General features: G+C 70.0%; 52 protein-coding genes and 2 pseudogenes (1 of these 54 only partly in view). 24 read left to right on the top strand and 30 right to left on the bottom strand.

The annotated features are described in order from the left end of the window. Positions 1–241, bottom strand: a pseudogene (locus tag ACFV2O_RS33085) (cytochrome P450); the annotation flags it as partial. A 297-nt stretch (positions 242–538) separates the two neighbouring features. Here ACFV2O_RS33085 and ACFV2O_RS33080 point away from each other — a divergent pair. The 7 genes from ACFV2O_RS33080 to ACFV2O_RS33050 all read left to right on the top strand — a co-directional run bounded on the left by ACFV2O_RS33080 (position 539) and on the right by ACFV2O_RS33050 (position 7,855). Then, complete coding sequence (locus tag ACFV2O_RS33080) at positions 539–2,005, top strand: aldehyde dehydrogenase (protein ID WP_379255543.1); 1,467 nt, start codon at positions 539–541, stop codon at positions 2,003–2,005. A 33-nt stretch (positions 2,006–2,038) separates the two neighbouring features. Further along, a complete protein-coding gene (locus tag ACFV2O_RS33075; protein ID WP_355078351.1) occupies positions 2,039–2,791 on the top strand; it encodes an SDR family oxidoreductase in 753 nt (250 codons plus the stop codon). Then, complete coding sequence (locus tag ACFV2O_RS33070) at positions 2,788–3,666, top strand: NAD(P)-dependent oxidoreductase (protein WP_379255541.1); 879 nt, start codon at positions 2,788–2,790, stop codon at positions 3,664–3,666. Before ACFV2O_RS33075 ends, ACFV2O_RS33070 begins: the two co-directional genes overlap by 4 nt. Next, the gene (locus ACFV2O_RS33065) at positions 3,663–4,067 is read left to right on the top strand and encodes a carboxymuconolactone decarboxylase family protein (RefSeq protein WP_379255540.1); all 405 of its coding nucleotides are present in this window, start codon (positions 3,663–3,665) and stop codon (positions 4,065–4,067) included. Before ACFV2O_RS33070 ends, ACFV2O_RS33065 begins: the two co-directional genes overlap by 4 nt. A gap of 14 nt (positions 4,068–4,081) precedes the next feature. Next, positions 4,082–5,551, top strand: coding sequence for an FAD-dependent oxidoreductase (locus ACFV2O_RS33060; RefSeq protein WP_379255538.1), 1,470 nt, complete (start codon positions 4,082–4,084; stop codon positions 5,549–5,551). Between the two features lie 33 nt (positions 5,552–5,584). Continuing rightward, positions 5,585–6,163 carry a TetR/AcrR family transcriptional regulator gene (locus ACFV2O_RS33055; RefSeq protein ID WP_039797950.1) on the top strand — a complete coding sequence of 193 codons (579 nt, stop codon included), beginning with the start codon at positions 5,585–5,587 and terminating at the stop codon, positions 6,161–6,163. A gap of 105 nt (positions 6,164–6,268) precedes the next feature. Then, positions 6,269–7,855: a GMC family oxidoreductase gene (locus ACFV2O_RS33050; protein ID WP_379255537.1), complete on the top strand. Its 1,587-nt coding sequence runs from the start codon at positions 6,269–6,271 to the stop codon at positions 7,853–7,855. A 13-nt stretch (positions 7,856–7,868) separates the two neighbouring features. On the opposite strand, the gene ACFV2O_RS33045 is transcribed toward ACFV2O_RS33050, so the two are convergent. Then, a complete protein-coding gene (locus tag ACFV2O_RS33045) occupies positions 7,869–8,216 on the bottom strand; it encodes a DoxX family protein (RefSeq protein WP_379255535.1) in 348 nt (115 codons plus the stop codon). Positions 8,217–8,321: 105 nt separating this feature from the next. Between ACFV2O_RS33045 and ACFV2O_RS33040 the strand changes: the two genes are divergently transcribed. Then, positions 8,322–9,200, top strand: a complete 879-nt coding sequence (locus ACFV2O_RS33040) for a sigma-70 family RNA polymerase sigma factor (protein ID WP_379255533.1) — start codon at positions 8,322–8,324, stop codon at positions 9,198–9,200. Here the strand turns inward: ACFV2O_RS33040 and ACFV2O_RS33035 are convergent. Together ACFV2O_RS33035 and ACFV2O_RS33030 are read right to left on the bottom strand one after the other, a co-directional pair. After that, positions 9,165–10,166 (bottom strand): helix-turn-helix domain-containing protein, encoded by a 1,002-nt coding sequence (locus tag ACFV2O_RS33035; RefSeq protein WP_379255532.1) that lies wholly within the window; start codon positions 10,164–10,166, stop codon positions 9,165–9,167. The two genes, ACFV2O_RS33040 and ACFV2O_RS33035, sit on opposite strands and share 36 nt — an antisense overlap. Positions 10,167–10,315: 149 nt before the next feature. Then, positions 10,316–10,792 (bottom strand): HAD-IIIC family phosphatase, encoded by a 477-nt coding sequence (locus tag ACFV2O_RS33030; protein ID WP_379255530.1) that lies wholly within the window; start codon positions 10,790–10,792, stop codon positions 10,316–10,318. Between the two features lie 396 nt (positions 10,793–11,188). Here ACFV2O_RS33030 and ACFV2O_RS33025 point away from each other — a divergent pair, with 396 nt between their 5' ends. The 3 genes from ACFV2O_RS33025 (at position 11,189) to ACFV2O_RS33015 (ending at position 15,532) form a co-directional block, all read left to right on the top strand. Next, entirely contained in the window at positions 11,189–12,409 is a 1,221-nt protein-coding gene (locus ACFV2O_RS33025) for a helix-turn-helix domain-containing protein (protein WP_356968133.1), read from the top strand. A 218-nt stretch (positions 12,410–12,627) separates the two neighbouring features. Continuing rightward, entirely contained in the window at positions 12,628–13,998 is a 1,371-nt protein-coding gene (locus ACFV2O_RS33020; RefSeq protein ID WP_379255528.1) for an amidase, read from the top strand. Positions 13,999–14,152: 154 nt separating this feature from the next. Continuing rightward, positions 14,153–15,532 (top strand): DUF5933 domain-containing protein, encoded by a 1,380-nt coding sequence (locus tag ACFV2O_RS33015; RefSeq protein ID WP_379255527.1) that lies wholly within the window; start codon positions 14,153–14,155, stop codon positions 15,530–15,532. Positions 15,533–15,714: 182 nt separating this feature from the next. On the opposite strand, the gene ACFV2O_RS33010 is transcribed toward ACFV2O_RS33015, so the two are convergent. From ACFV2O_RS33010 to ACFV2O_RS32985, 6 genes are read right to left on the bottom strand one after another with little or no spacing between them, the layout of a single operon-like run. Beyond that, positions 15,715–17,121, bottom strand: coding sequence for an AMP-binding protein (locus tag ACFV2O_RS33010; protein WP_379255526.1), 1,407 nt, complete (start codon positions 17,119–17,121; stop codon positions 15,715–15,717). Then, positions 17,114–17,716, bottom strand: coding sequence for an energy-coupling factor transporter transmembrane component T family protein (locus tag ACFV2O_RS33005; protein WP_379255524.1), 603 nt, complete (start codon positions 17,714–17,716; stop codon positions 17,114–17,116). The genes ACFV2O_RS33010 and ACFV2O_RS33005 overlap by 8 nt, the downstream gene beginning before the upstream one ends. Further along, on the bottom strand, positions 17,713–18,393 hold the full coding sequence (locus ACFV2O_RS33000; RefSeq protein ID WP_355078365.1) for an ABC transporter ATP-binding protein: 681 nt from the start codon (positions 18,391–18,393) through the stop codon (positions 17,713–17,715). Before ACFV2O_RS33000 ends, ACFV2O_RS33005 begins: the two co-directional genes overlap by 4 nt. Next, positions 18,390–19,517, bottom strand: coding sequence for a thiolase family protein (locus tag ACFV2O_RS32995; protein ID WP_379255523.1), 1,128 nt, complete (start codon positions 19,515–19,517; stop codon positions 18,390–18,392). The genes ACFV2O_RS33000 and ACFV2O_RS32995 overlap by 4 nt, the downstream gene beginning before the upstream one ends. After that, entirely contained in the window at positions 19,514–20,635 is a 1,122-nt protein-coding gene (locus ACFV2O_RS32990; protein WP_379255521.1) for a class I adenylate-forming enzyme family protein, read from the bottom strand. The genes ACFV2O_RS32995 and ACFV2O_RS32990 overlap by 4 nt, the downstream gene beginning before the upstream one ends. Then, positions 20,628–21,212: a biotin transporter BioY gene (locus ACFV2O_RS32985; RefSeq protein WP_379255519.1), complete on the bottom strand. Its 585-nt coding sequence runs from the start codon at positions 21,210–21,212 to the stop codon at positions 20,628–20,630. The genes ACFV2O_RS32990 and ACFV2O_RS32985 overlap by 8 nt, the downstream gene beginning before the upstream one ends. Positions 21,213–21,414: 202 nt before the next feature. On the opposite strand from ACFV2O_RS32985, the gene ACFV2O_RS32980 reads away from it, so the two are divergent. The 6 genes from ACFV2O_RS32980 (at position 21,415) to ACFV2O_RS32955 (ending at position 26,349) form a co-directional block, all read left to right on the top strand. Beyond that, positions 21,415–21,888, top strand: a complete 474-nt coding sequence (locus ACFV2O_RS32980; protein WP_379255518.1) for a tetratricopeptide repeat protein — start codon at positions 21,415–21,417, stop codon at positions 21,886–21,888. Next, a complete protein-coding gene (locus ACFV2O_RS32975) occupies positions 21,812–22,594 on the top strand; it encodes a TrmO family methyltransferase (RefSeq protein WP_355078370.1) in 783 nt (260 codons plus the stop codon). Before ACFV2O_RS32980 ends, ACFV2O_RS32975 begins: the two co-directional genes overlap by 77 nt. Positions 22,595–22,714: 120 nt before the next feature. Then, positions 22,715–22,960, top strand: coding sequence for a hypothetical protein (locus tag ACFV2O_RS32970; protein WP_379255516.1), 246 nt, complete (start codon positions 22,715–22,717; stop codon positions 22,958–22,960). Then, positions 22,960–24,297: a radical SAM protein gene (locus tag ACFV2O_RS32965; RefSeq protein ID WP_379255515.1), complete on the top strand. Its 1,338-nt coding sequence runs from the start codon at positions 22,960–22,962 to the stop codon at positions 24,295–24,297. Before ACFV2O_RS32970 ends, ACFV2O_RS32965 begins: the two co-directional genes overlap by 1 nt. Further along, positions 24,287–25,669 carry a B12-binding domain-containing radical SAM protein gene (locus ACFV2O_RS32960; protein WP_379255514.1) on the top strand — a complete coding sequence of 461 codons (1,383 nt, stop codon included), beginning with the start codon at positions 24,287–24,289 and terminating at the stop codon, positions 25,667–25,669. The genes ACFV2O_RS32965 and ACFV2O_RS32960 overlap by 11 nt, the downstream gene beginning before the upstream one ends. Next, positions 25,666–26,349, top strand: a complete 684-nt coding sequence (locus ACFV2O_RS32955) for a methyltransferase domain-containing protein (RefSeq protein ID WP_379255513.1) — start codon at positions 25,666–25,668, stop codon at positions 26,347–26,349. The genes ACFV2O_RS32960 and ACFV2O_RS32955 overlap by 4 nt, the downstream gene beginning before the upstream one ends. On the opposite strand, the gene ACFV2O_RS32950 is transcribed toward ACFV2O_RS32955, so the two are convergent. Next, complete coding sequence (locus ACFV2O_RS32950; protein WP_379255512.1) at positions 26,321–27,019, bottom strand: NUDIX hydrolase; 699 nt, start codon at positions 27,017–27,019, stop codon at positions 26,321–26,323. The two genes, ACFV2O_RS32955 and ACFV2O_RS32950, sit on opposite strands and share 29 nt — an antisense overlap. A 134-nt stretch (positions 27,020–27,153) precedes the next feature. On the opposite strand from ACFV2O_RS32950, the gene ACFV2O_RS32945 reads away from it, so the two are divergent. Further along, on the top strand, positions 27,154–28,890 hold the full coding sequence (locus tag ACFV2O_RS32945; protein WP_379255510.1) for a DUF3556 domain-containing protein: 1,737 nt from the start codon (positions 27,154–27,156) through the stop codon (positions 28,888–28,890). Positions 28,891–28,960: 70 nt separating this feature from the next. Here ACFV2O_RS32945 and ACFV2O_RS32940 read toward each other — a convergent pair whose 3' ends face one another. From ACFV2O_RS32940 to ACFV2O_RS32920, 5 genes and pseudogenes are all read right to left on the bottom strand, one after another. Continuing rightward, entirely contained in the window at positions 28,961–29,761 is an 801-nt protein-coding gene (locus ACFV2O_RS32940) for an aminoglycoside adenylyltransferase domain-containing protein (protein ID WP_379255509.1), read from the bottom strand. A 65-nt stretch (positions 29,762–29,826) separates the two neighbouring features. After that, entirely contained in the window at positions 29,827–30,798 is a 972-nt protein-coding gene (locus ACFV2O_RS32935; RefSeq protein WP_379255545.1) for an alpha/beta hydrolase, read from the bottom strand. Positions 30,799–31,177: 379 nt separating this feature from the next. Further along, positions 31,178–31,399: pseudogene (locus ACFV2O_RS32930) on the bottom strand (response regulator transcription factor); the annotation flags it as partial. A gap of 79 nt (positions 31,400–31,478) precedes the next feature. Next, the gene (locus ACFV2O_RS32925; protein ID WP_379255508.1) at positions 31,479–32,687 is read right to left on the bottom strand and encodes a hypothetical protein; all 1,209 of its coding nucleotides are present in this window, start codon (positions 32,685–32,687) and stop codon (positions 31,479–31,481) included. A gap of 50 nt (positions 32,688–32,737) precedes the next feature. Further along, positions 32,738–33,121, bottom strand: a complete 384-nt coding sequence (locus ACFV2O_RS32920; protein ID WP_379255507.1) for a hypothetical protein — start codon at positions 33,119–33,121, stop codon at positions 32,738–32,740. Positions 33,122–33,303: 182 nt separating this feature from the next. Between ACFV2O_RS32920 and ACFV2O_RS32915 the strand changes: the two genes are divergently transcribed. Further along, complete coding sequence (locus tag ACFV2O_RS32915) at positions 33,304–34,119, top strand: NAD(P)H-binding protein (protein ID WP_379255506.1); 816 nt, start codon at positions 33,304–33,306, stop codon at positions 34,117–34,119. Positions 34,120–34,204: 85 nt separating this feature from the next. Here ACFV2O_RS32915 and ACFV2O_RS32910 read toward each other — a convergent pair whose 3' ends face one another. The 4 genes from ACFV2O_RS32910 to ACFV2O_RS32895 are packed head-to-tail and all read right to left on the bottom strand — an operon-like array spanning position 34,205 to position 38,379. Next, entirely contained in the window at positions 34,205–35,293 is a 1,089-nt protein-coding gene (locus ACFV2O_RS32910) for an ABC transporter ATP-binding protein (RefSeq protein WP_355078383.1), read from the bottom strand. Between the two features lie 13 nt (positions 35,294–35,306). Next, positions 35,307–36,176, bottom strand: coding sequence for a carbohydrate ABC transporter permease (locus ACFV2O_RS32905; protein WP_379255504.1), 870 nt, complete (start codon positions 36,174–36,176; stop codon positions 35,307–35,309). 43 nt (positions 36,177–36,219) lie between these two features. Further along, positions 36,220–37,065 carry a sugar ABC transporter permease gene (locus tag ACFV2O_RS32900; protein ID WP_355078385.1) on the bottom strand — a complete coding sequence of 282 codons (846 nt, stop codon included), beginning with the start codon at positions 37,063–37,065 and terminating at the stop codon, positions 36,220–36,222. 3 nt (positions 37,066–37,068) lie between these two features. Continuing rightward, positions 37,069–38,379, bottom strand: a complete 1,311-nt coding sequence (locus ACFV2O_RS32895; protein WP_379255502.1) for an extracellular solute-binding protein — start codon at positions 38,377–38,379, stop codon at positions 37,069–37,071. 81 nt (positions 38,380–38,460) lie between these two features. Here ACFV2O_RS32895 and ACFV2O_RS32890 point away from each other — a divergent pair, with 81 nt between their 5' ends. After that, the gene (locus ACFV2O_RS32890) at positions 38,461–39,624 is read left to right on the top strand and encodes an ROK family protein (RefSeq protein ID WP_379255500.1); all 1,164 of its coding nucleotides are present in this window, start codon (positions 38,461–38,463) and stop codon (positions 39,622–39,624) included. A 213-nt stretch (positions 39,625–39,837) separates the two neighbouring features. Next, a complete protein-coding gene (locus ACFV2O_RS32885; protein ID WP_379255499.1) occupies positions 39,838–41,868 on the top strand; it encodes an FAD-dependent oxidoreductase in 2,031 nt (676 codons plus the stop codon). 41 nt (positions 41,869–41,909) lie between these two features. Here ACFV2O_RS32885 and ACFV2O_RS32880 read toward each other — a convergent pair whose 3' ends face one another. From ACFV2O_RS32880 to ACFV2O_RS32865, 4 genes are read right to left on the bottom strand one after another with little or no spacing between them, the layout of a single operon-like run. Beyond that, on the bottom strand, positions 41,910–42,443 hold the full coding sequence (locus tag ACFV2O_RS32880) for a PaaI family thioesterase (RefSeq protein ID WP_379255497.1): 534 nt from the start codon (positions 42,441–42,443) through the stop codon (positions 41,910–41,912). Between the two features lie 9 nt (positions 42,444–42,452). Beyond that, on the bottom strand, positions 42,453–53,291 hold the full coding sequence (locus tag ACFV2O_RS32875; RefSeq protein WP_379255496.1) for a type I polyketide synthase: 10,839 nt from the start codon (positions 53,289–53,291) through the stop codon (positions 42,453–42,455). Positions 53,292–53,316: 25 nt separating this feature from the next. After that, positions 53,317–69,753 (bottom strand): SDR family NAD(P)-dependent oxidoreductase, encoded by a 16,437-nt coding sequence (locus tag ACFV2O_RS32870; RefSeq protein ID WP_379255495.1) that lies wholly within the window; start codon positions 69,751–69,753, stop codon positions 53,317–53,319. Positions 69,754–69,806: 53 nt separating this feature from the next. After that, positions 69,807–86,501 (bottom strand): SDR family NAD(P)-dependent oxidoreductase, encoded by a 16,695-nt coding sequence (locus ACFV2O_RS32865; protein ID WP_379255493.1) that lies wholly within the window; start codon positions 86,499–86,501, stop codon positions 69,807–69,809. A gap of 1,654 nt (positions 86,502–88,155) precedes the next feature. Here ACFV2O_RS32865 and ACFV2O_RS32860 point away from each other — a divergent pair. Together ACFV2O_RS32860 and ACFV2O_RS32855 are read left to right on the top strand one after the other, a co-directional pair. Further along, positions 88,156–88,761, top strand: coding sequence for a YdcF family protein (locus tag ACFV2O_RS32860; protein WP_379255491.1), 606 nt, complete (start codon positions 88,156–88,158; stop codon positions 88,759–88,761). Between the two features lie 44 nt (positions 88,762–88,805). Then, complete coding sequence (locus ACFV2O_RS32855) at positions 88,806–89,843, top strand: fused (3R)-hydroxyacyl-ACP dehydratase subunits HadA/HadB (protein ID WP_355078395.1); 1,038 nt, start codon at positions 88,806–88,808, stop codon at positions 89,841–89,843. A gap of 15 nt (positions 89,844–89,858) precedes the next feature. On the opposite strand, the gene ACFV2O_RS32850 is transcribed toward ACFV2O_RS32855, so the two are convergent. The 4 genes from ACFV2O_RS32850 to ACFV2O_RS32835 are packed head-to-tail and all read right to left on the bottom strand — an operon-like array spanning position 89,859 to position 93,944. Next, on the bottom strand, positions 89,859–90,893 hold the full coding sequence (locus ACFV2O_RS32850; protein WP_379255490.1) for an LLM class flavin-dependent oxidoreductase: 1,035 nt from the start codon (positions 90,891–90,893) through the stop codon (positions 89,859–89,861). A gap of 40 nt (positions 90,894–90,933) precedes the next feature. Continuing rightward, a complete protein-coding gene (locus tag ACFV2O_RS32845) occupies positions 90,934–91,950 on the bottom strand; it encodes an alpha/beta hydrolase family protein (RefSeq protein WP_355078397.1) in 1,017 nt (338 codons plus the stop codon). Between the two features lie 8 nt (positions 91,951–91,958). Next, positions 91,959–92,909 carry an acyl-ACP desaturase gene (locus tag ACFV2O_RS32840; protein WP_379255489.1) on the bottom strand — a complete coding sequence of 317 codons (951 nt, stop codon included), beginning with the start codon at positions 92,907–92,909 and terminating at the stop codon, positions 91,959–91,961. Positions 92,910–92,966: 57 nt separating this feature from the next. Beyond that, positions 92,967–93,944 (bottom strand): transcriptional regulator, encoded by a 978-nt coding sequence (locus tag ACFV2O_RS32835; protein WP_379255488.1) that lies wholly within the window; start codon positions 93,942–93,944, stop codon positions 92,967–92,969. Positions 93,945–94,474: 530 nt separating this feature from the next. Between ACFV2O_RS32835 and ACFV2O_RS32830 the strand changes: the two genes are divergently transcribed. Beyond that, complete coding sequence (locus ACFV2O_RS32830; protein WP_355078400.1) at positions 94,475–96,025, top strand: acyl-CoA carboxylase subunit beta; 1,551 nt, start codon at positions 94,475–94,477, stop codon at positions 96,023–96,025. 215 nt (positions 96,026–96,240) lie between these two features. On the opposite strand, the gene ACFV2O_RS32825 is transcribed toward ACFV2O_RS32830, so the two are convergent. Together ACFV2O_RS32825 and ACFV2O_RS32820 are read right to left on the bottom strand one after the other, a co-directional pair. Next, positions 96,241–96,822, bottom strand: a complete 582-nt coding sequence (locus ACFV2O_RS32825; protein WP_379255486.1) for a hypothetical protein — start codon at positions 96,820–96,822, stop codon at positions 96,241–96,243. Next, positions 96,804–97,148, bottom strand: partial view of a TetR/AcrR family transcriptional regulator gene (locus ACFV2O_RS32820; protein ID WP_379255484.1) — the 3' portion only. It continues 315 nt past the right edge of the window; 345 of the gene's 660 nt are visible here — the last part of the coding sequence; its start codon lies off the right edge, out of view; it ends in the stop codon at positions 96,804–96,806. The genes ACFV2O_RS32825 and ACFV2O_RS32820 overlap by 19 nt, the downstream gene beginning before the upstream one ends.

Genomic DNA, 97,148 nt, shown 5'->3' with positions numbered 1-97,148 from the left:
TCCGATGCGCGTGCGGACCCCACGCGGCCGGATCCAGCGACACTCCATTCGCACTCGACAACCGCACACTGTCGCGGAACGCCCCCACCACATCCCCATGCCGCGACAACGCCCAAAACCCCAGACCCGGGTTGTGGTACAGCGGCGCTTCTTCCCGCAACCGCCGATACACCGGATACGGATCGTCGTGAAACCCGTAGTCATACGGGTCGAACACCAGCGGCCCCACCACAGCCGTCATCGCCCACACTCCCAAACCGATAACACGTTCCGCAACGCGGCACCGCATGGCGGCCCAAACGAAGACAGATAGCTGGACATGTGTCTGGACACTACCACCGCGTACTCGATCTCGACAATCATCCGATCAGAGCCCACTTCTCCGCTTGGGAGCGAAACACCGACGGGAGTCGATACAGGTCGGATCACCTGACGCCCAGATCTCGGCGAGAATGGCAGAGTTAGAACCTGTTATTGCCACCGATCACGTTCCAAGACTATATTCCGTACACGTGTCCAGACAGTATCGGAGTAATCCATGAGCAGCCTTCTGCCCGCCGACGGGTCCCGCCTGCTGATCGGCGGCAAGCTGGTCGAGGGCGCCGACGGTGTCTTCGCGACGGTGAACCCCGCAACCGAGGAGGTCCTCGGCCTCGCCGCCGACGCGAACGCGGCCGACCTCGACGCGGCCGTCGACGCCGCGCGCACCGCGTTCGACGAGACGGACTGGTCGCGCGATCACGCCTTCCGGGCGCGCTGTCTCGCGCAGTTGCGCACCGCGCTGGAATCCCATGTCGAGGAACTGCGCGAGATCACGATCGCCGAGGTCGGCGCACCGCGGATGCTCACGAGCGGCCCGCAACTGGAAGGCCCGGTCGCCGACCTCGGTTACGCGGCCGGGCTCCCCGAGACCTACGCCTGGGAAATCGATCTGGGCGTGGCCGCGCCCATGGGCATCAAGACACGCCGAGTACTGCGCCGCGAACCGATCGGTGTGGTCGGGGCGATCACGCCCTGGAACTTCCCGCACCAGATCAACTTCGCCAAACTCGGCCCGGCGCTCGCCGCGGGGAACACCGTCGTGCTCAAACCCGCGCCGGACACCCCGTGGTGCGCGGCGGCGGTCGGCGCCATCATCGCCGAGGAGACCGACATCCCGGCCGGTGTGGTGAACATCGTGACCTCCGCGGACCACACGCTCGGCGCCCGGCTCACCGCGGATCCGCGCGTCGACATGATCAGCTTCACCGGGTCGACGGCCACCGGCCGCGCCGTGATGACCGGCGCCGCGACGACATTGAAGAAGGCGTTCCTCGAACTGGGCGGCAAGTCGGCGTTCATCGTGCTCGACGACGCCGACATCGCGGCGGCCTGCTCGGTGGCGGCGTTCTCGGTGTGCGTGCATGCGGGACAGGGGTGTGCGCTGTCCACCCGGCTGCTGGTGCCACGCGCCGCCTACGACCGAGCGATCCAGGCGGCCGCGGCCACGCTCGGCGGGATCGAGCCGGGCGATCCCGCCGACCCGCGCACGGTCTGCGGGCCGCTGATCTCCGAGCGGCAGCGCGCCAGGGTCGAACGCTACCTCGACATCGCGCGCGCCGAAGGCGGCCGGATCGTGGTGGGCGGCGGGCGGCCGGACCGGGAGCGCGGCTTCTTCGTCGAACCGACGTTGATCGCGGACGTCCCCAACAGCTCGACCGTCGCCCGCGAGGAGATCTTCGGCCCGGTGCTGGTGATCATCCCGCACGACGGCGACGAGGACGCCGTCCGCATCGCCAACGACTCCCCCTACGGCCTGTCCGGTTCGGTGTGGGGCAACGACCCCGAACGCATCCGGCGCGTCACCGAAGGAGTGCGCACCGGGACGCTGAGCGTCAACGGCGGCATCTGGTACTCCGCCGACGTCCCCTTCGGCGGCTACAAGCAATCCGGCCTCGGCCGCGAGATGGGCATCGCCGGTTTCGAGGAGTACCTCGAGACGAAAGTCATCGCCACCGCGGCCTGACCGTCGCGGGACAACACAGAGGAGCTGAAGTCCATGGCCCGTTTCACGGGAAGATCCGCCATCGTCACCGGCGCCGCGCAGGGCATCGGCGCCGCCTACGCGCAGGCGCTGGCCGCCGAAGGCGCGAACGTCGTCGTCGCCGACAAGAACGCCGAAGGCGGCGCGGCGGTGGTCGAGAAGATCGTCGCCGACGGCGGCACCGCCGTGTTCGGGCAGGTCGACGTGTCCGATCCCGAATCCGCTACCGCGCTCGCCGATTTCACCGTCGCCGAATTCGGCGCCATCGACCATCTGGTGAACAACGCCGCCATCTACGGCGAGATGAAGCTGAACCTGCTGCTGACCGTGCCGTGGGACTACTACAAGAAGTTCATGAGCGTGAACATGGACGGCGCGCTCGTCATGACCCGCGCCGTCTGGCCGCACATGTCCGAACGCCGCAGCGGATCGATCGTCAACCAGTCCTCCACCGCCGCGTGGCTGTATTCCAGCTTCTACGGGCTGGCCAAAACCGGCGTCAACGGCCTGACCCAGCAATTGGCCTTCGAGCTGGGCGGATCGAACATCCGCGTCAACGCCATCGCGCCGGGTCCGATCGATACCGACGCCACCAGGTCGGTCACCCCGGACGTGATCGTCGACGACATCGTCAAACGCCTGCCGCTCAAGCGGATGGGCACTCCGCAGGATCTCGTCGGCGCCTGCCTGTACCTGCTGTCGGACGAGGCGAGCTGGGTCACCGGGCAGATCTTCAACGTCGACGGCGGACAGATCGTGCGATCATGAGCGCCCGCATCGGATTCCTCGGCCTCGGCAACATGGGTGCGCCGATGGCCGAGCGCCTGCTGGAGTGGCCGGGCGGGCTGACGGTGTGCGATATGCGGCCCGAGGCGGTCGAGCCGTTCCTCGCGGCTGGAGCGGAGGCTGTCGCCTCGGCGGCCGAGCTGGCCCGACAGGCCACCGTCATCTCGATCACCGTGGTGAACGACGCCCAGGTGCGCGAGGTGATCACCGGACCGGAGGGCCTGCTGCGGACCGCAGCACCGGGCACCGTGGTCGCCGTGCACTCAACGATCAGCGACCGCACCGCCGAGGAACTCGGCGCGGTCTGCGGCGAGCGCGGCGTCGAACTGGTGGACGCGCCGATCAGCGGCGGCGCACCCGGCGCGACCCGCGGCGCGCTCGCGGTCATGGTCGGCGGCAGCGTGGCGGCGTTCGAGCAGGTGCGCGAACCGTTCGGCTGCTTCGCCGACCTGATCGTGCACGCCGGGCCGGTCGGCGCGGGCACGCGCATGAAGTTGGCGCGCAACCTCTTGCACTTCGTCTCCTTCACCGCGGCCACCGAGGCGCAACGGCTGGCCGAGGCGGCCGGTCTCGACCTCACCGCGCTCGGCAAGGTGGTACGGCACTCCGACGCGGTCACCGGAGGGCCCGGCGCCATCATGCTGCGCGACACCACCGCCCCGATCCAGGACGGCGACTTCTGGTTGCCGATCCTGCGGCACGTGCGCGACCTCGGGGAGAAGGACCTCGGTCTCGCCCTGGAGTTGGGCGAACGGCTCGGCACCACGCTGCCGCTGGCCGAACTCGCACTCGACCGGCTCGGCCCCGGCCTCGGCGTCGGGACCGGCACCTCCGTATCGGAAAGGCAATCCTCATGAGCGACAACGGTTCCGGCGACTCCGCGCGGCAGCGTGGGCTGGCCAAGATGGCCGAGGTCTACGGCACGGAATTCCAGGAGTACCCCGGCGCCCACTTCGCCGTCACCGCCGACCACCTCTTCGCCGACATCTGGTCGCGGCCCGGGCTCACCATCCGCGACCGCAGGCTGCTGCTGCTCGGCGCGCTGGCGGCGCAGGGCGCGATCGACACCGCCGGCATCCAGATCGGGGCCGCGCTGCGCAACGGCGAACTCACCGAAGACCAGCTGCACGAGATCGCGGTGTTCCTGTGCCACTACGTAGGTTGGCCGAACGGCACCAAACTCGACATCCTGGTGGGCACGATTGTGGCGCAGCAGAAGAAGGCCGCCCGCGCGCAGTCCGCGCCCGCCGAGCAGTGAAGGATCCGTTGATTATGTCCGACGCCACCACCATCCGCCCCCTGCGCGCCAGCCGAGTCGAGAACTGGGACCACCGCGCCGACGTCGTCATCGCCGGATACGGCATCGCGGGCGTCTGCGCCGCCATCGAGGCCGCCCGCGCAGGCGCGGACGTGCTGGTCCTGGAGCGCACCGGCGGCTGGGGTGGCGCCGCCGCCCTGGCGGGCGGATTCATCTACCTCGGCGGCGGCACACCGCTGCAACAGGCCCTCGGTTTCGAGGACACCCCCGAGAACATGGAGACCTTCCTGCTCGCGGCGCTGGGGCCCGGCGTGGACAAGGCGAAGATCGCCGACTACACCCGCGGCAGCGTCGAGCACTTCAACTGGCTGGTGTCCTGCGGCGTGCCGTTCCGCGAGGCGTTCTGGGGCGAGCCGGGGTGGGAGCCGCCGCACGACGAGGGGCTGATGTACTCCGGCGGCGAGAACGCCGCGCCCTTCAACGCGATCGCTGGACCCGCTCCGCGCGGCCATGTTCCGCAGATGGCCGACAAGCGCACCGGGGAGAAGGGCGGCGGCTACATGCTCATGAAACCGCTGGCCGACACCGCGGAAGCGCTGGGCGTGCGCGCGGAGTACGACATGCGGATCGCGCGGCTGATCGTCGACGACGACGATCGCGTGGTCGGCGTGCTCGCCCGCCGCTACGGCAAGCCGGTCGCCATCCGTGCCGAACGCGGCGTCGTGCTGGCCACCGGCAGCTTCGCCTATCACAAGGAGATGATCGAAGGCTACGCGCCACGACTGATCGGCAGGCCCGCCGCGGCGATCGAGGAACACGACGGCATCGGCATCCGGCTGGCGCAGGCGCTCGGCGCGCAGCTGGCGCACATGGACGCGACCGAGGTGGCCTTCTTCGGTGACCCGCAGTTGCTGGCGCGCGGCATCCTGGTCAACGGGCGCGGCCAGCGCTACATCCAGGAGGACACCTATCCCGGCCGGATCGGCCAGGCGACGCTGATCCAGCAGGACAACCAGGCGTACCTGGTGATCGACGAGGCGTCCTACGAGGAGGCGCTGACCACCGAGACCTCGACGCCGTTCTTCCGCCAGCCCCCGACCTGGGTGGCGGAAACCATCGCCGAGCTGGAAGCCGAGATGGGCCTGCCCGGCCAGGCGTTGCAGGCCACGGTGGAGTGCTACAACCTGCACGCCGCCAACGGCGAGGACCCGTTGCTGGGAAAGAAGCCGGAATGGCTGCGCCCGCTGCGCGGATCGGTGGCGGCGTTCGACATGCGCGGTTTCACGGCTGGTTTCACCCTCGGCGGACTGCGTACCGACCTCGATTCCCGGGTGCTGCACGTCTCCGGGGAGCCGATCCAGGGGCTGTTCGCGGCGGGCCGGTGCACCTCCGGCCTGTGCGCGGGCGGTTACGTCAGCGGCGCGTCGCTGGGCGACGGCAGCTTCTACGGCCGCCGGGCCGGTATCGCGGCGGCCAAGAACTGAACCGTTCCAATCCGCCTAGTAGGATCCAGACACATGTCCGAACCCGATTCCGTCATTCTCGAGGCGACTCGCCGCAGGCTCTCCGGCAAACAGGCCGACACCGTCGACAAGCTGACCCGCTCAGCGGTGGAAGTGCTTGCGCGCGAAGGGTTCGCGGGCATGACCATCCGGATGGTCGCCGCGGCTGCCGGGGTCGGGACGGCCACGGCGTACACCTACTTCTCGTCGAAGGAGCATCTGGTCGCCGAGATCTTCTGGCGGCGGCTGGTCGCCTCGCCGTCGCCGGTCAGCGAGGACCCGGACCCGACCGTCCGGGTGGTTGCCGAACTGCGGAACATCGCGATGCTGGTGGCCGACGAGCAGGAGCTCTCCGGCGCGGTCACCAGCGCGCTGCTCGGGCGTGATCCCGACGTCGAGCATCTGCGCGGACGCATCGGCGCCGAGATCCGCAAGCGCATCATCCGCGCCCTCGGTCCGGACCCGGACCCCGACGTGGTCGAGTCGCTGGAATTGCTCTACGCGGGCGCGCTGGTGCGCGCGGGCATGGGCTACGGGTCGTACTCCGAGATCGCCGACCGGATCGAGGCCTCCGCGCTGTTGATCCTGCGGTAGCGCGGACAATGCCGGACGACTTCGAGCCGGTTACCCGAAACCGGGCCGCACGGCGCGTGCTTGCTCGTATCTTTGCCGTAGTCGGTGCAGATCGGAGTGGGAAAAGTGCAATCTGGTGAGCTTTCCGCGGACTACGTCGTCGTCGGTTCGGGATCGGCGGGCGCGGTGGTGGCCAATCGGCTCAGCGCCGATCCGGGCACCACGGTGGCGCTGCTCGAGGCGGGCCCGCCGGACAAGAACAAATTCGCCCACATCCCCGCCGGGTTCGCGAAACTGTTCCGCTCCGAGGTGGACTGGGACTACCTCACGCAGCCGCAGCCGGAGCTGAAGAACCGCGAGATCTACTGGCCGCGCGGCAAGATGTTCGGCGGCTCGTCGTCGATGAACGCCATGATGTGGGTGCGCGGCTTCCGCGCCGACTACGACGAGTGGGCGCTGCTGGCGGGCGCGGAGTGGGGCTTCGCGGCGGCCGTCGAACAGTTCCGGCGCATCGAACGCGTAGAAAACGCCCAGTATCCCGACGAGGGCACCGAAGGTCCGCTGCACGTCTCCCGCCAGCGCAGCCCGCGCGGCCTCACCGCCGCCTACCTCGCCGCGGTCCAGGAGGCGGGCTACCAGGTGGAGCCGCCCAACCGGCCGCAGCCGGACGGGTTCACCGAGACCATGGTCACCCAGCGCGGGGGCCGTCGGTGGAGTACCGCGGACGCTTATCTGCGGCCCGCCTTGCGTCGTCCGAACCTCACGATCCGCAGCGAAGCGCTCGCCACCCGGGTGCTGTTCGACGGCACGCGCGCCGTCGGCGTCGAGTACCGCCAGGGCGGTGTCGCGCACACGGTGACCGCGCGGCGCGAGGTCGTGCTGTGCGGCGGCGCGATCAACAGCCCGCAACTGCTGATGCTCTCCGGTATCGGCGACCGCGACGAACTGGCCCGCCACGGCATCGAGGTGCGTCACCACGCGCCGGAGGTGGGCGCGAATCTGCAGGACCACCTGGTCGCGGGCATCGGCTACGGCGTCGCGGAGGATTCGCTGTTCGACGCGGAGAAGCCGCGCCAACTGCTGGACTACTTCATCCGGCATCGTGGCATGCTCACCTCGAACGTCGGCGAGGCGTACGGGTTCATCCGCAGTAGGACGGATCTGGAGTTCCCCGACCTGGAGCTGGTCTTCGCGCCCGCGCCGTTCTACTACGAGGGACTGCAGGACCCGACCGAACACGGCGTGATCCTGGCGACGGTGCTGCTGCGCCCGCAGAGCCGAGGCCGGATCGCCTTGTCCGACGCGGACCCGTCCGCCAAGCCCCTGATCGATCCGCGCTACCTGTCCGACTCCGGGGGCGCGGACCGCGCCGCCATCATGGCCGGGCTGCGCGTGTGCGCCGCCATCGCCGCGGAGCCGTCGATGAAAGCGGTCCTCGGCCCGCTGATCTACCCGCCGCAGGCGCCGGCGGAACCGGAAGCCGTGCTCGAGCTGGCGCTCAACTCCTACGCGCACACGCTCTACCACCCGGTCGGCACCTGCCGCATGGGCACCGACACCGCCAGCGTCGTCACCCCCCGGCTGGAAGTGCGTGGCGTACAAGGGCTTCGAGTAGCCGACGCCTCGGTGATGCCGCTCATCATCCGCGGGCACACGCACGCACCGGCGGTGTTCATCGGCGAGCAGGCGGCTTCGTTCATCCTCGCCGGGTAGGGGGTCTTCTCGCCTACGACGCGACGAACAGTCCGAGCGAGGCGGCGGCCAGCAGGAGATACGGCAGCGGGTATCCGATGTGTGTGTAGTGCCGCGCCCGAACCACGGTCAGCACCGCGCCCACGAAGTAGAGCACCAACCCGGCCGCCGCGGCCGCACCGATCGGCGGAAACGCCGGACCGGCCAGCAGTCCGGCCCCGCCGAGCGCCTTGACCACGGCCAGGGGCGTGAGCCACGAATCCGGGATTCCGTAGGCGCGCATGTTCGTCCGCACCCACTCGGCGCGGACCACATCGATACCGGCCGCGAGCAAGGCGGCCGCGGCCGCGAGCACCGTGGCGACGACGTAGGCGATGTCCATGTCAATACCCTTTCCTCAGGTGCCGCGCCCGGCCCGGACGACGGTCACCTGTGAGCTGTCGAATCCGTCATCCCGATGACGGACCACAGAGCGGAAAGGTGACCGATGCCCACCGAAGACGGCTTGGCGCGGGAATTCGAGGTGCAGCGCGACCATCTGCACGCGGTCGCTTACCGCATGCTCGGCTCACCGAGCGAGGCCGACGACGCGGTGCAGGAGACCTGGTTGCGGCTGGCCCGCCACGACGTCGAGGACGTGCGCAACCTCCCGGGCTGGCTCACCACCGTCGTGTCCCGGATCTGCCTGGACATGCTGCGTGGCAGGGCGGCGCGGCGCGAGGAACCGCTCGACCACCCGCCGCGGCTCGACAGCGGCGCCGAGGAGAACGAGCCGGAGCGCGAGGCGGTCCTGATCGAGTCGGTCGGCCGGGCGTTGCTGGTGGTGCTGGACCGGCTCGGCCCCGACGAGCGGGTCGCGTTCGTCCTGCACGACCTGTTCGCGGTGCCGTTCGACGAGATCGGGCCGATCGTCGGCCGCACCGCGCCGACCGCCAAGAAGCTGGCCAGCCGAGCCAGGCAGCGCGTGCGGGGCGTGGATGTCACGGCGGGCCCGGAGCTCGCCGCGCAGCGGCATGTCGTCGAGGCGTTCCTGCGCGCGGCGCGCAGCGGCGATCTCGACAGGCTGTTGTCCGTCCTGGCGCCCGACGTGGTCCGGACGGCCGACGCCGCCGCGCTCCCCGCCGGAGTGGCCACGACCGTGCGCGGCGCGGGGTCGGTCGCCGCGGAAACCGTGCTGCTGCAGAGGCGTTCGCAGGTGGCGGCGCTCGCGCTGGTGGAAGGTCACCCGGGTATCGTCGTCGCCCCGCGCGGCAGGCTGCTGCTGGCGCTCACCGTCACGGTGCACGGCGACCGGGTGGCCGGATACCGGGTGACCGCCGATCCGTCCCGGCTACGCGGGCTCCCGATCAGCCTGTTGCCCTGCTGATTTCGATCCGCCTCGTTTCAGCGCACCGGCCGCATCCGGCTCGGCGCGCTCCGCCGCTCGGCGCCGCCGGAATTCTCGCGGCGTCTCGCCGAAACGGGCCTTGAACGCCGCGGAGAACCACGCCGGGGTGAATCCGGCGCGAATCGCCAACTCGCGGATGGGATCCTCCCGGGTGGGATCGTCCAGCAGATCGCGCGCGGCGCGCAGGGCCTCCTCCCGCCGCACGTCGCGATAGGTGGTGCCGACCTGCTGCAGCACCGAGCGCAATTGCCGGGGCGACCAGCCCAGCGCGTGCGCCACCGCGGGCAGGCGGACGTCGTCCCGGCCGACGTTGGCGCGCACGTACTGCCGGATCTGCGCGACGACTTGAGCGTGATGACCGCGCTGCGGATGGGTTTCGCCGAGCGAGATCAGGCTCAGCAATTCGGCGATCCGGTCACAAACCGCGTTGAACTCGTGGTCGGAGAGGTTCGACTGCTCGGCGTGGGTGCTGCGGATCATGGCCTGGGTGATCCGGCCGAGTCCGGAGTTCAGGTCGATCGTCATGCCGCGTTCGGCGAGCGGTCCCGCGCGATGATCGAGTTCGGCCCGGGGCAGCTGGATGGCGAAGGCGGACAAGAGCGGGATATGGATCTGGCACAGGTCGTCGAGTGCGGTCACCGCGGCCTGATCCGCCCGCGCCCGCGTCTCCTCGCCGCGATAGCGCACCGAGTACACGCCCCGTTCGGGGATGACCACCCAATAGAAGTCGTCGCACGGACCGTGGCGGATGTTGGTCCGGGTGCGATAGGAGGTACTCGTTCCGCGCTGCTCCCAGCGCAACAACCGGTAGGCGGTCGATTCCTGCACCGTCATGCCCGAGTACCACCGTTCGGGATCGCCGTACCGGTAGTCCATCGGAACGAAACCGTTGGCGATCGCTGTCCACGATTGGGCGTCGTTGGCGGTCACGCCGTAGCACTTCATGGTGAGAACCTATCGCCGCTGGATCCACCGCATATCGTAGTGCCGGCCAGAACGATACGGCTGCCGCGCGAACCTCGCGACGCTGGGAAGTCCGCGCCGCAGCGGACGGCTCGGCCGCCGATTGCGTCGGCGCGCCGCGCGTTACGTACTCAGCGCACGGGCACCCGGGCGAATCCGAGCGGCGGCGTCGGCGCGGGCCCGGTGCGCAAGACGGACCGGAAATCGGGCAGCACCGGCAGGACGTCGGCATTCCGGGCGGCATAACACCGCACGGCGGGAAGCGCACGGGCCACCTCGGCGCGCTCCACCGGCTCGTGGTCGATGAAGCCGATGGTGTCGAGTCCGAGGCCGAGCGTGCGCGCGATTCGGACGATCGCCGAAGATTTGGGGCCCCAGCCGATCTCGACGGCCGAGAACATCTCGTAGACGCCGTGCCGGTACAGCTTGTCCAGCGTCCACTCACGCTCGCCGCGACTGGCCACGGCATGCCAGATCCCCCGTTCGCTGAGCACGCGCAGGGTGCGCAGCGCGGCGGGCCGCAACGCGCCGACGGTCGCGTCGCACACGGCACCGTCCCACAAGGTGTTGTCCACTTCCCAGACAAGACATCTCAGAGCCGGTGTCATCGCCCTGCCCCTATCGTTGCGTCATCACTGCCTTTCCGCCGTGGCGTGCGCGACAGATGGGCACTGCACACCATCCAGGACACGACACGTGCCGGACAAGACCCTGGTTACATGGCCATGACCGGCGCGGGTGATCCTACCGGCATGTCGGCCGCGCCTCGCGGCAACGACCGAACTGGCTGCGCTCCGCACCCGGCGACGAGCCGGTGGGCCGAGCCGGAAATGGGCAGGTGGTCACCGGAAATCGGTCGCACGTCCAGCTGCTGTGACCGCTCACAACTCCCTGCCGGACGGTCTCACTCGCTCTCACAGAACCCGTCGATCGGGTCCGCGAAAGAGATCAACAGATTAGTGTGAATGCGCTGCACAGCAATCGTGGGCGGAAGGGAGTCGCCAATGTCCGTCGACAGTTCGGCCCGGCCGAGCCTGACCCTGTCGGGAAAGCCGATGTCGTCGCCACTGAAAGACGTTCGCGGGCTATCGCGTCAGATGGTCGGCCACTTCGTCGAGAACGTCATCCCGTGCGGAACCCTACCGGGTGACGCCATCGCAGGCGACGTCACCACCATCACCCGGGTCTGCCTGGAGCTGGCGGTGAGCATGCTCGACGGAAAGGACCTTCCGGAGAAACTCCAGCGGCTCGGCGACGCCGCCGCGGGATGGGCGCGGGAGGGAGTACCGATCGACACCATCCACCACTCGATCCACGAAGGCTTCAAGATGGGCCTGGAGCTGGTGGTGTCCGACGCGACGATGAAGGACTACGACGACCTCGTCGACGGCGCCAAGATGGTGGTCGAGATGCTCGACATGATCAACTCGGCGGTCTCCATGGCCTACGTCCGCGAGCTGCGCGCGGTGGTCAGCGAGCACCACACCGCCGTGCACACGCTGACCTCCGCGTTGCTCGGCGGGCACAGCACCTCCACCATGGCGCGCGAATGCGGCATCGCCATCGCCTCCTCGTACGCCGTTCTGGCCGTGGCGATTCCGCCGCACCGCGAGGAACGCAATCCGATGGTCGACGGCAAGGTCGTCGCCCGCAGGAAACTGCGGCGGGTCCAGGCCGAGCTGGCAACGCGCTGCGGCGAGGCCGCGCTGTCGCTGCTGAGCGTGGACGGTGGCACGGTGCTCATCCCGTCGGGCCACTTGAACAACGAGCAGCTCGACGCCCTGGTCACCCAGCTGTCGCACGCCGCGCAGGTGGGCGTCACCGCGACCATGGTCGAGGCCACCCCCGAGAAGATTCCCACCGCCGCCGACCAGGCGCACGAACTGCTCGACATGGTGCAGCGATTGCAGGCGGTCGCCGGACTGTACCGCTTCGACGAGCTGGCGCTGGAATATCAGCTGACCAGACCCGGGCCCGGCCGCGAGTACCTCGGCTCGCTGCTGGATCCGCTGGACGCGCACCCGGAACTGCTGGAGACGCTGCAACGGCACATCGCCAACAACCTCAACCGGCAGCGCACGGCTCGCGTGCTGCACGTGCACACCAACACCGTCGACTACCGGCTCAAACGGATCGGACAGCTCACCGGATTCGACCCGTCGCAGCCGTCGGGTCTGTGGTATTTGCGCTCGGCACTCGTCGCCCGCACGTATCGCACGACCTGACCGCTCGACGCGTTCACGGGTTCGTCGCCGTCCGCGGCCGGCGGCGGACCGCGACGACCCCGCGTGGATCACTCGCCCGCCGCCCGTTCCCATGCGCGGGAACGACCAGGCGCTGGTCATTGTGGTGTCACAGATCGACGATTACCGTGAGCCACGAGTTACGAAGGCCGGTGGCGGCACAGCCGGGTCGTCGCAACCAGAGGCATCAGGAGGTTGCGATGACATGGGTGGGCGCGTCGGCGGGAGAAATCGCGGCGGGAGTCCGGAGCCGGGAGGTATCCCCGCTGGAGGTGGCCGACGAGCACTTTGCCCGCATCGCGGCACTGGATACACGGATCAACGCCTTCCGCATCGTGCGCCACGAGCAGGTGCGCCGCGAAGCCCGCGCCCTGGCCACCCGTAGCGATCTCGCCGACCTCCCGCTCGCCGGAGTTCCGGTGGCCGTGAAGGACAATCTCGACCTCGCCGGGTGCGTGACCGGCCACGGTTCGCGCGCGGCGCGGCAGACCGCGGCCGAGTCCGACAGTGAGCTGGTCCGCAGGTTGCGTGCCGCGGGCGCGCTGCTGATCGGCAAGACCAATGTGCCCGAGCTGTGTCAGTGGCCGGTCACCGAGAGCGTCGCGCACGGCATCACCCGCAACCCGTGGCTGCTCACGCACACTCCGGGCGGATCCACCGGCGGCGGCGCCGCGGCGGTCGCCGCTGGAATGACCGCGCTCGCAATCGGTTCCGACGGCGGCGGTTCGATCCGCATCCCGTCGTCCTGTTGCGGGCTCGTCGGCCTGAAGCCAGGCGACGGCGTGATCGCGCGGCCTCCCGAACTCGGCTCCAATTGGCTCGGCCTGTCGACGTTCGGACCGCTGGCCACCACGGTGTCCGACGCGGCCTTGCTGCTGGCGGTGCTCACGGCCGACGACCGCTACCTGGCACCGGCCGCACCCCAGCGGACCCTGCGAATCGGCATGACCGCTCGGCCACCGGTTCTCGGAGCCTCCGTCGACCCGCAGGTGCGCACTGCCATGCTGGCGGCGGCCGAAGCGCTGCGTGCGGCGGGCCACACCGTCACCGAGGTGGCTCCGCCGTGGCGACCACAGGACGCGCTCGGTTTCCTCGCCCGCTACTTCGCCGGCGTCGCCGAGGACACCACCGACCTGAGCGCGGACCTTTTGGAACCGCTGACCCGCAAGGTGGCCCGGGCCGGACGCGTGATCGGCCGGATGCGTCGTGTACCCGACGCTCCCCCGGCACGGCAGTCCGAACGATTCGCCGCGTGGTTCACCGAGCACGATCTTCTGCTCACGCCCACCCTGGCGACCCCGCCGGTTCCGGTCGGAACCTTCGCCGGGAAGGGATTTCCGGGCACCCTGCTCGACGTATCCCGCTTCATTCCCTTCACGCCGCCGTTCAACACGGTCCGTTACCCGGCGATCTCCGTTCCCGCCGGGCAGTCCGACACCGGACTGCCCATCGGTGTGCAGCTCGCCGCGGCGCCCGGCGGCGAAACCACGTTGCTGGCGGTCGCCGCACAGCTGGAGCAGATCCGTCCCTGGCAGCGGCACGCTCCGCTTGCCGACGCGTCGATCCCGTAGCGGACCGTCACCGCCGCTCGGCGTCGGCACCGCGGTCCCCGAAAAGGATCGCCGCCAGCCGTTTTCCACTGACCGGACCCGGACGGCGCGCTCTCGCCAGCGCGCGGGCATCTCCGCGTACATATGCCGTTAATGCCGTGTTTACGATGTTCCGGTGCTTGTGAACGACGTGCGAGGGAGCTTGACCCCACCGGGCGAGCGAGTGGGTATCGAAGAGCTCCGAGAGCGTCGGTTCCGGCCGATGGTCGTGTGGTGCGGTATCGCGGCCATCGTGGTCGCGCTGATCGGCGGCGAACTCATGGCCGCGCACATCGGGGCGCTGGGCCCGCTGACCAGCCTGCTGCGGGATTACGCCGGAACGCCGAAGTCGGCGACCACACCGTGGGCGGGATTCCTGCTGGCCTTGGTCGGGATCACGGCGCGCGCACGCTTGGGCGCCGTCGCCGCGGCGATCGGCGTCGACCTGGTGTTCGTCCTGATCAGGACGGCCGAGGGGCGTCCGTTCACGGTCGGCAACGGCCCGACCATCGTGCTCACCGCACTGGCGGTGCTCGCGTTCGTGCGGTGGGACGGACAACGACGCCGCACGGCGTTGCGCACCATCGCCTTCGGCGCGCTGCTGATCGCGGCGACGAAGATCAGTGAGATCTGGCTGGACATCACCGCGTGGGCCTGCCCGACAGTCCTCGATCCGTATGTACAAGTCGCCGATCGCGCCCTCGGCAGCCCGTCCTGGCTGGTCGGGCACGCGCTCGAGGTGGCGGGACCGCTGGCGACGGGTGTGGTGCGCTGGGTGTACTTCGAGCTTCCGCTGGCGGCAGTCCTGGTCGCGGCCTGGCAGTTACGCGGCGTGACGACCAGCGCGTGGCCACGGCACTACCTGGTGCGCACGTTCCTGACCCTCGGCCTCGTCGGGCCGATCTGGTACGTCGTCTTCCCGGTGGTTGGGCCGGTGCTCGCCTACGGACCGCAGGGGCTCGGCTTCGAGATCGCCGACGTCTGGCCGAATGTCGTTCCGGCCGTGCCGTCCTCGATGGACGCGCTGCGCTTCGACGGCATCACGCCGCGCAACTGCATGCCGTCGCTGCACACCGCCTGGGCGCTGTCGCTGTTCATCCACTCCCGGCGCGGCCCGCTGTGGTTGCGCTGGGGCGGGGCGTTCTGGCTGGTGTGCACGCTTGTCGCGACGCTCGGCCTGGGCGCGCACTACGGCATCGACCTGGTCGTTGGCGCGGCGTTGTGCCTGACGGTGGAATCCGTGCTGCGCGAGCCGGATCGGGGCTGGGATCACCAGCGCGTCCGGATCGTGGCCATGGGTGTCGGCGTCTGCACCGGCATGCTGCTGTGCATCCGCTTCTTCGCCGTGCCGATGGCAACGCACCCGCTACCGTCCGGCATCGTGATCCTCGGCGCGCTCGGCGCGCTGGCGATCCTGTTCTACCTGACGTGGTTCGGTACGTCGTCGGCGGAATCGAGCAGCCCGGCCCCGGCGGTGGATCAGCCCGCCGATCGTCGGACAGACGCGTCGCGGTGATCTGTGTGCCCTCGGCTTCCACGTCGACGCCGCCGCGACGATCATCGTCCCGGAGGGAAGGTCACGTGAAGCGCAGAGGATTGCGCTTCGGTGGCCCGGCGAAGGGGGTCACATCCCGGCGGAGCTGAGGGGCCGCGCGGTCGGTGACGAGCGCGTACCACCGTCCTTTCGCGCTCCGGTGATCAGCGATCGGCCTCAGGGCGGCCGACACGGCCGTGCGCGGCCAGGGTCGAGGCCAGCGCCGCCCGATCCAGTTTGCCCCGCGGCGTACGCGGCAGCCGGTCCACGACCAGAATCCGCACCGGCATACTCGGACTCGGCAAGGTCGCGCGCAGCCGCCGCCAGATCTCGTCGGCTTCCGGTGCGCCCGCGCCGAGCACGATCGCCGCCGCGGGCGCTTCCCCCATGCGCGCGTCGGGTACGCCGATGCAGGCGGCCTCGGCGACACCCGGTATCGCCGTGAGCGCCGCTTCGACGGCGGCGGGTTCCACGTTGAGGCCCGCCCGGATCAACATCTCGCTGTCCCGGCCGAACAGCCGTAGGCGGTTGCCGATCACCTCGCCCCGGTCGCCCACCGTCATCCAGCCGTCGACAGGGCCGCCTGCCACGCCGTCCGCGGTGAGGTAGCCGTCGAACAGCATGTCGCTGCGCACATACACCAGGCCGTCGCGGACGCACGCCTCGACACCGGAGAACAGTTCGCCCGCCGACTTCTCGTCGGCACTGCCGAGCCCACGGTCGTAGGACACGAAACTCAGCTCGGACGCACCGTAGAAGTGCACGAGCGAGGCGTTCGGCAGGACCTCCCGCAACGCTCGCCGTCCCCCCAGCGGCCACCGGGCCGCCGAGGACAGCACCTCCCGGACGCCGCCGACCTGGCCGATTCCCGCCCGCACCACGTCCCACGCGATCGTCGGCACCGAATACAGCTGGGTCGCACCGTCGTTCAGTGCGTCGACCACCGGTCGCAGGTCCACCGTCGCGCCGCGAGTCAAGGCGTGCAACGCGCCGTAGAGGAAATGCGTGTGGTCCAGCACGCCGGGCACCGAGACCCGGTCTCCGGCGCCGATGTCGAAGGTGGCATCGGAGCGATCCAGCGTGGCGGCCCACGACCGCTGATCGCGCACGAAGAGCTTCGGCTCACCGGTGGTGCCGGAGGTGATGCCCACCAACAGTTCGGCCTCCGGTCGCGCCCCGGCCGCCGGAGCATCGGATGCCAACGCGGCGGCGGTCCGTACGACGCCGTCGAATCCCAGCCGCCGCAACCGCCGGTGCTGGTGCGGCGCCGCGACGACGGCTCCCGGCTCGGCCAGCGCGAGGACACGGCCGAACTGATCGGGCAGTAGATGGCGGTGCAGCAGGACGACGCTCACCCCGGCGTGCATCGCCGCGGTCACCGTCACCAGGGATTCGACATCGGACGTGGGCAGCACGGCCACCCGGCGCATGCCGTCGAGCCCGGCGGCGGTGCGCAGGACCTTCGACCAGAACCGCTCGTAGTCGACCACCTCGCGTCCCGAGACCACGGCGGTCGCCGCGGGATTCGCCGCGGCCTGCCGAGCGATCCGCGCGGCGAGCAGTTCAGTCATCGTCCACTCCCCTGGCGGCGAGGGCGTCGCCCATCGCGTCGGCCGTCCGCAGCGCGCGCACCAGCACCGGCGTGACCAGCGCCGTCATCGACCATTCCAGGCCGCGAGCGCGCCGGGCCTCGGCGACGTCGTGCACGATCCCCGCCAGCAGCGGGACACACCGGATGGCCAGCGCCAGCAGCAGGCCGATCCGCTCGGGATCGACACCCACCCGCCGCAGCGGTCCGAGCCACCGGGTCACGGCATCGAGCAGGTCGCTCACCCGGGTGGTGAGGGTGAACAGCGCCGCGAGCGCCACCGAGACCACCAGCAAGCCGCACACCACCGCGGCCCGCGCGGGCGAGGTGATCAGCACCTGGAAAACCGCGATAATCAACAGCATCCACACCAGCGGACGCAGTTGGGCCACAGCGACCCGCCACGGAATCCCGGCTACCGCGAACAGTCCCGCCACCACCGCACCGGTGGCCAGCACCTGCGGTGGAGTGCGCACGAACACCGTGGTCGCCACGATCGACGCCAGCAGCACCACCAGCTTCACCCCGGCGGGTATCCGGTGCAGTGGCGAATCGCCCGGACGGTACAGGCCGATCATTCGACCGACGCCCGGTATGCCGCGAGGGCGTCGCCGGGCGTTCCGTCGAACACCACCGCCCCGTCGTCGATCACGATGACGCGTTCGAAGCTCTCCAGCAGCGACAGCTGATGCGTCACGACGATCACCTGCTGATCCACCGCGTCCAGCGCGTCGGCGACGACCCTGGCGTTGCGCAGGTCCAGCAGAGTGGTCGGCTCGTCGGCGACGATCACCTCCGGTCGCCGGATCAGGACCGCGCCGAGGGCGAGCAGCTGTTTCTGGCCGCCGGACAACAAGTGGGCGGGGTGCTCGGCGTGACCGGCGAGCCCGAATCGTTCCAGGATCTCCCGCACGCGCGCCGCGATCTCCTGCTTGCTCAGCCCGGTCCGCCGCAGTGAGAAGGCGAGATCTTCGGCGACCGTGGGCATGACGATCTGGGTGTCGGGATCGGTGAAGACGAACCCCACCTTCCGTCGCACCTGCGCGCCCTTGCGGGCCGCGTCGACACCGTCCACCGTGACCGTGCCGGAACTCGGCGTCAGCAGGCCGTTGATCATGCGCGCCAGCGTCGACTTGCCGGAACCGTTCGACCCGATGACGCCCACGCGGCGCTCGGTGATCCGCAGGTCGATGTCGCGCAGCACCTTTCGCTCACCGAAGCGGTGACTCACCGAGTCGAAGACGATCTCGCTCACGACACTCGCTCCACCAGGACCGCGATCCCCTGCCCGCCGCCGATGGCGCAAGCCGCGAGACCCAGCGCCGGGCCGTCCGCACGCAGCATCTGACTCGCCAGGCGCACCAGCAGGATGGCCCCGGACGCTCCCCACGGGTGCCCCATCGCGATGGCGCCGCCCTGCGGGCAGATCGTGGACTCGTCCAGGCCCAGTTCGTCGGCGACCGCAAGGACCACCGACGCGAAGGCTTCGGTGATCTCGACGACGCCGAGGTCCGCTACACCGAAACCGGTCCGACGCAGCAGTTTTCGGATCGCGGGTACCGGACCGAGGCCCGGGTACGCCGGGTCTGATCCGGCGACCGCGCAGCCGAGGATCCGCAGAGCGGGCAGCCCGGCTGCCATCGCCTCGGTGGTGACCGCCATGGCCGCCGCCCCGTCGGAGATGCCGCAGGAATTGCCCGCGGTGGCGGTGCCGTCGACGCCGAAGCTGGGACGCAGGCGCGCGAGCCGGGCCGCGGTCATTCCCGCCCGGATGCGTTCGTCCCGGTGCACGCCGCCGACCGGCACGACCTCCGCGGTGAAGTCGGCGGCCGCGGCGAGCGTGTGCGAGCGGGCCGCGTAGGCGTCCTGCCGCTCCCGGCTGATGCCGCGCGCTCGCGCGAGATCGTCGGCGGCCGCACCCATGTCCGGATCGGGAAAACCCGGTGGCGCGAAGGGGGCGCGGGTGTATCGCACCGGCTCGGCGTCCGCCACGGGCGGCCAGAACCGCCACGGGGCGGTGCTGGCCGATTCGACCCCGCCGGCCAGGAGAAGTTCGTCCGCGCCGCTGCGCACCCGCGACGCCGCCTGCATCACCGCGTCGAGGCCCGAACCGCACTGCCGATCGACGGTGACGCCCGGAACATGCACGCCCAGCCCAGCACGCAAGGCGGCGACCCGGGCGGGATCACCGCCGGGCCCGAGGCAGTTACCGAGAACCACGTCGTCCACGTCGGCGTCGATGCCCGCGCGGCGCAGTGATGTCAGCACCTCGCGCAGCACGGGAGCGGCCAGGTCGGTGGTGGTCAGATCGGACAATCCGTGGCCCGCGTTGCCGATCGGAGTGCGGCGCGGCGCTACCAGGACGGGAACCGGGCTCATGCCAGCAAGTCTTTCAGTTCGCCCCTGGCCACCTTCCCTGCGGCGGTGCGCGGCAATGCGGGCAGCGGCACCCACCGGCGCGGCATCGCCTCCTTCGCCAGCACGCGGCGTGCTCGCGACCGCACCTCGTCGAGCCCGGCGCGTCCGTCCAACTGCACCGCGGCCGTGACGGTTTCCCCGAACACCGCGTGCGGCGAGCCGATCACCGCCACCGCGGCGACGCCGTCGAGCGCTTCGAGAACGCGCTCCACCTCTTCGGCGACCACCACGGTGCCGCCGACGTTGATCGCGCAGTCGCCCCGGCCCAGCACGGTCAGCTCACGGTCGTCGCCCAGTTCGGCGAGGTCACCGACGCCGAACCAATCGGGCGCGCCGAGCACGCGGTAGGGCGATCGGACGTAGAGCAGTCCGTCGCGCACCTCGGCCTCGACCCCGTCGAGCAGCCGCATCGGCTCGGGAACACGGCGCGCCGCCACCAGCGAGACCTCCGAAGACCCGTAGTACTCGACGACATCCACGCGGCCGGCCGCCGCCAGCGCACCGTCGTCGAGCGCGATGCCCGCGACGATCGCGGTGCGCAGGCGCGGGCAGGCGGCCACCACCTCACGCAGTACGGCGGGCACCGCGTGCACCACGGTGGCTCGCGACCGGTCGTCGGTGACGCACGCGCCGCGCCACAACGCGTGCAACGCACCGAACAGATGCATGGTCGCGTGCAACGGACCGGTGATCAGTACGCGGTCGGACGCCCGAACACCGGTGATCGCGGTGAACGCGGGGAAGCTGTCGTACCAGGAGGCTGCCGTGCGCGCCAGCGGCCGGGGACGGCCGGTCGAGCCGGAGGTAGCCACCAGCAGGAACGCCCCAGCCGGGATGCCGGTACGGTGCGGGCGCGCGGCGGGATTCTCGACGAAGACCGGGATGCCGCGCCGGGCCGCGGCGCAGACGCGGATCAGCGCGTCCGGAACCGGCAGGGCCGAGGCGTCGTAGACGTGCTCGTCCGGGTTGTCGGCGATCCACCGCTCGATCGCACGGTCGAGTTCGCGGTAGGTGAAGCGGCGGCCACCGAAGTCGACGGCAGGCGCGTCGGCCGCGCCGCCGAGTTCGGGACTAGGCACGGATCACACCGGGATAGGCGCGGTGCACTCCCTTGGCCACCACGGTCGCGACGACGACTTTGAGCAGGTCGCCGGGAATGAACGCGAAGTTGGTGGTGACGGCGGCCCGCACGCCGAGATCGGTGCGCAGCAGCAGGCCAACGGTGCCGAACGAATAGATGATCAGCAGACCGCCGACGGCGTTGATCAGCAGACCGAGCACGACCGGGTATTTCGGCAGGATGCGGGCAGTGCCCAGCCCGATGAACAGCGCCGCGGGAATCCAGCCGATCAGGTACCCGGCGCTGGGACCGGCCAGCGCCGTCAGACCGGTACGGCCGCCGGACAGCAGCGGCAGGCCGATCATCGTGAGCGCCAGGAAAACCAGAACCGCCGCCGTTCCCTTGCGCGCCCCGAGCACCGCACCGGCCAGGATCACGCCGAGGGTTTGCACCGTGATCGGCACACCGCTGAACCCGACGGTGATGGCGCCCGGCAGGCCCAGCGCCGCGATCAGCGCCGCGAAGACGGCGATCTGCGCCATATCCCGCGCGGAAACACCGGCCCTCGGCTCCCGAGAGTTCTCGACACCCTCCACGACAACCCTCCGCCTAGAACTTGAACGACGTTCAAGGTAGCAAACCGAGTACGGCGGCGCGCACCGAGCTCGGTGTGATCTGTCCTCCGATCGTCGGACAGATTTTTCGTGCCCGCGCGGCCAGACTCATCCGATACCGGGAAGCCGGGCCCGCAGCCGCTTCCCGGCGAGGACAGCAACTCGTTCCGGAGGCATCGACACGATGGACGAGATCGGCGCGCACCTGCCGCGGCCGGATCGGGAACTGACCGCCGTCGTTCGCGTCGAGGCGTTGCCCGTGCTCGCTCTGCTGCGATTCCACGACGGCGACCACGACACCGCCGAGCGCCGGTTACGCGCCGCGCTGGACACCTGTCACAGACTGGCCTCGGAATACGGCCACCGCTATCTCACCGGTAAGCAGCTGCACTTCGCGGTGAACATCGCGCGGTGCACAACCGCCCGCGGTGACCTCGACGGAGCCGCCGCGTTGCTGGAGCGGGTGGCAGCGGTAGCGAAGGGAACCCGCGCCCGACGCGGTGATCGCCGATCTGATCCGCCGCGAATACGCGCGGCTGCCCGCTGGTGCGTCCGAATTCCACTGATCCCAGGAGTACAGCATGACCCCGGTTGCCCCGACCCTGCCCGCTTTCGCCCCGATCGGCGTGGTGCGCTGCGGCGCGCCGACGATCGATGACGTTCCCTCCGAGGGGCTTCCGTCCCGGGTGGTGCTGGACGAACGGTATCTGGCCGCGCTGGACGGAATCGAGCCGGGTGATCACCTCTACGTGCTCGCGGTATTCCATCTGGCCGATCCCGAGGTGCTGACGGGCAGCCCGGGCACGCGCCACGCGCAGGGCGCCTTCTCGATCCGGTCGTCGTGCCGGCCCAACCTGTTGGGCATGACCCTGAGCCGGGTGCTCGACATCCGAGGCACCGAAATCTCTTTCGAGTGGCTGGATTTCGTGGACAACTCACCGGTGCTCGACATCAAGAGGTACAACTGGCGCTGGGAGTGCGTGCCGTCCACGCGGCGGCTGGATCGCCGGTTCGTCGAACGGCAGCTCGACCACCGGACACTGGCCGCCGTGCTGGCCCGCCCCGCCTACAATTTCCACGGCGAGCGCTGCGCTCGCGTCGGCCAAACCGGCGCGCTGGCGGCCACTTTGGTGCAGAACCACGACTTGTGGCTGGGAAATCCCGCGCTCCGGGTCCATATCCGGGCCGACGGCCATCTCGTGGACTGTGTGCAAGGCCTCACCGGCGCGACCTTCGGCAACGGCCGGCTGGGCGTGACACTGTCGGACACCGACGAACCGGTCGTCGAATTCGTGGAACCCACACGCAGACTTTCCGCACGCAGGACCGGCTCGGAGTGGGCCATCACGCAGTACCCGCAATAACATATCCGGCGCCGATCGGCAGTCGGGCGAACGAACGACATTCGGCCGAATGAATTCTCCGGACACGCGGGCGACACGCCATTTCCGCGGCAGGCCGTCCAGGCGATCGACGGCGCGACCGTGTCCGGCTCGGTACTGTTTTTCCGGTATTTCCTGACTCGAAATCTGAACGGGAGCGCGACCATGTCCGAAACTCTGCTCGGTGATATCAAATCCGACCGCGTCACATTGAATCTCCTGTTCGACTCGGCGGAATTCTGCTGCGCACCCGGCGAAGAACCCGCGCACACGGTGCGGATCGGCGCACCCACCGTTCAGGACAATCGCATGTGCGCGCAGTGCGTCGGGGAATGCAAGGTGTTCTGATGTCCGACGGCCGGTTCAAGATCGCCGAGGAGGTGTTCGTCGTCGATGTCGACGACGGCCACCTGCTCTACGCGCCGTTCGAGGGGGTCATCAGCCGCCTGGCACCGCAGACGGCCGCCGAACTCCGCTCTGGGCAGAGCTCCGCGAGCCGCGAGACCTTGCGGTACCTGCACGGGCTCGGGCTCATCGTGCCCGCCGACACGCCGAGCCCCGCCCCCGTGGGCACCTGGGACGAATCGTTCGCGCCGACCGGGGTGGTCTACATGGTCACCGCCGCCTGCAATCTCCGCTGCACCTATTGCTACGCCGACGCCGGTGATTACCCGGTCGACCTGTACAGCCGCCGGATGGCGTTGGACGCGGCGAAATTCGTGATCGACAACGCGGCGGCGAGCGGCGCGGGCACCGCCTATCTCAACTTCCACGGCGGCGGCGAACCGACGCTCGACTTCGACCTGATCCGCACGGCGGTCGACTGGGGCCGGGAGTACGCGCGCAACGAAGCGGGCGATCTGCGCGTCAACGCGAGCATGGTCACGAACGGGCTGATCAGCGACGCCAAGGCGCAGTGGATCGCCGACAACATGGACAGTGTGCAAGTGTCCCACGACGGTCCGGCGGCGATCCATGATCTCCAGCGTCCGACCGTGCGCGGAGGCACGTCGTATTCCCGGGTGCGCGAGGTCATCGAGCTGTTCACCGGGCGCGTTCCGGATCTGATGATCAAGTCCACGATCAGCCGAGCCGCCGTCGGCAAGATGCCGGAGATCGCCCGCTACCTCTGTTCGACATTCGACCTGCCACGTTTCCATCTGGGGCCGGTGCTCGGCACCGGCCGTGGCCGCTCGGTGGTCTTCGGCGAACCCGAAGCGCAGGAATTCGTACGCGGCTATCACGCGGCTCAGGAGATCGCCGACGAATACGGCAGGACGATCGTGGTGTCGGGCGCGCTGGCCACCTTTCCCCATGTCCGGAGAACGTTCTGCGGCGTCACCGATCCGAATTTCTCGCTGACCTCCGACGGCCATATTTCGAGTTGCTACGAAATAATGTACGACGACGACAAACGCGCGCCGCACGCCTACTACGGACGGTACAACCGAGAAACGCGGACGTTCGACGTGGACGGCAACCGCATAGCGAAGCTGCGTTTGCACGATGTCAACAAGATTCCGAAGTGCAGGAATTGCTTCGCGAAGTGGCAGTGCGCGGGCGACTGCCAGGCACGCTGGTACAACTCGCAGACCGGCGAGCTGGAAAACGGACCGGACGTGCGCTGCGAGATCAATCGAACGCTCATCCGGGATCGCTTGCTCTCGATCGTCAGTGTCACCTGAACACCCCGCGCCTGCGAGGGCGCTGCTGGTCAATATTCAGGACGGGTCCTCGCTCGCCTACAACCTGCCCTACGAGAACCTCCGGCTCGGCGGGATCGGTTCGGCACTCGAGCGAGCCGGGATCGTTTGCGCTTACTACGATTCCGCCGCCGATCCGGAGGGGCTGGTCGCGGCCCTGCGCTCGCTCGCGCCGCGACCGGTCATCGTGTTCGACACCCTCTACCGGATCTCGGACGGTGTCGGCGCGGCCATTTGCGCCGCCCGGGCGGTCCACCCCGATGCGTGCGTGCTGGTGGTGGGCCGGGCCGCGTCCGCGATGTCGGTACAGCCCGGCGTAGCCGAGCAGGTGGACGCGATCGCGGATTCCGGTGAGGTCGGCCGGGTGGTCGCGACCTGCCTGGCCCATTGCGGGCGAACACCGCCCGCGACACCCGATACCTGGCAGACGATCACGCCACAGCGCCGATTCCCTCGCTTCGCCCGCGCTCGCGGGGTACTCGACATCGAAGCGACACGCGGCTGTATGCACGGATGCAGTTTCTGCGCCGTCGACGGCGTTCCCGATGCGCCCCGTGTCCGCCGGTGGCAGCCGCGCGAACCCGCCGACGTGGTCGGCGAGATCACCGAACACGCTGTCGGCCAGGGCATTCGACGCGTACAGTTCGTCGACGACAACTTTCTGGGAGCGCCGGCCGCGGTCGACTGGGCACAGCGGTTCGCCGACGAACTGCGCAGCCGGAACATCGATGTCCGCTTCTCCATCTACGCCCGGCTCGACCGCACGCTCGACCGGGTACTCGACACCTTGCATTCGGTGGGGCTTGTTCAGGTGCACGCCGGTGTCGAATCCGGCTCCTTTTCGGTGCTGCGCCGACTGCGAAAGGGCACGACACCGGAGGAGTTGTCCAGGATGGTGCGCCGCCTGCGGCAACGGGACGTGGGTCTGGTCGCTTCGCTGATCGTCTTCGAGCCGCGTAGCACACTCGACGAGCTGGACGAAAGCCTGCGCTGGCTCGACGAACACCGGCTGTACCGGTCCTTCAGCCTCACCACGCTGATCCCGTTCCACAACACCCTCGCCCACAGGGAACTTCGCACCCAGGTGATCGCCGAGCCGTCGACGTCGTTCGCACCGCTGGGTTACCGGTTCACCGAACCGGACGTCGATCGGATCTACCGAGCGGCCGTCGCGCGGGAAGCCGATCACGAGCAGTGCAGCGACGGTGCGCTGGAGTGGCTGATGCGCTGCCGTTTCGCCTTCGAGGAACGTCTCGGGCTGGGTCCGGAACCCCCCGAACTTCGCGACCTCGACGCCTACCGAGCACGCCAGATCGCCGCGATCCTCGACGACATCCGACGGCTGCGCCGATGACCGGCATGGCCGAATCCTTCGACGCCGTCGCGGATGCGCACGACCACGCGCGCTGGGATCTGGCGCCCGCGCGGTTCGACGCCGCGGTTCTCGCGGCGCTGTCCCGTTTCGCGAGCCGTGGTGGCGCCCCCGCGCTCTTCCTCGGTTCCGGCTCCGGGCGTGAGGCCGCGGCGTTCGTCCGGGCAGGCCGACAGGTGGTCCTCGTCGACATCTCCGCGCGCATGCTGTCGTTGGCGAAGGCCAGATACCGCGACAGTCCTCTGGTCGACTATCGACGGCAGTCCGCGACGGAGTTCCTCGACGACACCGACGCCGACTACCCGTTCATCTCCGCGGTCGGCGAACTCCTCGGCTATGTACGCGACCACGCGGCCCTGCTGACCCGCATTCGCACCCGGCTGGGCGACTCGGGCACCTGCGTCTTCACCTGGGTGGACGCGCATCGACTCGCCCAGCGTGGGCTGCCCGCCCAGGTCTGTGCCGACGGGACGGCGATCTTCACCGAACGCGACGAACCGCCGCTACGGATCCGCGGGTGGTCGCAGGCTCACATGCACGCGTTACTCGGCACGGCGGGCCTCGACCTGGTCGAGGAGATCGCCCCGGAGGCGGTGAGTCCTCGACGCGGCTGGACGGTCACGCCGTCGAGAACTAGCGATGGGTCCAATCCGGCTGGGTGAAGTGGGCGACTCTGGCCGCGTCAGGGTCCGTGCCGAGCAGGACCACTTCGCGGAATTGCCACAGCAGCGCGCCGGTGGGTGCGTGAATGGTCATCTTCGGGCCGAGTCGCATCTGCAACAGGCCCGCTTCGCCCGCAGGCGCGGTGTCGTCGCGCAGTTCCGCTTGCCGTACCGCGTCCTCGGCCCGGACCCAGCGCGGGGTGTCCTCGGCGGCCACCCGGGCCAGATCCACCAGATGCACCGAGTAGACCTCATCCGGATTCGGGCGTAACCGGGTCGCGTCGTTCAGCGCCAGAACGAGGGGCGTGATCGTGAAACCGGAGGCCGCCGGGAAGTCGTCGAGTGCGCCGAGCAGATCACTCGGCCGCGCGTGGAGGCCGAGTTCCTCGCGCAGTTCGCGCAAGGCGGCTTGTTCGGTGGTCTCGCCTTCGTCCAGCCGGCCGCCGGGCAGGCCCCATTGTCCGGCGTTGCGGCCACGGTAGGCCCGCTTGATGACGATCACCGACAGCGGGCCGCCGGGCTCCTCGACCACGCACAGCACCACCGCCGCGCGGCGCACACCGGGCAGGTCGGCGACCTCGATGCGCGGAAATGCGGCCAAGCGGGAATGCGCGAGCACACGGAATTCGTCGATGCTCCTCGGTAGCGGCGCTGTCGGGGTCGGCTCCATGGCTTCGATCTTGCCCTTCCCCATCGACGAGCGCGACAAAGGAAGTCGTTGACAGCAACTGCCTCACCTGTCACCGTATCGGGAACCTTGGGGTCCGGACCGTGCCCCGGGCGTTCGCGATCGGAGCGTGCTTGATGGGATTTCTCGAGCCCGACCTGCCGGTGGTCGATATGACGGAATGGAGCAAGGGCACGCGCGCCGAGCGCATCCGTCCCATGGCCCGGCACTGGGCCGAGGTCGGCTTCGGGACTCCGGCGGTGCTGCACCTGTTCTACGTCGGCAAGATCTGCCTCTACGTGCTCGGCGGCTGGTCGATCGCGCTGACCACCAACGGTATCGACGGGTTCACCGACGTCGGCGCCTGGTGGTCGGAGCCGATCGTCTTCCAGAAGGTCGTGCTGTACACGCTGCTGTTCGAAGTGGTCGGCCTCGGGTGCGGGTTCGGCCCGCTGAACAACCGGTACTTCCCGCCCTTCGGCTCGATCCTGTATTGGTTGCGCCCCAACACGATTCGGCTGCCACCGTGGCCGGGGCGGATACCGCTCACCAAGGGCGACAACCGCACGCCGGTGGATGTCGCGCTGTACGCGGCGCTGCTGGCGACGGCAGCGGTCGCGTTGCTGTCCGACGGAACCGGACCGATACCGGAGCTGGACACCACCGTCGGTTTGCTGCCGCACTGGCAGGTGGCGGTGGTCCTCGGGCTGCTGGCGGTACTCGGGCTGCGGGACAAAGTGATCTTCCTGGCCGCCCGGGGCGAGGTGTACGCCACCCTCACAGTCGTCTTCCTTCTCCCCGGCGCCGATTCGATCGTCGCCGCGAAGGTGGTCTTCGTCGTGATCTGGATGGGCGCGGCCACCTCGAAACTCAACAAGCACTTCCCTTTCGTGGTGTCCACGATGATGTCCAACAGTCCGGTGTTCCGGCCGAAGCCGCTCAAGCGCGCGTTCTTCGAACGCTTCCCCGACGATCTGCGGCCGGGACGGTTGTCCCGCGTCTTCGCCCACGGCGGCACGGTCGTCGAGATGTGCGTTCCGCTGGTGCTGTTCTTCTCCCACGGCGCTTGGCCGACGGCGATCGCGGCGATCGTGATGGTGTGTTTCCACCTGGCGATCCTCACCGCCATTCCCATGGGCGTCCCGCTGGAGTGGAACGTCTTCATGATCTTCGGCGTCGTCACGTTGTTCGTCGCGCACGCCGATCTCGGTCCGAGCAGTGTGCGCAACCCCGTGCCCGTGGCGGTGCTCTTCGTCGTGATCGCAGGCATCGTGATCGCCGGGAATCTGTTCCCGCGCAAGATCTCCTTCTTACCCGGCATGCGTTACTACGCCGGGAACTGGGACACCACCATGTGGTGCGTCAAACCCTCGGCCGCCGCGAAGATCGGCACCGGCATCGTCGCGATAGCCGGCATGCCGCAGGCCCAGCTGGAGCGGTTCTACGGCAAGGATCGCGCGCAGATCCCGATGTACCTCGGGTACGCCTTCCGGGCCATGAACACCCACGGCCGCGCGTTGTTCACGCTCGTCCACCGCGCCATGCCACCCGGCCACGAAGACGAGTACACCATCACCGACGGCGAACGCATCTGCAGCACCGCCGTCGGCTGGAACTTCGGCGACGGCCACCTGCACAACGAACAACTCATCGCCGCGATGCACCGCCGCTGCCACTTCGAACCCGGCGAAGTCCGCGTCGTCCTCCTCGACGCCCAGCCGATCCACCGGCAGACCCAGCAATACCGCCTCGTCGACGCGGCCGCGGGCGAGTTCGAACGCGGCGAAGTGCGCGTCGCCGACATGGTGACCCGCCAGCCCTGGGCCGACGACGTCCCGGTGCGGGTGCACTACACCGCGAGCGCGGAGAGTTAGCGCGTCCGTCTTTCCACAAGAGTCGGAGTCGCTTTCAGCGATCCAATGTTCAGATGCGCATGTCTACGTATCAGCATGGCGTTTGAGTCGCGGCTTCGTCGACGCGGTCCCCCACCCACGCCAGAAAGGCTCGCACGTCGGTGGTGGGCAGTGCGAGTGCGGCCGTGCGGGGGTGCTCGAAGCTGCGCAGCGCTGTGTCGATGAGGGGGGCGAAGTCTTCTTCGGACTTCGCGATCATCTGTGCCGCTTCGCGTTTGGCCAGCCAGCGACCGGTGCGACAGAACGCTACTGCTCGACAGCCGTTCAGCACTCGGTTGTCACCCAGATGACCCTCTCCCCCAGCGTGTTCGCGTACCGAAGCCAGCAGCGCGGCATGAACGTCGCGCCGTGACGGTGCCGCGACGACCTGCCGCACGGGAGTCCCGTACAGGAGGCGTCCGGTCTCGTGGGCGATGGAGCGATCGATGACGTACCAGAAGGCCGATGAGTCCGCCGGATCGAAGCTGGCGCGGTTCGGCAACAGGGGGCCGGTGTTGAGGTCCATGAGATAACCGGCCGCGCTGGACGATGCGGCGATGAAATCCGAGTTGTAGACCACGAGTTCCAGACCGGCCGCGGGGCATGGCAGCGACGAGTGCGCGAGCGATTCGGCCAGTTCGCGCAATGCCCGCGCGGGAAGCGACGGCGCGACGACGATGACCACGTCCACGTCGCTTCGCCCGTGCCGATAGTCCGCGAGCGCGACCGATCCCACGGCGAAAACACTCGTCAGATGACGCCCGCAGACGGTGCGGGCTCGTCGCACCAGCGCATCGAGGTAAGGCCGCAACTCAGCCGGGAGGAGGTGGGAATCCGCCAGGATGTCGGTCATGCGGGCCAGTATCCGCCAAGGCCGCCTCGGGGCTCGGATCGGCCGGAGCCCACGCGGCCTTCGGCTCAGCGGGGCAGCCCCAGTCCGTCGGCCAACACGGGCCACGAATTCTTCAGCGCTTCCTGCCAATACCCCCACGAATGGGTCCCGGTGGGCTGGAAGTCGTAGATGGCGGGGATGCCGAGGGAGTCGAGGCGGTCGCGCATGTTGTGCGTGCACCAGTTCACCGCGGCCTCGATCACACCGCCCAGCACCAGTTGGTTGAGGTAACCGCGCGGCCCTGGCTGAGCGTAGGCGCCGTTGTAGACGTCGTACATGCCAGGCACTCCGGTTCCCGTGGACAGGAACAGCCGTATACCGCGCAATCGGTCGGCGTGTAGGTACGGGTCGTTGGCCGCCCACATCGGGTCGTCGGGCGGGCCGTACATGTTCTCGGTGTCGCCGCCGCCCCAGCTCTCCACGGCGAGTTTCACGAACTCGCGGCCGATCGGGTCGCTGATCTGCGCGCAACCGCTGTAGGCCGCAACCGCCTGATACAGACCGGGTTTCGCGATCGGCAGCTGGAGCACCGAGGTACCGGAGGTGGACAAGCCCGCGACGGCATTCACCCCGGTAGTGCCGAACTCGGCATCGATCAGCGGTGGCAACTCTTCGGTGAGGAAGGTCTTCCACTTGTACACACCGAGTTTCGGATCGGGCGCGCGCCAATCGGTGTAATAGCTCCAACGCCCGCCCACCGGCTGGACGACGTTCACGTCTTTCTCGGCGAGAAAGCGCAGCACGTCGGTGTTCTTCTGCCAGGTCGCGCTGTCCTGACCACCGCCGCCACCGTTCAACAGATACAACGTCGGCCGCGGCACCGAACGGTCCGCCGGGCGCAGCACCTTCACCATGATGTCCTGCCCCATCGCCTCGGAATGCACCCGCACCTGCACGGTCCGATCGTCCTCCGGCCAGGAACCGGTGATCGACGCGGCATCGGCGCTCGCGGGCGGCGATGCCGCGACCACTCCCGCGGTCACGGCGAACACCGCCATGAGCACGATGAGCGCGTGCCCCGAACAGCGCCGGACTATTTCGATTCTCCTCCGCACGCTGCCCGAATCGGCGGCAGGTGTGGCCGGGAGACCGGTGTCGACGTCGGAACTTCGTTTCATCGTTCGTCTTTCTTCGAGACCGGACCGTGGCGTTCGTCGACCGGCGCCGTCGCAGCTGCTCGACGGGCGCGGAAACTTTGTCAACGCTAGAACTCGACAGGGCGGGTGCACTTCCCCCGTCCGATGGGTCTGGACACCTCACGAAGAGATCAAGATCTCCTTAGGGACGCGATACATTCGTCGCGAATTCATGAGTTCCTCTGCCCTACGGGCACCGCTGACATCCCCGGTATCGAGTGGCGGCGAAACCGAGGCTTGCTCACGACTTTTCTTGCCGGGATTCGTCTATGACCCACACAGCAATCTGAGCGCGGGAATTGAACCCCAGTTCGGTCAACACGTGTTCGACGTGTCCTTGCGCGGTGCGTGGCGAAATCACCGATTCGGCTGCGATCTGCTTGTTGCCGAGTCCCTGCGCAACCAAACCGGCGACCTGCCGTTCACGTTTGGTCAGCTTCGCCGACCGCACCGATGTGAGCGCGGTATCAGCGGCCCGCGTAGTGCTTGCCGCAATAGCGTTTGGGCGGAATCCAACTCACCTCGCCGCCATGCGGCGACGCCTAGCAGCGTTCGTACTGACGCACGTAGGGCTGCGACTCAGGTAAGACGTTGTACCCGGGTGTCTGGCAGCCGCCGACCACGACCTCGAAAAAGGGGCCGTAGGAGTGGACGGGGCCGTTGGGTGTGTAGATCGTGTAGTCGACCGCCGCGCCGGAGCCTGCCAGGTAGGGAAGATGCAGATCGGCGAGTTGTGTGGTCTGCGCGGCGCTGAATTCCGTACCCACGGGGGGGACTACGGTGACGCCCAGTGCGCGGCCTTCGGAGGGCGGGTCGTAGACCGACACCCGAACGAAGAACGGGAAAGGTTGATCGGTCAGGAACCACTGCCACAGGTCGAGTTCGTCATCGGACGGGAAGCGAGGGGTGGGCTCTTGGTGGGGGGTGAGGCGATCATGGGGCCAGGGATACGACCCGGGGCGCCGTTCCGAGTGATTGGTGAACCCGCGCTCCCGCTCATGAACGGTGGATACGGTCCACTGGTTGGATGCCAGTTCGGGGAAGTCCCGGATGATTCGGCGCATCGCCGCGGTGGCGCGGTGAGGTTCGCTCTCGGAGCCCGCTCGGACGTCGATGGCGTTGGTTATGCGGCTCGCGTCGCCGCCGCGCGAGGACCAGTGCACTTCGGTGCCGGCGGCCCATAGTCGCGCCCAGCTGTCTGCGGCGTTCGCTTCAGTGCTCACGTCACGGCCGAAAAGCCAGTATGCGGAATAGGTGTCCGCCATCCGGTCGATGGTGACCTCTGTCGGGTCGCCTTGGAAACGCCGCGGAAGCTGTTGAGCGCCCATGGCACTCACCACAGACGCGGCCTCGGCCGGTGTGGCGTCGTCCCTGAGCCGCACGTCGAGTTCGGCGTTGAAGTGTTTGCCCTTGTAGTGCTCGAACCGGTGTGACACGTCGGTCACCCCCGGAAGGGCCCGGATGGCAGTCTCGATCTTGCGTGACCAGCTGTCACGCTCGGCCTGGTCGCGTCCTTGTTCGAAATAGCCATATCCGATCAGCAGGACTGCGGTACCTGCTATCGCCACAGCCAGCACGGCTGCCAATCCCACTATTGTTGCCAGCAGCGGCACTACGCGTTCGCGCAAGATGGTGCGGTGGACACGCGCCGGCACCCGACGATCGGGGTGCTGGGAGGTCCCTCGCTTCGGTGTGTCCGGATCGAAGCGGCCGGGGTCAACGACCTTGCTGCCGGTGCGTTCGGCATCCATCGGTCCTCCTCACGGCACCTTGGTGTTCGTCTGAAACCTATAGCAGACCATCAGTTCCGGCGCTTTGCCTCATCGTTCCACAGCGCAGTCGGCCGCGAACTGCGACCTACCGCACGCGAGCGTTGCTCGTGCTCCGCTGCATCAGTCGGCTCCGCCGCCGGATCCCATGGATCCGCAGGTTCTTGCAGCGCAATGTGCAACTTCTGCTCTTTCGCGAGCAGGGCGGCCTGGAATCGGGTGCGTGCGCCCAGCCGGTCCATCAGGTCGGCGACATGACCGCGGAACTTGCGCACCGAGACATTCAGCGCACGTGCCGCCGAGTCGTCGGTGTCGTAGCGGGTAAGCGCGCGCAAGACCCGCTGCTCGACGGGTGAGACCGGAAGTTCGTCCAGGTCGCGTGCGCGGTTCCAGATGCCGTCGAAGACTTCCGCCATCGGAGAGGCGGCGGCTGTCGCCGAGGGCTTGTTCGAATTCGGGCTCGGCAGACTCCTCGACGGCATAGGCGTACATCTCACAGCGTGATACTCCGCCGGATGGAGGGCGAAGGTTGCACAGGGCGTTGCAGGTACCTGCAACGGTCTCACGAAAAACGTTGGGAACTGGAAGGATCAGCGCAATGATTCTCGTGACAGGAGCGACCGGCAATGTCGGCGCTGAAGTTGTGCAAGCCCTGGCCGCGGCGGGCGAGCCGGTGCGCGCGCTGGTGCGCGATCCGCAGCGTGCAGTCGTGCCCCCGGAAGCGGAAGCCGTGGCGGGCGACCTCACGTCTCCGGAGACCCTGAGTTTCGACGGGGTAGGTGCGTTGTTCCTGCTGCCCGGTTATCCAGCGGTCGCGCAGGCGGCCGCGAAGGCCGGCGTCGAACACATCGTGCAACTGTCGGGTGTTTCCGCGGGCACCGGCGACACCTCCAATGCCGTCACCCGCTATATGATGGCCTCCGAGCAGGAAGTCACCGAATACGCTGCGGCATGGACCATTCTGCGCCCCTGCGCCTTCGCCTCCAACGCGCTGCGCTGGCTCCCCCAGCTGCGCGAAGGAGACGTGATTCGCGCTCCGTTCCCCGAGGTGCGCACGGCCGCTCTGGATCCGCAGGACATCGGCGCGGTAGCCGCCACCATACTGCGGAACAACAGTCATCACGGCGAAATCCTCTGGCCTACGGGGCCGGAGCCGCTCACGCCCGCCGAGCAGGTCGCGATCCTGGCCGAGGCCATCGGCCGCGACCTCATCTGTCAGGGCCTCGGCGACGAGGAGGCCCGCGCCGACATGCTCCGCACCACCCCCGTCGAGTACGTGGACGCCTTCTTCGACTTCTACGTGAACGGAGCCATCGACGAATCCATTGTCCGACCGACGGTAGAAGAGGTCATCGGCCGCGCGCCACGGACGTTCGGTCAGTGGGCCACGGCCCACGCGGACGCCTTCCGGTGATTCATCCGCGCGGGATTACCGCCGATCGAAGGTACCAGCCGCGACCGGGCGCGACGGCTCCGTACCGCAGTCGCCCCGTGGCGGATCAGTCGAGGTTCAGCAGCATTCCGGTTTCCGGGTCGTACCAACGGCACGCTTCGGGTGGCAGGTAGAGATCGGAGGGGTCGCCCTCGGCCGCACGAAAGCTCGGCGGCGCTTGGACTTTCACGGTCTGACCGCCGACGCGGGTGGTGAGCAGGGTCGAGGAGCCGAGTGGCTCCAGCACTTCGAGTTCACCACGCACCGTCGCGTCCGCGGGGCCTTCGCGCACCACGATGGCCTCGGGGCGGATACCTAGCCGGAGGGCGCCGCCCTCGAACGACGACAGCGCCGCGGGCACGGCGAGCGATTGCCCGCCCAGGTCGATCCGCGGCCCGTCCTCCGCCGCGGAGACCACGCCGGTGAGGAAGTTCATCGGCGGGCTGCCGAGGAAACCGCCGACGAATTCCGTCGCCGGGTCGTCGTAGACCTCGGTCGGCGGGCCGCACTGGACGATCGATCCGTCCCGCATCACGGCGACCCGGTTGCCGAGCGACAGCGCCTCGACCTGGTCATGGGTGACGTAGACGGTCGTGGTGCCGAGTTCCGCGACGAGTCGTTTCAGCTCGGCCCGGAACGACAGTCGCAGCAGCGCGTCCAGGTTGGACAGCGGCTCGTCCATGAGCAGCACGTCGGCGTCCATCACGATGGCCCGCGCCACCGCGACACGCTGGCGCTGCCCGCCGGACAGCCGCGCCGGGTAGCGGTCCAGGTACGGGGTGAGTTGCAGCAGTTCGGCGGCCCAGGCGACTTTGCGCCGGATCTCCTCGGCGGGCACACCGTGCACGCGCAGGCCGAAGCCGATATTGTCGGCGACCTTCTTGTTGGGGAAGACCGCGTAGGACTGGAAGACCATCGACAGGTTGCGCCGCCGCGGTTCGAGGTAGGTGACGTCCTTGCCGCCGATCACGATCTGCCCCGAGTCCGGCAGCTCCAGCCCGGCGATCATGCGCAGCAAGGTCGTCTTGCCGCAGCCGGAAGGCCCCAACAGCACCATGAACTCGCCGTCGGCGATCTCCAGCGAGACCTCGTCGGTAGCACGCGCCGTGCCGCCGGGATAGGTCTTCACCAGATCCCGGACAATCACCTCGGCCATCAGCGAACCCCTGTCATCTGAGCGTCGTCCCCCACATGTTCACCAGGTAGCGCCGCATCACGAAGATGAACACCAGCGCCGGGATGATCAGCGCGAAGCCACCGGCGAAGCGGTACGCGGTCGACGCCTCACCCAGCGCCGTGAGCACCTGCGCGGGCAGCGTGCGGTGCCCGAGCGTCACGATCGTCGCGCCGAGGATCTCGTTCCACGACAGGACGAATGTGAAGATCGAGGACGCCGCCAGACCCGGCAGCGCGAGCGGCACCACGACCCGGCGCGCGGCCTGCCATCGACTGCACCCGAAGACCCGGGCCGCCTCCTCCAGATCCGGCGGCACCGCGACGAAGATGCTCGCCGTGATGAGCACGGTGGTCGGCAATGCGAGCGTGGTGTGCACCAATGTCACGGCGAACACCGTGTCGTACACATCGATCCGCAGGAACACCGTGGCCAGCGGCACCGAGAGCACCACGATCGGCAGCGCGCGCACGAAGAGAATGAAGACCTGGTAGGTGTCTTTGCCGCGAAAAGCATGGCGGGCCAGCGCGTATCCCGCGGGCGCCCCGACCACCAGCGACCAGAACACCGTGTAGAGGCCGACCAGCACCGAGTTGCCCAATGCGGCAAGGGTCCCGGTCGCGCGGAAGAACGAGACCAGGGTCTCGGTGGAGAACTCCTTCGGGACCAGCGACTTCGGGAACTCGTTGAGCGCCTCGCGGGAGGACAACGCGGCGAGTCCGATGAGCACGATCGGCAGCGCCATGAACAGGCTTACAGCAGTGCAGGCCGTCTGCACCCCCACCGCGCGCAGGCGGCGCCTGCGCAGGGGTGCGCGGTCGATGGGTGGCAGCACGCGCCGCGACGGCGCCTCGGCCGAGTTCATCGCGCTCCTCGCCTCCTGCGGCCCTCTGCCGCATGATCACGACTCATCGGGCCTGCTCCGGCTGCCGGACCGCACGCAGGTAGAACACCGCGGTAGCGAGCGAGATCGCCAGCACGATCAGCGAGACGGCGCTGGCGACCGCGGGATTCTGCAGATTCGCGTACCACTCGTAGGTCTCGCCGACCAGCAGCGGAAAGTCCCGGCCGGTCAATGCCTGCGCCACGGCGAAAGCCTGCAGCGCGAGGATGGTCCGCAAGATCAGCGCCACTTGCAAGCTCGGACCCAGCAGCGGCAGCGTCACATGCCGCAGCCGCTGCCACAGGTTCGCTCCGAACACCTGCGCGGCCTCGTCGTAGTCGCGCGGGATCATCTGCACGCCCGCCACCACGATGACGAACACCAGTGACGTCGCGCGCCAGATCTCGGCGACCACCACGGCGAGCAGCATGGTGCCCGCGTTCCGGTAGCCGAGCCACTGCACGCCGTCGTCGGAGAGCCCGATGCCGACCAGCAGCGAGTTCAGGTAGCCGCGGTTGTCGAAGATGGACAGCCACACCAGGCCCGCGGCCAGTTCGGAGATCGCCAGCGGCAGGCACCACAGGTAGAAGTGGCCGCCGGCGAACCGCGGCCGGGCCTGCATGAGCAGCGCCATGGCGACGGCGAGCACCAGTTGGACCGGCACGACGATCGCGATCAGCAGGAGTGTGTTGCGCAGCGCGGGGAGGACGTAGGGATCGTCGAACAGCCGGTCCCAGTTGGCGAGGGTGAATCCGTCGCCGCCACGGAACGCCTCGAGCACGGCCTGCACGAGCGGCCAGCCGAAGAGGGCCGACATCAGGACGATCGACGGCAGCAGCAGGATCCACGGGGAGCGTAGACGCGACATCATGGCTCAGCCCACCCGGCAGAAGTCGGCGGCCGGGTCAGGAGCCCAGCACGGCACTTTCAGCTCGTCGAGGATGCCTTGCAGCACCCGGGCCTGCTGATCCAGCGTGGCGCGGATATCCGCCCCGTCCAGCACGATCGAACGGAAGCTGTCTTTGAAGACCTTGCTCACCTCACCTTCACGCTGACCCAGACCCACCGGCGGCAACGAGAGAATGGCGCCGGGCGCCTCCTGCTGCTTGCGCACCGCGTCGGCCTCGAGCTGGACGGCCGGTGGCAGGTCGGCGGGGATCGCCGCGTCGACCGCCGGGAAGAAGCCGTTGGAACGAAGCAGCCGCAGTTGGGTTTCCGGGCGGGTGAGCGTGCCGATCGTCCGCTGCGCGAGTTCGGGGTCCGTACTGCCCCTGGGGATCGCGAGCCCGGCGATCACGGCCATATAGCCGAGGCCGTGTGCGCCCCGCGGCGCAGGAAGCATCCGCCAGTCGCGCGGGTCGCGCTCGGGCGCGTGGACCAAGCGCACGACGTGGTCCCACGCCATCCGCGCCTCGCCGCTGTCGAGCGGCTCCTGCATGAAGTCGAAATTCGTACTCGACTGGACGCAGTTGGCCCACAGCTCACGCAGGTACTGCCAGGCCGTCACGGCCTCGTTAGAGCGGAACGTGGTGATCTGGCCGCCGGTGAACGAGGGCAACAGGAAGCCCTGGACGAACCGGTGCAGCAGGCCCTTGGGGCCCGCGGGCAGGCCGAGCACGGGGCGATTGCCATTGGCGCGGCGCGCGGCGACGGCCCAGTCGAGGAACTGGTCATAGGTCAGCGACGCGGCATCGACTCCGGGCGGCAGGTGTTCGAGCGCGTCCGCGTGCGCGGCGAGGACGTAACTCGCCGTGGCCCATGGGATGTACCACGTACGGTCGGTGCCGACCTTCGCGAGTTTCAGGTATTCCGCCGACCAGCCGCGGGCGCCGAAGTCGGCGAGCAGACCGGTGAGGTCTTCCAGGTAGCCGTCGGCGAGCGGGGCGAGGTCGCCGTGCAGACCGCCGAGCAGACCGATCTTGGTCGCGCCGGCGTCGACCTGGCTGCGCACCTGGCTCGCGAACGGGCTCTCCTCGATGGTCACGTAGCCGACGCCGGGCGCGGCGGCGGCAAGCAGGGTACGGAACCGCTCGGCCTCGTCGGCGGGACGGAACTGGGTGGACAGGAAGATCATGCCGCCGTTGCCGCTGGTCGCGAATCCGGTACAGGCCGCGGCGGACAGGGCCGCCGCGCCGGAGCCCACCGCGCGCAGGAAGGATCTGCGCGTCGAACCGGATACCAGCATGCATGGCTCCTGTTAGGGCACAACGGGTTTCAAGCTTTTGTCAGGTTGGTTAACATAAGTGCGCTGAGAGATATTGTCAATATGCCCGCGACACCCTCCAGCCCCACTTCGCCAGGACATGTGCTCGCCCTGCTGCGCGCCACGGGGCCGCTGACCCGGCTCGAGCTGCAGGAACTCGCGGGGTTGTCGCGGGTGACGCTGACCGAGCGGCTGGAGGCGCTGCGCGGTCTCGGGCTCGTCCGCCACGCGGGGCACAAGGAATCGAGCGGAGGACGACGCGCCGAAATGCTCGAGGTCGACGACACCGGAAGCACCGCGCTCGTCGCCGATCTCGGACAGAGCCATGCCACGCTGGCCGTGGTCGACCTGCGCGGGACGGTGTTCGCGAGAGAGGACCGGCGGCTCCCCCTGCGGCACAGCCCGGCACAGGTCGTGCCGATGCTGCTCGACACGGGACGGAAGCTGCTGCGGCGGACCGGGCGAGCGGAGAGCTTGTGCGCGATCGGCCTGTCGGTGCCGGGCCAGATCGACCACGACAGCGGAGTGACCGTCGCGCCGCCGACCATGCCGGACTGGAACGGCGCTGCGCTGCGCGAACCGTTCGCCGACGCGCTCGGTGTCCCGGTGCTGCTGGAGAACGACGCGAATGCTCTGGCATTCGGCGACTTCCGCGCGCTGGACCGTCCTGCCGCGACCCTTGTCGGTGTGAAGGTGGGGACCGGAATCGGCGCGGGCGTGGTGATCTCCGGACGCGTGCACCGTGGCGTGAGCGGCTCGGCGGGCGAGATCGGGCACCTGCGGATCGAGGGCAGTCGGCAGCTCTGCAGCTGCGGCCGCCGTGGGTGTGTGGCGGCGGGCGCGGGCGGGCAGGCGCTGGCCCGGGAACTGGGCGTACGCACGACGGCCGACGTGGTCCGGCTGGTCGGCCACGGCAGCCCCGAGGCGATTCGCTCGACCGAGCGGGCCGGGCGCCTGGTCGGTACCGTGCTCGCGACGATGGTGTCGATCGTGAATCCGGCTCATGTCCGCGTCGGCGGGGCGATCGGGGTGCTGCCGCCGTTTCTCGAGGGGGTGCGGCGCGGCGTCGAGTCGAACGCGCACCCGAGCGCGTTGCGCGATCTCGACCTCGGCCCCTCGCGGCTGGGTGAGAACGGGGCGTTCGTGGGGCTGGCGGGTCTGGTCGCGGACGAGATGCTGTCCCCGGCGACCGTGGACGCGATGGTCGCCGCGCGACAGGAGGTGTGATCCGCTGCGGGCCTTCCCGGCGTATGCGCTCGGCACGGCGGGTAGCGAAGCCGTGCCCGGCGCTTGGTTCGCGATGGCGGCGAAGGCGGTCGAGTCGGAGGTTGCCGGGTTGTCGCCCTCAGAACACCCGGTTGTCCGTATCGGGCCGTACATCGCAGATGGCATGCCGCGCCAGCCATTGCGGAGGTGGGTAGCTACCGTTAGGTTCATCCCATGAGTTCCGCCTTTCCGCATTTGCTGTCGCCGATCGAGCTGGGGAGGGTGAAACTCCGCAACCGAGTTGTCATGGGCTCCATGCACACCGGGCTGGAAGATCGGGCCTGGCACATCGACCGGCTGGCCGCGTTCTTCGCCGAACGCGCACGCGGCGGCGTGGGGCTGATCGTCACCGGCGGCTACTCCCCCAGCCGCGACGGATGGCTGTGGCCGTTCGCGTGCGCGATGCTGGACGAGACCGACGCCGAGCGGCACCGCGTGATCACCGACGCCGTTCACGAAGCGGGTGGCAAGATCGCGCTGCAGATCCTGCACGGTGGGCGCGATTCGAACATCCCCACCAATCTGGCGCCCTCGGCGGTGGCGTCGCCGCTCACCGCGTTCGAACCGCGGGCGTTCACCGAGCAGGAGATCGAGACCACGATCGCCGATCACGTGCGCTGCGCGCGGTTGGCGCGGCTGGCCGGATACGACGGCGTCGAGATCATGGGCGGCGAAGGCTTTCTGATCAACCAGTTCCTCGCGCCGCGCACCAACACCCGGACCGATCGCTGGGGCGGGTCGGCGGCGAACCGACGGCGGTTCCCGGTCGAGGTCGCCGCACGGACCAGGGCCGCCGTCGGCGACGACCTGCTCATCATGTTCCGGATGTCGCTGGCCGAATTCGTCGAGGACGGGCAGACCTACGCCGAGATCATCGACCTGGCGAAGGAACTCGAAATCGCCGGAGTCGACGTCATCAACACCGATATCGGCTGGCACGAGTCGCGGGTGCCGACGATCGTCACCTCGGTGCCACGGGCCGCGTTCGTCGGATACACCGCGGCGCTCAAGGAACATGTCTCGATTCCGGTGTGCGCGTCGAACCGGATCAACATGCCCGAGGTCGCCGAGCAGATCCTGGAGCGCGGCGAGGCGGACCTCATCTCGCTGGCCCGCCCGCTGCTGGCCGATCCGGAATGGGTGAACAAGGCCGCCGGATCGCGGGTGGACGAGATCAACACCTGCATCGCGTGCAACCAGGCCTGCCTGGACCACACCTTCACCCGGCAGACCGTGTCCTGCCTGGTGAATCCCCGCGCGTGCCACGAGACGCTGCTGCAACTGCTGCCCACCAGGCGCGCCAAGCGCGTCGCCGTCGTCGGCGCCGGTCCCGCCGGGTTGTCGGCCGCGATCGGCCTGGCCGAGCGCGGGCACCAGGTGGAACTGTTCGAAGCCGAGGACCGGATCGGCGGACAATTCGACCTCGCCCGCCGCATCCCCGGCAAGGAGGAGTTCGACGAGACGATCCGGTATTACCGGCGCAAACTCGAACTCACCGGCGTCACCGTGCATCTGAATGCCCGGGCCACCGCCGAACAACTCGCCGCGGGTGGCTGGGACGAGGTGGTGCTGGCCACGGGCGTGCGCCCTCGAATTCCCGCGATCCCCGGCATCGATCACCCCATGGTGCTGTCCTATCCGGAACTGATCCGGCAGGAGAAGCCCGTGGGCAACCGGGTGGCCGTCGTCGGTGCGGGCGGAATCGGGTTCGACGTCGGCGAATTCTTGACCGCGGTCCACCAAGGCCCCCTCGCGCTCGACGAATGGCGCGACGAGTGGGGTGTCACCGACGACATCCACGCTCGCGGCCAGTTGCGAAACCCCCGGCCTGCCAGGGCGATCCGGGAAGTGACCTTGCTGCAACGCAAGTCGGGGCCGTTCGGACTGACCTTGGGTAAGACGACCGGCTGGATCCACCGCGCCGCACTGGACGCGCGCGGAGTCCAGCAGATCGGCGGGGTCAACTACGAACGGATCGACGATCGCGGACTGCACGTCAGCTTCGGTCCGCAGCGGCAGGCGCCGCGAGTGATCGAAGTGGACAACGTGGTGGTGTGCGCGGGCCAGGAATCGGTGCGCGACCTGTACGACCAGCTCGAATCCCGAGGTGTGCGGGTGCATCTCATCGGCGGCGCCGACGAGGCGAAGGAGCTCGACGCCAAGCGCGCCATCCAGCAGGGCACTCAGCTCGCGGCCGAACTCTGAATCCGCACGGCCCGGGGACCTGGTCCCCGGGCCGTCGGAATTCACCCGTTGCCGCCGCCCATCCGGACGAACGTGGCGGTCGCGGTCGCGTAGACCTTCCCCGCGGCATCGACGAGACGGCTCTCGGCGGTGGCCGTCGTCCGGCCGACGTGCACCGCCTCCGCGACCGCCTCCAACGCCCCCTGGTTATGCGAGACCCCGCGCACCAGATTGGACGTCATGCTCACCGTCGTGAGCATGGACTTGTCCTGCACCGACAGTTGCACCGCACCCCACATCGCGACGTCGAGCACCGTGCCGACCACGCCGCCACCGACCACACCGAGGAAGTTCACATGCCGCTCGTCCGGCGTGAGGCGCAGCGTCATCCGCCCCGGCGCGGCGTCGACGACCTCGATGTTGAGTAGTTTGGCCAGTGGCGGCAGCGGCAGTTCGCCGGTACGGATGCGCTCGACGAGTTCGTCCCTGGTGAGCTGGATCATGCCCAGCACGGCGATGCCGGGGTCGTCCCACTCCAGGTGCAGCGAGCGCACGCCATCGGTCACTTCGATCGTCGACACGTCGTCGGGTGTCATGGCCTTCCTCTACTTTCCGCTGATCTGCTGGTCGATGAGAGCGAACAGTTCGTCCGCCGTGGCGGCCGCCTCGACGGCGTCGCGGCCCTGATCGGCGACCGGCGCTGGCTCGGGCGCGGGTTCGTCGATGGCGTCGGTCAGCGTCGCGCGGATCCGCTCGGCCAGCCGCGCCTTGTCCTCCTCCGACGGCAGGGTCGCCAGCAGCGCGGCGAGCGCGGCGATCTGGTCATCGATCGCAGAGGTGGTCGCGGTCGCTTCCCATTGCGACCGCAGCAGTTTCGCCACCGCGCTCACCGTCGGGTAGTTGAACACCAGCGTCGAGGGCAGTCGCGTGCCCGTGCCCTCCGACAACCGGTTGCGCAGCTCGACGCCGCCGAGTGAATCGAAACCCATCTCGTTGAACGGAGTTTCGGGATCGATCGCCGTAGCGGACTGGTATCCCAGCACCGCCGCGGCGTGTTCGCGGACGAATCCGAGCACCAGCGCGTCGCGTTCGTCCTCCGGCGCGGTGGCGAGCAGGTCGGCCAGCAGTCCGCCGGTGGCGGTTGCGCTGGATACCCGGCGGGCGCGGCCGACGACCAAGCCGCCCAGCACTTCGGGCAGCAGCCCCGCACGCGCCTGCGCGGCCAGAGCGGACTTGTCGAACTCGACGCAGGCGACCATGGCCGCATCCGTGGCGAGCGCGGCGTCGAACAGCGCCGTACCGTCGGAGTCACCGAGGATCCGCAGACCCATACGCTCCAGCCGCGCCAGCGCGGCCCGGTCCATTTCGGCGGTCATGCCCGTGTCCTGGTTCCACAAACCCCAGGCGACCGACAAGGCGGGCAGCCCCTGCGCTCGCCGGGCCTGCGCGAGCCCGTCGAGGAACGCGTTCGCGGCCGCGTAGTTGCCCTGTCCGGGCGATCCGAGAATCGCCGCGGCCGAGGAGAACACGACGAACGCGGCCAGGTCGTGGCCCCGGGTGAGCTCGTCCAGGTGCAGCGCGCCGTCGACCTTGGGCGCGAGTACGCGATCGATCCGCTGAGCGGTCAGCGTCTCGATGGTGGCGTCGTCGATCAGGCCCGCGGAGTGGATCACCGCCGACAGCGGGTGCTCGGTCCCGATCGACTCGACCACGGTGGCCAAGGCCGCGCGATCGGCCACGTCGCACGCGGCGACCCGGGTGTGCGCACCGAGCCGTTCCAGCTCGGCGATCAGTTCCGCGACACCGTCGGCCGCCGCGCCGCGCCGCGACACCAGCAGCAGATGCCGGACGCCGTGTGCGGTGACCAGGTGCCGCGCGATCACCGCGCCCAATCCGCTGGTTCCGCCCGTGATCAGCACCGTGCCATCTCCGAACGCGCCTGTGCTGCGGACGTTTTCGTGTTCTTCGGTAGGCACGTCGCCATAGGCCAAGCGTGGGAGGTATATCTCGCCCGTGCGGACCGCCACTTGGGCGTGCCCCGATTCGAGCACGCCGAGCACCGTCGCGGCGTCCAGGTCTCCGTCGTGGTCCAGCAGCACGATACGACCCGGTTGTTCCGATTGTGCGCTGCGGACCAAACCGGTGACGGCGGCGGCGGCCAGATCGACCGGTTCACCGTTCAGGCCCGTCGCGCGGCGGGTCGCCACCACGAGGCGAGTGTCCGCCAGCCCCTCGAGCGACAACCAGGATCGCAGCAGCTCCCAGGCGGTGCGGGTCGCCTCCCGCACCGTCCCGGGCTCGACCGGGTCAGCGGTGGCCGCAGGTCCCTCCGGGAGCGACCAGACGACGATATCCGGAACCTGTTCGGCCGCAGCCACTTCCGACGCATCGAGGTAGTGACGGCCGACCCCGGATACCCGCGCCTGCCCCATCGTCGCCACACGGTCGGGCACCGCGCGCAGCGCGGGTAGCTCCGCGCGCGTCCAGCTCAGCGTCAGGGGTGCCGTACGGCGTCCCGCATGCGCCGCGCCCAGCGCGTCGGCCGCGATCGGACGTGCGGAGACCGCATCGATGCGCGCGACGAGCGAGCCGGTGTCGTCCGCGATGTCGATCGTGACCTGTCCCTCGGCATCCCGGACGACGCGAACGCGCGCCGCGGTGACACCGGAGCGCCACAAGCGCACACCGGTGAAGGAGAAGGGCAACGGCACCTGCCCGGCGGGCAGGTCGCCGATCAGCTCGCCGAGCGCCGCGTGCAGGCATGCGTCCAGCAGCGCCGGATGGATGCCGAACGGAGCCGCCGCGACGCTCACGGATTCGTCGAGGGACACCTCGGCGAAGGTCTGCTCGCCGCGCGTCCACAACGCGGTGACGCCCTGGAAACCGGGACCGTAGTCGAAGCCGCGCTCCGCCAGCCGGTCGTAGAGCGACCCGTCCGACGGCTCCGCGCCGGACGGCGGCCACACCGGTTCGCTCCACACCGGCGCGTGGTCGTCGTCGGCGGTGGTCAGGACGCCGCTCGCATGCCGCACCCACGGGTCCGTGCCGTCGGACTCCAGATCGGCCGCGCGGGAGTGCACGGCGAATACGCGCCGCCCTTGCTCGTCGCGCGCCCCGACGCTCAATTGGAGCTCGATCTCGGCGCTCGCGGTGAGCGGCAACGGAGCTTGCAGCAGCAATTCGCCGACCACCCCGGCGTCCACCTGCGCGCCCGCGGCGAGCGCCATCTCCGCGAAGGCCGTCCCGGGCAGCAATACCGAGCCGAACACCGCGTGGTCGCCGATCCACGGCTGGGTGCGCGCGGAGAACCGGCCGGTGAACAACCATTCGTCCTTGCCCGCGACCGGCACCGCGCTGGTCAGCAGTGGATGGCCGAACGAGCCGGTCACCACTTCGGGAGCCGGTCGCACCCAGTACCGGCGGCGCTGGAACGCGTACGTCGGCAATTCCACCCGTGCGTCCGCTCCGGGCAGCAGCGACCGCAGCCGCACCGGTGCGCCTGCCGCGAAGGACTGGGCGAGGAGCGTGACGAACTGGGTCACCTCGTCGACCGAACGCCTGGACGAGGCCGCCACCAGTGACTTCGCCGCCACTTCCGGACGCTCGGCCAAGCATTCTCCGGTCATCGCGGTGAGCGCGGCGTCCGGTCCGACTTCGATGAAACGCCGCACCCCGGAGTCGAGGAGGCTGCGCACCCCGGGCGCGAAGCGCACACAGCCGCGCACCTGCGCCACCCAGTAGCCCGGATCGCGTATTTCGTCGCCGGCCCGCGTGCCGGATACATTCGACACGATCGGCACGGTGGGCTCGCGATAGGTCAGTCCCTCCGCCACCGCGCGGAATTCCTCGAGGACGGGTTCCATCAGCATCGAATGGGACGCGTGGGAGATCCGCAGCAGGGTGTGCTTCCGTCCCGCCTCGGTCAGCCGCCGCCGCATCTCGTCGACGGCATCGGCGTATCCCGAGAACACCACCGACTCCGGACCGTTCACAGCCCCGATCGCGAGCCGGTCGGCGAGACCGCTGAGCATTTCCTCCGCTTCCGTCTCCGACACCGCGGCCGCCAGCATCGCCCCGCCGGCGGGCGCCGCGCCCATCAACCGTCCCCGCGCCGCCACCAGCACGCAGGCGTCGGTCAGCGACCAGACCCCGGACACGTAGGCCGCGACGAGTTCGCCCAGCGAGTGACCCGCGAGCACGTCCGGTAGGAGACCGTACGACTCGAGCAGCCGGAACATCGCCACCTCGAAAGCGAACAACGCGGGCTGCATCCAGTCCATCCGGTCCAGCACCCCGGCCTCGTCGGTGAACATCACCTCCCGCAGGGAACCCCCGAGATGCCGGTCGAACTCGGCGCACACCTCATCCAGCGCGGTCGCGAACACCGGAAACGCCTTATACAGACCGGCACCCATGCCGACTCGCTGCGCGCCGCCACCGGTGAAGAGGAAGGCCGTCGTACCCGGCACGGCCGGTGCCTCGACCGCGTGCGGCGACGTCGTTCCCGCCGCCAGCGCGGCCAGCCCGGCGAGCAGTTCCTCCCGATCGCGGCCGACGACCACGCCGCGGCGATCCAGCAGCGCGCGCGAGTCGAGCAGGGCACGCGCCACCCGCCTCGGGTCGATCTCCGGCGCATCGGCCAGCCAGGAGCGCAAGCGTTCGGCCTGACCGCGCAGGGCTTCCGCGGATTTCGCGGAGACCACCAGCGGTACCACGCCGCCCGCTACCGGGCCGGAGTCCGCCGCCGGTCGCTCGGCACGCGTGGACGGTGGCGCCTCCTCGAGGATCACGTGCGCGTTCGTGCCGCTGATACCGAACGACGACACCCCCGCGCGTCGTATCCGGCTGCCCGAGGTCCACGATTCGGCGTCGGTCAGCACGCGCACCGATCCGGCCGTCCAGTCCACATGCGGTGAGAGCTCCTCCGCGTGCAGGGTTCTCGGCAGCATCTCGTGGCGCAGCGCCTGCACCATTTTGATCACGCCGCCCACACCGGCCGCCGCCTGGGTGTGGCCGATGTTGGATTTGAGCGAGCCGACACGCAGCGGACCTTCCGGGCGGCCCCGGCCGTAGGTGGCGAGCAACGCCTGTGCCTCGATCGGGTCGCCCAGTGTCGTTCCGGTGCCGTGCGCTTCCACGGCATCCACGTCCGACGGCCCGAGCCCGGCATCGGCCAGCGCCGCCGCGATCACCCGCTCCTGCGACGGACCGTTCGGCGCGGTGAGACCGTTGCTGGCGCCGTCCTGGTTCACCGCGCTGCCGCGCACCACCGCGAGCACGTTGTGGCCGAGTCGCCGTGCGTCCGAGAGCCGTTCGACCACCAGGACGGCCGCGCCCTCCGCCCACGCCACACCGTCGGCGGCGGCCGAGAACGATTTGCACCGCCCGTCCGGCGCCAGTCCGCGTTGGCGGGAGAATTCCACGAACACCGTGGGCGTGGCCATCACCGTGGCACCGCCCACCAGGGCGAGCGAACTCTCCCCCTGTCGCAGCGCCCGGCACGCCACGTGCAGTGCCACCAGCGAGGACGAGCACGCCGTATCCACCGTCATCGCGGGGCCTTCCAGACCGAGCGAATAGGCGATGCGTCCCGAGACCACGCTGGCCGCCGAGCCGGTGCCCACGTAGCCTTCGGCCTCGGGTCCCGCCTTGCGGGTCAAGACCTCGTAGTCCTGGTACATCACCCCGGTGTAGACGCCGGTGTCGGTGCCACGCAGCGACGTCGGATCGATGCCCGCGTGCTCGAGCGCTTCCCACGACACCTCCAGCAGCAAACGCTGCTGCGGGTCCATCGCGTTCGCCTCCCGCGGGCCGATGCCGAAGAACCCGGCGTCGAAATCGGCCGCGTCCGTCAAGAACCCGCCCTCTTTCACGTAGGAGGTTCCGGTGTGTTCGGGATCGGGATCGATCAGGCGGTCGAGATCCCAGCCGCGATCGGCGGGAAACTCGGAAATGGCGTCGGTCCCCGAGGCAACCAGGTTCCACAGATCGTCCGGAGACGCGACTCCGCCGGGGTACCGGCAGGCCATGCCGACGATCGCGATCGGTTCGTCGGCTCGCGCGCGCTTCCGCGTCGGGCGGACGCCCTGCCCCGCGCCGTCGATCCGGGAACGCAGCAGCCGGGCGACCGCCGCGGACGTCGGGTGATCGAAGGCCAGCGTCGACGGCAGACGCAGACCGGTGGCCTTGGTGAGGCGGTTGCGCAGGTCCACCGCGCCCAGCGAATCGAAGCCCAGTTCGCTGAACGGCTTGTCGGCCTCGATCTGTTCGCCCGTGGCGTGTCCCAGCACCTCGGCGACCTGATGGCGCACGAAATCCAGCACGATCGCGTCGTGCCGGTCCGGTGCAGCCGACGCGAGCAGCTCGGCCAGGTCACCGCCGCCCTCGGCACGGCGCGGTACCGCTACCAGCGAACGCAGCAGCGGCGGCAGCAGATCCGCGCGGGCCTGCGCGGACAATGCCGCGGTATCGAAGTCCACGGCGGCGACCAGCGGCGTCCCCGCGCCCGCCGCCCGGTCGAACAGCGCGAGCCCGTCGGACTCGGCCAAGGGGCGGAAGCCCATGCGGGACAGACGGTCCAGGCCGGCGCGTCCCAGTTCGGCGGTCATCCCGCCGCTCTGGTTCCACGGGCCCCAGGCCACCGAGACCGCGGGCAGGCCCGCCGCGACGCGCCGCCGGGCCAGCGCGTCCAGCACCGAGTTCGCGGCGGCATAGTTGCCCTGGCCCGCCGAGCCCAGGACCGCCGCGATCGAGGAGAACAGCACGAACGCCGACAGATTCCGGTCACGGGTGAGTTCGTCCAGGTGTAGTGCGGCGTCGACCTTCGGCGCGAACACCCGCTCGATCCGGTCGGGCGTGAGTGCGTCGAGCGTCGCGTCGTCCAGGACGCCGGCGGCATGGACGACGGCGGTCAGCTCCGGACCGTCGGCCAGCTGGTCGAGCAGGGCGCGCACCGCGGCGCGGTCGCCGACGTCGCAGGCCAGTACCCGCGGCCGAGCACCGAGTCCGGCCAGTTCGGCCACCAGTTCGCGCACACCGTCGGCCCGTTCGCCGCGGCGTGACACCAGAACGAGATCCCGCACACCGTGGGTCGCGACCAGGTGCCGGGCCACCAGCGCACCCAACCCACCGGTCCCGCCGGTGATCAGCACCGTGCCTCGGTCCAGGGTGACGGCCGCGCCGGGCGCGTCGTCACGCCGGGCGAGCCGGGGCGCGACCAGTTCGCCGCCACGCGCCGCGAGCTGCGGCTCGTCGGTCGCGAGGGCCGCCGAGATCAGCTCGGGCCCGATGACCGCGTCGCTCTCGGCGTCCACCAGCACGATCCGGCCGGGATGCTCCGACTGCGCGCTGCGCAGCAGGCCCCAGAGCGCCGCGGCCGCCAGATCCGGATCCTCGGCGGGCAGTCCGGCGCCGTTACGGGTCACCGCGACCAGCCGGGTGTCGCCGGACTCGGGGAGGCGTAACCAGGACTGCACCGCCGCCAGCGCGGTGTTCACGCTCCGGCGCACCCGGTCGGCCTCGGTGCTGACGGCGTGCCCGGGACCGGACTCGGCGAACCACACCACGGCGTCGGGCTGCACGCGGATGTTCGCTCCCGGGGCGGGGGTACCTGCGGCCGCTACCAGCGCGGCCATATCCGAATAGTGTTCCTCGAAAGCGGATTCCGACGGTCCGCCGACCGCCGCCAGCCGCACCGCGCCGGACCCGGCGCCGGAAGCCACTGTGGCCCACCGCACGTCGTAGAGACGGTGGGGTCCGGCGGAGCGCGCGCTGCGCACCGCGTCGCCGTCGACCGGCCGCGCCCGCAGCGCATCGATCGTCAGCAGCAACGCGTCGGTATCGTCGCGGAGCTCTACCCGCGCCCCTTCGGAGCCCGTCCGCCGGATCAGCACGCGTGCCGCGCTCGCGCCACCGCGATACAACCGCACGCCGGTGAACGAGAACGGCAGCGGCGCCTGGTTGTCGGCGAAATCAGCGGACAATAGGTCGACGGCGGCGTGCAACGCGGCATCCAGCAGTGCGGGGTGCACGCCGAAGCGCGAAGCGTCCGAATCGGTCTCGCCGAGCCGCACCTCGGCTACGACGGAGTCGCCGCGGCGCACGAACCGGCGCACGCCCTGGAAGGCGGGTCCGTAGTCGAGACCGCGGGCGGCCAGTTGGTCGTAGAGCGCCGCGCCGGTGGCCGCGTCGTCGTCCTGGAACGGCTCGTCCGTATCGGCGGGCGCCGCCGCGTTTGCCGTGTCGGGAGCGAGTACACCGCGGGCGTGCGTGGATCCGGCGGTCGGGTCGCCGACGGCCCGCGAGGCGATGACGAAGCGCCTGCGCCCGGCGTCGTCGGGCGCTTCGACACTGATCTGGATATCTACTTCGGTTCCCTCGTCCAGCCGCAGCGGCGCCTCCAGGACCAGCTCGTCGATCGTCCCGGCATCCACTCGCGCGCCGGCTGCCAACGCGAATTCCACGAACGCGGTCCCGGGCAACAGCACCGTGCCGAACACCGTGTGATCGGCCAGCCACGGCTGCGACGTCGTGGACAGGCGACCGGTGAACAGCCACTCGTCCGTACCTGCCAGGGCCAGCGCCGCGCCGAGCATCGGATGGTCCATCGCCGTCAGTCCGGCGCGGCCCACATCGCCGATGCCGTCGGTCGGCGGCAACCAGTACCGCTGACGCTGGAACGCGTAGGTGGGCAACGGGACCCGGCGCGCCGGCCGACCGGTGAACATCGGGCTCCAGTCCACGTCGGCGCCCGCGGCGTGGGCGGCGGCCAGGAACGCGGTGAACTGCCCGACCTCGTCCGCGCCGCGTCGTGCGGCGGCGACCACCGCGCAGCGGGCCTCGATATCGGGTTGTTCGGTCAAGCATTCGCGGGTCATCGCGGTCAGCACCGCGTCGGGACCGATCTCCAGGAATCGTCGCACCCCGCCGGCGGCCAGCGCCTGGACTCCCGGGGCGAACCGCACGGCCGCACGGACCTGACGGACCCAGTACTCCGGATCGGTCAGCTCGTCAGCGGCCGGTGCGCCCGAAACGTTCGAGACGATCGGGATCGTCGGCTGCCGGTAGGTCACACCGCGGGCCACGGCACGGAACTCGGCCAGCATCGGTTCCATCCGCGCCGAATGGAAGGCGTGGCTCACGCGCAGCCGGTTCGTCCGACGGCCCTGAGCGGCGAAGAGCCGCTCGACCTCGGCCACGGCGTCGGCGTCACCGGACAACACCACGGAAGAGGGCCCGTTCACGGCGGCCACGGACACCCGGCCCGCGTACCCGTCGAGCGCGGCCGACGCCTCCGCTTCCGGCGCCGCCACGGCCAGCATCGCGCCGCCGGCGGGCAGTGCGCCCATCAACCGTCCGCGCGCCGCCACCAGCGCACACGCGTCGGGCAGCGACCACACTCCGGCGACATACGCCGCCGCGAGCTCACCGATGGAATGGCCGAGCAGCACATCCGGTGTCAGGCCGAACGATTCGGCGAGCCGGTACAGCGCCACCTCGTAGGCGAACAGCGCGGGCTGGGTGTACTCGGTCCGATCCAGCGGTCCCGGCGCGCTGTCTCCGTCCGCCGCCTCGGCGCGGAGCAGGTCCCGCAGCAACCGTCCGAGCAGCGGATCGAATTCCGCGCAGACTCGGTCCAGCTCCGCCGCGAACACCGGGAACGCCGCGTACAGTTCCCGTCCCATCCCGGCGCGCTGCGCACCCTGGCCGGTGAACAGGAACGCCGTGCGTCCCGAGCCGGCGCGGTCCTCGACCACACCGGGCGCGGAACGGCCCTCGGCGAGTGCCGCCAGACCGGTTAGGAGTTCGTCACGGTCGCGACCGACGACCGCTCCGCGCCACTCCAGCCGGGCACGGGAGGTGAGCAGCGAGTGCGCGATATCCCGGGCGTCCGTTTCCGGGTCGTCCGCCATCCACTGCCGCAAGCGATCCGCCTGCGCCCGCAGCGCCGCACCGGAACCGGCCGACAGTAGCAACGGGATGTGCTGCGGAGCAGCGTGATTCGACCCGGCCCCCGCCGTGGTAGCGGGCTCGGGCTCCCCTTCCGCCGCGGGCTCGGCGGGCGCTTCCTCGAGGACGACGTGGGCGTTGGTGCCGCTGGCGCCGAACGACGACACGCCCGCGCGCCGGACCCTGGCACCTGCGGGCCACGGCTCGCTGTCCCGCAGCAGCCGCACGGTGCCCGCGGACCAGTCCACATGGGGGGTGGGCGCGTCGATGTGCAGGGTCTTCGGCAGCATCTCGTGCCGCATGGCCTGCACCATCTTGATCACTCCGCCGACACCGGCCGCGGCCGAGGTGTGGCCGATATTGGATTTCAGCGATCCCAGACGCAGCGGCGCGTCGGCCTGCCGGGCGCCGTAGGCCGCGATCAGTGCCCTGGCTTCGATCGGATCGCCCAGCATCGTGCCCGTGCCGTGCGCCTCCACCGCGTCGACGTCCGCGGGCTCCAGGCCCGCGTCGCGCAACGCCTGCCCGATCACGGCTTCCTGCGACCGGCCGTTCGGCGCGGTCAGTCCGTTGCTTGCGCCGTCCTGGTTGATCGCGCTGCCGCGCACGACCGCGAGGACGGTGTGCCCGAACCGCCGTGCGTCGGAGAGCCGTTCGAGCACCAGCACGCCGAGTCCCTCGGAGAAACCCGTCCCGTCGGCCGCCGCCGCGAAGGCCCGGCACCGTCCGTCGGGTGAGAGGGCGCGCTGCCGCGCGAACGCGATGAGCAGCGACGGGTCCGACATCACGGTGACGCCGCCCGCCAGGGCCAGGGTGGCGTCACCGTTGCGCAGCGCCCGGCACGCGAGATGCAGGGCGACCAGCGATGACGAGCATGCCGTATCGATCGAGACGGCAGGACCTTCCAGCCCGAGGGTGTAGGCGACCCGGCCCGACAGCACGCTGTTGGAAACACCCAGATAGGCGTGGCCTTCCGTTTCGGCCGTGATATTCGGGGAGCCGACGCGGGGCCCGTAGTTCTGGTGGGCAACCCCGGCGAACACGCCGGTGTCGCTACCGCGCAGCGAGGCCGGGTCGATCCCGGCGTCTTCCAGCGCTTCCCACGCCGCCTCTAGCATCAGGCGCTGCTGCGGGTCCATCGCGGCGGCCTCGCGCGGGCTGATGCCGAAGAAACCCGCGTCGAAATCGGCGACGGAATCGAGGAAACCGCCCTCCCGCGTGTAGACCGTGCCCGGCACGTCCGGGTCGGGATCGAACAATCGCTCCAGGTCCCAGCCACGGTCGGACGGATACACCCCGACGGCGTCCACGCCCCCGGCGGCGACGCGCCACAGGTCCTCGGGTGAACGGACGCCGCCGGGGTACCGGCAGGCCATACCGACGATGGCGATGGGCTCCCGCGTCCGATCGGTGAGTTCGCGCAGGTGTTGTTTGGTCTCGTAGAGCTCCTTCGCCGTCTTCTTGAGATAGCGGCGTAGCTCGTCGGTGTCGGCCATCGGTGGGGCTCCTGATCGTGCGAGGTCAGCTGAGATTGTCGATGAACTCGAAGAGTTCGTGATCGTCCGCGGTGTCCAGGTGGTCGGCATCGCTGCCCGGATCGGCGGCGCCGGCGTCCCTGCCTTCGAGTTCACGCAGCAGGGCGGACAATGTGGTCGCCAGGGACGACCGGTCGGCGGCGGAGAGTTCGGCGGAGGCGAGACTGTAGGCCAGCGCTTCGACTTCGGCGGCGAGCCGTTTCGCCGGGTCCTCCACCGGAGCGATCTCCTGGCGGAGATAGCCCGCCAGGTCCCTCGGAGTCGGGTAGTCGAACATCGCCGTCGCGGGCACCTGGACGCCTGCGGCCGATTTCAACCGGTTGCGGAATTCCATGACACCGAGTGAGTCGAATCCGATGTCGCTGAAGGGTTTGTCGGCGGCGATGGTCTCGGCGTCGCTCCCGAGAACCGCCGCGGCTTCGGCGCGGATCAGATCGAGGACGACGCGGTCCTGCTCGGCGGTCGACAGGCCCGCAAGGCGGTTCACCGGTTGCGGCGATCCACCCACCACGGCCTCGGCTCGGCGCCGCGCGGGTCCGACCAGGTCGCGCACGATCGGCCGCGGGTCGTGATCGGCGATCTCCGTGAGCGCGGACCGGTCGATGCGGGCCGCCACGAACGCGGCCCTGCTACCTGACAGCGCGGCGTCGAACAGCGCCATCCCCTCGCGCTCGCCCAACGGCGGGAAACCCTCCCGCCGCAAACGGGCGAAGTCGGCGTCAGCGAGTGTCCGCGTCATGCCGGTGCTCTGCTGCCACGGCCCCCACGCGATCGACGTCGCGGGCAAGCCGTTCACCCGCCGGTGTTGCGCCAGCGCGTCCAGGAACACATTCGCCGCCGCGTAATTCGCCTGCCCCGCATTACCGATCACACCCGCGATCGACGAATACAACACGAACATCGACAGATCCAGATGCCGCGTCGCCTCGTGCAGATTCCACGCCGCATCCACCTTCGGCCGCAACACCTCCGCGATCCGCTCCGCCGTCATGTTCTCCAGCAGCGCGTCGGCCAGTACCCCAGCCGCGTGCACGACACCGGTCAACCGATGCTCCGGCGGGATCGCCGCCAGTACCGCATCCAACGAATCCCGGTCCGCCGCATCGCAAGCGACCACGTCCACGTGCGCGCCGAGAGCGACGAGCTCGTCACGCAACTTCCCCGCACCGGGTGTATCCGGGCCGCGTCTGCTCGCCAGCACCAGCCTGCGCACCCCGTACTCGGTGACCAGATGCCGAGCCGCCAACGCACCCAGCCCACCGGTACCACCGGTGATCAACACCGTCCCCTCAGGCCGCAACGGCGCGGGCACCGTCAGCACGTTCTTGCCGATATGCCGAGCCTGGCTCATGAATCGCAATGCCCCGGGCACATCCCGGATGTCCCATGCGGTGAGTGGAGACGCAGTGAGCACACCCGCCTCGAACAGATCGACGATGCGGGTCAAGATCTCGTGGAGCCGGTCGGGCCCCAGGTCCATGAGCATGAAACCGGTGTAGGCGACTCCGGGATGTTCGGCGGCTACCTGTGCCGGATCGCGCCGATCCAGCATCCCCATCTCCACGAACCGGCCACCCGGCCCGAGCAGACGCAAACCCGCATCCACGAACTCACCCGCCAACGAATCCAACACCACATCCACACCACCCAGCCCCGCACGGAACTTCCCCTCGAAATCGAGCGACCGCGAATCACCGATCTCCTCGTCACCGAAACCCAACCCCCGCAGAACATCCCACTTCGGACGACTCGCCGTCACCACCAACCGCGCACCCAACCACCGCCCCAACTGCACCGCAGCCAACCCCACCCCACCCGTCGCCGCATGCACCAACACCCGCTCCCCAGCGCGCACCCCCGCCACATCCACCAACCCATAGAACGCCGTCGCGAACACCGCAGGCACCGCCGCCGCCTCCGCGAACGACCACCCCGCAGGCATCCGCACCACCAATCGGCGATCAACCGCCACCACCGACCTCACACCCGACAGGAACCCGAAGACTCGATCTCCCGGCACGAGGTTCGGCACTTCGGAACCCACCTCGACCACCACACCGGCGCCCTCCACACCCAGCGCAGCGTCCGGATCGGGGTAGGTGCCGAGCGAGACGAGTACGTCCCGGAAGTTCAGGCCCACCGCCATCGTGCGCACCCGCACCTGCCCCGGAGCCAGTGGCTCCCAGGCGTCCCGAAGTACGCGCAGGCCGAAATTGTCCGCGGTCAGGGTGCCTTTCCCGGTCGGCGCGAACGACCATTCCCGGTGGTCGGAAGTCCCGGCGGCCAATAGCTCCGCGCCACGCAGGCGGGCGTCCTCCGCGCGCCCGGCACGGTGGAGACGCGGCGCGTGCGGAATGCCGCCGCGGACGGCGAGTTGCGGTTCGGCGTTCAGAGTCAGCGCCAGGACGACGCTCTCCCGGTAATCGGCCCAGTCGCCGACGTCGACGAGCAGGATCCGCTCCGGGTGCTCGCTCTGGGCGGTGCGCAGCATTCCCCACGCCGCTCCCGCGGCCGGGTCGACGGACTCACCGGCATGGACCGGCACCGCCCGCCGGGTCACCACCACGATCCGACCGTCTCGTTCCAGCAGCTCTCGTACGCGGCTCGTCGTCGCGGTCACCACCGCTCGCACAATCGCGGGCAGCTCACCCTTCTCGGCCTCGGTTTCGAGCCGGACCACCGTCGCGTCCGCGCCCGCGACCTGCACGGTCTCGAGATCACCTGCGACTTCCCAGGCCGCGGTCACGCTCGGCTCGACGGCGGGCAGTGCGATCCAGTCGATGCCGTAGCCGGAGGCGCGGCGGCGCACCGACGCGAACACATCGGCCGAGAGCCTGCGCAGGCTCAACGCACCGATCTCGGCCACGGGCCGACCCGAGACATCGCTGAGCGTCACCGCGATTCGGGTTTCTCCCGCCGCTACGGCGGATACGGCGGCATGGACTCGCACCGTGGTCGCTCCGGCCGCGTACAACCTGACGTTCTCCCACGAGTGCGGCACGGCCACCGCACCGTCCTCCGATTCGGCCAGCCCACCGAGCAGGACGGAGTGCAGCGCCGCGTCCAGCAGCGCCGGATGCACTCCGTACCCGCCGATCTGCGATCGAGCGGACTCGGGCAGCACGACCTCGGCGAAGACCTCACCGTCGCCGCGCCACAGCGCGGAAAGCCCCCGGAACGCGGGGCCGTACTCGTAGCCGAGCTCGGCCAGATCCGCATACGCGCCGGTGAGTTCACGCGCGGTCGAGCCTGCCGGTGGCCAGCTCGTCGCCACCGACGCGGCTGACGGGCCATCCGCTCGCGCGGCCACCGTCGCGGTCGCGTGACGTACCCACTCGGCAGAGTCGGCACCGGGCTCCTCGCCGTCCCGCGACCGCGAATACACCGTGACCGCCCGTGCACCGGATTCATCCGGCCCACCGGCGACCACCCGCAATTCGACGGCACCCGCCGCGGGCACCGGCAAGGGCGTCTCGATCACCAGCTCCGACACCGCGGGACAGTCCACTGCCGCGCCCACGTGCAAGACGAGTTCGACGAAGGCGGCGCCGGGGAACACGACCGCCCCACCGACCGCGTGATCGGCCAGCCACGGATGATCCGCTCCGGACACTCGCCCGGTGAACACGACATCCGGCGAATCCGGCAACCGCACCAAAGCGCCCAGCAGTGGATGACCCGCGTCGTCCAGTCCCGAGCGCGAGACATCCGCCACCCGGACCGGTGGCAACCAGTACCGCCGATGCTCGAACGCGTAGGTCGGCAGTGCTACCCGCTCGACCGCTCGGCCTGCGAACAGCGGCGTCCAGTCCACCGGCACTCCTCCGGCGGTGGCCTGCGCCAGCGCGGTCACGAGCTGATCCGGCTCGTCGGTCGCGCGCCGAGCGGCCGCGATCACGATCGATTCCGCTTCCGCGTCGGGCTTTTCGGCCAGACACTGCCGAACCATGGCGGCCAGCACGGCATCCGGGCCGACCTCGACGAACCGCCGGACGCCGTCGTCGATCAGGGTGGCGATGCCCGGTGCGAACCGGACGCACCCGCGCACCTGGGCGACCCAGTAGTCCGGGTCGGTCGGTTCGGCATCGATCAGGGCGCCCGTCACATTCGACACGATCGGCAGGGACGGCCGATGGTAGGTCAAGCCTCGGGCCACCCGGCGGAATTCGTCCAGCATCGGTTCCATCGCCGCCGAATGGAACGCATGGCTCACCCGCAGCCGTGAAGTCCGCGCGTTCGCCGTGGCCAGCCGGTCGGCGATCGCGTCGATCGCGGCGGACGCGCCGGAGAACACCACCGCTCCCGGACCGTTCACCGCGGCCAGCGAAACCTCACCGGCGAACTCCTCGAGCAGATCCACCGCCTGTCCTTCGGGGATCGCCGCGGCCAGCATCGCGCCGCCGCCGGGCAATGCGCCCATCAACCGCCCACGCGCCACCACCAGCGCGCACGCGTCCGGCAGTGACCACACCCCGGCGAGATACGCGGCGGTCAGTTCGCCGATCGAATGTCCGATCAGCACGTCCGGAACGACGCCGAACGATTCCAGCAGCCGGAACAGCGCCACCTCGAACGCGAACAGGGCGGGCTGGGTGAATTCGGTCCGCTCCAGCAGCCCGGCGCCGTCCGGATCGAAGACCAGCTCCCGCAGCGACCGGCCGAGCAGCGGATCGATATGGGCGCAGATCTCGTCGAAGGCCGTGGCGAACACGCCGAACGCCGCGTACAGACCGGCGCCCATCCCGGCGCGTTGAGCGCCCTGCCCGGTGAACAGGAACGCCGTCCGGCCCGCCCCATTCGTCTTCGCCGCGATCGCGCCCGGGCTGCCTGCGGCCAATTCGGCCAGCCCGGCCAGCAGTTCGTCCCGGTCGCGTCCGACGACGGCGCCGCGCCACGGCAGTTGCGCACGGGTGGTGAGCAGCGCGTGGGCGGTGTCCCATGGTGTGGCGTCGGGGTGGCGGATCGACCATCGCCGTAGCCGCTCGGCCTGCGACCGCAGGCCCGACTCGGATTCGGCCGACACCAGCCAGGGCACGACCGTCTCGATGCGTGGCCCGGGAGCGGGCACGATCGGTGACAGCCCCGCCGCGGGCGCCTCTTCCAGAATGACGTGCGCGTTGGTGCCGCTGACGCCGAAGGACGACACGCCCGCCCGGCGGACGCGGTCCCCGGTGGGCCACGCCTCTGCCTCGGTCAGCAGTCGCACGGCGCCCGCCGACCAGTCCACATGCGGGCTCGGCTCGTCCGCGTGCAGTGTCTTCGGCAGGGTTTCGTGCCGCAGCGCCTGCACCATCTTGATCACGCCGCCGACGCCCGCGGCGGCGATGGTGTGGCCGAGATTGGATTTCACCGACCCGATGAGCAGCGGGCGACCGGCGCGGTCGCGCCCGTAGGCATTGATCAGGGCCCGGGCCTCGATCGGATCGCCCAACGTCGTCCCGGTTCCGTGCGCCTCCACCGCGTCGACATCCGCGGGCGTCAACCCCGCGTCGGCCAGCGCCGCCGCGATCACCCGCTCCTGCGACGGACCGTTCGGCGCGGTCAGGCCATTGCTCGCACCGTCCTGGTTGATCGCGCTACCGCGTACGAGAGCGAGCACGGTGTGCCCGAGGCGCTGGGCATCGGACAGCCGTTCGAGCACGAGCACCCCCACGCCCTCGGCGAATCCGACGCCGTCGGCGTCGGCGGAGAACGATTTGCAGCGTCCATCGGGCGCCAGGCCGCGCTGGCGGGCGAAGTCGACGTAGAGATACGGATCGGCCGCGACCGTCACACCGCTGGCCAGTGCCAGCGAGGTCTCTCCGTCGCGCAGGGCGCGGGTGGCCTGATGCAGGGCGACCAGCGACGAGGAGCACGCGGTGTCCACGGTGACGGCCGGGCCTTCGAAACCGAAGACGTAGGCCACCCGGCCGGAGATCACGCTGTGCGTGGTGCCGGTGAGGCGGTAGCCCTCCAGTTCTCCGGTGACCCGGTCGCCGTAGCCGGATGAGCACGCTCCGGCGAAGACGCCGGTATCGCTGCCACGCAACGCGACCGGGTCGACACCGGCATTCTCGAGGGCCTCCCAGGTCGCTTCCAGCAGCAAGCGCTGCTGGGGGTCCATGGCGGACGCCTCCCTGGGACCGATGCCGAAGAAGCCGGCGTCGAAATCGCCTGCGTCCGCGAGGAATCCGCCGCGGCGGGTGTAGGAGGTACCCGGTTTGTCCGGGTCGGCGTCGAACAGTCGCTCGAGATCCCAGCCGCGGTCGGTGGGAAAGTCTCCGCTGGCGTCCACGCCGGCGGCCAGCAGGTCCCAGAGACTCTCCGGTGAGGTGACCCCGCCGGGGAAGCGGCAGCTCATGCCCACGATGGCGATCGGTTCGTCGACCGCGCGATCCCGGCGTGGCGCCTGTTCGGCGGGTTGCTCGGCGGCGGTCGGCGCCGCCAGAGAGCGCACCAGCTTCGCCATAGCTGTGGCGGTCGGGTGGTCGAAGACCAGCGTCGACGGCAGTTGCAGACCGGTGGCTTCGGACAGCCTGTTGCGGAATTCCATGACACCGAGTGAGTCGAAGCCGATGTCTCGGAACGGTTTGTCCGCCGGTATCGACTCGGCGCTCGTATGTCCCAGCACCGCCGCCGCCTGGGCGCGGATGAGATCGAGGACGACGCGGTCCTGTTCGGCAGCCGAGCGACCCGCCAGCCGCGTAGCCAGTTCCGGTCGCTGCGCCACCGTATCGGCGACCCTGCGGCGGGACGGTCGCACCAAATCGCTTGTCAGGGCGCGAGCTTTGGTTTCCGCCAGTGCGTCACGGTCGACGCGGACAGCCACGAACGACGACGCGCCGCCCGCGAGTGCCGCGTCGAACAGGGCCATCCCCTCGCGCTCGCCCAACGGCGGGAAACCCTCCCGCCGCAAACGGGCGATATCGGCATCACCCAACGCGCCCGTCATACCGGTGCTGCGACTCCACAGTCCCCACGCGATCGAGGTCGCCGCCAGGCCGTTCACCCGCCGGTGTTGCGCCAGCGCGTCCAGGAACACATTCGCCGCCGCGTAATTCGCCTGCCCCGCATTACCGATCACACCCGCGATCGACGAATACAACACGAACATCGACAGATCCAGATGCCGCGTCGCTTCGTGCAGATTCCACGCCGCATCCACCTTCGGCCGCAACACCTCCGCGATCCGCTCCGCCGTCAAGCCGGTGAACAGGCCGTCGGCGAGCACACCCGCGGCGTGGACGACGCCGGTCAGGGGATGCTCGGACGGGATCGCCGCGAGCGTCGTCTCGAGTGCGTCCCGGTCCGCCGCGTCACAGGCGACGACCTCCACGTGCGCACCCAGAGCCTCGAGTTCGTCGCGGAGTTCGGCCGCACCGGGCGTTTCCGGGCCGCGTCTGCTCGCCAGCACCAGCCTGCGCACCCCGTACTCGGTGACCAGATGCCGAGCCGCCAACGCACCCAGCCCACCGGTACCACCGGTGATCAACACCGTCCCCTCAGGCCGCAACGGCGCGGGCACCGTCAGCACGTTCTTGCCGATATGCCGAGCCTGACTCATCAACCGCAACGCCTCCGGCGCCTGCCGCAGATCCCATGCGGTGAGCGGGGACGGCGTCAAGATCCCGGCCTCGAACAGCGCCACAACCGTTGTCAGGATCTCCCGCAGCCGTTCCGGCGCCACCTCCAGCAGGACGAAACTGTCGTACCGCACCCCGGGGTGTTCGGCGGCTACCTGCTCGGGATCACGCCGATCCAGCAACCCCATCTCCACGAACCGGCCACCCGGCCCGAGCAAACGCAAACCCGCATCCACGAACTCACCCGCCAACGAATCCAACACCACATCCACACCACCCAGCCCCGCACGGAACTTCCCCTCGAAATCGAGCGACCGCGAATCACCGATCTCCTCGTCACCGAAACCCAACCCCCGCAGAACATCCCACTTCGGACGACTCGCAGTAACCACCAACCGCGCACCCAACCACCGCCCCAACTGCACCGCAGCCAACCCCACCCCACCCGTCGCCGCATGCACCAACACCGTCTCTCCACCGCGCGTCCCCGCGACATCCACCAATCCGTAGAACGCCGTCACGAACACCGCGGGTACCGCCGCCGCCTCCGCGAACGACCACCCCGCGGGAATCGGCACCAACAACCGGCAGTCCGCCACCACGACCGACCCCACACCCGACAAGAACCCGAAAACACGTTCGCCCGGCACGAGATTCGGCACTTCGGAACCCACCTCGACCACCACACCGGCGCCCTCCACACCCAGCACAGCGTCCGGATCGGGGTACATGCCCAAGGCGATCAAGGCGTCGCGGAAATTGAGACCGACCGCCCGCAGCGCCACCCGGACCTCGCCGGGGCCGAGCGGCCGCGACGCGTCCGGCGTCTCCGTCAGCGTCAGGTTGTCGCCGGTCAGGGCACCTTTGCCATGGTGGGTCAGCGCCCACGCCGGAGCACGCGTCGCCACGCTCGCGTTCCCGACGTCGCCCGCTGCCCGGTGCAAGCGCGCGACGTGCGCGACACCACGACGGACGGCGAACTGGGGTTCGGTGCTCGTGGTCATCGCGAGCGCGGCGCTCTCCCGATATTCGGCCCAGTCGTCGACGTCGACGAGAAGAAGCCGATCCGGGTGCTCGGTCTGTGCGGTGCGCAGCAACCCCCACGCCGCGGCCGCGATCGGATCCACCGATTCACCCGGATGCACCGCCACGGCCTGGCGGGTCACCACGACGATAGGCGTCTCCCGCTCCAGCAGCCGCTGCACCCGCGTGGTCACCACGGTCACTACATTCCGTACCGATTCCGGCACAGCGCCGCCCGCGGCCTCGTCGAGCCGGATCACCGTCGCCACCCGTCCCTCGACGCGCACGGTGTCGCCGTCTTCGGCTTCGCTCCAGACCCCGGCGGCCGCGACTTCCGGCGCGGACGACGCGACCCACTCCACCCGGTAGCCGAGTCCCTCGCTGCGCGGCCGGGACCGTCCGAGCGCCTCGACCGGGATCGGGCGCATGGTCAACGCGCCCACCTCGGCCACCGGCAGGTCCGAGGTATCGGTGAGGGTCACCGCGATCCGCGGTCCGGCGGACGGGGAGCCGGACAGGGACGCGTGGACCCGCAGTGTGGTCGCTCCCGTCGCGTACAGCCTGACGTTCTCCCAGGAGAACGGCACCGCGACCGTCCCATCCGGCACGTCGGAGACGAGCCCGCCGAGCAGGACCGCGTGCAGCGCCGCGTCCAGCACTGCCGGATGTACGCCGAATTCGGCGGCGCCGGCGCGGCCGGGCTCCGGCAGTGTCACTTCGGCGAAGACTTCGCCGTCACCGCGCCACAGGGCGGTCAGTCCCTGGAACACCGGACCGTATTCGTAGCCACGCTCGGCCAACTCCGCGTAGGCAGCGGAAATATCGATCGCGGCCACAGCGGCCGGTGGGCGGACGGCCACGACCGACGCCTCGGCCGCATCCGCTTCGGCGGTGATCGTGGCGACGGCGTGCCGGACCCACGGCGTGCTCGAGTTCCGGTCGGCCGCATCGTGCCCGACACGGGATGCGGCCTCGTCCGACCGGGAGTACACCGACACCCTGCGCCTGCCCGACTCGTCCGGTGCGGCGGCCACCGCCCGTAGCTCGACGGTCCCCGACGACGGCACCACCAAGGGCGCCTCGAGCACCAGTTCCGACACCCGCGTGCACTCGACCACCGCGCCGACGTGCAGGACGAGCTCCACGAAGGCGGTTCCGGGGAGCAACGCCACACCCGCGACAGCGTGATCGGACAGCCACGGATATGCCGAACGCGACAGCCGGCCAGTGAACACCGCCTCGTCGCTTTCCGGCAGCCGGACCATCGCCGCCAGCAACGGATGCGCCGCCTCGTCCAGACCCGACTGCCGAATATCCGGCACACCGCCGGGCGCCAGCCAGTGCCGCTTGTGCTCGAACGCGTACCGCGGCAAGTCCACCCGGGTGGCGACGGGCGCCAATGCCCCTGCGGCCAGGTCGATACCGGCACAGTGGGCGCGCGCCAGCGCGAGCGAGAGTTGTTCCGGCCCACCGAGTTCGCGTCTCAGGCTGCCCAGCACGGCCACGCGGCCGGACATGCCGATGGCATCCGCCGCCAGCTCGATCCCTACGGTCAAAACCGGGTGCGGGCTGACCTCGATGAAGGCGTTCACACCCGCTCGCTGCAGCGTTGTGACCGACTCGGCGAACCGGACAGGCTCGCGCAGGCCGCGATACCAGTAGGCGGCGTCCAGCGTCGCGGTGTCGACGTAGTCCGCGGACACGGTCGAGAAGAACGGCACCGAACCGGATACCGGCGCGACCGGAGCCAGCTCCGTCAGGACCCGTTCGCGGATGGCTTCGACCGCGACCGAATGCGACGCGTAGTCCACCGGAATCCGTTTCGCCCACACACCGTCGGCCGCGCAGGCCGCGAGGAATTCGTCCACGGCGGAGGTCTCCCCCGACACCACGGTCTGCCCCGGCCCGTTCACCGCCGCCACCGACAACCGGTCCCCGAACCCGGCCAAGCGGTCCGCGACCGCCTCTGCCGCCAGCCCGACCGACACCATGCCACCGGCCCCCGCCAGTTCCTCCGCGACGATCCGGGACCGGACGGCGACCACACGCGCGCCGTCGGCGAGCGAAAGCCCGCCCGCCACCACGGCCGCCGCGATCTCACCCTGCGAATGCCCCACCACCGCGGCGGGCTCCACACCGCTCGCCCGCCACACTCGCGCCAGCGACACCAGCACCGCGAAAAGCGCGGGCTGCACCACATCCACCCGGTCCAACGATGCCGCGCCCGGCTCCCCACGCAGGACGGAGGTCAGCGACCAGTCCACGAACGGCGCCAGCGCCGCCTCGCAGTCCGCGATCGACTCCGCGAAAACTCGATGCGTGGCGAGCAGTTCGGCGCCCATCGCGGGCCATTGGCTGCCCTGACCCGGGAACACGAACGCCACCCGCCGCGCCGTGGCACGGCCCGTGACCACGGAATCGCTGTCGGAGGCTTCGGCCAGACTCGCGAGCCCGGACCGCAGATCCCCGAGGTCGCGCCCGACCACCGCGGCGCGAAACTCCAGCTGCGCGCGGTGCCGCAGCAGTGTGTGCGCCACATCCGCCACGTCTACGTCGTCTTGCGCGGTGAGCCATTCGGTGAGCCGAACCGCTTGCGCACGCAATGCTTCCGGGGTGCGCGCGGACACCGTCCACGTCCGGACACCGCGATCACCATCACCCGGATCATCTGCGGCGGTGAGTATTTCGACCGAAATCGTCTGCGGCGGAGCTTCTTCCAAAATCAGGTGCGCGTTCGTCCCGCTCATACCGAACGACGACACCCCGGCACGACGCAGCCGGTCGCCCGCAGGCCATGGCTCCGGCTCGCTCAGCAGCCGCACCGAACCCGCCGACCAGTCCACGTGCGGACTCGGCGCATCGAGATGCACTGTCTTCGGCAGGATCTCGTGCCGCAACGCCTGCACCATCTTGATCACGCCACCGACACCGGCGGCCGCGACGGCGTGACCGATATTCGATTTCACCGACCCGATGCGCAGCGGTTCCGCTCGCTCGGCGCCGTAGGCGGCGATGAGCGCCTGCGCTTCGATCGGATCGCCCAGCGCGGTACCGGTTCCGTGCGCCTCCACCGCGTCCACATCGGCGGGCCGCAACCCCGCGTCGGCCAGCGCCGCCGCGATCACCCGCTCCTGCGACGGACCGTTCGGCGCGGTCAGGCCATTGCTCGCACCGTCCTGGTTGATCGCGCTACCGCGCACGACCGCCAGGACCCGGTGCCCGAGGCGACGGGCGTCGGCGAGGCGTTCGACGACCAGCACGCCGACGCCCTCGGACCAGGTCACGCCGTCGGCCGCGGCGGAGAAGGGCTTGCACCGCGCGTCCGCCGCCAACCCCCGCTGACGCGCGAAGTCGACGAACAGCGCCGGACTCGCCGAGATGCTCACCCCACCGGCCAGCGCCAGGGAGGTCTCGCCCTGGCGCAGCGCCTGACAAGCCAGGTGCAGTGAGACCAGCGACGAGGAACACGCGGTGTCGATCGTGACCGCGGGACCTTCCAGGCCGAAGGCGTAGGCCACGCGGCCGGAGATGACGCTGTGCGACGTCCCGGTCAGCCGGAAACCCTCGTACTCCCCGGTCACGCCGTCGGCGTAGCCGGAGGCGCAGGCGCCGACGTACACACCGGCATCCGTACCGCGGAGCGCGGCGGGGTCCAGGCCCGCGTCTTCCAACGCCTCCCAGGCGACTTCCAGCATCAGCCGCTGCTGCGGATCCATCGCCGCCGCCTCCCGCGGCCCGATGCCGAAGAACCCGGCGTCGAATTCCGCCGCGCCGGAAAGGAATCCGCCTTCGCGGATGTAGACCGTGCCCGGCTCGTCCGGATCGGGATGGAACAGCCGCTCCAGGTCCCATCCCCGGTCTTCGGGGAACGGCGTGATCGCGTCGGTTTCGGAGGCGACCAGCCGCCACAGGTCCTCGGCCGATCCGACACCGCCCGGGAAGCGGCAGCCGATCCCGACGATGGCGATCGGCTCGTCGGATCGGACGCGGCGCACGGTACGCGGCGCGGCGGGATCGGTCCCTTCGAGCCGAGCGCGCACCAGCCGCGCCACCGCGGTGGGCGTGGGGTGGTCGAACATCAGCGTCGCGGGCAGCGTCAGCCCGGTGGCCGCGGCCAGCCGGTCGCGCAACTGGACGCCGCTCAGCGAGTCGAATCCGAAGGCGGTGAACGGCAGATCGGCGGGCACGGCCTCGGGAGACTCATAGCCGAGTACCGCGGCGGCCTGTTCGGCGACGACGTTCAGCACGAGCGCGTCGCGCTCCGGCTCGGGGACGGCGAACAGCCGCGGCGCGAGCGGACCCTCTACCGCGGCGCGCCTGCGACGCGTCGGCGCGGACACGGGCACCGCCGCCGGGGACTCGTCCATCACCCGATCGACCATGCGCAGCCGCAGCGAGTCGATCATCAGAACCGGTTCACCGTCCTCGGAGACGGCCGTCACCCGCACGGTGTCCGCATCGACCCGCTCGATCCGCACCTGGGCGGCGGCGATGCCGGAGCGATACAGCTGAGCGCCGGTGAACGACAGAGGCATCGGCGTCCGGGCGGGTGCGTCGTGGGCGAGCAGATCCGTCGCGGCGTGGGCCATGGCATCCAGCAGCGCGGGATGGATGCCGAACCGGCCCTGATCGCCGACCGACTCATCGAGCGACACCTCGGCGAACGCGTCGCGACCGCGCAGCCAGGACGCCGTGACGCCCTGGAATGCCACACCGTAGCCGAGTCCGCGGCCTGCCAGTCGGTCGTAGAGTTCCTCGGCGGCCACCGGTTCGGCTCCGGCGGGCGGCCACTCGACGTCCGGCCGGGCGGGGATCTCGTCGCGGTCTCCGGCCAGCACTCCCTGCGCGCACCGAGACCATTCCGCAGCGGCACCCGTGGCGGGCCGGGCGTGGACGGTGAACGTCCGCCGACCACTCCCGTCGGCTGCCGCGACGCGCACCTGGATCGTCCACGGCGTGTTCGCGGGCAGCGACGCCTCGATCCGCAGTTCCTCGACCTGCGCGGCCTCCACTCGAGCGCCCACGCTCCACGCGACATCGAGCCAGACCGCCGCGGGCACCGCAGGAGCCCCGAAGACGAGGTGATCCGTCAGCCAGTGCTGGGTGTCGGGGGACAGAAGCCCGGTGAACAGCCATTCGTCGCGCTCCGCCACCGGCACCGCGGCGCCCAGTATCGGATGATCCGGCGCGACCAGCCCGGCACGGCGCAGATCCGCCGCGCCCGCGCCGACCTCAGGCGTCCAGCACCGGCGGCGCTGGAACGCGTAGACCGGCAGGTCGACTCGCGCGGCCGGCGGAGCCAATTCCGCCGCCACCGCGTCGACACCCGCGCAGTAGACCCGGGCCGACGCCGCGGCGAACTCCTCCGGGCCCCCGTGACCACGCCGGAGCGTGCCGCACACCGCCACTCGATCGGTCGCGCCCAACGCCTCGGCCACCAGTTCGATCGCCGAGGCGACCACCGGATGCGGACTCGTCTCCACGAATGCCGTCATCTCCGCGCGCAGCAACGCCTCGATCGCCTCGGCGAATCGCACCTGCTCGCGCAACCCGCGATACCAGTACGCCGCGTCCAGGCCGGAGGTGTCCACGAACTCGGCCGTCACCGTCGAGAAGAACGGAATCGCACCGGCTTTCGGCTGTATCGGCGCCAAGTCGGCCAGCACGCGGTCGCGAATACGTTCCACCGCCGCCGAATGCGACGCGTAGTCCACCGGAATACGTTTCGCCCAGATCCCTTCCGCCGCGCACTCGGCCAGGAACCGCTCGATCGCGTCGGCCGCCCCGGACACCACGGTCTGGCCGGGCGCGTTCACCGCCGCGACCGACAATCGGCCGCCGAAGGCCGCCAGCCGGCCGGCGACCGCGTCACCCGGCAAGCCGACCGACGCCATACCGCCCGAGCCCGCGAGCAGTTCCGCGACCGCGCGCGACCGCAGGGCCACCACGCGCGCTCCGTCCGCGAGCGACAGTGCACCGGCCACCACCGCGGCCGCGATCTCGCCCTGCGAATGCCCCACCACCGCGGACGGCCGCACACCGGCCGCCTGCCACCGCCGCGCCAGCGATACCAGCATCGCGAACAGGACCGGCTGCACCACGTCCACGCGATCCAGCGAGGCGGCTCCCGGCGTCCCGCGCAGCACGTCGGTCAGCGACCAGTCCACGAACGGCGCCAGCGCCGCCTCGCATTCCGCGATCGACGCCGCGAAGACCTCGTCCGACGCCAGCAGTCCGGCGCCCATTCCCACCCACTGGCTGCCCTGGCCAGGGAACACGAACACCACCCGGCGCGCCGCGGCCCGGCCGGACACCACCGTGGGATCAGCGGCGACCAGGTCGGGTGCCGGGTCGGCCAAGGCGGCGAGCCCGGCACGCATCCGATCGGCGCCGGACCCCACCACCGCTGCCCGCCACTCCATCGGCGTCCGGGTGTGGGCGAGCGAGTACGCCACCTCGGCGGTACCGGCTCGCGGGTGCTCCGCCAGCCACTCCCGCAAACGAACAGCCTGCTCCCGCAAGGCTTCCCGACTCCGGGCCGACAGCAGCCACACCGCGGGCCGGGTCTCGCCGGTCACCTCGACGGCAGCCGTCGCGGGCGCCTCCTCGAGGATCACGTGCGCGTTCGTTCCCCCCATCCCGAACGACGACACACCGGCCCGGCGACGCGCGTCGCCCGTCCACGGCTGCGTGCTGGTCTGCACCCGCAGGCCCAACTCGTCCAGCGGGATACGGGGATTGGGGTTTCGGAAGTTCAGGCTGGGCGCGAGCTGCCCGTGCCGCAGGCACAGTGCGGTCTTGATCAATCCCGCGATTCCCGCGGCGCCTTCCAGATGCCCGATATTGGTCTTGACCGAACCCACGGCCAGCCGTCGGCCAGCCGGGCGGCCCGCGCCGTAGATTTCGCCCAGCGCCGCTGCCTCCACCGGGTCGCCCGCGGGCGTGCCGGTGCCGTGCAATTCCACGTACTGCACCGATGCGCCGTCGACCCGGGCCGCCGTCAGCGCGGCCCGGATGACGGCGGCCTGGGCAGCGCCGCTCGGGGCGCTCAATACCTGCCGCTCGTTGCCGTTGTTGACGGCACTGCCACGGATCACGGCGTAGATCCGGTGCCCCGCGGCGATCGCACGCTCCACTGGCTCGAGCACGATCATGCCGCCGCCTTCGCCGCGGACGGTGCCGTCGGCCCGGTCGTCGAAGGTGTGGCATTTCCCCGACGCCGAATGCGCGCCGAACTGCTCGTACCGCTCGCCGCTCAACGGAGACAGGATGAGATTCAGCCCGCCCGCCACGGCCACCTCGCATTCGCCGCCGCGGATCGATTCGCAGGCCAGGTGCACCGCGACCAAGGACGAGGACTGCCCGCTGTCGACGACCATGCTCGGCCCGGTGAACCCGTAGTAGTTCGAGATCCGGTTGGCGGTGACCCCTCGTCCGACGGCCCACAGCGAATGCCGACCGACGCCGGTGCTGCCCTGCGCGGCAACGATTTCGGCGAAATCGGTGCCGGTGCAGCCGAGGAACACGCCGGCCCGCGCCCCCGTCGCGTCGCCGAGACCGGCGTCCTCCCACGCCTCCCAGCTGAGCTCGAGCCCGAGCAACTGCTGGGGGTCGATGGCGTTCGCCTCGTTCGGTGGGACGCCGAAGAATCCGGCATCGAATTCGGTGGCCGAGTCGAGGAATCCCGCGGTCTCCTCGAGACCGGGCCGGTCGGCGGGCGCCTGCCCGACGGCATCGCGGCCCTCGCGCAGCAACCGCCAGAACTTCTCCAGGTCGGAAGCGCCCGGCATCCGGCACGACATTCCGACGATGGCGATGTCATTCGCCGCTTCGACCATGGGATTTCCTCTGTCTCGCCGCTTCGATGCCGCGTGCCGCGCCCGCCCGGCGGTCATCGCGGATCTCCGTCACTGCCTGCCGCCGACCGCGCGAGGATCGGCTCCTTGTCATCGAGTTCGCTCAGCCAGCGCCGTATCTCGGCCGCGACGGCCGAGGTCGCCGCCCCGATGATCGAGAAGTGGTCGGCGTCGAGTTCGACCGTCTCGCCGGTGTGCAGCCAGGCGGGCACCGGCTCGGCGAGGTCGAGCCCCGGCAGCGGTGTCGCGGCCCGCAGGTCGAACGTCGGCGCGGTGATCGACAACGGCCTGCGCTGCTCGAACAGGCGCGCGTATCTCGCCATGGCGACCAAGCCGTGATCACCGATCTCGGTGACCTCGTGGCCGAGGTCGAGTACGGAGCCGATCGCGCTCAGCAGCACCCGGCGGTTCTGTTCCGGGTCGTCGGGTGAATACGTGTCGAGCAGGATCACCGCGGACGGTCCGCGCCCGTCCCGCTCGAGCCGATGCGCCAGCGCATGCGCGATCGCGCCGCCCGCCGAGTAGCCGAGGAGCACGACCGGCCGGTCGTCTCCGCGGTTGCGCACCGCCGCCGCCAAGTGATCCAGCAGCACGTCCCACGACTCGGGCAGCGCCTCGCCCGGCTGCGTACCGGGCAGGCGCAGCGCCGCGATCGACCGGTCGCCGCCGAGTTCCCTGGCGAGCCGGGCGAACTGGTGCGGCCCGGTGCCGACCACGAACGACGGAACGCACAGCAGTGTCGCCGGTCCGGCGCCCCTGCTCAGTGGGATCGGCGCCGGATCGCCGGACCCTGCCGCAGCGGTGAAAGTGTCGACGAGTTCGGCGCTCTCCAGCAGCATCGGTATCGCGGCGCCGACCCGGCCACGCCGGTGCGCTGCCAGGACCAGCTCGGTGAGCGCACCCCTCGCCCCGGTTTCCACGGGTATCGCGGGCGCGGCGGCGGGCTCGTCCACGGGCACCATCTCCGCGATCCGGGAACCCAGGTACGCCGCCAGGGCCTCGCCGGTGGGATGGTCGAAGACGAGTGTCGACGGCAGCGCCAGCCCGGTGGCCTTGGCGAGGCGATTGCGGAACTCGATGCCGGCCAGCGAGTCGAATCCCAACTCCGTGAACGGAGCCCGCGGATCGATCACGTCGCCGGAAGTGTGGCCGAGACTCGCGGCGATGTGCTCCCGAACGGCGGCGAGTATGACGCCCGCTCGCTCCGCTTCGGCGGTCGCGGCGAGCTGTTGTGCCAGCGAACGCACCCCGCCTGCCCGTCGCGGCGCCGCGGTGACCAGGGAACCGAGCATCCTGGGCAACGCGCCCGATGCGGCCAGTGCGTTCAGCACCGCGGAATCGAGACGCACGCCGACACCGGTCGGCTCGCCCGCGGCAACCGCGCTGTCCAGCAACGCCATTCCGTAGTCGTCGTCCAGCGGTATCAGGCCCTCACGGCGCATCCGCGCGATGCCGGTCTCGGTGAGGGTGCTCGTCATGCCGCTCTCCGCGCGCCACGGTCCCCACGCGATGGACGTGGCGGGCAATCCCCGGTGGTGCCGGTGCTGGGCGAGCGCGTCGAGGAAGGCGTTCGCCGCCGCGTAGTCGGCCTGGCCCGGGCTGCCGATCGTCCCCGCGAACGAGGAGAAGAGCACGAACATCGACAGTTCGAGATCGGCGGTGGCTTCGTGCAGATACCAGGCCGCGTCGGCCTTCGGCCCCAGCACCGTCGCGAGCCGCGCCGAGGTGAGGTCGGTCAGGAGACCGTCGGCGAGAGCGCCCGCGGTGTGCACGACCGCGGTGAGCGGATGTTCCGGCGCCACGGTGGACAGCAGCCGGTCGACGGCCGCCCGATCGCTCACATCACAGGACCGCACCTCCACATGTGCGCCCAGATCGGTCAGTTCCGCCGCCAGTTCCGCGGCACCCGGCGCGTCCGGGCCGCGCCTGCTCGCCACCAGCACCCGGCGCACACCGTGCTCGACGACCAGGTGCCGGGCCGTGAGCGCACCAAGGCTTCCGGTGCCGCCGGTGATCAGCACCGTGCCGTCGGGATTCGGCCGCGGCGGCCGTGTCCGGTCCGCCCCGCCCCGGCTCAACCGCGGCACGTACACCGCACCATCGCGCACGGCCACCTGGGATTCCTCGGCCATGGCCAGCGCGGCCGCGACGGCACGGCGGTATCCCGACCGGTCCGCCACGTCGACCAGGACGATCCGTCCCGGGTTCTCGTGCTGCCCGCTGCGCAGGAGGCCCCACACGGCCGCGCCGGCGAGGTCCACCGGTGCTGCGGGCGTCACGGCGACCGCACCGCGGGTGACCACGACGACGCGATCGTGGCGGGTCAGCAGTCCGGTGACCCGTTCCGCCGTCTCGGCGAGCCGGGTGCGCACCACGCCGGGCACATCGCTGTCCACCGGTGTCTCTTCGACCTGGATCACGGCGACGGAACCTCCGTCGACGCGCACGAACTCGTCGGCGCCGCCGCGTGTCCAGTGCTCGTCCGCGACGAGTCCGGTGTGTTCCGCCACCGGCACCGGGACCCACCCGAGCCGATACGGGTCGTGCCCGGTCGGGGCGGCGCCTGCGGAACGCAGCGTGTCGATCGGAATCGGGCGCATGGTCAACGCCGAGATCCGGAAGATCCGCTCCCCGTGCGGATCGGTGAGCGTCACCGCGATCGGCTGGTTGTCCCGGTCACCGGATCCGGACTCGGCCGCGGTCAGCCGTACCCGCGCCGCGCCCGCGCCCACGGCGTGCAGGTCCACGTTCTCCCACGAGTAGGGCACGTAGATCTCGTCCGGAGCGGGTTCTCCGGTGAGCCCGGTGAACCGGATCGCGTGCAGTGCCGCGTCCAGCAACGCCGGATGCAGCCCGAACCGATCGGCCGCCGAATGCTCTTGTTCCGGCAGGCGCACCTCGGCGAAGACCTCGTCACCGCGCCGCCACAGTGCGGTCAGTCCCTGGAACAGCGGCCCGTGCCCGTAGCCGCGGTCGGCGAACTCGGTGTACATATCGCTGATATCGACCGGCTGCGCCCCGGCAGGCGGCCAGGTTTCCGTCGTCGGGTTCGCCTCGGCCGACGGCGTCTGCGCGACAAGGGTTCCGGTAGCGTGCCGGATCCATTCCGCCTGTTCCGGCGCGCCGGAACGACGCGGGCGCGAATACACCGACACCGCACGTGCGCCGGTGTCGTCGGGGCCGTCCGCCAGCACGCGCAATTCGACCGAGCCGTCGGCGGGCACCGCCAGCGGCGCCGTCACCACGAGCTCGGCCAGGCGCGGGGTGCCGGTCAGCGCGCCGATGTACAGCGCCAGCTCGGCGAAGGCCGTGCCGGGCAACAGCACCGTCCCGCCGATCATGTGGTCGGCCAGCCACGGATGGCTCGACAGCGACAACCGGCCGGTCGCCACCACACCGTGCGAGTCGGGCAGCCAGACCGCGGCGCCGAGCAGCGGATGGTCGACATCGTCCAGGCCGGAGGACCGCACGTCGGGGGTGTGTTCGATGGCGGTCAGCCAATACCGCTGGTGACGGAACGCGTAGGTGGGCAGGGGGATTCGCCGCGACGAGCCGCCCTCCCACAACGGCCGCCAGTCCACCGTCGTTCCGGCGACGTGCGCACGCGCCAGGAACGTCACGAACTGGCGCGCTTCCGCTCCCACGCGACGGGCCGCCGGGGCCGTCAACCATCCGCTCCCTGGCTCGTCTCCGATGACGCCGCGGGTCATGGTCGTGAGTACGGCGTCGGGACCGATTTCGAGGAACCGGCGCACGCCGGTGTCGGCCAGCGCCCGGATGCCGGGCGCGAACCGGACGGCCGCGCGGATCTGACCGACCCAGTACTCCGGGTCGGTGAAGGTCTCCCCCACCGCTCCGGTCACATTCGACACGATCGGCAGCATGGGTTCCCGGTAGGTCAGTTTCTCGGCGACCGCGCGGAAGCCGGCCAGCGCGGGTTCCATGCGCGCGGAGTGGAACGCGTGGCTGACCTGCAGCCCCGTCGTCTTGCGGCCCTGGGCCGCGAAAGTTCGTTCCAGCTCGTCGATCGCGTCCGCGTCGCCGGAGATCACCACCGCCTCCGGCGCGTTCACCGCGGCGATCGACGCGCGGTCGCCGAAGCCGGTGAGTAGTCGCGCCGCATCGGTTTCGGAGACGGATACCGCGAGCATGGCCCCGCCTTCCGGCAGCGCCCCCATCAACCGTCCCCGCGCCGCCACCAACACGCAGGCGTCGGGCAACGACCACACTCCCGCCACATACGCGGCCACCAACTCACCGATCGAATGCCCGATCAGCACGTCCGGGGTGATCCCGAACGACTCCACCAACCGGAACAACGCCACCTCGAACGCGAACAAGGCGGGCTGCGTCCACTCGGTCCGGTCCAGCACACCCGACGGATCGGCGAACATCACCTCCCGCAACGACGGCGCGGGATCGCCCACCGAAAGCGAACGCGCCGCGTCGGCCGAGTTCTCGCGCAGCCGATCGAATTCGGCGCACACCTCGTCCAACGCGTGGGCGAACACGGGGTAGGCCGAGTACAGCTCGGCGCCCATGCCCACGCGCTGCGCGCCCTGTCCGGTGAACAGGAACGCGGTCCTACCCGATCCTGCCGTCCCTTCGACCACGCCGGAACCGGTACCCGCGGCCAATTCCGCCAGTCCCGCCAGCAATTGCCGCCGATCACGGCCGAGCGCGGCGCCACGCCACTCCAGCTGCGCGCGGGTCTCCACCAGGGAGCGTCCGACAGCACGGGCGTCGGCGTCGGGATGCTCGGCCGCCCAGGCGCGCAGCCGCTCCGCTTGCGCCCGCAGACCGGCCTCCGATTTCGCCGACACCACCCACGCGATCACACCGTCCGGATCGCAGCGGTGGTCCCGCACGGCGGGCCGTTCGTCGCGTGCGGGCGCTTCTTCCACGATGACGTGCGCGTTCGTCCCACTGATCCCGAACGACGACACCCCCGCCCGCCGTACCCGCTGCCCCGCGGGCCAGGGCTCCGCTTCGGTCAGCAACCGCACCGACCCCGCCGACCAATCCACGTGCGGCGAGGGAGCGTCCACGTGCAGCGTCCTCGGCAGCATCTCGTGCCGCAGGGCCTGCACCATCTTGATCACGCCGCCCACGCCCGAGGCCGCCACCGAATGGCCGATATTCGACTTCAACGAACCGATCCGCACGGGTTCGGTCCGCCCTTGCCCGTAGGTCGCGATCAGCGCCTGCGCTTCGATCGGATCGCCCAGCGGAGTTCCCGTGCCGTGTGCCTCCACCGCGTCGACGTCGGCCGGCTCCAAGCCCGCCGCCGCCAGTGCCGACGCGATCACCCGCTCCTGCGAGGGACCGTTCGGCGCGGTCAGGCCGTTGGACGCACCGTCCGAATTCACCGCCGACCCCCGGATCACCGCCAGCACCTCGTGGCCCGATCGCCGAGCGTCCGAAAGCCGTTGCAGGGCGAGCACGCCGACTCCTTCCGACCAGCCGACGCCGTCCGCGCCCGCGGCGAACGACTTGCACCGCCCGTCGGGCGCGAGCCCCCGCTGCCGCGCGAAGTCCACGTACAGCTCCGGGCTGCCCGACACCGTCACACCGCCGGCCAGCGCCAGCGACGTTTCCCCGTTTCGCAGCGCCTGGCAGGCCAAGTGCAGCGCCACCAATGAGGAGGAGCATGCCGTGTCCACCGTCATGGCCGGACCCTGCAGGCCCAGGACGTAGGCCACTCGTCCCGAGGTGACGCTGTCGGAGTTCCCGGTCATCCGGAATCCCTCGTACGCGCCGACCACCCGCTCGGAATAGCCGGACGGGGTCGCCCCGACGAACACTCCGGTGTCGCTGCCGCGCAGCGCGGTCGGATCGATACCGGCGTCTTCCAACGCCTCCCAGGCGGCCTCCAGCATCAGCCGCTGCTGCGGATCCATGGCCGTCGCTTCCCGGGGGCCGATCCCGAAGAAAGCGGCGTCGAACGCGCCCGCGTCGGTGAGGAAGCCACCCTCGCGCACGTAGGTGGTGCCTGGTTCGTCCGGGTCCGGGTGGTACAGCCGATCGAGGTCCCAGCCCCGGTCCGTGGGGAACGGCGTGATCGCGTCGGTACCCGAGACCAGTAGCTGCCACAGCTGCTCGGCGGAACTCACGCCGCCGGGATAACGGCAACTCATGCCGACGATGGCGATCGGCTCGTCCGTGCGAGTCCGCGACGTCACCCGCACCGGACGTGGTCGCGCGGCCGGAGCGTCACCGAGCCTGGAGACGAGGAAACCCGCCACCGCGCGGGAACTCGGATGGTCGAATACCAGGGTCGAGGGCAGCGACAGCCCGGTGGCCTCGGCCAGCCGGTTGCGGAATTCCACACCGGCCAGCGAGTCGAAACCCAACTCCGTGAACGCGGTATCGGGGTCGATCGCCTCCGCGGTGGCGTGCCCGAGCACGGCCGCCGCCTGCTCCCTGGTCACCGCGAGGGCCACCTCGGCACGGTCGGCGGGCGCGGCCGACGCCAGCCGACCGACCGGATCCCCACCGGCGCGAGCGGTCCGCGTGGACGAGGGCGCCAGCGCACTCAGCAGTTTCGGGAGCGCCCCCGCCTCGGCCTGCTCCGCCAGTCCCGATCGATCGAATTCCGCGCCGACCACCAGCGCCGAGCCCGCGGTGAGCGCGGCGTCGAAGAGGGATAGTCCCGTCGTATCGCCGAGCGGGCGGAAACCCAAACGCCGCAGTCGTTCCAACCCCGCCGTACCGAGGTCGCCGGTCATTCCCGTGCCCGCGTTCCACGGCCCCCAGGCCACCGACACCGCGGGCAGGCCTGCGGCACCGCGCAGCCGGACCACCGCGTCGGCGAACGAGTTGGCCGCCGCGTAGTTGCCCTGGCCCGGCGAGCCCGCCAGCCCCGCGAGCGACGAGAACACCACGAACGCCGAAAGATCCGCGTCCCGCGTCGCCTCGTGCAGCAGCCAGGTGCCATCCACCTTCGGGCGCAGCACCCGATCCACTTGCTCCGTGGTCAGGGTCTCGACGGTGCCGTCGTCCACCACGCCGGCGGCATGCACGATGCCGGACAACGGGAACCGCTCCGGCACCGACGTCAGTACCGCGGTGAGGTCGTCGCGATCGGCGATGTCACACGACTCGACATCCACTCGCGCGCCCAGCGCCGACAGCTCCGCGAGGAGTTCCGGGACCCCGGCGGCGTCGCGACCGCGTCGCGAGACCAGCAAGAGCCGCCGAACTCCGTGCTCGGTCACCAGATGTCGCGCGATCAGCGCGCCCAGCCCGCTGGTGCCGCCGGTCACCAGCACCGTACCCGTCCCGAACGACATCGCCCCCGGGTCCGGTGCGGCCGCGATCCGGCGCACCCGTGGCGCCGACAACCGGCCGTCGCGCACCGCGACCTGTGGTTCGTCCGCGGCCAGCGCCGCAGCCACCACTCCGGCATCGATCTCGCCGTCCCGATCGAGCAGCACGATCCGGCCCGGATGCTCCGCCTGCACGCTGCGCAGCAGGCCCGCGACGGCAGCGGCCGCCGGGTCGGGCGACTCGCCCGGCAATCCGAGCGCGTTCCGCGTCACCACGATCAGCCGCGCCCGGTCGTACCGCGTGTCGGTCAGCCACGACCGCGTCAGTTCCAGTGTCCGCGTGACCCATTGCCTGCCCGCTCGCGCCGGGTCCGCGCCCGCTTCCGCGGTCTCGGCCACCCAGACGATCGTTGCCGCGTCCTCATCGGCGTCGATCGATTCGCTCAGGTCGGTGACGCGCAGGTCGATTCCCGCCACGCTTCCCGCACCGAGCACCGCCATCGATCCCGTCGGCTCGGCGGCGACGGCGGACACCGGCACCCACTCCAGACCGTGCAGCGGCACCGGCGCCGTATTCGACCGGACCCGCTCCACCGTGCGCCGCTCCACCGGATGCACCACGACGGATTCCGTGCCCAGCACCGGTGCGCCGGTCTCGTCCACCACATCCATCCGGATCCGGTAGTCGCCCGACAGCACCGCGCGGACCCGGACCGGCCCGGAACCGGACCGGGCCAGCCGCAGGCCCCCGACCGTGACCGGCAGCGGAACCCGCCCGGCGGGCAGCTCGTCCATGACGAAGTCGAGCGCGGGGTGCAGACAGGCGTCGAACAACGCCGGATGAATGCCGTAACCCGACGCCGCGGCGGCGGTGGCGTCGTCCAGCGCTACCTCGGCGAACACCTCGTCGCCGCGCCGCCACACCGCGCGCATCCCACGGAAGGCGGGACCGTATTCCATTCCCAGACGCGCGATCCGCCGATAGATGGCCTCGTCGTCGAGTTGTTCCGCGCCCGCGGGCGGCCATACCCGATCCCAGCCGGTGGCGAGTTCGGGGCCGGGGTCGGCGGCGAGCACGCCACCGGCATGGGGTACCCATGCCTCGGCGTCGTCGAGGTCCGCGGTGCGGGAGTACAGGGTGAAGCTCCGCCGCCCGTCCGCTTCGGCCGCACCCACCGACACCTGCACGTCGACGGCGCGCTCACCGAGGGCCAGTGGGATGTCCAGCCGCATCTCCTCGACCGAGCGCATCCCGAGCCGATCGCCGATCGCCGACATCAGTTCCAGATACGTCGTCGCCGGTACCACCGGCGTACCGAACACCACATGATCGGCGATCCACGGCTGCCTGCCATTCGACAGCTGCCCGGTGAACAGCCATTCGTCCTTGCCCGCCACCGGCACCGCGTCCAGCAGGATCGGATGGTCGACGGCGCCCGCCGCGACCGGCCGGGCCACGTCCAGCCAATAGCGCCGACGCTGAAAGGCGTAGGTGGGCAGTGGAATACGCTTTGGGGACCGCCCCTCCGACAAGGGCTCCCAGTTCACCTCGACACCGGCGTTGCAGGCATGCCCGAGGAAGCCAAGGAACTGGGTGACCTCGTCGACGCCGCGCCTGCTCGCCGCCGCCACGACGGACCGGGACCCGACCTCGTCGGGCAGGCACTGACGGGTCATCGCCGTCAGCACCGCATCGGGGCCAACCTCGAAGAACTTCCGGACACCGAGGTCCACCAGCGCGTCGACCCCCGGGGCGTAGCGCACGGTGTCGCGGACATGACCGGCCCAGTACAGCGAATCCGAAAGCGCCTCGCCCCCCACGACGCCGAACACGTTCGACACCACCGGCAGCAGCGGGCTCCGGTAGTCGAGACCGGCGGCCATCGCCTCGAATTCCGGCAGCATCGGTTCCATCGACGCCGAGTGGAACGCGTGGCTGACCCGCAACCGTGACGTCTTGATCCCGTCCGCCGTCAGCACGGATTCCACCTCGGCGACGGCACCTTCGGTACCGGAGATCACGATCGCGGAGGGTCCGTTCACCGCCGCGATCGACAGTTCGCCGCGGAATCCGGCGATGAGCTCGGCCCCTCGCTCCGGCGGGACGGCCGCGGCCAGCATCGCGCCGCCTTCGGGCAGCGCGCCCATCAACCGCCCCCGCGCCGCCACCAACGCGCACGCGTCGGCGGTCGACCACATCCCCGAGACGTACGCCGCGACCAGTTCGCCGATCGAATGCCCGATCAGCACGTCCGGCGTGATCCCGAAGGACTCGATCAACCGCACCATCGCCGCCTCGTAGGCGAACAACGCGGGCTGGGTGTACTCCGTGCGGTGCAGGAGGTCCGCACCCGCGGCACCGAAGACGATGTCCCGCAGCGACATTCCAGGCTCGGGAAATTCGAGCAGACCGTCGAATTCGGCGCACAGCTCGTCGAACGCCGCCGCGAAGACCGGGAAAGTCGCGTAAAGCCGAGCGCCCATGCCGACTCGCTGCGCCCCCTGCCCGGTGAACAGGAACGCGATCTTCCCGCCGACGGGGCCGCCCTCGGCCACTCCCGGCGACCCCGCACCGGTCGCCACATCCGCCAGCCCGGCCAGCACGGCCGCGCGGTCGCCCGCGACCACCGCTGCGCGCCGATCGAATCGGGCCCGCGTCGTGAGCAGCGAATGGGCCACGTCCACCGGGTCTGCGTCGGGCCTGGCCGCGAGCCACTCGCGCAACCGAGCGGCCTGCGCCCGCAGCCCCGCCTCGGTTTTCGCCGACAGCAGCAGCGGCATTCCCGGCGAAGCGTCCGCCGGTTTCGTCACCGCCGCGCGCTGCGGGGCTCCCGGCGCTTCCTCCACGATGACGTGCGCGTTGGTTCCGCTGATCCCGAACGCGGACACCCCCGCCCTGCGCACCCGCTCGACCGAGGCCGACCACGGCCGCTGTTCGGTCAGCAACCGCACGGCCCCAGCCGACCAGTCCACGTGCGGCGACGGAGCGTCCACGTGCAGCGTCTTCGGCAGCATCTCGTGCCGCAACGCCTGCACCATCTTGATCACGCCACCGATCCCGGCGGCGGCCTGGGCGTGCCCGATATTCGACTTCAGCGAACCGACCCACAGCGGCTCGGTCCGGCCCTGCCCGTAGGTCGCCATCAACGCCTGCGCTTCGATCGGGTCGCCCAGCGGAGTGCCCGTGCCGTGCGCCTCCACCGCGTCCACGTCCTCGGGAGCCAGCCCCGCGGTGGCCAGCGCCGCAGCGATCACCCGTTCCTGCGACGGACCGTTCGGCGCGGTCAGCCCGTTGGACGCACCGTCCTGGTTCACCGCCGAACCCCGGATCACCGCGAGCACGTCGTGACCGAGCCTGCGCGCGTCCGACAGCCGCTCGAGCACCAGCACACCGACGCCTTCGGCCCAGCCGACACCATCGGCCGAGGCCGAGAAGGCTTTGCACCGCCCGTCCCGGGAAAGACCGCGTTGCCGGGAGAACTCGACGAACATGAACGGCGTCGACATCACCTGGGCGCCACTGGCCAGCACCAGCGAACTCTCCCCTTGGCGCAGCGCCTGACAGGCCAGGTGGATGGCCACCAGCGAGGAGGAGCAGGCGGTGTCGATCGTGACCGCCGGACCCTCGAATCCGAAGGTGTATGCCACGCGACCGGAGAGCACGCTACTGGTGGAACCGGTACCGATATAACCTTCGGCTACCGAACCCGCGGCCTTGGCGATCTCCTCGTAGTCCTGATAGGAGACCCCGGTGAACACGCCGGTGTCACTGCCGCGCAATACCGACGGATCGATACCGGCGTGCTCCAGCGCTTCCCACGACGCCTCCAGCAGCAACCGCTGCTGCGGATCCATCGCCGCCGCCTCGCGCGGACCGATTCCGAAGAAGCCCGCGTCGAAATCGGCCATGCCGGAAAGGAATCCACCTCGGTCCAGGTAGGAGGTTCCCGGGTGGTCGGGGTCGGGATCGAACAGCCGATCCAGATCCCACCCGCGATCGACGGGGAACGCGCCGATCGCGTCCGCACCGGCGGCCACCAGGTCCCACAGTCCATCCGGCGATTCGATACCGCCCGGGTACCGGCAGCTCATCCCGACGATCGCGATCGGCTCGTCGGCACGGATCCGGCGCGTCACCCGCGCGGGCCGCCCGGCGTCGGTTTCGGTCGCCTCGCCCAGCCGCGAGCGCACGAAGGCCGCCACCGCCGCGGCGGTGGGGTGATCGAACACCAGTGTCGAGGGCAGTTGCACGCCGGTCGTCTTGGCGAGGCGATTGCGGAACTCGACACCGGCGAGCGAATCGAAGCCCAGTTCGGTGAACGGCGCCGTCGGATCGATGGCGTCGCCGGAGATATGGCCGAGCACGCCGGCGACCTGTTCGCGGACGACGTCGAGCACGATCGCCGCACGCTCTTGCACGGGCGCGGCGGCCAGCCGCCGCGCCAATGTCCCACTCGTCTCGGCGGCCCGCCGCACCGGCACCGTGACGATCGACTGCAGCAGTCGCGGCAGCGACCCTTCCCGGGCCTGCACCGCCAGTGCCTCGGTGTCGAACTCCGTCGCGATCACGACCGGCGACGACGCGGCGACGGCGCGATCGAACAGCGTCAAGCCATCCGCCGTTTCCAACGGCCGCACGCCGAGGCGACCCATCCGCGCCATCGCCGCGCCACCCAGCTCACTGGTCATGCCGATGCTCTGGTTCCACGATCCCCAGGCGATCGATACCGCGGGCAGCCCCGCCGCCCGCCGCCCTACTGCCAGCGCGTCCAGGAACGCGTTCGCCGCCGCGTAATTCCCTTGGCCGGACGCGCCGACCACACCCGCGACCGAGGAGAACAGCACGAAGGCGGCCAGTCCCAGGCCGCCGGTCAGTTCGTGCAGATGCCAGGCGGCGTCGGCCTTCGACGCCAGCACCCGGTCGAGCTGTTCGGCGGTCAGGGTCTCGATGGTGGCGTCATCGAGCACGCCCGCGGAATGGATCACCGCGCTGGGCGCGAACTCGTCCGACAGATCCGCCAGCAGCGCCGCCACTTCGGCCCGGTCGCCCACATCGCAGGCCGCCACCCGCACCCGCGCGCCCGCGGCGGTCAGCTCGCTCACCAGATCGGCCACCCCGTCGGCCTGTTCACCGCGCCGCGACACCAGCACCAGCCGCCGCACGCCGTGAGTGGCGACGACATGACGCGCCACCTCGGCTCCCAGTCCGCTGGTGCCACCGGTGATCAGCACCGCACCCGCACCGAGACCGTTGCCGTCCGCCGCCGCGTGCTGCCTGCGCAGCCGCGGGACGCGCAGTTCTCCGCCGTGCACGACCAGCTGCGGTTCCTCCGACCGCACCGCCGCGGCGATCACTTCGGTCGTGAGGTCGTCCTCGGGTGAGGCGTCGAGGAGAACGAACCGGCCGGGGTGTTCGGCCTGGGCGCTGCGCACCAGACCGCACACCGCGGCCCCGGCCGGGTCAGGGTTCTCGCCCGGCAGGCCCGCGGCACCCCGCGTCAGGATCACCAGCCGCGAATCGTGCCACCGTTCCTCGGCCTGCCATTCCCGTATCAACTCCAGCGCCGCCCGCAGCCAGGTGCGCGTCCGCGCGGTCACGTCGCCAGCGGCCGGTCCGTCCGGCGACCACACGACGATCTCCGGCGGCGCCTGGTCGCCGAGCAGATCGGCCGGTGCCGTCCCGCGGCGATCGGCGCCCGCCACACTCGCCTCCCCGAGCAGCGCGATCGTGCCCGACGCGCCGCCCGCGACGGCGGCCGCAGGCACCCATTCGATGTCCGACAGGGACGCGCGGCGTGCGGCCCCACCCTCGAGCGCCTTGGCATCCACCGGGCGAGCCGTCAGCGCTTCGACGCTCAGCACGGGCGCACCGGTGTCGTCGAAGGCGGCCACCCGGATGCGTCCGGACCCCACCCGTTCCAGACGCACCCGAAGGGCCGTCGCCCCGGCGCGATACAGCCGGACCCCACCGAACGAGAACGGCAAAGGCAGCCTGCCCGCGGGCATGTCGTCGGCCAGTTCGGTGATCGCGGTGTGGAAGGCGGCGTCCAGCAGGGCGGGATGGATGCCGAAGGCCGGTCCCTGAGCATCGGGCTCGGTAGCGAGCGACACCTCGGCGAGCAGGTCGTCGCCGTCGCGCCGAGCCGAGGTGACGCCTTGGAACAGCGGACCGTAGCCGAAGCCGAGCCGCGCCAACTGGTCGTAGAGTCCGTCGACCGGCACCGGTTCGGCCCCGCTCGGCGGCCATCGCCCGTCCTCCGGCGCGGCGCGCCATCCCGATTCGACCCAGGCGGGCACACTCTCCGCGGCGGCGACGAGGACACCGTTGGCGTGTGAAATCCACTCGCTCGCTTCGGTTTCTCCGGGCACCACCGCACGCGAATAGATCGCGAACCGGCGCGCGCCCGCGTCGTCGGCGGGTTCGACGGTCAGCTGCACGTCGATCGCGGCGTCGTCGGTCAGCGACAGCGGCGCTTCCAGCAGCAGTTCCTCGACGAACCCGGCACCGAGCCGGGCCCCCGCGGTCAGCGCCAGTTCCACGAACGCGGCGCCGGGCAGCAGCGCCGACCCGAAAACGGCGTGCTCGGCCAGCCACGGATGCGTCCGCAACGACAGCCGGCCGGTGAACAGCCATTCGTCCCGACCGGCCAACGGCACGGCCCCGGTAAGCATCGGATGATCCGATGACTCGAGCGACGCCTCGATCGCGAGCGGCTCCAACCAGTACCGCTGCCGCTGGAACGCGTACGTCGGCAACGACACCCGTTCTGGTGTCCGCCCGCTGAAAAGGGGGCGCCAGTTCACCTCGACACCGGCGGTGTGGGCTTGCGCGAGCATGGTGATGTACTGCGCCACCTCGTCGCCCGAACGGCGCGACGCGGCCGTCACCATCGACTCGGCTTCGATCCGCGGGTGTTCGGCAAGGCAGCGACGTGTCATCGCGGCCAGCACCGCGTCCGGGCCGACTTCGACGAAGCGGCGGACCCCGGCGGCCACGAGAGCGTCCACGCCCGGCGCGAACCGCACGCAACCGCGTAGCTGCTCGACCCAGTAACCCGGGTCGGTGAATTCTGCCCCGGCGAGCGCCCCGGAGACGTTCGACACCACCGCGATCGTGGGCATCCGGTACGTCAGCCGCTGTGCGACTGCGCGGAATTCCGCGAGCATGGGATCCATTCGCGCGGAATGGAACGCATGGCTGACCCGCAGCCGCGAGACCGTGACCCCCGCATCGGACAGCTGCCGCTCGACCGCGCCGACGGCGTCCGCGTCGCCGGAGAACACCACCGACGACGGACCGTTCACCGCCGCCACCGACAGTCGACCCTCGTGCGCGGCCGCGATCTCGACGGCCCGCTGCTCGGTGACCGCCGCAGCGAGCATGGCGCCGCCTTCGGGCAACGCCCCCATCAACCGCCCGCGCGCCGCCACCAACGCGCACGCATCCGCCGTCGACCACACACCCGCCACATACGCCGCCACCAACTCACCGATCGAATGACCGATCAGCACATCGGGAGTGAGGCCGAACGACTCGACGAGCCGGAACAACGCCACCTCGAACGCGAACAGCGCGGGCTGCGTGAACTCGGTGCGGTGCAGCAAATCCGCACCCGCGGCGCCGAAGACGACGTCCTTCAGCGAGACGCCCGGCCCGAGCAAGCGATCGAATTCGGCGCACAACTCGTCGAACGCCGCGGCGAACACCGGAAACGCCGCATACAACCCTGCCCCCATGCCCACCCGCTGCGCACCCTGACCGGTGAACAGGAAGGCCGTCTTCCCCGATCCGGCCACACCCTCGAGCGCACCGGCGGACGCACCGGCCGCCAACTCCGCCAACCCGGACAGCAACTGGTCACGGTCGCTACCGGCCACCGCGGCGCGCCGATTCCAGTGCGCCCTGGTTTCGATCAGCGCGGACGCCACGCTCCACAGGTCGGCGTCCGGGTGTTCGAGCAGCCACGCGTGCAGCCGCGCCGCCTGGGCGCGGAGCGCGTCATCGGTCTTCGCCGACACCAGCAACGGAACGACGGTTGCCGCGCACGCCGGACCGGCTTCGGTATCGGCGGACTCGCCGTCGGACCCGGCGACCGGCGCGGGCGCTTCCTCCACGATCACATGCGCGTTCGTGCCGCTGATCCCGAACGACGACACACCCGCACGGCGCACGCGCTGCGCCGACGCGGGCCATGCTTCCGCCTCGGTGAGCAGCCGCACCGCCCCCGCCGACCAATCCACGTGCGGCGACGGCGCATCCACGTGCAACGTCTTCGGCAACACCCCGTGGCGCAGCGCCTGCACCATCTTGATCACACCGCCGACACCCGCCGCCGCCTGCGCATGACCGATGTTCGATTTCAGGGAACCGATTCGCAGCGGCTCGTCCCGCTGCTGTCCGTACGCGGCGATCAGGGCCTGCGCCTCGATCGGATCTCCCAGCGACGTGCCCGTACCGTGCGCCTCGACCGCGTCCACATCAGTGGGCGTCAGCCCCGCCGCGGCCAGCGCCGAGGCGATCACCCGCTCCTGTGACGGACCGTTCGGCGCGGTCAAACCATTGCTCGCGCCATCCTGATTCACCGCCGAGCCCCTGATCACGGCGAGCACCTCGTGCCCCGACCGCCGCGCATCCGACAGGCGCTCCAGCACCAGCACGCCCACGCCTTCGCCCCAGCCCACCCCATCGGCCGCCGCCGAGAACGCCTTACATCGACCGTCCCGCGACAGACCTCGCTGCCGGGAGAACTCGACGAACAGGAACGGTGTCGACATCACCGTGACGCCGCCCGCCAGCACGAGCGACGCCTCTCCGCGCCGCAGCGCCTGGCAGGCCAGGTGGATGGCCACCAGCGACGAAGAACACGCCGTGTCCACCGACACGGCAGGGCCTTCCAGGCCCAACGTATAGGCCACTCGGCCCGAGACGACACTGCCCGTCGAACCGATACCCGCGTAGCCCTCCGCGATCGGTCCGGCGGCCCTGGCGGTGTGCTCGTAGTCCTCGTACATGACACCGGCGAACACGCCGGTATCGCTGCCGCGCAGCGAGGTCGGGGCGATACCGGCGTTCTCCAGTGCCTCCCAGGAAGCCTCCAGCAGCAGCCGCTGCTGCGGGTCGGTCGCCGCCGCCTCCCGGGGGCCGATGCCGAAGAATCCCGCGTCGAAGTCGCCCGCGCCGCGCAGGAAGCCGCCCTCCCGCGTGTACACCTTGCCGAAGCGGTCCGGATCCGGGTCGTACAGCCCCTCGAGGTCCCAGCCCCGGTCCGCCGGGAACCCGCCCACCGCGTCCACTTCCGCCGCGACCAGCTCCCACAGCTGCTCCGGCGATTCGACGCCGCCCGGATAGCGGCAGCTCATGCCGACGATCGCGATGGGCTCGTCGATCTTCTCCCGCAACTGGGTCAGATCGTCGCGAGTCGTCATGAGCTCGACGGTGACCTTCTTCAGGTACTCCAACATGCGGTCGGACGATTCACCAGCGCTCGAGTCCACGTTTCACATCCCGGGTATCGCAGGGTCGACGAAGAAACCCGGCGTCGCGAGCAGCGGCGCGGGTCGGCCAGAACTACCGAGTAGTTCGATCAGGTATCGGTGACGAAGCAGCCGGTCGAGGTACCCGCGAGCGGGGTGGCTCGCCCGTGCTCGCCGGCCCGACCGCGTTTTTCGGCAGGAGAATGTTTCTCGGCGGTTACCGAGATGGACATCTCGAGGCCACCTTCACTGACGGTAAACCCGACACCATAGAGCACTTCATATACCACGATTCTTTATTCGCGGCGAACACTCGGTTTCCCATTGCTGAGAAGACGAACCCATGGCACACGCACAATCTTTCTTCGGCAGAGCAAAGCGACAGGACGACCGTCCAGTCGCGTGCTGAGCGTTAGCCTGCCAGCCGTTCCGGTTTCCCGCAAGTGATACGCGGACCTCCCGTGTTTCACAGATCGAACACGGACCGGCCGGGCCACCGCAGGCGAATCGAGCCCCCTACCGGCACACGGAACGAGGAGGGGCGAATGCTCGGCAGCGGGCCGCTTGCATCGATGTCGTGTGTGAATGCCGCGAGTGCGCACCGTCCGACTCGATGGGCAAACCACCGCCGAGACATTCGACGTCGCTGCGGTTCCCGAGCATCGACCCGGCACGGGACGAGGCGAAGCATGCGGTCCGTCTACGTACCGTCCGGCGAAGAAGCGTAACAAACCCCGTTGCTGGCCACCGATACCGAAATCAAAACCGAAAAGTCCATTGCCATTTTCGAAACGACCGAATGGTCCCCATCAATTCATTGAAGTGGGCAGATACCACGAGGCCACTTGGAAGCGCCGGAAGAGGTACGGGGTCCGAACCGAATCCAATATCCGCCATTGCACGATTACTCGCGTGCAGCACGAATAACCGAAGCACGCTCCCACCCCGCCGGTCGACACCCGAGTTGTCGCGGTGAGTCGGCATCAACATTATGGCAGCGCAGTTTTGTTCACCTGAACAAAAGTAATTCGAGCCGATCGAATCGATACATCTCGGACACGAATGGCCATGACGGCGGAGACTCGGCACGGCAGCCGCCGAGCGTGGTCGGCCGGGACCGGCACGCCCCGATGCCCACCGAGCGGAGGGTGCGAGGATCCGCTCGGTGGGCACACCGCCGCGCGCCGGGGACGTGCGCGCCGGACAGAGGCGGGTCGAGAGATCCCGTCCGGCGAGCGAAACGCGTGGCGGTCGGTGCTTCCGTCGAGCCCGCGGGCGAGTCAGGGCACGAGCCACGCGCTCGACGGAAACAGGTCATTCGATGGCCGTTCACGCCGATCGACGGCACCGAAGCCGGATCAACGCTAGAACTGGCGAACACGACCCGCCCACCCGCCACGGCCGGGTCTGGAGACCTCACGAACGTGCTCGACGCGGCTAGGGAAGCGGCACAAAGAAGGCGAAGAAGACCACTCCCGGAATTCGCCGACGAGGTCGTCGGGCACAAGCGAGCGGCTCGCGAACGGTGAATTGTCCAGATCACCAGACGATTACGGTTCCGCAACGGCCTGCGGCCGCATCATGGACGGACGCTGCACCCCAGCCATCGGTGGCCATCGGTGGCTAACCGCTTGGAGATTCCATGTCCGCCATCGTGGTTCGTCTCGCCCGCACCTTGCTGGGCGTGGTCGCCGTCGCCGCCGCCGCGACCCATCTCCCCTCCGCCGCGGCGGAGGGCTCGGGCTCCGCCGACTGGGGATCCGTGACCGCCGGACCACAGGCGCCGGTCCCCGCGCCCATGCCCACACCGCGCGGACCGGTGACCGCCATCGTCGTGCTCGGCTACGGGCTGCTGCCCGACGGCGCCATGCGCCCGGAGTTGGTCGACCGCCTGCACGCCGGATACCTGCAGGCGTTGCTGGCTCCCTTCTCGCCGGTCATCGTGACCGGCGGCAACGCGCACAACGGTGTCACCGAGGCAAGGGCGATGGCGGACTGGCTGATCGCTCGCGGCGTACCCGCGGCGCGCATCCATCTGGAACCGGAGGCGGCCACGACCGTGCAGAACGCCGAACGCTCGGCGACGATCATGCGCGCGATCGGCGCGCGCGACGTCGTGTTGATCACCTCGGCCGACCACCTCGACCGCGCGGTGGGCACCTTCCACGACGCGGGGGTGGACGTCGTCGGCACCGTGACTCCCGAGCAGATGCCGCCCCTGGTCTGGCGGTTCGGTCCGCTCTCGTGACGAGAGCGCGCCGTCGTCCACCATTTCGCGATACAGGAGCAACCATGAACGAGACCGCGGTGAATCCGGCCGATCAGGCCAGATCACTCATCGACCATCGTTACCGTTCCACTCTCCGCTATGAGGTGGAACGGGAAAAGATCCGGGAATTCGCCCGCGCCGTCCAGGATTCCCATCCCGCGCATCGGAGCGAGGACGCCGCGGCCGAACTCGGCTTTCCCGGGCTCATCGCGCCCGCCACATTCAGCTCGATAATCCTCACCAGAGTGCACCGCGAAATTCTGGACACGCTGATCACCGGCTACGACCCGACCCGGATCCTGCACGCGGACCAAGTTTTCGACTTCGGCAGGCCGTTGCTGGCGGGCGATCGCCTGACCTGCGACGTCTATTTCGAATCGTTCCGGCACTTCGGCGATTACGACGTCCTCGCGATCAAGAGCGTGCTCATCGACCAGCACGGCACCGTGGTGCAGACCGGCTCCAGCGCATTGCTCGCCCGGGTGGGCGGTCGCGATCCGTGGTTGGCCGACGCCGTACGCAAGGTCGCCATGGGCCATCGCTCCCCGGACGCACCGGCTCGAGGCAGCGCCGTCGTCCCGGCCGCGGCGGATCACCTCGCGCCGACGCCGCTGCGCCGGATACCGCGTCCGCGCGTCGCTTTCGCCGACCTGTCGGTGGGCGCCGAACTGCCCCTTCGCACCATGCGCCTGTCCCGTGGCGACCTGGTCAACTACGCCGGGGTGACGGGCGAATCCAATCCGGTGCTGTTCGACGAAAGGGTCGCGGTCGCCAGCGGCCTGCCGACCGTGGTCGCTCCTGGCATGCTCAAACTGGGTCTGGCCACCTCGTTCTTGAGCTCCTGGCTCGGCGACCCCGCGGCTCTCACCCGGTTTCGTGTGCAGTTCGCGCACAACGCGCAGCACCTGCGCATACCACCGGTCGGCACCGGCGTGATCCAATTCCGCGGCCGGGTCACCTCCATCGACCCGCGCAGGCGGCGGGCGACCATCGCGGTCGACGCGCGCGCCGAGGGACGCAGACTGTTCGGCTATGCCGCCGCCGAAGTGCGCTTCCCGTAGGCGAGCACCGGCTGATCAGGCCGCCGTACCGGCCCGATCGCGGACAGCCACGCGCGACAGGCCGACGAGCGACGCCAGGCGGCGGTGCGAATCCAGCCGCGCGTCGCGATCGTAGGTGCTGGTGTGTACGAGGATTTCGTCGGCGCCCGTCCTGCCCACCAGCCGCTCCAGTCGGCCGGCGACCTCGTCCTCGGTTCCGTACAGGTGGCCGCGCAACCCCTCGTCGAAGATCCGGCGCTCCCGATCGGTCATGGTGCGCGCCTCGATTTCCACGGGCGGTATCAGGGGCGGGAACTCGCCATGGGTGCGCGCGTATGCGCCGGACCACGCCTCCGGCAGCAGCAGCCGATGCGCTTCGGCAGTGCTGTCGGCGATCACTGTCGAGGCGGAGACCACGACATAAGGCGCCGCGCCCACCGCGGCGGGGCGGAACAGGGCACGATAGCGCTCGATAGCCTCCACCATGCGGTCCTCCCCGCCGACCGCGGCGATGACCAGCGGCAGCCCGAAGCGGGCGGCCCGCTCGGCGCCGGACCCGGTGGCCAGCAGGAACGCCGGGATACGCAGCCCTTCGGCGGGCCACGCGTGCACCCCCTGTCTGCCCTCGGCGAAGTACCCCAGCAGCTCGGCGAGCTGGGCGTCGAAGTCCTCCGCGTCGCGCTTGTCGTGCCCCAGCGCTCGCCGCACGCCGTCGGTGAACCCGACCGAGCGGCCGAGACCCATGTCGATGCGTCCCGGGTAGAGCGATTCCAGCACGCCGAACTGCTCGGCGACCACCAGCGGCTGGTGGTTGGGCAGCATCACACCGCCCGTGCCGATCCGGATCCGCTCGGTCGCTCCCGCCGCTGCGGCCGCGAGCACGGTCGGCGCCGAGCCCGCCACGCCGGGCACACTGTGGTGCTCCGACACCCAGAAACGGTGATAGCCCCACCGTTCGGCGAGCCGGGCGAACTCGACGGTCTCCCGTAACGCGGCCGGATGGCTCTGACCGCGCCGGACGCGCGAGCGATCGAGAACGGAGAACCGGACAGTGGAAAGCGCCGAGGTCATATCGGTGTCAACGCGAGCGCGCCGCGCTCATTCCGCCGATTCACGACGGCGTGGGCAGCCCCAGCGCCTGCGCCAGCACCCGCCACGCCTTCGGCAGCTGCGCCTGGAAGTCCGGCCAGGTGTGCATGCCCGCCGCGGTGTACTCCAGGGTGGCGGGGATGTTCAGCTGGGACAGGCGGTCGGCGAACCGCTCGGTGCAGGCCCGGGCACCCGCTTCCAGCGCAGCACCGCCGCCTGCGGTTTGCAGCGCTTCCGCGACCGACGGGGAGTTCGCGACCGACACCAGATCGGCTCCCGTCGGCAGCCCGGTGGCCGCCGAGAGGTAAACGGCGGTGTCGCGCAGGTTCTCCGCGTGTAGCAGGCTGTCGTGCGCGGCCCACTCCGGTGAGGTCGGCGGGCCCCAGAGATTGTTCACGTTGCCGCCGCGCGAGGCGACCGTGATGGTGGTCACCGCGTGCCCCAGCGGGTCGGCGGTGGAGTAGCACCCGCTCATCCCGGCGACGGCGCGATACCAGCCCGGATGGCGCTGGGCGAGCATCATCGCCGCCTGCGCGCCCATCGACACCCCGGCGATGGCGCGACGCCCGTCGGTGCGCAGCAGCGACTCCACGATGGGCGGGAGCTCGGTGGTGAGGAACGTCTCCCAGCGGTTGAGTCCGAGTGCGGCGTCCTGCCGGACCCAGTCGCTGTACATGCTGCCGGTGCCGCCGCCGGGCAGCACCACGTCCACCGGCTTGCCCGCGAAGAACTCGGCTGCTGCGCCCTTGGTCAGCCATGCGGACGTGGCATCGCCGTCGACGCCGTCGAGTAGGTACAGCACCGGGCGCGGCGCCGCGCCGCTGCCGCGCAGGATGTCGACGGTGATGATCCGGCGCATCGCCGCCGAGGCTATCGACAGCCGTTCGTGCCCCCCGCCCAGGTCCTCGATCGAGAGCAGCCCGGTGCGCGTCATGGCGGGGTCGACGGCGGGCGGCGGGGTCTGCGGCACCGGATCGGCGAGTACGGGCGCAGCGGCAGCGGTGGCGATGAGGGCCATCGCCACCGCGGTGATCGGCATACGTGGGCTCATCCGGCTGCGGCGGCCCGTTCCGCTTCTCTGGCCGCGGCGCGTTCGCGCTGTTCCTCGAACCGGCGCGCCCGGATCTCCAGGTCTTCGAGGTAGGCGTGCAGCTCCTCGCGGGCTCGTTCGCCGTCGCCGGTCAGATCGTCGCGTTCGAAGACGTGCCACGCGCGCAGCACCGGACGCACCACCACATCGAGATGCTGACGCAAGTCGTAGATGCCGTGCTTGGCCAGCAGCACGGCGTTGCGCCGGAAATTCGGCTGGGTCAGCCCAGGCATCTGGAATCGGGTGACCACGCTGGTGATGGCGCGCAGCGCTTCGTTCGGCACCAGGTCGAGGGCCGCGGCGCTGATGTTCCGGTAGAAGATCATGTGCAGGTTCTCGTCGGCGGCAACTCGCTGCAGCATACGCTCGGCGATCGGTTCCTCGCAGGCCGCTCCCGTATTGCGGTGGCTGATCCTGGTCGCGAGCTCCTGCAACGTGACGTAAGCGACCGAATGGAGCAACCGCTCCTCTTCGCCGGGTGTGGCGAAACCTGTGGTCATATGCGCCATCCGCGCCTGCTCCAGCAGCACCGGATCGACCGCGCGGGTCACGACCAGATAGTCGCGCATCACGATGGCGTGGCGGTTCTCTTCGGCGGTCCACCGGCCCACCCAGGTACCCCACACCCCGTCCAGCGAGAACGACTCCGAGATCTCCCGGTGATACGACGGCAGATTGTCCTCGGTGAGCAGATTGGTGATCATCGCGGTCTGCGCGACCTCGGAAAGCGCGGATTGACCCGGCTCCCAATCGATTCCGCCGAGGGCGGCGAAATTGCGGCCGTCGTCCCACGGCACGTAATCGTGCGGATTCCAGGATTTCGCCTTGCGCAGATGGTCGTTGAGCAGGCGTTCGGCGGTGGGCTCCAGTTCGCGCAGAATATCGCGATCGGTCAACGCGGTGGTCACTCGAACTCCTTTGCTCACCCTCGAGATCAGGGCACAGTCGACGATAGCGGCGAAATATCAGGCAGAACGGCCGATCACGCGATCGTTGGGCGAGGTGACGATGGCCATATGGCCCGGCTGGGGCAGTTCACAAGCCGGGGCATCGCCCGCGTCGGCCACCCGATACAGCCCCGGCGGCCCGCCCGCCGCCCGCAGCCGGTCCAGCAGATCGTGGGCGCGACCGGCCAGTTCCGGGATGCGCGCGGTGCGGCCGGTGGCCACCGTGGCCGTCAACGGGACCTCGGCGGCCTCACCGACGATGGCCAGCACGTCGTCGGTCATGGTGAATGTTCCGGTGCGGGCGGGCACGTCGTCGAGCGGCACCAGCACCGTGCCGCCCGCGGCGGACAGCACCGACAAGGCCCGTGAGCCGAGCGGACCGGCCAGCGCGGCCTGCACGCGACGGAGTTTGCGCCGGGCCGCGTCCGTGCCCGTGCCGGGTCTTCGCTCGTCCGGATGCGCCGGAATGCCCAGCGCGACGACCTGATACGACCGGGCGATCGGAATGCCCGTCGCCCTGGCGAGCTCGCCGACCGCGTGCCCGCCCAGCAGCGCGGAGACCAGCGTCTGAGCCGCGGTCTGATGTTCCCGCGCGACCGCGCGGTGCTCGTCGACATAAGCGGTCGACGCCGCCACGGTCACCATCTCCAGTACGTGGACGGCCAATAGCGCACCCGCGAGAAAATGATCGGTTCGCTCGTCGGCGACCTCGTCGGCGAGGAATTCCAGGCCGCTACGGATTTCGTCGTGATATGCGCCGAGCACCGTTTCCAGTGTGATGCCCTCCCGCGCCCAGCGCGAGGCGAAACCGGCGATCTCCGGTGGCCGGACCGCCGCGGGCGCCGGACGCGGAGCCAGTAGTTCGACAGCGGCCGCCAGACAATTCCGTGCGGTCGTCGCCACATCGCCGGACGCGTCGCGGCCGGAACGCCCGGCCAGGTGTGCGACGAGTTTCGATGTCAACGTCTCGGTACTCGGTCTCGACTGCCTGCCCATCATGCCTCCCGAAGGTTAGCGTCGGATCGTGATGGAATCGAGATATGTTCCGCCGCATCGGGTAAGTCATCAGCGGCCGCCCGACCCGTTGGGCGCAATCACAACTTTCGCTGGAATTTCGCGCAGCCCGCGTCCCGCACAGGCAGAACCGCTGCGGCACCGCTATTTTCGGATCCGGCCCGATGTCTTCGCGGGCGCACCGATTTCCGGAGTGTGACGCAGCGCCGTCCGCGCATTTCCGGCGCTGCGTCGAGATCACCCTAGATCCGTGGGCACCGCCCTGAGTAGTCCCCTCCGGCGCTCTGGGGACGGTTCATCGCGACCCACGGCCACGATTGGGACGTCACACAGTCCGTGTCGTCGCCGTGAGCCGGGGGGTCGCGTGCTATGAACCGAGGCATCGAAAGGCAAACCTGTGAGCTGTTCCATCAGATCATCCGAACCGCTGTGCAGCAGATCGCATCGCCGATAGCATCGAGCGCCGCGCTGCCGTACGGCGTCGCGACGAGTTTTGAAGGGCGACAACACATATGAGCGGTACGCGAGACAAGCTGGACGAGCTGCGGGGGATTCTGGAACTGGCCGAAGAGCCCGCAGGCGAAAACGGCATCGCGAAGCGCAAGACCAAGGGCATTCCCAGCGCGCGGGAGCGAGTGCGCGCGCTACTCGACCCGGGGAGTTTCGTGGAGACCGGCGCGCTGGTGCGCCAGCCGGGCACCCCGGGAGCCATGTACGGCGACGGCGTGGTCACCGGCCGCGGGCGGATCGACGGCAGGCCCGTCGTGGTGATCGCCCACGATCAGACGGTCTTCGGAGGCTCCGTCGGCGAGATGTTCGGCCGCAAGGTCGCCGCGGCGCTGGATTTCGCCACCAGGAACGCCTGCCCGGTCGTCGCGATCAACGACTCCGGCGGCGCCCGCATCCAGGACGCGGTCACCTCGCTGGCCTGGTACGCGCTGATGAGCCGTCGCCAGGAACGACTGTCGGGCTTCGTCCCGCAAGTGTCGATCATGCTGGGCAAATGCGCGGCCGGGTCGGTCTACGCACCGGTCAACACCGACATCCTGATCGCGACCGAGAAGTCCTACATGTTCGTCACCGGCCCCGAGGTGATCAAGGAGGTCACCGGCGAGGAGGTGACCATGGAGGAACTGGGTGGCGCGCAGGCGCAGGCGGCCAACGGCACCGTCCACCATGTCGCCGCCACCGAGCAGGACGCTTTCGACTGGGCCAGGACCTATTTGGGCTACCTGCCGTCGAGTTGCCTCGAGCCGGGCCCGGTCGTCAATCCGGGCCTGGAGCCGCAGGTCACGCCGCACGATCTGGAGCTGGACTCGATCGTTCCCGACTCCGATCGGCAGGGCTACGACATGCACGAGATCTTGCTGCGCCTGTTCGACGACGGCGACTTCCACGAGATCAGCGCGGCGACCGCGCAGAACCTGATCACCGGCTTCGCCAGGGTGGACGGGCGCAGCGTCGGGGTGATCGCGAATCAGCCGCTGGTCCTCGGCGGCGCGATCGACGCCAAGTGCTCGGACAAGGCGACGCACTTCATCCGGCTGTGCAATGTCTTCGGGCTGCCGCTGATCTTCGTCGTGGACACCCCCGGCGTGCTGCCCGGCGTGGAGGAAGAGCGCAGCGGAGTGATCAAGCGCGGCGGACGGTTCTTCCGCGCGGTGATCGAGGCGACCGTCCCGATCGTGACCGTCGTGGTCCGCAAGGCCTACGGCGGAGGCTACGCCGTGATGGGCTGCAAGCAACTCGGCTCCGACGTCAGCCTGGCCTGGCCGACCGCGCGCATCGCCGTGATGGGTGCGGAGAGCGCGGTGAGCATCGTCGGCAAACGGCAGCTCGCCCAGGTGGCCCCTGAGGACCGCGCGGCCGTGCGCGACGCCATGATCGAGCAGTACAACACGACGGTGGCCACGCCGTGGATCGCCGCCGAGCGCGGCTACATCGATGCGGTGATCGAGCCTTCGCAGACGAGACTGGAGATCCGCCGGGCGCTGCGTCTGCTGCGCGAGAAAGAGGCGAGCGCCGAGCCCAACCCCCGCAAGCACAGTCTTTTTCCGGTCTGAGGCGCACCGGACCCGGTTATGCTGTGTCACAACATAACCGGGTCTATGTGGTGGGATCTCCGGCGATCAGCGGCGAACCGGGCCGTCCGGCACGCCGATGCCTTAATCTCAGGTCAGTGCCGGGCCCGCTTCGTTCGCCGCGTAGCGGCGCGGCACGCGACGTGCCCGCTGCGCCTGTTCCCTACCCTCGCCCGGCGGGCACGCCGCACCAAGGCTCAGCCGTGCCCCCAGGTGAGATCGGCCGCCACCCACTCGGTCTCCCACCTGCGCAGCCGCCGACGATCGAGACCGCGGCGCAGCAGCAGATAGCTGCCGACGAGCACGATCGAAACGCCGAACACCGCACCGGCGGTCAGCATCACCGCCTTGCTGGCGGGCTGGGTCGACGACGGCGGCTCCACGATCGCGCCGCGTTCGTTCAGCCAGATCGGCACGGTGGAACCCGGCTCGACCACCGTGGTCGACTGATAGTCGCCGGTGTGGGCCACGCCCTCGGCATCCTTCCAGGACACACGCGCGGGCACCACCGGCGCGTACAGCGGCGCCTTCCCGGTTTCGATCACGGTGGCGTCGACTCGATGCAAGCGTGCCGTCTCGGCCCGCACCGCGGCCGTCTCGACGCGGTACACCCGGCCGCCGACGGTCAGCGCGAGTATGGGCACGACTATCAGGAACACCAGGGCCAGCAGCACCGCGACACCGGTCTGCACACGATCTTCACTGCGGCGCAGCGGATTGCGATCCAAGCCGACGCGGCGGCACGTCCGGCGGTACATGTTCACCGACCCGGTAGGCATGACGGTGACTCCTCGTTGCGAATTTCGGCGGTGAGGGTGACGAGGGTGTCGAAGAACTCTTCGACGAGGCCGGGCAGGCCCATCGGATCAGGGCCCGCCGCCCAACTCTGTAGCGCCGCGAGCAGCATGCCCGCACCGGCGCCGACGGCGACGGCCGGACGCGGATCGGTCTGCGGATCCACGCCGAGCCGTGCCGCGATGATCCGGACGGACTCGCGTTGCCCGTCGATGCGGATGCGCTGATAGCCGGCGAACAGTTCCGGTTCGTCCTCGAAGCGCTGGAACAGCGCCCAGCGGCGGGCCAGCAGCGACGCACGGGCCCCGCC

Origin of the sequence: Nocardia sp. NPDC059691 (assembly GCF_042733915.1) — a bacterium.
In the GTDB taxonomy this organism is placed as follows: Bacteria; Actinomycetota; Actinomycetes; order Mycobacteriales; family Mycobacteriaceae; genus Nocardia; species Nocardia sichangensis.
The sequence above is the reverse complement of the archived record's forward strand: the minus strand, read 5'-3'. Positions and strand labels throughout refer to the sequence as shown.

Bases quoted from the DNA above. Each gene is read 5' to 3' on its own strand.
- ACFV2O_RS33080 (WP_379255543.1), top strand. From the start codon at position 539: ATGAGCAGCCTTCTGCCCGCCGACGGGTCCCGCCTGCTGATCGGCGGC.
- ACFV2O_RS33075 (WP_355078351.1), top strand. From the start codon at position 2,039: ATGGCCCGTTTCACGGGAAGATCCGCCATCGTCACCGGCGCCGCGCAG.
- ACFV2O_RS33070 (WP_379255541.1), top strand. From the start codon at position 2,788: ATGAGCGCCCGCATCGGATTCCTCGGCCTCGGCAACATGGGTGCGCCG.
- ACFV2O_RS33065 (WP_379255540.1), top strand. From the start codon at position 3,663: ATGAGCGACAACGGTTCCGGCGACTCCGCGCGGCAGCGTGGGCTGGCC.
- ACFV2O_RS33060 (WP_379255538.1), top strand. From the start codon at position 4,082: ATGTCCGACGCCACCACCATCCGCCCCCTGCGCGCCAGCCGAGTCGAG.
- ACFV2O_RS33055 (WP_039797950.1), top strand. From the start codon at position 5,585: ATGTCCGAACCCGATTCCGTCATTCTCGAGGCGACTCGCCGCAGGCTC.
- ACFV2O_RS33045 (WP_379255535.1), bottom strand. From the start codon at position 8,216: ATGGACATCGCCTACGTCGTCGCCACGGTGCTCGCGGCCGCGGCCGCC.
- ACFV2O_RS33040 (WP_379255533.1), top strand. From the start codon at position 8,322: ATGCCCACCGAAGACGGCTTGGCGCGGGAATTCGAGGTGCAGCGCGAC.
- ACFV2O_RS33035 (WP_379255532.1), bottom strand. From the start codon at position 10,166: ATGAAGTGCTACGGCGTGACCGCCAACGACGCCCAATCGTGGACAGCG.
- ACFV2O_RS33030 (WP_379255530.1), bottom strand. From the start codon at position 10,792: ATGACACCGGCTCTGAGATGTCTTGTCTGGGAAGTGGACAACACCTTG.
- ACFV2O_RS33025 (WP_356968133.1), top strand. From the start codon at position 11,189: ATGTCCGTCGACAGTTCGGCCCGGCCGAGCCTGACCCTGTCGGGAAAG.
- ACFV2O_RS33020 (WP_379255528.1), top strand. From the start codon at position 12,628: ATGACATGGGTGGGCGCGTCGGCGGGAGAAATCGCGGCGGGAGTCCGG.
- ACFV2O_RS33010 (WP_379255526.1), bottom strand. From the start codon at position 17,121: ATGACTGAACTGCTCGCCGCGCGGATCGCTCGGCAGGCCGCGGCGAAT.
- ACFV2O_RS33005 (WP_379255524.1), bottom strand. From the start codon at position 17,716: ATGATCGGCCTGTACCGTCCGGGCGATTCGCCACTGCACCGGATACCC.
- ACFV2O_RS32995 (WP_379255523.1), bottom strand. From the start codon at position 19,517: ATGAGCCCGGTTCCCGTCCTGGTAGCGCCGCGCCGCACTCCGATCGGC.
- ACFV2O_RS32980 (WP_379255518.1), top strand. From the start codon at position 21,415: ATGGACGAGATCGGCGCGCACCTGCCGCGGCCGGATCGGGAACTGACC.
- ACFV2O_RS32975 (WP_355078370.1), top strand. From the start codon at position 21,812: ATGACCCCGGTTGCCCCGACCCTGCCCGCTTTCGCCCCGATCGGCGTG.
- ACFV2O_RS32965 (WP_379255515.1), top strand. From the start codon at position 22,960: ATGTCCGACGGCCGGTTCAAGATCGCCGAGGAGGTGTTCGTCGTCGAT.
- ACFV2O_RS32955 (WP_379255513.1), top strand. From the start codon at position 25,666: ATGACCGGCATGGCCGAATCCTTCGACGCCGTCGCGGATGCGCACGAC.
- ACFV2O_RS32950 (WP_379255512.1), bottom strand. From the start codon at position 27,019: ATGGAGCCGACCCCGACAGCGCCGCTACCGAGGAGCATCGACGAATTC.
- ACFV2O_RS32945 (WP_379255510.1), top strand. From the start codon at position 27,154: ATGGGATTTCTCGAGCCCGACCTGCCGGTGGTCGATATGACGGAATGG.
- ACFV2O_RS32940 (WP_379255509.1), bottom strand. From the start codon at position 29,761: ATGACCGACATCCTGGCGGATTCCCACCTCCTCCCGGCTGAGTTGCGG.
- ACFV2O_RS32935 (WP_379255545.1), bottom strand. From the start codon at position 30,798: ATGGCGGTGTTCGCCGTGACCGCGGGAGTGGTCGCGGCATCGCCGCCC.
- ACFV2O_RS32925 (WP_379255508.1), bottom strand. From the start codon at position 32,687: ATGGATGCCGAACGCACCGGCAGCAAGGTCGTTGACCCCGGCCGCTTC.
- ACFV2O_RS32920 (WP_379255507.1), bottom strand. From the start codon at position 33,121: ATGGCGGAAGTCTTCGACGGCATCTGGAACCGCGCACGCGACCTGGAC.
- ACFV2O_RS32915 (WP_379255506.1), top strand. From the start codon at position 33,304: ATGATTCTCGTGACAGGAGCGACCGGCAATGTCGGCGCTGAAGTTGTG.
- ACFV2O_RS32910 (WP_355078383.1), bottom strand. From the start codon at position 35,293: ATGGCCGAGGTGATTGTCCGGGATCTGGTGAAGACCTATCCCGGCGGC.
- ACFV2O_RS32905 (WP_379255504.1), bottom strand. From the start codon at position 36,176: ATGAACTCGGCCGAGGCGCCGTCGCGGCGCGTGCTGCCACCCATCGAC.
- ACFV2O_RS32900 (WP_355078385.1), bottom strand. From the start codon at position 37,065: ATGATGTCGCGTCTACGCTCCCCGTGGATCCTGCTGCTGCCGTCGATC.
- ACFV2O_RS32895 (WP_379255502.1), bottom strand. From the start codon at position 38,379: ATGCTGGTATCCGGTTCGACGCGCAGATCCTTCCTGCGCGCGGTGGGC.
- ACFV2O_RS32890 (WP_379255500.1), top strand. From the start codon at position 38,461: ATGCCCGCGACACCCTCCAGCCCCACTTCGCCAGGACATGTGCTCGCC.
- ACFV2O_RS32885 (WP_379255499.1), top strand. From the start codon at position 39,838: ATGAGTTCCGCCTTTCCGCATTTGCTGTCGCCGATCGAGCTGGGGAGG.
- ACFV2O_RS32880 (WP_379255497.1), bottom strand. From the start codon at position 42,443: ATGACACCCGACGACGTGTCGACGATCGAAGTGACCGATGGCGTGCGC.
- ACFV2O_RS32875 (WP_379255496.1), bottom strand. From the start codon at position 53,291: ATGGCCGACACCGACGAGCTACGCCGCTATCTCAAGAAGACGGCGAAG.
- ACFV2O_RS32870 (WP_379255495.1), bottom strand. From the start codon at position 69,753: ATGGTCGAAGCGGCGAATGACATCGCCATCGTCGGAATGTCGTGCCGG.
- ACFV2O_RS32865 (WP_379255493.1), bottom strand. From the start codon at position 86,501: ATGTTGGAGTACCTGAAGAAGGTCACCGTCGAGCTCATGACGACTCGC.
- ACFV2O_RS32860 (WP_379255491.1), top strand. From the start codon at position 88,156: ATGTCCGCCATCGTGGTTCGTCTCGCCCGCACCTTGCTGGGCGTGGTC.
- ACFV2O_RS32855 (WP_355078395.1), top strand. From the start codon at position 88,806: ATGAACGAGACCGCGGTGAATCCGGCCGATCAGGCCAGATCACTCATC.
- ACFV2O_RS32850 (WP_379255490.1), bottom strand. From the start codon at position 90,893: ATGACCTCGGCGCTTTCCACTGTCCGGTTCTCCGTTCTCGATCGCTCG.
- ACFV2O_RS32845 (WP_355078397.1), bottom strand. From the start codon at position 91,950: ATGCCGATCACCGCGGTGGCGATGGCCCTCATCGCCACCGCTGCCGCT.
- ACFV2O_RS32835 (WP_379255488.1), bottom strand. From the start codon at position 93,944: ATGGGCAGGCAGTCGAGACCGAGTACCGAGACGTTGACATCGAAACTC.
- ACFV2O_RS32830 (WP_355078400.1), top strand. From the start codon at position 94,475: ATGAGCGGTACGCGAGACAAGCTGGACGAGCTGCGGGGGATTCTGGAA.
- ACFV2O_RS32825 (WP_379255486.1), bottom strand. From the start codon at position 96,822: ATGCCTACCGGGTCGGTGAACATGTACCGCCGGACGTGCCGCCGCGTC.